Here is a 112,340-nt window from a genome sequence, read left to right as displayed (position 1 = left end):
CGCGCGCCGTCGGTGAGCGAGAACCCGGTCGTCCGCAGCCCGTAGAGGCCGGCCGCGAAGATCGGCAAACCACAGACCAGGAACGTTCCGGCAAGCACGTCCCCGGCGTCGACCGGGTCGGCGGTCGCGCCGTGCAGCAGCACCCGCACCGCGGGCAACTCGAAGATCACGACCAGCACGGCGAAGATCACCGCGAGCACTGGTCGTCGCGTCCGGTAGACGCCGTCCCCGGCCGGCACGCCCGGCTGGACGCCACCCGCCGGGATGCCACCGGGCTGGATGCCAGCCGCCGGAACACCGCTCGTCTGGTAGCCGGGTGCCAGATGGCCGGCCGTCGGATGACCGGGCCCGGCGGCGGGCCCGGGCGGCACCTCGCCCACCGGAGGTTCCCCCCGGGGTGCCACCGAGGGCACCGGGCCGGTCGGCTGCTCCAGCGGATTGGTCACCTCGGGCCCCCGCTTGGCCTCGACGATCGGGTACCCGGCCAGCGCGACGCGGGTCGGATCCGCCGACAACGGCGTACCGCCGCTGGTCGGCCCCACCTCGCGCGCGGCACGCCGGCCCGGGCGATCGGCAGGCAACTCACCGGAGATCTCCGGGTCCGCCGGTTCCGCCCGGCGGGACCGCGACGCCCGGTAGCGCTCGGTCTCCGTCGCGACGTCCCCGAGCGGGTCGGCCAGCGCGGGGCGTCGGGGCGAGCCGTACCTGTCGTCGTCACCACGTTGCTCGGGTACGGCGCGCAGCTCGTCACCGGGGTACTGCCCGTCTCCGGCCGGGCGCCACTGCGGGTCGGCGTAGCCGCGGTCATGATCACCCGGGTACCACCGCGACTCCTGGTCGTCGGGGAAGCTGCGTCGTCCGTCCACGCCGGCACCGTATGCGACCGACGGCTCGTGCGCCATCTGGCCGGGCCCCCTGACCAGCCCAGGAACGCCACCAATAGCACATCCAGGGCTTGATCGTCCGCTCGTCCACAACAGCCTCGGTTGTCCACAGGCGCTCGTGACGGGGTCGCCGCGCGTCCTCGTCAGCGAGCAGGGTGCCGGTCATGACCAAGCGGAACCAGGCGGTCGGCGGGTACGGGGAACGCTGCGCCGTACGACACCTGATCGAGGCGGGGTTGCGTCCGGTGGCCCGCAACTGGCGCTGCCCCACCGGAGAGATCGACATCATCGCCTGGGACGGGGCGGTGCTCGCCTTCTGCGAGGTGAAGACGCGACGCACCACGGCCTTCGGCAGCCCGGCCGAGGCGGTGGTGCCCCGCAAGGCGCGTCGGCTTCGCAGGCTCGCCGCCGCCTGGCTGGCCACCACAGGTACCACCGCCGAGGAGGTCCGCTTCGACGTCATCTCGGTGCTGGTGCCCCGCAGCGGCCGGGCACGCGTCGAGCACGTCAAGGACGCGTTCCGGTGAGCGGGCGCGACCTCCGGCTCCCGGCCAGGGCGCCCGGCAGCGGCACCGTGCCCGGCGAGGTGGCGCGATGAGCTACGCCCGGGTGCTCTGCGTCGGACTGGTCGGGGTGACCGGGCATCTGGTCGAGGTGGAGGTGGACCTGGCGGCCGGCCTGCCCGGCGTGGTGATCTCCGGGTTGCCCGACACCGCCCTGCACGAAGCGCGCGACCGGGTCCGGGCAGCAGTGGTCAACTCCGGTCAACGGTGGCCGAACCGCCGGATCACCCTCAACCTGCTGCCGGCCACCCTGCCCAAGTTCGGTTCGGCGTTCGACCTGGCGATCGCGGTGGCCCTGCTCGGCGGCTCCGGCGAGCTTCCGCTGCTGCCGCTGGACGGCGTGGCGGTCCTCGGGGAGTTGGGCCTGGACGGGACCGTGCGACCGGTCCGGGGCGTACTGCCGATGGTCGCCGCGGCGGCGCAGGCCGGCGTCCAACGGGTGATCGTCCCGGCCGGCAACACCGCCGAGGCGGCGGTCGTCCCCGGTTTGCTGGTACGCGGCGTGGACACCCTGCACCGGCTGGTCGCCTTCGTCCGCGACGGCACCCCGCTGATCGAACCGCCGCTCGACGCTCCGCCGCCGGCCGCACCCGGTCCCGACCTGGCCGAGGTCGCCGGGCAGAGCCTGGGCCGGCGGGCCGTGGAGGTCGCCGCCGCCGGTGGGCACCACCTGGCACTCATCGGCCCACCGGGAGCCGGCAAGACGATGCTCGCCGAGCGTCTGCCGTCGATCCTGCCGGAGCTGGACGACGAGGCCGCCCTGGAGGTCACCGCGCTGCACTCGATCGCCGGGCTGTTGCCGCCGGGCGGTCGGTTGATCCGACGTCCACCGTTCCAGGCACCGCACCACACCGCGACGGTTCCCTCGATCGTCGGCGGCGGCTCGGGGCTCGCCCGCCCCGGTGCGATCTCACTTGCCCACCGTGGGGTGCTGCTGATGGACGAGGCACCCGAGTTCAGCAAGGCGGCGCTTGAGGCGTTGCGTCAGCCGCTGGAGCATGGCCGGGTACTGCTCACCCGTAGCCGGGGCAGTGCCGAGTACCCCGCCCGCGCCCAACTGGTCCTCGCCGCCAATCCGTGCCCGTGTGCGAATCCGGCCGGCGACGACCGCTGCGAGTGTCCCCCGCTTGCCCGTCGTCGTTACCTCAGCCGACTCTCCGGTCCGCTGCTCGACCGGATCGACCTCCAGGTACGGCTGTCGCCGATGCGCGCGGCCGAGCTGATGGAGACAGGCAGCCACGAGTCCTCCGCCGTGGTAGCCCGTCGGGTGGCGGCGGCACGGGCCGCGGCGGCCGAGCGCTGGGCACCGCTGGGCCGGCGGCTCAACGCCGAGATACCCGGGCCGGACCTACGTCGGACGCCGTGGCGGCTACCCGGCCGGGTCACCGTCGAGCTGCGGTCCCGGCTCGACTCCGGGTCGCTCTCCGCCCGCGGCTTCGACCGCGTCGTCCGACTCGCCTGGACGATCGCCGACCTCGACGGGCGGGCCCGGCCGGACACGGGCGACGTCGCCGAGGCCATCACGCTCAGGACGGGAGAGGGCACGTGAGCACGCACGACGAGTTGATTCTGGCGCGGGTGGCGTTGACCTGGCTGGCCGAACCGGGCACGCGGTCGGTGTACGGCCTTGTCGACGAGTTCGGCCCGGTGGCCACGCTGGACCTGCTGCTCGACGGCGGGGCACCCCAGCAGGCGCTGCGCGAGTCGGTGGCGGCCCGCAGCCGGGCCGGCGACGCCAGGGTGGTCGCCGCCGAGGCGCTGCACCGTGCCGACCGGCTCGGTGTCCGGGTCGTCATCCCCGGCGACGACGAGTGGCCCGGGACAGTGGAGCAACTGCGCACGCTCCGCCTGTCCGACGCCCGCCGCCGGGTGGACACCGAGACCGCGCCGCCGCTCTGTTTCTGGGTACGCGGGTCGTGGCCGCTGGCCGAGGCGCTGGACCGGTCCGTGGCGGTGGTGGGGGCACGCGCCGCCACCGCGTACGGCACCCACATCGCCACGGATCTGGGCTACGGACTGGCGGACCGGGACTGGACTGTCGTCTCCGGCGGCGCGTTCGGCATCGATGCCGCCGCGCACCGCGGGGCGCTGACCGCCGGCGGGCTCACCGTCGCGGTGCTCGCCTGCGGTGTGGACCGTGCCTACCCGATGGGAAACGCCGCCCTGTTCGACCGGATCGCCGACACCGGTCTGCTGGTCAGCGAATGGCCGCCGGGTGCGGAGCCGCTGCGTCCCCGCTTTCTCATCCGCAACCGGGTGATCGCGGCGGGCACCCGGGGCACCGTGCTCGTCGAGGCGGCGGCCCGAAGCGGCGCGACGCAGACCACCCGACGCGCCCTCGCCCTGGGCCGACCGGCGATGGTGGTACCGGGCCCGGTCACCTCGGCGATGTCGGTGGGTGCCCACGAGGTGCTTCGGGTAGATCCGAATGCGCGGCTGGTGACCGGCCTCGCCCAGGTGCTGGAGGAAGTGGGCCGGATCGGCGAGCTCGCCCCGGTGCCGCGTGGGCCCGAACGACCCACCGATCTGCTCGACGACGACGCCCGGTCGATCGTGGAGGCGATGCCGCGACGCGGTCGGGTGGGTGTGGACGCCCTCGCCGCGCGGGCCGGCCTCGCCGTCCGCACGGTGCTGCGCAAGCTGCCGCTGCTGGAGGAGTTGACGCTCGTGGTGCGCCGCGACGACGGCTACGCCCTGGTCACGCCGAGCCGGCGGAGGGCACCGGTCCGCCCCGGTCATGCCGGCGAGCAGTCGGATCGGCGCTGACCTGACGCCACCAGGGCCTGCTCGGCGCGCATCCGCATCACCCGCCTGATCGGCGGTCGGCGTAGGACATGCCGCCTGTTCGCCGTCCGGGCGTCGCGATCGTAGGGTGGTTCCCGTGGGCAGCATCGGCGGGCAGGGGCGGGCCGCCAGCAGCACCCGGGCGACGCACGACGCGCTGCCGGCGCCGCTGCGGGACGCGGTGGACGAGTTCGCGGAGTACCTCGCCTCGGTCCGTAACCGCTCGGCGCACACGGTGCGGGCGTACGTCGCCGATGCGGTGTCGCTGTTGGATCATGCTCGACGGATGGGCTGCACCGAGGTGGCCGAGCTGAGCCTCGACACGGTACGCAGCTGGTTGGCCCGGCAACGCACGACAGGTGCCGCCCGCACCTCGCTGGCCCGCCGGGCGGCCACGGCCCGGACCTTCAGCACCTGGGCCCACCGGACGGGGTTGCTGCCCACCGACGTCGCCGCCACGCTGGCCAGCCCTCGGCCGCGCCGGACGCTGCCCACGGTGCTCCGTCCCGAGCAGGCGGCACTGCTCGTCGAGAAGCCCGCACGCCGTCCGGCCACGCCCTCACCGATCGGGCCGACACCTGCCGGGTCCGCAGCGGGCACCGATTCGGCGACCGCCGAAGGCTCACCGGTGACCGGTGCGTCCGACCGCACCGGGGAGGCGGTACGACTGCGCGACCGGATGCTGCTCGAACTGCTCTACGGCACCGGGGTACGGGTCAGCGAGGCGTGCGGAATCGACACTGCCGACGTCGACCAGAATCGGCGGGTGGTCCGGGTACACGGTAAGGGTGGGCGGGAGCGGACGGTGCCGTACGGGCTGCCCGCGCAACGGGCCCTCGATGACTGGCTGCGGCACGGGCGGCCGGTGCTGGCGGTCCCCGATTCCCCTGATGCGCTGTTGCTCGGTGCCCGCGGCGGCCGGCTGCATCCGACCACGGCCCGCCGGATCGTCGGCGACTGGGCCGAGGCGGCCGGGTTGTCCCGGACCAGTCCGCACGCGCTGCGCCACTCTGCCGCCACCCACCTGCTCGAAGGCGGGGCGGACCTCCGGGCGGTGCAGGAGCTGCTGGGGCACTCCTCGCTCGCCAGCACCCAGATCTACACCCATGTCTCGGTGGAACGACTCCGGGCCGCCTACCGTCAGGCCCACCCCCGCGCCTGACCTGCCCCGGAGAGGTGCCTGAGGAACCGGCACGGGGCCTGACCGGTGACGGGGGGCAAGCTCCGCCGGCCACGCCGGCCACGCCGGGCACGGCGGTTACGATCATCAGGTGAGCGTCCCGCCGCCGCCCGAACCGATCACGGGCGCCCGCCTGCTCTTCTCCCTCGACCCGGCGGTCAGTCACCTCAACCACGGTGCCTTCGGGGCGGTGCCGATCGTGGCGCAGCGGGCCCAGCAGCGGCTGCGCGACGAGATGGAGGCCGACCCGCTCCGGTTTTTCACGCAGGGCCTGGCCGACCGGGTCGCGCACACCCGCCGGCATCTGGCCAACTTCCTCGGCGCCGATCCCGACGGCACCACCCTGACCACGAACACCACCACCGGCGTCGCGGTGGTGCTCCAGTCGCTGGGGCTGCGTGCCGGTGACGAGGTGCTCACCACCGACCACGGCTACGGTGCGGTCGACCTCTCGATCCGCCGGGAGTGCCGTCGCACCGGGGCGACGCACCGGGCCCTGCGGGTGCCGTTGACCGCCACCGACGAGCAGGTGGTGCAGATCGTGCGGGACGGGCTGCGTCCGGGCCGTACCCGCCTGCTGGTGGTGGACCAGATCACCTCGGCAACGGCCCGACTGTTCCCGGTCGCTGCGATCGTCGGCGTGGCCGGGGAGCACGGCGTGCCGGTGCTTGTCGACGCCGCACACGCGCCGGGGATGCTGCCGGCGTCGGTAAGCAGCATCGGAGCCGACTTCTGGGTCGGCAACCTGCACAAGTGGGGGTACGCCCCGCGTGGCACGGCGGTGCTCGTGGTGACACCGCGATGGCGGGACCGGATCGAGCCGCTCGTGGTCTCCTGGGAGCAGGAGTCGGGGTTCCCGGCTCGCCTGGAGTGGCAGGGCACGTCGGACTACACGGCCTGGTTGAGTGCCCCGGCGGGTCTCTACACGTTGCGCAGTCTCGGCGTCGACCGGGTACGCGCGCACAACGCCGGACTGGCCGCGTACGGGCAACGGGTGGTGGGGGACGCGCTCGGCGTGCCACCGACCGACCTGCCCGACCCCGGCGGACCGGCGGTCGCCATGCGACTCGTCCCGTTGCCGGCGGGGCTCGCCACGACCCTCGACGGTGCCCGCGCGTTGCAGACCCGCATCGCCGAGCGGCTCGCCACCCAGGTCGCGATCATGGCGTGGGACGGCCGAGGGTGGTTGCGGCTGTGCGGTCAGGTCTACAACGCGCCCGAGGAGTACCAGCGCCTCGCCGTGCGGCTGCCCGGCCTGCTCGCCCAGCGTTGAGCGGACGCACCCGACCGGCGGCGTGCTCGTCGAGCGGCAGGAGCCGGACCCGGCCGAGGCCGAGCAGGGCCAGCGGGTCGAGATAGTCGTCTCCTCGGCGCAGACCCCAGTGCAGGCACGCGGTGCCGGGACAGCCGGGGTGCCCGGGCAGCAGGGTGCCCAGGGGCGCTCCGGTCGGCACCGTCGTGCCTGCCGTGACGGCCGGTTGGACCGGTTCGTAGGTGGTCCGTAGGCCGTCGGCGTGCCCGACGGTGACCACCGGCCGGTCGGCCACCATGCCGGCGAAGAGGATGGTGCCGGCGCCGGCCGCCCGGATCGTGGCGGCCGCGGGGGCGAGCAGGTCGACCCCCCGGTGGCCGGGTAGCCACGGCCGGGGCGGCGGGTCGAATCTGCGTACCGGCTGCGGCTTTCCGTCGACCGGCCAGCGGAACAAGCCGGCGTCGGCGGTCTGCTTCGCGCTGTCGACAGGCCCCCACGACGGCGCGACGCCGCCGATGTCGGTCGTACCACCCGCCTGCGGCGCGGCGGGCGGGAACGACAGCCCGCTCGGCATGGCCGGAGACGGCGACCATCCGCTCGCCCCACCCTCCGGTGCGGGTGGTGCCAGCAGCAGGAGCGTGGTGAGCCCGGCGAGTATCGACATTTGTCGCATGCGGTCGAGCCTGGACGGTTCCGCCGGCTGCCACCGCCCCGGACGCCACACCTGTGGACGACGGGACGTCCTGTGGACAGTCCACATCGAGCGGGACGATCTGCTATGAGCGGTGGCCGGGTACCTCAGCGCGTGGCTGGCGACGGTTACGGCCGGTGCACTGTGGACGAAGCGGTACGGACGATCGCAGCGGGTGGGGGGCCCGCCGTCGCCGCCCTCAGGGGTACGCGGTTCAGCCGCCGAAACCGGAGTCGGCCGGCAGGGAGATGTCCGGCTTCTCCAACTCCTCGACGTTCACATCCTTGAAAGTCATTACCCGGACATTCTTCACGAACCGGGCGGGACGGTACATGTCCCAGACCCAGGCGTCGTGCATCTCGACCTCGAAGTAGACCTCGCCGTCGGAGTTGCGCACGTGCAGGTCGACCTGGTTGGCCAGGTAGAACCGGCGCTCGGTCTCCACCACGTAGGAGAACTGGCGGACGATGTCGCGGTACTCCCGGTAGAGCTGGAGCTCCATCTCGGTCTCGTACTTCTCGAGATCTTCCGCGCTCATCGCACTCCGCCTTCCATGACCACATCTTCCCCCACCGGCGCCGAAGGCCGAGGCTGCTCGCCCAACGCCACGCCGACGGTACCCCCTGCGGCGCCCGAGCGCTCCATCGGCTCTTCCCGACTTGCGCCGAGCGGTCGCCGGGAGCGGGGTGGCCGGCCTTCGAGCCCGGAGACAGCTGCCACGTTCACGTACGAGAAACGGTGCTCCCGGCACGGCCCATGCTCGCGCAGGGCGGCGGTGTGCTCGGCGGTGATGTACCCCTTGTGCTCGGCGAACCCGTAGCCGGGATGCTCGGCGTCCAGATCCACCATGATCCGGTCCCGGGTGACCTTCGCCAGCACGCTCGCCGCCGCCACGCAGGCGGCCACCCGGTCACCCTTCCACACCGCGAGCCCGGGAACGCCCAGGCCGTCGACACCGAACCCGTCGGTCAACACGTACTCCGGCCGAACCGTCAGCAGGGCCAGCGCCCGCCGCATCGCGGCCAGATTGCACACGTGCAACCCCCGGGCGTCGACCTCGTCGGCCGGGATGACCACCACGGCGTACGCCAGCGCCCGCTCCACCACCTCGTCGTGGATCCGTTCCCGGCTGGCCGGGGTCAGCAACTTGGAGTCGGCCAGCCCGTCGATCTCACCACGCCGGCCCTCCGGCAGCACCACGGCGGCGGCGACCAACGGGCCCGCGCAGGCACCGCGACCAGCCTCGTCAGCACCGGCGACGTACCGGAAACCGCGCCGTTGCAGGGCCCGCTCCAGGGCGTAGAGGCCGGCCTCCCGGCGTATCACGGTGCGTGGTGGAGTCAGCATGCCCGTCCCTCGATGACTGCCGTCGTACCTGTCAACGCGCGGGCCAGCACCGCTGCGAGGTCAACCGGGAAGCAACGCTCCCCGGTGTCGCGCAACTCGTCCGCCGACCACCACCGGTGAGCGTCGACGCTGCCCCGCTCCACCTCGCTGAAACCCGCCGTGTCGACCTCGTGTGCCGCCACCCGCACCAGAAAGAACTGCTGCTCCTGCCGGTACCACACGCCGTCGAAGGAGAACTCGATGACGTCGGCGTGCACCGGCTGGCCGACCTCGGCCACGGTCAGCCGCAGCCCGGTCTCCTCGGCCAGCTCGCGGACGGCACCCTCGGCGTACGTCTCCCCCGGGTCCAGGCCCCCGCCGGGGGTGAACCACCACCGTCCGCGTTCCGGGCGGGCGGGGTCGAAGCCGCGGAACAGCAGCAACCGGCCGGTCGCGTCGACAAGCAGGACGCGAGCGGCACACCTCGGGGTGTAGACGGTCACCGCACCAGACTGCCAGACGCCTGCGACGTCGCCCACGCCCCGGCGCTACCGGCGCTGCCCGTCGTCGGCGGAGCAGCGGGCCGGCCCTGGTCAGGACTTCGGAATCGCGTCGAACTCGTCCGGCACGGTCAGAATGGTGGCCCGGTCGAACGGCCAGAAAATCGTGAAGGCCCGCCCCACCACGTCGTCCTCGGGGATGGTGGCCGACTGGATGTTCTGCCCGGACTGCTGGTAGTGCTCCAGCGAGTCCCCGGAGGCGGACCGGTGGTCACCCATCACCCACAGCCGCCCCTCGGGCACCTGCACGTCGAACTCCTGGTCCGCCGGCTTGTCCCGCTGGCCGTCCACCGAGAAGATGTACGGCTCGTCCAACGGCGTGCCGTTGATCACCAGGCGGTCCTGGTCGTCGCAGCAGACCACCCGGTCGCCGCCGACGCCGATGACCCGCTTGATGAAGTCCTCCCCCGCCGGGTTGCCACTCCACTCCAGCGGCGCCTTGAAGACGATCACCTCGCCGCGATGCGGCGAGCGGGTGTGGTAGACGAGCTTGTTGACAAGCACCCGATCGTCGATCTTGAGAGTGTTCTCCATGGACGGCGACGGGATGAAGAAGGTCTGCAGTACGAAGGCACGTACCAGGACCGCCACCAGGATCGCCACCCCGAGGAGGATGGGCAGTTCCTTCCAGAAGGAGTGGCGCGGCTTGTCGGTCTGCTCGTCAATCACGGGAGGAGCCTACGTTGCCCGACCGAGCGCCACCGTCCGGAACGCGCGAGAACGGATAGTGTGGCCGCAATCGGGAGGAGTAGCACCACACCCCCGTCGGAGGTGGGGCGCACCGGGGCCGCACCGTCGGTCGCGGTGGGCGGCGGGGCGACGGTGCCGAACGTCTCCGGGATCGGCAGCGAGTGCCACCTGTCGGACGGCCAGACCACCGCGAACGCCCGGCCCACCACGTTGTCGATCGGCACCGTGCCCTGGCAGCGTGCGTCCTGCGAGACCTGCCGATGGTCGCCGAGGACGAACATCTGGCCGGGCGGCACGACGATTTCCTCGAACCGCCGGGAACGGCACTCCTGCGGGTTCGGCGGCAACTCCAGCGGCGAGTCCCGCAGCACGTACGCCGACTCGTCCAACGGGGTGCCGTTGACAAGCACCCGCCCCTGGTCGTCACAGCAGCTCACCCGGTCCCCGGGGAGCGCGATGACGCGTTTGATGAAGTCCTTCTCGCCCGGACGACCGACGCCGATCAGGTCACCGACGGTGCGGCCCAGCTTGTCGGCGAAGCCGGTGGGCGGTTGGGCATCCACCTGCGGCACCCACTGGTCGGTGCCCCGGAAGACCACCACCTCGCCGCGCTGCGGGTTCCGGACGTTGTAGACGACCTTGTTGACCACCACCCGGTCACCGACGAGCAGGGTGTCCTCCATCGACCCGGAGGGGATGAAGAACGCCTGGAGGAGAAACGTACGGATCAGCACAGCCAGGCAGAAGGCGACGATCAGCAGCAGCGGCAGCTCCTGCCAGAGCGGCATCTGCCGTTTACCGCGCCGGGTGCGTCGGCGCCAGGGATCGGCCGCACCGCTGTCGTCAAGCGCCTGTACCACGCCCACTCCCCGGTCCGCAGAAACGACTACCGCCCGGGAACCTCGTCGAGGCTCCCCGGGCGGTAGTGGAGGTCACCCGCCACACGAGGCGGGTACCGCCGCGCTGCGCCCGTACGACCAGGGTAGTGCGGACTGGCCAGTACGGCATACGCGCAGCTCGGGCGGCGTGGCGCAGCGCGACGTCAGCTCGGCTGCTTCTCGCGCAGCTCCTTGATCTTGGCCTTCTTGCCGCGCAGCTCACGCAGGTAGTAGAGCTTGGCGCGACGGACGTCACCCCGGACCACGACCTCGATCCGGTCGATCGCCGGGCTGTTGATCGGGTAGGTCCGCTCGACGCCGACGCCGAAGCTGAGCTTGCGGACGGTGAAGGTCTCGCGCAGCCCAGCACCCTGGCGGCGGATGACGACGCCCTGGAAGATCTGGACCCGGGACCGGGCTCCCTCGACCACCCGGGCGTGCACCTTCACGGTGTCACCGGCACGGAAGTCGGGCAGGTCGGTGCGCTTCGACTGGGCGTCAAGGGCGTCCAGGATGTTCATCGCTGCGTCCTCGTGAGGCTCACGGCGCACCGTCAATCGGCGCGCGGATGGGTGATACTGATCCCCGGGTGGTGGCCGGCGCTAACCGACCCCGGTCGGAGATCCTCGCAGCCGCCCACGGGCGCAGACGACTGCGGCAACCCCTCTACTTTGCCACATCCGGTCCGGGCACCTGAAATCCGGCCCGGTCCAACGCCGCCACGTCCCGTTTGTCCAGGCTCTGCGGGTCCAGCCCGGTGAGCATGTCCGGCCGGCGACGACCGGTCCGGACGAGCGCCTCGTCGCGTCGCCAGCGGGCGATCCGGCCGTGGTCGCCGGAGCGGAGCACCTCCGGCACCGGCAGCCCGCGCCAGGTCGCCGGCTTGGTGTACATCGGCGCTTCCAGCAACCCGTGCGCGTGGGACTCCTCGGCCAGCGAACCGGCGTTGCCGAGGACTCCCGGCAGCAGCCGGGTCACCGCCTCCAGGATCACCAGCACCGCCACCTCACCACCGAAGAGCACGTAGTCACCGAGACTGACCTCGGTGACCGGCATCCGCGTCGCGGCGTGGTCGAGGACCCGCTGGTCGATGCCCTCGTACCGGCCGCAGGCGAACAGCAGGTGCGGCTCGGCCGCCAGCTCGTGGGCCATCGCCTGGGTGAAGGGCACGCCGGCCGGCGACGGCACCAGCAGCCGTGGCGGGGTCAGCTCCGCCGGTGCCAGGGCGTCCAACGCCTCGCCCCACGGCTCGGGCCGCATCACCATGCCCGGTCCGCCGCCGTACGGGGTGTCGTCGACGGTCCGGTGCACGTCGTGGGTCCAGCCACGCAGATCGTGTACGGCCAACCGCAGCGTCCCGTTGGCGCGGGCCCTGCCGATCAGTGACAGGTCGAGCGGGGCGAAGTACTCCGGGAAGATCGACACGATGTCGACGCGCATCAGGGGGTGCTCCGCCGGTCAGAGATCGAGCAGGCCGCTGGGCGGGTCCACCACGACGCGACCACCGGCGAGATCGACCTCGGGGACGATCTCCTTGACAAACGGGATCAACGCCGTGCGCCCCTCGGGACGCCGCAGCACCAGCAGATCGGATGCGGGAGCGTGATCGATCCGGGCCACCTCACCCAACCGTTCGCCGGTCGGGGTGACCACTGCCAACCCGACCAACTGGTGGTCGTTGAACTCCTCCGGATCCTCCGGCGGGTCCACGTCGGCGCTGTCCACGGCGAGCAGGGTGCCCCGCAGCGCCTCGGCGACGTCGCGGTCCAGCACCCCGCCGAAGGCGACGAGCAACCGGCCCTGGTGCCAGCGCGCGGACTCGACGGTCAACTCGTCGGGCACCCGGAACGGCACACCCGGGCCGTCCGGCGCGGGCTGGGCGGCGGCTGCATTCGCGGCGTTCGCCCCCGGCACGGTGACCAACACCATGCCGGGGGCGAACCGCGTCTCGGGCTCGTCGGTCCGCACCTCCACGGTGACCTCACCGCGGATGCCGTGCGGCTTCCCGATCCTGCCGACGATGAGCTGCATCAGTACGAGTCGACGATGTCGACGCGTACGCCGCGCCCACCGATGGAGCCGATCACCTGGCGCAGCGCCTTGGCGGTCCGGCCGGACCGCCCGATCACGGTGCCCAGGTCCTCGGGATGCACCCGGACCTCCAGCCGCTTGCCCCGACGGGAGTCGACCATCCGGACACGCACGTCGTCAGGGTGGTCGACGATGCCCTTGACCAGGTGCTCCAACGCCGGCCGCAACGCCATGTCAGGCCTGCTCGCCGGAGTCCGCGGCGGGCTTCTCCTCGGCCTTCGGAGTCTCCTCGGCCTTCGGTGCCTCAGCGGCCTTCGGTGCCTCAGCGGCCTTGGTGGCCTTCTTCGCCGGCTTGGCCGGCGTGTCGGCCACGCCTGCGGCGGCCTTCGCCTCGGCCTCGTAGGCCGCCTTGCGGTCGGCCCGCTCGGGAGCGACCTTCAGCGGCGGCGGGGCCGGCAGGCCCTTGAACTTCTGCCAGTCACCGGTCAGCTCCAGCAGCCGCTGCACCGCCTCGCTGGGCTGAGCGCCGACGGACAGCCAGTACTGGACCCGCTCCGACTTGACCTCGATGACCGAAGGGTCTTCCTTCGGCTGGTAGATGCCGACGAACTCGATCGCCCGGCCGTCGCGCTTGGTGCGCGAGTCGGCGATGACGATGCGGTACTGCGGGTTGCGGATCTTGCCCATCCGCAGGAGCCGGATCTTTACGGCCACGGTTGTTTCGCTCCTGTTGCGATCTCACCGACCCGTACGGGCGGTGTGCATGGGTGAGCGCCAACCGGCACAGTGGGGTTGGGCCGGAGACCGCTCGGGTGGACTGGCGACGCGCCCGGGTTAGAGGGCGCCGGACACGCGCCGGATACCAGCAACCCATTCTGCCAGATCCCGTCCGGAACACTGACACCGCACCGGCCAGGGGTCACCCGAGGCAGGCCGGACGTGACGAGGAACACACGCGTCGAGGTCAGCGGACCGGAGGGCGGTCCCAGCCTGCGGGCAGGCCGTCCGGCACCGTCCAATGCGCTGGCGGGGTGAAGTCGCACCAGGTGCCGTCGAAGGGGAAGACCCCGGCCTCGGCCAGCGCGATCACCCGTTTACCCTCGGCCCGCACCGCCGCTTCGTCGGTCACCCAGTAGTGCTCCGGGAAGGCGAGCCGCTCGACGAACTCGTCCTCGTCCTTCCACTCCCAACTGCGGTCCGGGCGGACCCACACGTCGAGATCCTGGTCGACGATGTCGACGCCGCCCAGCTCGCCGTCGTCCCACCGGACGCCGGGTTCCTCCAGGTTGACGTACCAGCCGGCGAAGCGGCCCCGCACGTCGCGGAACCACCAGACGGAGTGGGCCGCCCCGATGGGCAGGAACTTCAACAGCGGCGGGCCGTTCCAGTGGCCCTGCGCCAGCCGGAAGGTCGGAGTCAGCCACTCCTGGAAGGGCACCGCCCGCATACCCAGCCCGGCCTCGTTGACCTCGCCGGCCACCGGGGTGCCCTCGGCCACCCAGAGCAGCAGCCCCCGCTCGTCGTCGCTGACCACCCGGGCCGGCCGCACCCAGCCGATCCGCCCCCGCCGCACATTGCGGTGCACGACCAACCGACCCGGCTCGAACCTCACGCCCCCGACCCTACCGCCCCACCCGCCCAACCCCTGTTGACCATGAGGTTAGCGGCAGTTCAAGAGATCAACTTCGCCGTTAACCTCATGATCAAACAGGCGCGGGGTGGGGGTGGGGTGGGGCGGGTTAGTAGGCGCGGGCGAGGATGGCGCGGAGGTCGGGCTCGTCCTCGGTGTCGGGGACGGAGTTGTCGGCGCGGACCAGGCAGCGGACGGTGACGCCCTGGGCGTTGGCCTTCGCCTCGCCGTCGGTGCCGACGACGGACCACGGGACGCGGGCCCAGCCGGTGGTTGCTGCCTCCAGTGCCTCGTCGAGCGTCGCCACGTCGACAGTGCGCGACTCGCGGAAGGCCAGCGCCTGGTCGTGCAGCGCCCGCTGGTCGGCGTCCAGGGCGGCGAGCACCGCACCGACCACGTCCGCCACCGGCGTGGGCGCCTTCGAGCCGTCCGTACGGCGGACCACCACCGCGTTGCCGGCGGCCAGGTCGCGGGGACCGACCTCGACGCGTACCGGATAGCCGCGCAGCTCGGCGTCGACGGCCCGGCGGCCGAACGGGGTGTCGGTGCGGTCGTCGAGCGTGACCCGGACGCCGGCGTCCCGCAGCGCGTCGCGCAGCTTGGCCGCCGCCTCGGAGACGCCGTCACCGTCCTTGACCACCATGACGTACGCCTGGGTCGGCGCCAGCTTCGGCGGCACCCGCAGCCCGTTGTCGTCGCCGTGGCACATGATCAGGCCGCCCAGCATCCGGGTCGAGGTGCCCCAGGAGGTCGTCCAGGCGTGCTCCCGGCCACCTTCAGCCGAGGAGTAGCTGATGTCGAACGCCTTGGCGAAGTTCTGGCCCAGCTCGTGGCTGGTGCCGAGCTGGAGCGCCTTACCGTCGCCCATCATGCCTTCGCAGGTGTAGGTGGCGGTCGCCCCGGCGAAGCGTTCGCGAGCGGTCTTGAGCCCGACCACCACCGGGATGCCGAGCACGCTCACCATCAGGTCCTCGTACGCCTCGTGCAGGATCTTGCGGGCGTAGGCACGGGCGTCCTCGCGGGTGGCGTGCGCGGTGTGCCCCTCCTGCCAGAGGAACTCACTGGTCCGCAGGAACACCCGGGGGCGCAGCTCCCAGCGGACCACGTTGGCCCACTGGTTGAGCAGCAGCGGCAGGTCCCGGTACGAGTCGATCCACTTGGCCATGAACTCGCCGATGACCGTCTCGCTGGTGGGCCGCACCACGACCGGTTCGGCGAGCTGCTTGCCGCCACCGTGGGTGACCACCGCCAGCTCGGGCGAGAAGCCCTCGACGTGCTCGGCCTCGCGCTTGAGGTAGCTCTCCGGGATGAACAGCGGGAAGTACGCGTTCTCCGCCCCGGCGGCCTTGATCCGGTCGTCCATCTCGGCCTGCATGCGCTCCCAGATGGCATAGCCGGCCGGTCGGATCACCATGGTCCCCCGTACCGGCCCGTTGTCGGCCAGCTTCGCCTTAGCGATCAGGTCCTGGTACCACCGAGGGAAGTCCTCAGCCCGGGGAGTAAGCACACGCGCCATGACCGCACATCCTATGCGCCCACCCATTCCCGCACCCTCTGCCCCGCCTCTCTCAGCTTTGATCATGAAGTTGTTGCCGCTCCGTCCCGCGTGTCGCGACAACAACTTCATGGTCAACGGGGTGGTCGGGGGCCGGGGATCAGGGGAGGGGGTGGCCGCGGAGGATGAGGTGGGTGGGGGTGCGGAGGGTGTTGAGGTCGGCGCGGGGGTCTTCGGGGTAGATGGAGAGGTCGGCCAGGCCGCCTTCGACCAGGCCGGGGAGGCCCAGCCATTCGCGGGCGGACCAGGAGGCGGCGGCGAGGACGTCCAGCCTGGACATGCCGGCCTGTTCGTGCAGCAGGAGCATCTCCTCGACGGCGAGGCCGTGGTCGATGCCACCGCCGGCGTCGGTGCCGACGTAGATCGGCACGCCTGCCTCGTACGCGGCCCGTACCACCTGCGGGAAGCGGTCGCGCAGGGCGAGCATGTGTTCGGCGTACCCGGGGAACTTGGCCCGCGCCTGGTCGGCGATGTGACCGAAGGTACGGATGTTGATCATCGTGGGGATCAACGCGGTGCCCTGCCGTGCCATCAGGTCGATCAGGTCGAGACTGAGCCCGGTGCCGTGCTCGACCGAGTCCACCCCGGCCCGCACCATGATCTCCACCGCCGACTCACTGAAGGTGTGCACGGCCGCGCGTACCCCTGCGGCGTGGGCGGCGGCGACAGCGGCGGTCATCGTGTCGGCGTCCCAGGCCGGCGCCAGGTCACCGACGCCCCTGTCGATCCAGTCCCCGACCAGCTTCACCCACCCGTTGCCGGCGGCGGCCTGTTCCGCCACGGTCGCGGCCACCTCGGCGGCACCGACCTCCACGCCGATGTCGCGCAGGTACCGCTTGGGCGGTGCCACGTGCCGGCCGGCCCGGACCAGCCGGGGCAGGTCGGGTTCGTCATCCAGTTCCGGGTACGGGAAGGGCGAGCCCGCGTCCCGCAGGGCCAGCACCCCGGCGTCCCGGTCGATTCGGGCCAGGGTGCGTGCCTGGTCCAGCGAGGTGATCGGTGCGCCACCCCGGGCGATGCCGATGTGGCAGTGCGCGTCCACCAGGCCGGGCAGGATGAAACCGCCGTCCGCGACCGTCTCCGCGCCCGGCACCGGGTCGAAGGTCACCCGATCGCCGACCAGCCACAGATCGCGTACCTCGTCGTCCGGCAGGAGCACACCGCGCACATGCAGAGCCATGCGCACAGTCCTACCCGATCACTCCCCGTCGCGCGCCAGAAGCCCGGCCCGCCGCACGGTAAGCGCGGGCAGATCCACCGACACCTTCCAGGGTCGCTCACTCACGAAAAGGTCCTCGGTGTGGGTCGCGACCTCGTAGTCTCCGGACGCGCTGAGGGCGTACTCGGTGAGCGTCATCTTCTCGTGCAGCGGGTCCACCACCCAGTAGGTGCGGACCCCGGCGTGGGCGTAGACCTTGGCCTTGTCGTACAGGTCGCGGAAGGTCGAGGTGGGCGAGATGACCTCGACGGCGAGCAGCGCGTCCTCGACCGGGACGGGCGAGCGGTTGGCGTGCTCGCGGCGGATGGCGACCACGTCGGGTCGGGGTTCGTTGCGCCTGTCGATCCGCATCGACAGGTCGATGCTGACCAGGTAGTCGGGTGGGCAGTTGACTCTGAGCGCGAGCAGCAGCTCGACACAGAGGTCCTGATGCAGCGCGGTCGGCGACGGCACGATCAACCTTCCGTTGACCAGTTCGTACGGAAGGTCCTCCGGCAGCTCGCCGAGGTCGTCGACCGTCCACTCCGAGCGCTCGGGTGGGATGGGCAGCATGGGGGCCACGGTCATGACTCCTCCTTCCAGGGGCAGCATCACCCTAGGTGCTGGTCGCGCCACCCGCCGTCACCGACACGCTCAGCGCGGTGGCTTGCCGTCCTTGCCGAGCTTGTTGAAGTCGATCTTCGGCAGCTTGAAGCCGGGCGGCAGGCCCTGACCGGCGGCCAGGTCGTCCGGGTTCATCCCCGGCGGGAGCTGCGGCATGCCGCCCGGGAAGCCGCCCGGGAGCCCGCCCTGCACGCCCCGGGTGCCGGCGCCGCTGCGCGGCCGGTTGCCGCCCTTGGTGCCCTTGCGCTTGTTCTTCGGCGACTTGGTCGCCTTGCGCCGGCCGGCGCCGGGCAGGCCCATCATGCCGCCCATCTGCTTCATCATCTTCTGCGCGTCGGTGAAGCGGTTGAGCAGCTGGTTCACGTCCATCACCGTCACGCCGGAGCCGTTGGCGATCCGGGCCCGCCGGGAACCATTGATGATCTTCGGATTGGTCCGCTCGGCCGGGGTCATCGACCTGATGATCGCGGTGATCCGGTCGAAGTGCTTGTCGTCCAGCTCGGCGAGCTGGTCCTTCACCTGCCCCATGCCCGGCATCATGGCCAGCACGTTGGCGATCGGCCCCATCCGGCGTACCGCGATGAGCTGGTCGAGGAAGTCCTCCAGGGTGAACTGCTCGCCGCCCATCAGCTTGGCGGTCATCTTCTCCTTCTGATCGGTGTCGAAGGCCGCCTCGGCCTGCTCGATCAGAGTGAGAACGTCGCCCATGCCGAGGATCCGGCTCGCCATCCGGTCGGGGTGGAAGACGTCGAAGTCCTCCAGCTTCTCGCCGGTGGAGGCGAAGAGGATCGGTTGCCCGGTCACCTCACGGACCGACAGCGCGGCACCACCACGGGCGTCGCCGTCGAGCTTGGAGAGGACCACGCCGGTGATGCCGACGCCGTCGCGGAACGCCTCGGCCGTCCGCACCGCGTCCTGGCCGACCATCGCGTCGATAACGAAGATGACCTCGTCGGGGTCGACCGCGTCGCGGATGTCGGCGGCCTGCTGCATCATCTCCGCGTCGATGCCGAGCCGGCCGGCGGTGTCGACGATGACGACGTCCCGGGCGGCCCGCCGGGCGTGCTCGATGGAGGACTTGGCCACCTGCACCGGGTCGCCGACGCCGTTGCCGGGCTCCGGGGCGTACACCTCGACGCCGGCGCGGCCACCGAGCACCTGGAGCTGCCCGACGGCGTTGGGACGTTGCAGGTCGGCGGCGACAAGCAGCGGCTGGTGACCCTGGGCCTTGAGCCAGCGGGCCAGCTTGCCGGCGAGCGTAGTCTTACCGGAGCCCTGGAGGCCGGCCAGCATGATCACTGTAGGCGGCTGCTTGGCGAACTGGAGGCGCCGACCCTCGCCGCCCAGTACGGCGATCAGTTCCTCGTTGACGATCTTGATGATCTGCTGGGCCGGGTTGAGCGCCTGGGAGACCTCCGCGCTGCGCGCCCGCTCCTTGACGTTCGCGATGAAGCCCTTGACCACCGGCAGCGCGACGTCCGCCTCCAGCAGCGCGAGGCGGATCTCGCGCGCGGTGGCGTCGATGTCGGCGTCGGTGAGACGTCCCTTGCCGCGGAGCTTGGTGAAGATCCCGGAGAGGCGGTCACTCAAGGTGTCAAACACGCGAACATCCCGTTTGTCAGTGTTCCGGCGAGCACGAACGAGGCCGGGAGAGCTGTCCGACCACCGCTAGGGTAGCCCGCCACCCACACCCCCGCTCCCGGCCGGCCACCCCACCCCTGGGGCAGGGGTGCCGCGAACTGTGGCAGTTACGGTCGCCGACACGCCGCCCGGTTGACACCGTCACTGCCACAGATCCTTCGTGCGGGCTCAGACGGCGGCGAGGACCGCTGCTTCGAGCCGGGCCCGTTCGTCCTCCGGTGGCCAGCCGCCGACCAGGTAGAAGGCGTCGACGACGTCGCCGCCGAGGGTGGCGATCCGGGCCGCCCGGACCTGGGCGCCGGCCGCGTCCAGCGCACTTGTCACCCGGTAGAGCAGGCCGGCGGCATCGGCGGCACGCAGTTCCAGCAGTACCGCGTCGGTGGCGGCGTCGCGGTGCCAGACCACCCGCGGTTGGGCCCCGGCCCCCCGTGCGGCCAGGGCCCGACCGCGTAGCCGCTGGGTCACCGACACGTCGCCACGCACCGCGCGGCGCAGGTCAGCGCTCAGCGCCACCGGATCCGGGGCCAGGCCGTAGCGCGGCTGCACCCGGCACTGCACCAGGGCCCGCCCGTCCACTGTCGAGGCGTCGGCGGCGAGCACCTCCAGCCGGTGCAGGGCCAGGCAACCGGCGACGGTCGCGAGCAGGCCGCGCCGGTCCGCCGCGGCCACCGCCACCCGGTCTCCGGTCAGGTGTACGACCGGCAGCGGCCCGGCCACCAGCGCCGGGTCCGGTGCCGGCGGGGCGGGTACGTCGCCCGTGTCGAGGGTGGTGCGGACCCGGGCGACCAGCTCGGCCACCAACCGGCCCTTCCAGTCCGACCAGGCGGCCGGGCCGGTTGCCGCGGCGTCGGCGCGGACCAGCGCGTACAGCAGGTCGAGGGTGGTCACGTCGCCTACCGACTCGGCCACCCGGGCGATGGTGACCGGGTCGGACAGGTCCCGCCGGGTGGCCACCTCGGGCAGCACCAGGTGCAGCCGGACCAGCGTGCCGATCAGCGCCGCCTCGGCCGGCGGCAGGCCGATCCGGGTGGCGATCCCCTGGGCTATCGGTGCGCCCACCACACTGTGGTCACCGGGGAGCCCCTTGCCGACGTCGTGCAGCAGCGCGCCGAGCAGCAGCAGGTCGGGACGATCCACGTCGCGGGTGTGCCGGCTGGCCTCGGCGGCCGTCTGCACCAGGTGCCGGTCCAGGGTGAACCGGTGCACCGGGTTGTGCTGGGGCAGGCTGCGCAGCCGGGTCCACTCCGGCAACCATCTGTCGACAAGTCCGTACCTGTCGCAGGTCTCCCAGGCCGGGATCATGCCGGCGCCGGCACCGAGCAGCGTGGTCAGGGCGGCGCGGGCCTCGGCCGGCCACGGCGTCGGCAGCGGCGGGCAGTACGCGGCAAGCCATTCGCAGGTGGCCCGCGCGATCGGCAGCCCGGTGGTCGCCGCCGCCGCGGCCACCCGCAGCGACAGGCTGGCGTCGGGGCGGGCACCGATGGCGGTACGGGCCAGTACCAGTTCGCCGTCGTGCTCGACCACGTCCCGGGCGACCGGGCGGCGCAGTGGACGTCCGTCGGCGCCCCGACGGCGACCTGATCGGAGCCGGTCGGCGGCGCGGAAGGCGTCGTCCAGGGCGTGGCTGACGGTCCGGGCGTCGCCCGCGACCCGGCGCAGCAGGGTGTCGCCGTCCCCGTCCTCGGCACGCGCCTCGGGTGACGTGCCGGCAGGCTGCGGCGGCACCGCGCCCGACGGGCCGCCCTCGGCGGTCCCGGACGGTGTCCGGCGCAGGCCGAGCAGGGCGGCCACCCCGTCGCGTTCCTGGGCGAGCAGCCTGTCGATGCGCCGGCCGACCTGCTGGTGCAACGCGTCGCGGGTGTCCAGCAGCCGCAGGTGTGCGGCGTGCACGGCGGGTCGTAGCGCGTCGGTGATCCCGGCGGTGGCGATGGCCCGCAGGATGCCCACGTCGCGCAGGCCCCCGGCCGCCTCCTTGAGGTCGCCCTCCAGCAGGTGGGCCAGTTCGCCATGGGCCTGCCAGCGGGCGGCGCTGCTTTCCCGCAGCGGCGCGAGTTGGCGGACGGCGGTCCGCCGCCAGTGGTCGGCCGCGCTGCTGACAAGCGTGTCGGCAAGATCCGGGTCACCGGCGACGAGCCGGGCGTCGAGCAGCCCGAGGGCCACCTTGACGTCGTCCTGGGCGACCGACAGCGCCTCGGCGACGGTGCGGACCGAATGGTCCAGCCGCAGCCCGGCGTCCCAGATCGGGTACCACAGGGCGGCGGCCAGTTCGTCGATGCCGGGCACCCCGGCGTGCACAAGCACCAGGTCGAGGTCGCCGTAGGGGGCGCACTGCCGCCGACCCAACCCGCCGACCGCGAGCAGCGCGACGCCCGGCCGGGCCGGCAGCAGCCGGGCCAGCCAGGCGTCGTACGCGTCGGCCCGGGCCCGGCGCGCCGCCGCGCCGACCCCGGCCGGTACGCCGACGACCTCGTTGACCAGAAGGTCAGCGCTACCCGGGGGTTCCGAGGCTGTCCTACTGGTCAACGAGGTCATCGATGCTCCGTCCTACAGTGCGTCCAGGCCGCGCTCGCCGGTACGGACCCGGACGACCTCCTCGACGGCGGTCACCCAGACCTTGCCGTCACCGATCTTGCCCGTCCGGGCGGCCGACACGACCGCGTCGACGATCTTGTCGACGTCGATCTCGTCGGTGAGCACCTCCACCCGGATCTTGGGCAGGAACTCGACGGTGTACTCGGCGCCCCGGTAGACCTCGGTGTGGCCCTTCTGCCGGCCGTAGCCCTGGACCTCACTCACCGTCAACCCGGCCACGCCCAGCGTGTGCAGGGCCTCCTTGACGGCGTCCAACTGGTGCGGCTTGATGACCGCGGTCACCAGCTTCATGTCCAACCCCTCCATTCGCAGAACGTTAGCCGGCGACCTTTTCGCTTACCGGTTCGGTGGGCTCGGTCTTCGGCGCGACCGAGGTACCGATGCCCGCGGCGGCGAACGCGCCACCGCCGCCACCCGTGGAGCTGAACTCGTACGCGCTCTCCGCGTGCTCGGCGTTGTCGATGCCCTCGACCTCGGCGTCGGCGCTGGCGCGGAAGCCGATCGTCTTGTCGATCACGAAGCCGATGAGGTAGGCGACCACGAACGAGTACGCCAGCACGGCCACCGAACCGAGCGCCTGCTTGCCCAGCAGCGTCACGCCGCCACCGTAGAGCAGACCGTCGTTGCCCTCACCGGCCAGCACCTCCATCGCCAGGAAGCCGATGAGCAGCGAGCCGATGATGCCGCCGACCATGTGCACGGCGACCACGTCGAGCGAGTCGTCGTACTTGAGGCGGTACTTGAGGCCGACGGCCAGCGCGCAGACGACACCGGCGATGACGCCGAGCGCGATGGCACCGAGCGGCTCCAGGAAGGCACAGGCCGGGGTGATGGCGACCAGGCCGGCGATGGCGCCGGACGCCGCACCGAGGGTGGTGGGCTTGCCGTCCCGCAGCTTCTCCACAAGCAGCCAGCCGAGCACCGCGGCTGCGGTGGCGACCTGGGTGTTGATGAAGGCGACAGCGGCGGTGCCGTTGGCGGCGAGCGCCGATCCGGCGTTGAAGCCGAACCAGCCGAACCACAGCAGGCCGGCACCGAGCAGCACCATCGGCAGGTTGTGCGGCTTGAAGCTGTCCTTCGGCCAGCCGACCCGGCGGCCGAGCACCAGTGCCAGGGCGAGGGCCGCGGCACCGGCGTTGATGTGCACCGCAGTGCCACCGGCGAAGTCGAGCACGCCCAGCTCGAAGATCCAGCCACCGCCCCACACCCAGTGCGCGACCGGGAAGTAGACAAGGGTGGCCCACAGGCCGGCGAAGAGCAGCCACGGGCCGAACCTGGCCCGGTCGGCGATCGCGCCGCTGATCAGCGCGACCGTGATGACGGCGAACATCAGCTGGAAGCCGGCGAAGAGCAGGTCGGGGATGCCGCCCTCGGTGCCGCTCTCCAGCATGCCGCGAAGACCGGCAGCGGAGAGATCGCCGGTGATCCCGCCGATGTCGTCACCGAAGGCGATGCTGTAGCCGTAGAACACCCACAACAGGCTGACCAGGCCGATCGCCCCGAAGCTCATCATCATCATGTTGAGTACGGACTTGGAACGCGTCATGCCGCCGTAGAAAAGCGCCAGACCGGGCGTCATGAGCAACACCAGGGCGGCTGAAGTCAAAATCCAGGCGGTGGCACCAGAATCTAGCTCCGGCACGCTGCCTCCTCTCGGGTTGTTTTCCCTCCCTCCCGGCATCGCGCAGCATCGCCCGTACGCCGGTTGCGCGGAAGCCTGGTGGTCCGCTGTTTCACACAGGGACCCCGGCTGGTTTCCGAACCGTGACGGGTTGTTTCGGACGTGTGAAGAAAGCCGCACACCTCAGCGCTTCGACGGCTGTGGATCGGCCATTTGGTGCCGGTCTATCCCCCGATGGTCGGCAGACGCCAACGATCTCTCAGCGCAGCGCGTGCTCGAGGGCGTGTCGCTCGTAGTCGAGCAACCGCAGATCCCGCATCGGCCGGCGCAGGTGACCCTTGTGCACGATCCGGACGAAGGCCGGCTCCCCCGCCGCGGCCATCCGGCGGATGCCCTCGACGTGGTCCACGATGCGCTTGCGGATGGTCCGGATCAGCCGGTGCCGGTCACGCGGAATGAGCCCGTACGCGTCGGCGAAGAGCCGCAGCCGGCGGGGCCGGTCGGGATGCTTCCAGCCGAGCGTGATGGAGTCCCGGTCGGAGAAGATCGGCACCCAGGTCCAGGCGGCGTACGCCACGTCGTAGATCCGGGCACCGGGCGAGGCGAGGTCGAAGTCGATGAGCCCGAGGGTGCCGTCCGGTCGCCAGATCACGTTGTGCGGTGCCGCGTCGTGATGACAGATGACCTCGGTGTCCGGTGGCGGCGGGCCGAACGAGCGCCACACCGCCTGCGGCGGCGGCACGAAGCCGTACTGGGCGTCGTGGAACATCCGCAGCATGGTGGCGACGGTCACCAGGGCCTCGTCGGTGACCCAGTGCGGCGCCAACGGGTACTCGCCGCACTCCCCCTCCAGATACGACAGCACCTCACGGTTGCGCTCGTCCATGCCGAGGGCACGGGGCGCACCGGTGAACCCGACGTACTCCAGGTGACGCAGCAGGGCGTGCACCGAGGGGGTCCACGGTCCGGCGTTGCGCCGCACCGTGTCACCGACCCGCACCACGGTGCTCACGTTCCCGCCGTGCAGCGGGATCTCCTGCGAAGTCACGTACGGTCTCCCGAGGCGCTGCGACGGGTGGCTCGGGTCGCGCCAGCCCGCGTACGCGCGGTCGTCTCTGGTCACCCGAGGTTACGCGGTCTGACCGGTGGTCTCGGTACCCAGCAACGCGTCGACGAACTGCGCCGGGTCGAACGGTGCCAGGTCGTCCGGGCCCTCGCCGAGGCCGACGAGCTTCACCGGAATGCCGAGCTTGCGCTGCACGGCGATGACGATGCCGCCCTTCGCCGTGCCATCGAGCTTGGTGAGCACCACACCGGTGACGTTCACCACCTCGGTGAAGACGCGCGCCTGCTCCAGCCCGTTCTGGCCGGTGGTGGCGTCGAGCACCAGCAGTGTCTCGTCGATCGGGCCGTGCTTCTCCACCACCCGCTTGACCTTGCCCAGCTCGTCCATCAGGCCGATCTTGTTCTGAAGGCGGCCGGCGGTGTCGACGAGGACCGTGTCGACTCCGGTCTCGATGCCCCGCTTGACCGCGTCGAAGGCGACGCTCGCCGGGTCAGCGCCCTCGGGGCCGCGGACGGTCTCGGCACCGACCCGCCCGGCCCAGGTCTGCAACTGGTCGGCGGCTGCCGCCCGGAAGGTGTCGGCGGCGCCGAGCAGCACGCTGCGGCCGTCGGCGATGAGCACCCGGGCGATCTTGCCGCAGGTGGTGGTCTTGCCCGCACCGTTGACGCCGACCACCAGCAGCACCGCCGGTACGCCCTCCTTCGGCGCGGTGTGCAGCGACCGGTCCAGTCCCGGGTCGAGCGCGTTCACCAGCTCGGCCGCGAGCAGGGCACGCAGCTCGGCGACCGACCGGGTACCCAGCACCCGGGTACGCTCCCGCAGCCGGTCGACGATGTCCCGGGTGGCGTCGACGCCCACGTCAGCGGTGATCAGACTGTCCTCGATCTCCTCCCAGACGTCCTCGTCGAGCCGGTCACGGCTGAGCAGGCCGAGCAGACCCTTGCCGAAGACGTTCTGCGAGCGCGACAGTCGGGACCGCAGCCGCACCAGCCGTCCGGCGGTGGGCTCGGGCACCTCGACTGTCGGCGCCGGTGCCTCGACGACCGGCGGCTCGACCAGGACACCTGTGGACAGATCGGCCTCAGGTGCCTGCACCGGCGGGCCGGCGAGATCCTCCTCCGCCCGGGTGTCGACCTCCGTACGCGGCAGCGGCGGCTGTGGCCGTCGGCGCAGCCGCGGCACGACCAGCCCGATGCCGCCGAGGATCAGCACACCGAGCAGGGCGAGAGCGATGAGGAGGTATTCCGTCATGCCGGAATCCTGTCAGATGCCGGCGACCGCGTCTCAGCCACCGCTCCCGCCGGGCTCGGCCGTTCCCGACGTCGGTCCGCTCCCGGGAACGGTCCAGGAGGCGGCGGTAGTCTCGGCCACAGTTGGCAGTGGTGCGCCGCCGGCCGGGTAGTAAAGGATGAAGTTCTTTCGTCTGGAGGTCCGTTATGCCCGCCGAGCTGCTCATCGGCCCCTTGTTGCGCCGGGTCGTCGGCACTCGGGCCACCGTCTGGGTCGAGACCACCGCGCCGGCGGTGGTCACCGTCCGCGCGGACGACGGCGCCACCGGCACCGCACCCACCTTCAGCGCGTACGACCACCATTACGCGCTGGTGGTGGTCGAGGGGCTGACGCCGGACAGCACCACCCGGTACGAGGTGCTTGTCGACGACGAGGTGGTCTGGCCGCTGCCGGAGAGTCGCTTCCCACCAAGTGTCATCCGCACCAGGGCCGACGACGACCGGGACCAGCCGGTCCGCCTGCTCTTCGGCTCCTGTCGGGAGACCACCCAGCACGCGACCACCCGGAAGCTGCCGCCGGACGCGCTCGACGCGTACGCCCGGCGGGTGATGGCCGACCCCGACCCGGCGGCCCTGCCCGACCTGGTGGTGCTGCTCGGTGACCAGGTCTACGCCGACGAGACCTCGCCCACTGTGAAGCGGCTGCTGCGCCGTCGGCGGCGGCGTCCGGCGGGTGCCCCGAGCGACCAGGTGGTCAGCTTCGACGAGTACACGAAGCTCTATCTGGAGTCGTGGAGCGACCCGGAGATCCGCTGGCTCCTCGCCACCGTGCCAAGCGTGATGATCTTCGACGACCACGAGATCATCGACGACTGGAACACCTCGGCCTCCTGGCGGGCCGAGATGCGCGAACAGCCGTGGTGGGCCGAGCGGATCGCCAGCGGGCTGGCCTCCTACTGGGTCTACCAGCACCTGGGCAACCTCTCCCCGGACGAGATCGCGGCCGATCCGGTCTTCGCCAAGGTGAGCGCGGCGGAGGACGCCACCGGGGTGCTGCGGGAGTTCGGGGCGCGGGTGGACACCGAGGCCGACCTGGCCCACGACACCGAGCGCTGGCGGGCGGTGCAGTACCAGTGGAGCTACGCGCTCGACCTGGGGCGCACCCGCCTGGTGATGCTGGACAACAGGTGCAGCCGGGTGCTGCTCCCGGGCCGGCGGGCGATGCTGCCGCCGGGAGAGTGGTCGTGGTTCGTCGACCGCGCCCACGGCGGCTACGACCACCTGGTGGTCGGCTCCTCGCTGCCCTGGCTGCTGCCGCCCGGCATCCACCACGTCGAGACGTGGAACGAGAAGCTGGCCGACTCACCCCGTGCGTGGGTGGCCGGGCTGGGCGAACGGCTGCGCCGCGCGCTGGACCTGGAGCACTGGGCCGCGTTCCGCCGCTCGTTCGACGCGCTCGCCGAGCTGTTCGCCCGCATCGGCGCCGGTGCGCCAGGTGCGCCCGACGACCGGAAGGGCGCCGGGCCGGCGTATCCCCCACCGGCGTCGATAAGTGTGCTCTCCGGCGACGTGCACCACTCGTACGTGGCGCGGGTGCGGTTCGCCGACCCCGCTGTGCACACCCCGGTGCACCAGCTCACCTGCTCGCCGATCCACAACCAGGTGCCGGCCGGCATGCGCCCGTTGATGCGGCTCGGTTGGGCGCGCGGCCCGGCCGGGGCGGCCCGCGCCCTGGCCCGTACGGCCGGGGTCCGTAGGCCCCTGGTGAAGTGGCGCAAGCTGGCCGGTCCCTACTTCGGCAACGCGGTGGCGACGCTCACCCACGCCGGCCGTGGCGCCGAGGTGGTCATCGAGGGCACCACAGGTGACGGTCACCTGCACGAGGTCGCCCGGCACCGGCTCACCGACGGCCGCTGAACCAACCGCAAACCTGTCGCCGGTTGTCAGGCATCCAGGCCAGAATCGCCGGATGACCTGGATAGCACCGGAGATCGACCGGACCCCCGAGCCCTATGTCGGTGACGAGCGCACCATGCTGGAGGGCTGGCTGGACTATCACCGGCAGACCCTGCTGCTCAAGTGCGCGGGCCTCACCGCCGAGCAGTTGCGCACCGCCAGCGTGGCGCCGTCCGGCCTCACCCTGCTCGGGCTGGTCCGGCACCTGGCGGAGGTGGAAGCCTGGTGGTTCCGGGAGAACTTCGCGGGCGAGCCTGTCGACTACCCGTACTACACGGAAGACGATCCGGACGCCGACCTCGACGTCAGCACCGCCGACGCCGAGGCGGACTTCGCCACCTACCACCGACAGGTGGCGCTGGCCCGCGCCGCCGCCGTCGGCCGGTCGCTCGACGAGACGTTCAGGGAGGTCGGCCCGAAACAGCGGACCTTCAACCTGCGCTGGGTCTACGTCCACATGATCGAGGAGTACGCCCGGCACAACGGGCACGCCGACCTGATCCGCGAACGCATCGACGGTGTCGTCGGCGAGTGACGGAACACGCGACTGGTCGACACCGGTTGCGGCACGTCGCGGTAAACCGCCAGCGGGAGGCCGCGACATGCCGCAAGCCGGGCGTCGGAGACCGGCACGCGAGCCGTGAGCCGGGCCGACGGCGCTTCAGGCGGCCAGCACGGCGCGCAGGTAGCGAAGATCAGCCGGACCGTTCCAGCGGTACGCCGACAGCCCGGCCGCCCGGGCACCGCTTATCGCCCGGTCCTCGTCGTCGACGAAGAGCACCCGGGCCGGCGGCGTCTCCAGCGCCGCGCAGGCGGCCTGAAAGTATTCGGGCGCCGGCTTGTGCACCCCGATGGCCGAGGAGTTGACCACCACGTCCAACTCGTCGGTGAGCCCCAACGCGGCCAGGTCGGCGTCGAGCAGGTCGGTGGCATTGGTGCCCAGCCCGACCCGGATGCCGGCGGCCCTCACCTCACGGACGAACGCCAGCACCTCCGGATCGACCTCACCGCGATAGCGTTGCCACTGCGCCACCGCCGCACGGGCCCGCTCGGCGTCCCCGACGGACGGGGTGAGCGCGTCGGCCACGCTCGTCATCCAGTCGGCGTGGCTTACCTGACCGGTGAGCACGGGCTGCAACCGCCCCCACTGCATGGCGATCTCGCCGAGCACACCTGCGGAGAGGCCGTACTCCCGCTCGACACCGGCGGCCACCGCCGGGTCCCAGCGCCGCAGCACGCCGTCGAAATCCAGCAGGAGCGCCGTCGCGCGTTCCCGAGCCACTACCCGTTCTCCTCGCCGCGGCTTCGCCGCTCGTCTTCCCCGTCGGACCTGTTGAGCCGTTGACTGATCACCTGGGTGACCCCGCCGCGCATGGTCACACCGTAGAGCGCGTCGGCGATCTCCATCGTCCGCTTCTGGTGGGTGATGACGATCAGCTGGCTCTTCTCCCGCAGTTGGGCCAGCAGGGTGATAAGCCGGCCCAGATTCACGTCGTCGAGGGCCGCCTCCACCTCGTCCATAATGTAGAACGGGCTGGGCCGGGCGCGGAAGATCGCCACCAGCATCGCCACCGCGGTCAACGACCGCTCGCCGCCGGAGAGCAGGGACAGCCGCTTGATCTTCTTGCCCGGCGGGCGGGCCTCCACCTCGACGCCTGTGGTCAGCATGTCCTCCGGGTCGGTGAGGATCAACCGGCCCTCACCACCGGGGAACAGCACGGTGAAGACCTGTTCGAACTCGCGGGCGGTGTCGGCGAAGGCGCTGGCGAAGACCTCCAGGATCCGGTCGTCGACATCCTTGACCACGGTGAGCAGATCACGCCGGGTCGCCTTGAGGTCCTCCAACTGCTCGGAGAGGAACTTGTACCGCTCCTCGAGCGCCGCGAACTCCTCAAGCGCGAGCGGGTTGACCTTGCCGAGCAGGGCCAGTTCCCGTTCGGCCTTGGCGGCCCGCTTCTCCTGCACCGGGCGCTCGTAGCGGACCGGCTCGGGCACCGCCAGGCCGTCCCGCTCGGCGGCGGCCACCTCGGCCTCGGTGGGCGGCACCGGCTGGCTCGGGCCGTACTCGGCGATCAGGGTCTCGACCGTCAGCCCGAAGTCCTCGGCGGCCTTGGCCTCCAGTTGCTCGATGCGCAGCCGCTGCTCGGCGCGGGCGACCTCGTCCCGGTGCACCTGGCTGGTCAGCCGTTCCAGTTCCGCACCGAACCGCTTCGCGGCGGCCCGCACCTCCTGCAGCTCCGCCTCGCGGGTGGCCCGTTCCCGCGCCACCGCGTCGCGGTGCTCCTCAGCCCGGGCGATGCTGCTGGTGAGCTGGGTCAACGCCGCCCGCGCGCCACCGGCCACCGCGCGGGCGATGGCGGCGCCCCGGGTCCGCGCCGCGCGCCGGGCCGCCGCCCGCTCCCGGGCCGCCCGCTCGGCACCGGCCTGCCGGCGCAGCGAGTCGGCCCGGCCGGCGATCGAGGCGACCCGCTCCTCGGCGGTACGCACCGCGAGCCGGACCTCCATCTCGTTCTGCCGCGCCTGCGGCACCATGGCGGCGAGCTGGTCGCGTTCCTCCGTGGAGGGTTCCGCGTCGATCGGCGTGGCCTCGGCCAACCGCAACCGTTCCTCAAGTTCGGCGAGGCTGGTCAGGTCCCGTTCCCGGGCAGCCTCGGCGCGCGACCGGGACTCGCCGAGCCGGTCGGTCTCCGCCTTCGCCGACCGCGCGGCGGCACCCAGCTCGGCCAGCCGCCGCGCCGCGGCGTTGCGGTGGCTCTCCGCCTCCCGCTTGGCCGCCGCCGCGTGCTGCACCGCCTCCTTGGCGGTGGCCACCTCGGCGCGCGCCTCGACCAGCTGGTCCCGCAGTTCGGCGCTGGTCCGCTCGGCCGTCAGCCGGTTGGCCCGGGCCTCCTCGACCGCCGCCTGCACCTCGATGTAGCTGGGTGCCTTGGCCGACCCACCGGCCGCCGCGTACGCGCCGACCACGTCACCCTCCCGGGTGACCGCCCGCAGTTCGGGATTGTCGGTGACCACCTCGGCTGCGGCGGACAGATCCTCCACCAGCACCACGTCCCGCAGCGCCCGGTGCACCGCAGGCCGGATCTGGGCGTCGCAGTCGACCAGGTCGGGTGCCCAGTGGGCACCGTCGGGCAGCTTCGGGCGCAGCGCCTCGGCCGACCCGGACATGCCCGGCCCGGCGGGACTGCCGACGAGCAACCCGGCCCGCCCGGCGTCCGAGATCTTCAGCAGGCGCATCGCCTCCACGGCCTCGTCCACACCGGTCACCGCGACCGCGTCGGCCAGCCCGCCGAGCGCGGCGGCGAGAGCCGCCTCGTGGCCGGGAGCCACCGTGAGCAGGCCGGCGAGACCGCCCAGCAGGCCGGGCACCTGGTCGGCGCGGGCCAGCAGGGCCCCGGCGCCGTCCTTGCGGCGCAGGCCGAGGGCGAGCGCCTCCTCCCGGGCCTTCCAGGTCGCGGCGTCCTTCTCCGCTGCCCGTTCCGCGTCCGACAGGGACCGGACGGTGGCCTGTGCCTGCTCCTGGGCGGCGACGGCCTCGGCGTGCCGGGTGTCCAGGTCGGCGTTGTCGCGGTCCGCCTCGGTGGACTGCTCGGCGACCGCGTCCAGCTCGGCCTGGGCCCGCTCGGCGCGCGCCATCGCGTCGGTGTGCGCGGCGGCGAGCCGCTCGATCTCCTCACCGGCGCTCGTGGTTCGGGCCCGCGCGGAGTTGACCTGCCCGGTCAGCCGGGCCAGCCCCTCACGCCGGTCGGCGATCGCCTTCGCGGCGGCGACCAGCTCCCGCTCGGCGGCGGCGAGCTGCCGCTCCAGTTCCTGACGGTGCTCGACCGCCTCGGCGAGCCGGACCTGGTCGTCGGTGAGCGCCGCGCGCAGTTCCTCCTCCTGCTCGCGTACCCGCTCGGCCTCGGCCTCCAGTTGCTCCGGGTCGCGGCCCGGGCGCTCGTCGTCCGGGGTGGCACTGAGGTGCCGGAGTCGCTCGACCGCGAGCTGCTCGATCGAGCGGAACCGTTCCTGCAACGCGGAGAGCTTGTACCAGGTGTCCTGTGCGGCGGCCAGCAGCGGAGCGTCGGAGGCCAGCGCCTCCTCCAACTCGCCGAGGCGGAACTGCACCTCGGCGTGCTCGGCCTCGACCTGCTCGCGGCGCTGCCGGACCGCGGTCTCGTCAGCGATCTCCTTGTCCAGCGTGGTCCGCAGGGTGGCGAGGTCGTCGGCGAGCAGCCGCAACCGGGCGTCGCGCAGGTTGGCCTGGATCACGGCGGCCCGCCGGGCCACCTCGGCCTGCCGGCCGAGCGGCTTGAGCTGTCGGCGCAGCTCGGCGGTGAGGTCGGTGAGCCGGTTGAGGTTCGTCTGCATCGCGTCGAGCTTGCGCAGCGCCTTTTCCTTGCGCTTGCGGTGCTTGAGGACGCCGGCCGCCTCCTCGATGAACGCCCGCCGGTCCTCCGGCTTGGCGTGCAGCATCCCGTCGAGCCTGCCCTGCCCGACGATGATGTGCATCTCCCGGCCGATGCCGGAGTCGGAGAGCAGCTCCTGGATGTCGAGCAGGCGGCAGGAATCGCCGTTGATCTCGTACTCGCTCTCGCCGGAGCGGAACATCCGGCGGGTGATGGAGACCTCGGTGTACTCGATCGGCAGGGCACCGTCGGTGTTGTCGATGGTGAGGGTCACCTCGGCGCGGCCCAGCGGGGCCCGACCGGCGGTGCCGGCGAAGATGACGTCCTCCATCTTGCCGCCGCGCAGCGCCTTCGCGCCCTGCTCGCCGAGCACCCAGGCGATGGCGTCGACGACGTTTGACTTGCCGGAGCCGTTCGGGCCCACCACGCAGGTGATCCCCGGCTCCAGCTTGAGCGTCGTCGCGGAGGCGAAGGACTTGAAGCCCTTCACCGTCAGGCTCTTGAGATGCACCTTCTCGATCCTCGTCCGGTGGCCGCCGTACCGTCGCCCGGCTGCGCGGACCCTGGTAAACCCGCAGACTAACCCGGGACCGGGTGGCGCACGCGACGCGACCCACCTGCCGGCCCTCGGACACCGCCCGGACCGCGCCCCCGGACCGGACGGTCGACGCCTGACGGGTACGCACAGAGCTGCGCGCCGGCACATCGTGTCGGCGCGCTCAGTGCGGTGGTGCTGTTCAGTTGTGGCGACCGAATGGTGCAGTCGCTTGTGCGGCGACCAGGGTGGGTCAGGTCAGCGCGGGCTCGGCCAGACGGAGCAGATCGTCCGCCTCCGCCGCAGCCGCCGCGAGCCGATCGTTCTCGGCGCGCAGCCGCGTGACCTCGAACTCCAGTGACTGAACCCTGGCACGCAGTCGGGTGACCTCGTCGAGCAGGCGCCGGTCGGGCGCCGCACCTACGTGGCCGTAGAGGGCCTTCGCCATTTTTACTCCTTGATGTGCGCTGCCGGAGAGGCCGGCCAACGCGCGCCCATGTAAACGCGACTACCATTCCCACAATTTCTGGGCATGGCCGGGCGCGACTGGCGACACCACCATATTGAGCCGACAGCCCCTGCTTCGTCAAGTTCACGCAGGCCGTAGATCATCTCGGCGTCTGCCACACCCGTCACGGGAGGCCGCCACGAGGCGCGAACACGCTCTGTCCGGACGCCCCGACTCTACGCTCAGGAACAGCCGAACACCTCACCCGGACGTACAGGCTCCTCTTAACTCTTCCTTAGCCAGATTGCTGCTGCTCAGACGCAACACGTAGCGTCACCCCGGCCCTTAACTGACCCGTGGAGGCGACAGGCGTGCACGGCTGGAATGATCCGATCGACCCGGAGCACACCCCACGGCGACCGGAACCGCCTACCGACGATCCGGCCTGGTTGACCGATCGGCCGGCACCGCGGTCGTCCTACCTCTTCGGCGACGACCCGGAGGCCCCGCCCACGGGGTGGTACCGCGACCAGCCGACCGAGCAGTGGCGGTCCGACGCCGCGTATCCCCAGCCGGCGGCGGAGGCGTACCAGGCGACGGAGCAGCCGTACCCGCGGGCCGGACAGGACTGGTACGACAGCTCCGCCTCGTTCCAGCACGGGGCCGGGCGTCACCACCGCGACGACGACCTCACCGCCGTCCATGCCGCTGACTGGTCCACGCACCACGCCGCACCACAGGACGACCCGTACGCCTACGATGATCGGCCCGACCGGTACGCCGATCAGTCCGTCGGCTACGCCGGCCAGACCGACGCGTACGCCGAACCGGTCGTGCGTTCCCACCACCTGCCGCCGCAGACCGGGCACCGGGACCTGGCCGGAGCCGCCGAGCCGGCGCTCGAACCGCCAGGCCCGGAACGTCGCTCCCGGCGGCTGCCACGCCCTCTGGTGATGGGTGGCGCTGCCGCGGCGGCCACCCTCGTGGTGAGCATCGGCGTCGCCGCCCTCGCCCTGCCCGGCGACGACACCCCCGCCAACACCACGGCCGGCGAGGCGCCTGTCGCCAGCGCACCGGCCCTGCCGGAGGAGGACCAGGCGCTTCCGCTGGACCTGACGGAGAGCCCGAGCCCCAGCCCGAGCGTCTCCCCCAGCACCGCCACCGCGTCGCCGTCACCGAGCCGGACCACCCGGCCCAAGCCCGCGCCCTCGCGCAGCACGGCTCCCTCCCGGCTCAGCGCCGAACGCCAGGGCAGCCCGAGCCGGGCCGCCTCCGCCAGCCCGTCGTCCGCCGGGGACGACGTCTCCGCCGAGGCGGCCGAGGTGGTGGCGCTGGTGAACGCCGAGCGGGCGAAGGCCGGCTGCGACGCGCTGAGCATCGACGACAAGCTGATGACGGCGGCCCAGCGGCACAGCCAGGACCAGGCTGACCACCGGAACATGTCACACACCGGCAGCGACGGTAGCGATCCCGGCGAGCGGATCGACCGGGTCAACTACTCCTGGAGCACGTACGGCGAGAACGTCGCCTGGAACCAACGGACGCCGGCCGCCGTCATGGACGCCTGGATGAACAGCGACGGGCACCGCGCCAACATCCTCAACTGCTCCTTCACCGAGATCGGCGTCGGCGTGGCCAACAGCAACGGCCCGTACTGGACGCAGGTCTTCGCCGCACCACGCTGAGCGCGAGTCCTTGTCGGGTCTGTGCTCGTTTGACCGGGTGGGGTACGCCGAGACCCGGCGTACCGGCTCGGGCGGCCCGACGCCGCCCCGCGACCTGCGGAGCTGGCGATGCGGATCGGCCTGGGCGGGCGACCGGCCCGGTGGCTGCACCACCGGGCGCTGCCCGCCGGTCTGACGTTCACGTTGCTGGTCACGGTGACCGCCTGTCGGCCGCAACTGCCCCCGCCGGGAGCGCCGACCAGTTGGCCGGCCACCTCGGCCCGGCACTGGCAGTGGCAGTGGCAGGTGGCGGGGGTGCTCGATCCGGACGTCGAGGCGGACGTCTTCGTCCTCGACCCGGTCGACACCACCGCTGCGGAGACCGCGCAGTTGCGCTCCCGCAGCCGCAGGCTGGTCTGCCAGGTGCACATCGGGTCGGTGCATCCGGCCGATCCGGATGCCAGCCGGTATCCGGCACAGGTACGCGGCGCCACGGTGGCCCGCACCGGGCGGATCTGGTTGGACGTACGCCGGTGGGACGCCCTGCGGCCGGTGCTCGCCGACCGGTTCCGGCTCTGCCGTGGGAAGGGCTTCGGCGCTGTGGTGTTCGCCGACGCCGACGGCTACGACAAGCACTCCGGCTTCGCGCTGGAGTTCGACCACCAGTTGCAGTTCAACCGTCGGGTCGCCGCGCTGGCCCGCTCGCTCGACCTCTCCCCCGGCCTGCTGGGCGACCTGCCGCAGGTCGCCGCGCTGGCGCCGGACTTCGACTTCGCCGTCAACGAGGAGTGCGTCCGGCTGCGCCAGTGCGAGAAGCTGCTGCCCTTCGCCGACGCCGGCAAACCGGTGTTCCACGTCGAGTACACGGGTGCCACCACCGACTTCTGCGTGACAAGCATCGGCTACGGCTTCGCCTCCATCCGCAAGCACCGCACCCTCGACGCCTGGCGCCTCCCCTGCCCCTCCCCCTGACCCCACCTCACCCTTCCTCCGCGATCTTGCACTTCCGGTCGCCGAAACGTCCCCTTTGCGGCCTTCGCGGGGACAAAAACTGCAAGATCGCCGAGGAAAGGGGCGAGGGTCAGGGGCGGGGGCGGGGGCGGGGTTGGCAGCGTGGGCAGCTGTAGGACGAGCGGTTCATGAAGGGCTCGCGGCGGATCGGGGCACCGCAGCGGGGGCAGGGCTGCCCCTCCCGGCCGTACGCGTTCAACGACCTGTCGAAGTAGCCGCTCTCGCCGTTGACGTTGACGTAGAGGGCGTCGAAGCTGGTGCCACCGGCGGTGATCGCCTCCCCGAGGACGTCCCGCACGTGCGCGAGCAACCGGCGGGCGGCCGGGCCGGTGAGCGCGTCGGTGGACCGGGTGCCGTGCAGCCCCGCCCGCCACAGCGCCTCGTCGGCGTAGATGTTGCCCACGCCGGAGATCAGGCTCTGGTCGAGCAGCGCCCGCTTGACCTCGGTACGCCGTCGGCGCAGCGCGGCCACGAACTCCGCGTCGGAGAACTCCGGGTCCAGCGGGTCGCGGGCGATGTGGGCGATCTCCGCCGGCAGCATGCCGCCGCCCTCGCTGACCGACAGCCCGCCGAACGTACGCTGGTCGACGAAGCGCAGCTCAGGCCCGTCGTCGTCGAAGCGGAACCGGACCCGCAGGTGGGTCTCGTCGGGTGCGTCCGCCGGTTGCAGCAGCAGTTGCCCGGACATGCCGAGATGCCCGACGACGGCGTCGCCGCTGTCCAGTGGCAACCAGAGATACTTACCGCGCCGCCGGACATCGAGCACCTTCCGGCCGGCCAGCACGTCGGCGAAGTGCGCCCCGCCGGGCACGTGCCGACGAACCGCCCGGGGGTGGCGCACCTCCACCGTCCGAATCCGGCGGCCGGTGACCCAGCGCGACAGCCCCTGCCGGACGGTCTCCACCTCCGGCAACTCAGGCATGGTGCGCCTGGGCTTCGACCTCGCCCACCAGGTTCCGCTCGTCGTCGACAGCCACTGTCACCTGCTCGTCGGCCGAGCCGTCGGTCGTCTCAGCCTGCTCGGTGAGGGTCCGCCACGCCGACTCCGCGGCCCGCTGCTCCGCCTCCTTCTTGCTCCGCCCGTCGGCGCCGCCGTACCGGTTACCGGCGACCACCACCCACGCGGTGAAGGTCTTCAGGTGATCCGGCCCGGTCCCCTCGATCCGGTACTCCGGAACGCCGAGGCCGAGCGCGGCGGTCAACTCCTGAAGACTCGTCTTCCAGTCCAGCGCGGCGCCCCGGCCGGCGGACTCGGCCATCAGCGGGTCGAACAGCCGGTGGATCACGATGGCGGCGGTGTCCAGCCCGTACTGGAGGTAGATCGCGCCGAGCAGCGCTTCCAGGGTGTCGGCGAGGATGCTGGCCTTGTCCCGACCGCCTGTGGTCTCCTCGCCCTTGCCGAGCAGCAGGTAGGGACCGAGCCCGTCGGGGCCCAGGCCACGCGCCACGTCGGCGAGCGCGCGCATGTTGACCACACTGGCCCGCAGCTTGGCCAGCTGGCCCTCCGGCAGGTCGGGATGGTTCTCGAAGAGCGCTGTCGTGATCACCACACCCAGCACCGAGTCGCCGAGGAACTCCAGCCGCTCGTTGGTGGGCAGACCACCGTTCTCATACGCGTACGAACGGTGGGTGAGCGCGCGTTGCAGCAGTTCCGGATCCAGTGAGACGCCGAAGGCGGCCTCCAGGTGGCCGATTGCGGGCCGACGGCGCTTGTCGTTGCTCATGATGTGCGTACCTCGGTGTCGGTCGTGCGATCGGTGCGGTCCCCGGCGAGCAGCGCGGCGACCCGCTCGGTGGCGTCGCGCCGCCAGAGGTGCGCGGCCAGGGCGATGCCGGAGGCGATGTCGTCGGCGCGGGCGGCGCCGTGGCAGACGACGACGGTGCCGGCCACTCCGAGCAGCGCGGCTGCCCGGGGCGCCCCACCACCGGGCGGGGTGCCGCCGGCCATGGCGTACGCGCCTTCGACGGCTTTGAGCAGCACGTTACCGGTGAACCCGTCGGTGACCACCACATCGGCGCGCGTGCCGAGACAGACGTCGTACCCCTCGACGAGCCCGACGTAGTGGGCGTCGCCGGGCAGTGCCGCCGCGCTGAGCATGGGGTCGGCGAGCCGGCGGGCCCGGTCGCCCTTGCCCGGCTCGGTGCCCACCGAGAGCAGCCCCACCCGGGGCACGGCGATGCCGTGGCCGACCGAGGCGTAGGCGGCACCGAGTGCCGCGTGCCGAGCGAGCGTCGCCGGACTCGGCTCCAGCGAGCCACCGACGTCGAGCAGGACAACTGTGCCGGAGACGGCGGGCAGCGCGGCGGCGAGAGCCGGCCGGCGTACCTCGGGCCAGCGGCCGAGGCCGAGGGCGGCGGCAGTGACTGTCGCGCCGGTGGCGCCGGCGGAGACCAGCGCGTCGGCGTACCCGGCACGAACTGCCGTCACCGCCGCGCGGACCGTGGTCTCGGCACGCGCCGCGCTGGGGTCGTCAGCCATGTCGACGACGGAATGTGTCGGCCGGACCGTGATCCGGTCCCGTTGTGCCGGGTCCAGGGCGTCGATCAACGCGCCGGCGGCCCTGGTCGGCCCGACGAGAAGCAGGTGCAGGTCCGGGTCGTCGCACACCGCCCGCAGAGCGCCGTCCACCACGACGGCGGGAGCGTCGTCCCCGCCGAGGAGGTCAACGGCGATCCGTGCGACGCCCGCCTCCGCCTCGACGCCGGCCGGCCTGGGCCGGCCGGCGTCGGCCGAAGTTGCGGGCGACCGCCGGGGAGTGTGCGTCGCTCGACCTGTGGTCGGAGACGTCACGCGCCGTCCGGGTCAGACCTCAAGGACCTGGCGGCCGTTGTAGGTGCCGCAGACCGAGCAGGCGGCGTGCGGCAGCTTCGCGGACTTGCACTGCGGGCAGGCGACGGTCGCGACCGCCGCGGCCTTCCAGTTCGCCCGGCGGGACCGGGTGTTGCTGCGCGACATCTTGCGCTTGGGGACGGCCACGGTTCTTACTCCTCTGTACGGGTCAGTTGCGACAGGCCCGCCCAACGCGGGTCGATCTGCTGGTGGCTGTGATCGGCCGGCAGATCGTCCCGGTGCACCCCGCATTCGGGGCACAGACCTGGGCAGTCCTGGCGGCAGAGCGGGTTGTTCGGCAGCGCGAGCACCACCGCGTCCCGCAACGCCGGTTCCAGGTCGATCAGGTCGCCCTGCATTCGACCGACCTCATCCTCCTCGGTGGTGACGTCCGTGGTGCTGTTCTCATACGCGTACAGCTCCTGGATCGTCACCGTCACCGAGTCGTTGATCTCGCGCAGGCAGCGACCGCACTCACCCCGGATCGGACCGCTCACGGTCCCCGAGACGAGCACGCCCTCGGACACCGACTCCATCCGCAGATCGAGGTCGAGGTCCGCGCCCTCCGGCACGCCGATCAACTCCACGCCGAGGTCCGACGGTGCCGGGACCACCCGTGCGACGGTACGCAGAACACCAGGTCGGCGCGGCAGCTCCCTCGTGTCGAGGACCAGCGGCGACCTGGGGTCGAGTGAAGTGGGTGAGTTCTTGGGCATAGTCAGACTCCGGCCGGTGAGAGGCCGACAAACGAGGTTACCTGGACGGACGGCCCAACGTCGAATTGGGGGTGACCAGCCGTCCCGATACCGGAAACAGCTGACGATCCCGGCGGTCGGCGGACGATCCGGCCGGCGGCGGACGTCCCGTTGGACGGTGATCAGAAGGTCAGAAGGGCAGCGGGCGCTCCGCCTCGTCGCCGGCGAACGTGCCGATCTCCCGCAACGCGTGCATCTTGTCCCGGCCGCGCTCTATCGAGGCCAGCGCCCGGGTGAGGAACTGTTCGAAGTTGGCAAGTGCGGTGTCGACGTAGTCGTCGACCTCCTCGCGCAGCCGCTGCGCCTCGGCCCGCGCCTCGGCGATGATCCGGGCGCCCTCGTGCTCGGCGGAGACGGTGATCTCGTTCACCGAGACCAGGCGGGCGTGTTCCGCCTCACCCTCGCTGATGATGCGGTCGGCCTCCCGCTTGCCCGCCTCCATGATCTTGTCCCGCTCCTCCAGCAGGGCGGCGGCGCGGCGCAGGTCGGCGGGGAGCTCGGCGCGCAGTTCGTCGAGAGCCGCGATCATCTCACCCCGGTCGACCATGCAGTTGTTGCGCGACATCGGCACGGAGCGCGCCTGCTCCACGATGGTGATCAGTTCGTCGATGCGGTCGAGCGGGTCCACCGGTACCTCACTCCTGTCATTCGTCGGCCGACCTACATCATGCGGGCTTCGGCCGGTTTCCCGCTTCACCCAATGATGTCGTCCACCACCAACCCCGTACCGCCCCCTCCCCGGGCGTGTCGCCCCACCCCACCTCGCGATCTTGCACTTTCCGTCCCCGCGAACCACATCGAAACCGACAGAAGGGCGACCGGAACTGCAAGATCGCGTACGCGAGGGGGCGGCTCGTGGTCAGGCTGGTGGGGGGACCAGGCGGGCTTTGAGGGCGTCGCGGACCACGTCGGGTACGTGGGGGGTGACGTCGCCGCCCCACTTGGCCACGTCCTTGACCAGACTGGACGAGAGGAAGGAGTAGAGCGGGTTGGTCGGCATGAACAGCGTCTCGACCCCGGCGAGGCCGATGTTCATCTGGGCCATCTGCAACTCGTAGTCGAAGTCGCTGACCGCCCGCAGACCCTTGATGAGTACCGTCGCCCGCTGCGCCCGGCAGAAGTCGACAAGCAGTCCCCGGAAGGACTCCACCCGTACGTTGCCGTAGGAGGAGGTCACCTCGCGGAGCATCTCGATGCGCTCCTCGACGGTGAACAGGCCGCTCTTCGACTGGTTGACAAGTACGCCGACGATCACCTCGTCGAACAGTCGGCTGGCCCGACCGACGATGTCGAGGTGACCGTTGGTGACCGGGTCGAACGAGCCGGGACATACCGCACGTCTCATGATCGGCGACCGTACCAAAGGGTGGTCTCGCCGTACCGGCGACTGCGCTGGCCAGTGACCCCTTCCACCCACTCGACAGGTCCACTGCGGCTGGACCGCTCCACCACCACCAACGCCTCGGCGGCCAGCCAGCCGCCGTCGACCAGAGCGGCGAGCATCGCGTGGATGCCGTCGTCCGGCAGCGCGTACGGCGGGTCGGCGAAGACGACGTCGTACGGATCGCCCTCGACACCGGCGGCCAGCACGGTGGCGACCTTCCCGGTGACCAGTCGGGCCGAGGCGCCGACCCGAAGCGCCGCCAGATTCTCCCGGATCACCCGGGCGGCACGCGGATCCGACTCGACGAGCAACGCGTGCGCGGCACCCCGCGACAGCGCCTCCAGGCCGACGGCACCGGAGCCCGCGTAGAGATCGGCGAAGCGGGCGCCGTCGAGATCGAGCTCCGCCTCGACCGCGCTGAACAACGCCTCCCGGACCCGATCGGAGGTGGGTCGGGTGCCGGCACCGGACGGGGCGGTGATCCGCCGCCCGCCGAGGCTGCCGGCCACGATGCGGGTCATCGTCGGCTCCTGGTCATGTCCTCGACGCTACGCGACGTCGAACCTGCGGTCGGCACCCCACACGTGATCATTAAGCACTCATCCGAAGACCTTACGTATATCGAAAATCACGAGTCCACAACATCATTCTTATATTTCCCTGAAGGCTATGGCGCGTCGGGCCTGATCGCTAAGGTCTGCCGGGTGTCGGGACGGGTCGGCCTGTCCGCCGCCGACGAAGCTTCCGGTTCCCCCACTCAGGAGTAGACGTGAACCGTCTCAACTTCCGGCGCGTCGCGGCAGCCGCCGCCGGTGCGCTGATCGGCCTCGCCGGCGTCGCCGTCGTCGCCGCCCCGGCCAGCGCTCACCACCCCATCATCAAAGGCGTCGGCTGCAAGCTCGCCAACGGTGATGTGAAGGTCGAGTGGACCGTCTCGAACAGCGAGTCCCGTTGGGTCGCCGAGGTGGACGCCGTCTACACGCCGTCCCGCACCCCGGTCACCAACATCGTCGTCGGCGCCGTGCTGCCGAAGGCGGGTGAGGGCTCGCTGGTCGGCGAGCAGATCGTGCCGCGCGGCAAGGCTGCCCACCTGACCGTGAAGGCGGTCTGGAAGAAGGACCGGCACACCGTCAGCAACACCCAGACCGGCAAGGCCCGGTACATCGGCAAGTGCGCGGAGCCCGAGCCGACGCCGACGCCCACCCCGACGGACGAGCCCACCGAGCCGACCCCGACGCCGACGCCCACCGACGAGCCCACCGAGCCGACCCCGACGCCCACCCCGTCCGACGAGCCCACCGAGCCGACGCCGACCCCGACGCCGTCCGACGAGCCCACCGAGCCGACCCCGACGCCGACGCCCACCGACGAGCCGGTGGTGCCGGAGCCCGGTGAGCCGACCTTCGAGCTCACCGAGACCTGTGACGAGCTGACCTTCCTGATCAACAACCCGGCCGACGGGATCCCGTTCTCGATCACCCTGACCTCTGAGAAGGGCACGACCCAGACGCTGGAGGCGGTCCCGGGCGAGACCACCTCGGTCACCTTCGACGCGTACCCGGGCCTGGTCGTCACCCCGACCTTCACGGTCGAGGACGAGACCGTCGAGGGCGAGCCGGTGGCCTGGGAGCAGCCCGAGGACTGCGGTAACGGTGGTGGCGGCGGCGGTCTGCCGGTCACCGGTGCCGCCACCGGCGGCATCATCGCCGGTGCCGGTGTGTTGCTGGCCGCCGGCGCGGCCCTGTTCGTGGTGACCCGTCGCCGCCGGCTGCGCTTCACCGCCTGATCCCTGCTGACCCGCACTGAACCGAGGGCGCGCCGACCACCAGGTCGACGCGCCCTCGGGCGGTCACCCGTCCGCCGTACCCGCTCCGGTGCGCCGCACCACTGGCTCGCGTGGCTGCACGGCTGGTCCCGCCGGCTCCGCCCGGCTCCGTCAGCGCACCGGCCCGGCAACGTCCAACTCGGACACCGACGCTCAAAGCTGCCAGTCGATCACGCGCTGTATATCAATGATCCCGCATTCATAACATCATGATTAAGCCTGCCTGAGGGCTGTTTCGTTTCTCACGATCTCGCTAGGGTCTGCCCGGTGCCGGCGTCATCGCCGCCGGTCATCGGCACGGGAGGCACCCTCTCAGGCGCGGCACGTGCCGCCAGCGCCGTCCGTCCCGCCCGCGCCGACCCTGACGCTCTTCTTCACCCCGGGAGTACGCGTGATCCGACCCAAGCTGTCGCTTCGGCGACCGCTGGCTGTCCTGGCAGCCGCCCTCATCGGCCTGACCGGAGCAGCGGCGGTGGCAACCCCGGCCGCTGCCCACCACACCACCATCACCGCCACCGCCGTCTGCGACCAGCTCAGTGGTGAGCGGGTGATCACCTGGACGGTGGCCAACAGCGAGCGTCGTACCGCCGCCACCGTCAAGAAGGTGACCGCCGAGCCCTCGACCCCCGTCCAGGTGCTCGTCCCGGGTGCCGAGGCCGTCGACCTTCAGGGTGTGGCGATCCCTCGGGGTGGCTCCGTCCAGGCTGTCCAGCGGGTGCCGGGCGCGACCACGAGCGCCAAGCTCATCGTCGAGGGCCGCTGGGACAACAGGCGGGAGCGGACCAACGAGGGCACCATCAACCTCGCCGCCGACGCCGCCTGCAACCCGGCGCCGAAGTGCGTCGACGCCAGCGAGGCCAAGTACAGCCACACCTTCGACGGCCCGAAGGGCACGGCGACGGTCAAGCTGGACGGTGACCTGCCGCTCTGCGACGACAAGCAGTACTTCACCCTGGTGTCGTACTTCGCGCCGCGGCCGGAGTTCGCCACCCCGCAGTACGTCTACGGCGAGCCGGACAGCGACTTCCTCGGCGGTGGCCAGAACGAGATCGAGCTGAACGTCGGTGTTCCGGACTGCCACACCCAGGTCGACCTGATCTGGGGCGGTGTCGACGAGATCATCGACCCGCTCGTCGAGAACGGCCCGCGCTACGGCTCCAAGAAGCTGGGCGAGAAGGGCGCGCCCGGCAACCGTTCGTCGGGTCCGCAGGGCTGGTACAACGGCGGCAGCAAGAACTGCACCACCCCGGCGTCCACCTTCGCCTCCTCCTGCGACGGCACCGTCACCGTCTCGCTGAGCAACGACGGTTCGATCTCAAAGTACCCGGTCGAGTTCGAGGTCCGGGGCGAGAACGGCTGGTCCAAGACCGTCACGGTCGAGCCGGGCAAGGCCGACAACGAAACAGTCGTGCCCGCCGAGAACGCTGGCAAGATCGAGGTGCTGGTCGACGGCAAGGTCATCGAGAACGGCACGTACTCCTGGGAGCGTCCCGAGGACTGCCCCCTGCCGACGGTGACCGCCGACGCGGACTGCGAGACCTTCGGGCTGACCGCGTCGAACCCGGAGGGTGGCATGCCGGTCAAGGTGGAGTTCACCTACGGCGACAAGACCGAGACCCGTACCGTCGCTCCGGGCTCGTCGGAGAAGGTCACCTTCCCGGCCGGTGACGAGGAGGCGGCGCTTGTCGTCCTGCCGGAGCTGGGTCTGGAGCTTGAGGTCGTCTACGCCCCCGAGGGCTGCGGCGGCGGTGGCGGCGGCGAGGAGCCCCCGGGCCTGCCGGTGACCGGTGCCGCGGCCGGTGGCATCGCCGCTGGCGCGATCGCCCTGCTGGCTCTGGGTGCCGTGCTGTTCGTGATGGCCCGGCGGCGGCGGATCCACTTCACCGCCTGAGCCGAGCCGGCCGAACTGAATTGATCTGAACCGCCCCGGTCGCCCACATGGGCACCGGGGCGGTTCACGTTTCAGCGCAGGCCCGCTGACGGGCCGACCTGTCGCGGCCGGCAGGCGCTGCCGACCGGCGCACGGCCGTGGCGTCGACCACCAGCGGACGGTCAGCCCTTTTCGAGGTACTCGGCGCGATCAGCGTCGACGAGCGCGGCGACCGAGGCGGCGAGCGCCGGGTGCCGGGCCAGATCCGGATCCTCCTCGACCAACGCGATCGCCTCCGCCCGCGCGTCCCGGATCAGGTCCGCGTCGCGCAGCAACGACAGCAACCGTAGGTGCGAACGACGGCCGGACTGGGTGGCCCCCAGCACGTCGCCCTCGCGCCGCTGTTCCAGGTCCAGTTCGGCGAGCTTGAAACCGTCGGTGGTCGAGGCCACGGCGTCCAGCCGCTCCCGCGCCCCGGTGCCCTCGGCCGCCTCGGTCACCAGCAGGCAGAGCCCGGGCGCGCTGCCCCGGCCCACCCGACCCCGCAACTGGTGCAGCTGCGAGACGCCGAAACGGTCGGCGTCCAGCACCACCATCATCGTCGCGTTTGGCACGTCCACACCCACCTCGACCACGGTGGTGGCCACCAGCACGTCGAGCTGACCGGCGGCGAAGGACCGCATCACCGTGTCCTTCTCGTCGGCCGGCAGCCGGCCGTGCAGAACCCCGATCCGCAGACCGTGCAGCGGCCCCTCGGCCAGCAACGGCGCCACCTCGGTGACCGCCAGCGGCGGCCGCCGGCCGTTGTCGTCGACCTCCGGTGGCTCCTCGTCGGCCCCGGACGTGTCATCCCCGATCCGGGGACAGACCACATACGCCTGGTGGCCGGCAGCGACCTCCTCGCGCAACCGGCGCCAGGCACGATCCAGGAAGGCGGGCTTCTCGGCGGCGGGCACCACGTGCGAGGCGATCGGCGAACGCCCGCGCGGCATCTGGGACAGGGTGGAGATCTCCAGGTCGCCGTAGACGGTCATGGCGACGGTGCGCGGGATCGGGGTGGCGGTCATCACCAGCACGTGCGGTGGCTGCTCCGCCTTGGCCCGTAACGCGTCCCGCTGCTCGACCCCGAACCGGTGCTGCTCGTCGACCACGACCAGGCCCAGGTCGGCGAAGTCGACACCCTCGTAGAGCAGGGCGTGGGTACCCAGCACGATGCCGGCCGTACCGCTGGCCACCTCGGCCAACGCCCGCCGCCGAGCCGCCGCGCCGAGCGAGCCGGTGACCAGTTCCACCCGGGTGGCGTGCTCAGCGGCGCCCAGCTCACCGGCCTGGGCGAGCGGACCGAGCAGGTCGAGCATGCCCCGGTGATGCTGGGCGGCGAGCACCTCGGTCGGGGCCAGCAGCGCGGCCTGCCCGCCCGCGTCGACCACCTGGAGCATCGCCCGTAGCGCCACCACGGTCTTGCCGGAGCCGACCTCGCCCTGCAACAGCCGGTGCATCGGGTGACCGGTGGCGAGGTCGGCGGCGATCTCCACGCCGACGTCGCGTTGCCCGGCGGTCAGCTCGTACGGCAGCCGGGCGTCGAACGCGTCGAGCAGGCCGCCCGCACGCCCCGGCCGGGGACGCGCGGGTGACGCGGCGGCGTCGCGCTTGCGGCGGACCAGCGTCACCTGCACGGCGAACGCCTCGTCCCACTTCAGCCGCCGCCGGGCCCGGTACAGCTCCTCCCGGCTGGACGGCCTGTGGATCTCGCGCAGGGCGGTGCCCAGGCCGACCAGGTTCCGGCTGGCCCGCACGGTGGCCGGCAACGGGTCCTCCGGCGGCGCGACGGTGTCCAGCACCACCCGTACGCAGCGCGCGATCACCCAGGTGGGCACCGCCGCGGCGGCCGGGTAGACCGGAATGAGCGCGCCCGCGAACTCCTCGATCTGCTCGCTGGCCGCCGCCTCGGTGTCGGTCTGCTCACCGAGCAGGACGTACTCCGGCCCGTTGAGCTGCCGCCGGCCCCGGAACTCGGTGACCTTCCCGGCGAACAGCCCCCACCGGCCGGGCCGCAGCTCCCGCTCGCGCCACGCCTGGTTGCCGAAGAAGGTGAGGGTGAGGCTGCCGCCGGAGCCGTCGCCGACTGTCACCTCCAGCAGGTTGCCCCGGCGCTGACGCATCGGGCGCACGGCGGTGCGCTGCACCTGGGCCAGCACGGTGACCTGCTCGCCGACGTCGAGCGCGCGGATGTCGGTGTGCTCGCCGCGCTCGTCGTAGCGGCGGGGGAAGTGGTAGATGAGGTCGCCCGCGGTGTGCAGGTCGAGGTGGCCGGCAAGCGCCTTGGCGGTCTTCTCCCCGACCAGCTTCTTCAGCGGCGTGTCCAGGTCGGACGGATCGGCGGTCATTCGACACCGACAAGCAGGGGATGGTGCGGTTGCCCACCCGGGTAGACCTGGACCTCGACGAAGGGCCAGCGCGCCGTGATGTGGGCGCGCACCGCGTCGACCAGCCCGTCGGGCGCGTCAGCGCCGACGAGCAGGGTGACCAGTTCGCCGCCACCGCCGAGCATCCGGTCGACAAGCGCGACGCAGGTGTCCACCAGATCGACGCCGATCAGGTTCACCTCCCCCTCGACCAGGGCGAGCACATCGCCGGCGCGGCACGGGCCGGCGACGGTGAGCGCCTCCCGGCCGGCCCGGCACACCTCGGCGTACCGGCAGGCGCCGGCCGCCTCGGCCATCGCGATCACGTCGTCGGCGAAGCGGCGTCGCGGATCGCGTACGGCCAGCGCGGCCAGCGCCTGCACCGGTGAACGGGTCGGTACCACTGCCACCTCCACCCCCAACCGGTGCGCCTCCTCGGCGACCTGGTTCGCCACCGCCTGCGCGTCCGGGTCGTTGGGCAGCACCACCACCCGAGCCGCGCCGGTGGCGCGTACCGCGGCCAGCAGTTCCCCGACCGACGGGTTGCCGGGCACCACCACCGCTCCCTCGGCGGCGAGCAGCTCGGCGATCCCGGCACCGCTGGCCACCACCACGGCGGCGCGTCCGCCGGACGACCGGGCCGGTGCCGGCTCCGGCTGGTCGGCGAAGCGGGTCACCGCGATCTGGTACGGGCGGCCGGCGGTCACACCCGCCTCGATCGCCGCGCCGACGTCGTTGACGTGCACGTGGACCTGCCAGGTGCCGGCGTCGCCGACGACCACCAGGGAGTCGCCGATGGTGACCAGCGCCTGCCGCATCCGCTCCACCGCCGTGGGCTCGGCGTCGAGCAGGAACTGCACCTCGTAGGCGTACTCCGGCGAGCCGGTCTCCCGGGCGACGGTGACCGGCTGCCGCACCGCAGGCACGCCGGGCTCCGGCCGTTCGGGGCTCTCCCCCGTGACCACCTCGACCAGAGCGTCGAGCAGCAGGCACAGGCCCCGGCCACCGGCGTCGACCACCCCCGCCCGGGCCAGCGCCGGCAACTGCTCGGGCGTGCGGGCCAGCGCAGCGGTCGCGGCGTTCGCCGCCGCCCGGGCCACCACCCGCAGCTCGTCGCTGCCGGCCTGCTCGGCCGCGCCGGCCGCGGCCGAGACCACCGAGAGCACAGTGCCCTCCACCGGGCGGGCGACAGCCGTGTACGCCGCGTCGGTCGCCTCGCGCAGGGCCACGGCCAGCTCCCGGCCCCGCACCTGCGGGGCGGCGGCCAACGCGTCGGCGAGGCCACGCAGGATCTGCGACAGGATCACCCCGGAGTTGCCCCGCGCCCCGAGCAGGGCGCCCCGGGCCATCAGGCGCAGCGCGTGGCCGTGCGCGGTGGAGACGCCGTCGGCGTGGGTGTCGAGGTCCATCGCGAGCGCCTGCTGCGCGGAGGTGAGGGTGAGCACCAGGTTGGTGCCGGTGTCCCCGTCGGGCACCGGGTAGACGTTCAGCTCGTCGATCTCACCCTGGTGCCGCTTGAGCGCGGCCAGGCCGCCGGCACACCAGCGGCGCACGGCGGCGGCGTCGAGGGTGTCCAGCACGGTGGCAGCCTACTGGCGTACGCTGACACTCGCCCGCCACCGGGCGGTCCCGCTTCGTCCGGGTTTCCCCGCTCGCGTACCCTCGGCCCGTCTTCGCGTCGGGCCTGGCGGACGGCCGTGGCGGCGATCGAGCCCGGTTCGGCAGGTGGTTCCCCCATCGGGTACCCTGGCCAGGTTGCCCGGGCTGCGCCTGGCGGCGACTTCATGAACGTTTCAATCCCAGGAGTATCCCGTGGCTAGCGTGTGTGACGTCTGTGGCAAGGGGCCGGGCTTCGGCCACAACGTGTCCCACTCGCACCGGCGGACCAACCGCCGCTGGAACCCGAACATCCAGTCGGTGCGTACCCCGGCCGGTGGTGGCACGACCAAGAAGCTGAAGGTCTGCACCTCCTGCATCAAGGCGGGCAAGGTCGCCCGCGCCTGACGCGGCAGCACCGGACATCACGACAGTCATCACCGGCGGGCCCATCGGGCCCGCCGGTGTCGTCGTGTCCGCGGCGAGCCGGCTGATCAGAGGGTACGGCCGAACGACAGGCAGCCGGGCTCGTCGGCGTAGAAGCCGAAGTTGGGGATCCGCTCGTAGCCGGCCGCCTTGTACAACGCGATCGCCTCGGGCTGCCGGTCACCACACTCCAGGATGATCCGGCGGCGGCCGTGCTCCCGGGCCGAGCGTTCGATGGCCGCCAGCACCGTGCGGGCCACGCCCCGCCCCCGGGCCTCCGGCGCGGTGTACATCCGCTTCAACTCCGCGGTCCCGTCGCCGTGGCTGCGCCAGCCGCCGCAGCCCACCGGCTGCCCGTCGATCCGGGCGACCAGGAACGCCCCGGCCGGCGGTACGAACTCGCTCGCGTCGACAGGGGTCTCGTCGCCGCTGCCGCCGTACCGGGCACCCAGGTCGGCCAGGGTCGCGGTGATCAACCGCTTGGCCTCCGGGGAGTCGAACGGCACCGTGTGGATCTCGATCTCGTGCACCCGTGCAGGGTACGACCCGGCTGGCAGCGCCCCGCCGGGTGGCCGGTGGTCAGCGAAAATGGTCCCATCCCGGCGGGCCGTCGAACGGCTGGCCGTCCACCGTCACACCGGCCCCCTCGGCCACCCGGCCGATCACCCGCCAGCCCGGTGGGAGGGCCGTCGCCGGGGGGAAGGTCGCCGCCAGCGCGTGGTCGTCGCCACCGGCCAGCAGCCAGGCGTACGGGTCGACGCCGAGCGCCTGCGCGGCGTCGCGCATCTGCGGCGGCACCTCGAAGGCGTCCCGGGAAATGTCCACCGCCACCCCGCTGGCCTTCGCCACGTGCCCGAGGTCGGCGAGCAGCCCGTCCGAGACGTCGATCATGGCGGTGGCGCCGAGCCGGGCGGCCTGCGGTCCGGCCGGGTAGGGCACCTCCGGCCGGCGGTACGCCTCGACCAGCAGCCGGGGCGTCCGGAAGCCACGGGAGAGCACGGTGAACCCGGCCGCCGCGTACCCGGTGCGGCCGGCCAGGGCGAGCAGGTCGCCGGGTCGGGCACCGGCCCGGGTCACAGGTGACCGACCGCCCAGGTCGCCGAGGGCGGTGACCGCGATGGTAAGCGTGGGGCTGGCCGACATGTCGCCGCCCACCACGCTGGCCCCGACCCCTGCCGCCTCGGCACCGAGCCCGTCGGCGAGTTCCTCCATCCAGCCGGTGTCGACGTCAGTGGGTACGCAGAGCGCCACCAGCAGGGCGGTCGGCTCCGCTCCCATGGCCGCCACGTCGGCGAGGTTCGCCGCCGCCGCCCGGCGGCCGATGTCGTGGGCTCCGGACCAGTCCCGGCGGAAGTGCCGCCCCTCGACAAGCACGTCGGTGGTGGCGACCACCCGGGCGTCCGGCGCGGCGACCACAGCGGCGTCGTCTCCGGGGCCCAGCAGCACCGTGGAGCCGTACGACAACCGGGCGGTCACCCGGTCGATCAGCCCGAACTCCCCGACCCCCGCGACACTCACGCCGGCACTCCGCTGCGCTGCGTGCCGCCGTGAGACACCACCGCCCTGAGCCTGATGGCTCGCTCGCTGCGCTCGCTCACTGCTTCTCCTTGGCCACCGATAGGGATCTGCCCTGGTCCGTAAGGTACTTTCTCCCTTCGGGCCGCCTGGCGGGCGGCGACGGAGGGAGGTCGAGTCGTGGTACAGGCGTACATCCTCATCCAGACAGAGGTCGGCCGGGCACGTGACGTGGCCGGTCTCATCGCGGATCTCGCCGGCGTGGTCCGCGTCGACGCGGTCACCGGGCCGTACGACGTGGTCGTGCTCACCGAGGCGAACACCGTCGACGAGCTCGGCAAACTCATCGTCAGCAAGGTGCAGATGGTGCCCGGTATCACCCGCACCCTCACGTGTTCGGTGGTGCGCCTGTAAGTGGACGAGAAAGCTGAATCTCCCGTCGCCCGGGCCGACCGTCCGGACGTGAAGGCACCCGACCGTACCAACCGCGGTGCGGCACTCATCGCCACGGCGGTGGCGGTGCCGGTTGCGCTGCTGGTGGGTGCGCTCGCGCTGAGCAACCTCGCACCGGAGGAGCCGGCCGCCGTGCCGCAGCCGTCGGCGACCACGCCCGGTCCGGTCTCCACCGCGCCCGTCGAGATGGCCGCCCCGCAGCTCGGAGAGCGGCAGGCCGTCGTCTGCCGCGCCCTGCTGTCCCAGCTGCCCGACTCGATCCGCGAGCTGCCGCAACGACAGGTCAGCGCCGGGCCGGAGCAGAACGCCGCGTACGGCGACCCGGCACTCACCGTCGCCTGCGGTGGTGACGCGCCGGAGGTGAAGCCCGACGACCACCTCTACCTGGTGAACTCGGTCTGCTGGTACGCGGTGGAGGGGCCTGACGTGACGGAGCTGACCACCGTCGACCGGGAGACGGCCGTCACCCTGCGGGTGCCGCACTTCTACGGCGAGGCGTTGCAGTGGGCCTCCCCGGTCTCCGCCACCATCGTCGAGTCGATCCGGTCGTCCGGCACGGCGCCGTCCGGCTGCACCTCCTGACGCATCAGGGGCAGCCGCAGCGGGTGACCGGGCTCAGTACTGCCCGGGCCCCCGGGTCAACGCGGTGCGGATCAGCCGGTCGACAAGCTTCGGGTACTCCAGACCGGCCGCGGCCCACATCCTGGGGAACATCGACGTCGGGGTGAAGCCGGGCATCGTGTTGATCTCATTGAGGTACACGTCGAGGTCGGGCGTGACGAAGAAGTCGACGCGGGCCAGGCCGGCGCAGTCGAGCGCGGTGAAGGCGCGCACGGCGTAGTCGCGTACCTGCCGGGTGACCCGCTCCGGCAGGTCGGCCGGGATGTCGTACTCGCAGGCGGACTCGGCGTCGATGTACTTGGCCTCGAAGTCGTAGAAGTCGTAGTCGCCGACCACCCGGACCTCGGCGAGCACTGACGCCTCCGGCGCGCCGCCGGCCTCACCCTCCAGCACGCCGCACTCGATCTCCCGACCGACGATGGCCCCCTCGACCAGCACCTTGCTGTCGATCTCGCGGGCGGTGGCGAGGGCCGCGTCGAGGTCTGCCCAGTCGTTGATCTTTGTGATGCCGAAGGACGAACCGGCCCGGGAGGGCTTGACGAAGACCGGCAGGCCCAGCCGCTGCTTGTCCGCCTCGCTGAGCGTCGTTCCGCTGCGCAGCACCGCGTACGGGCCGACCGGAATGCCCTCGGCGGCGCAGAGCTTCTTGGTGAACTCCTTGTCCATCGCGGCGGCCGAGGCGAACACCTTCGCCCCGACGTACGGGATGCCGGCCATCTCCAGCATGCCCTGGATGGTGCCGTCCTCACCGTAGGCGCCGTGCAGCACCGGGAAGACCACGTCCACGTCGGCGAGCGCCCGGGGCCCTTCGGTCGGGTCGAGCACGAGCAGCCCACCGCCGGTAGGGTCGGCCCGCAGGACGATGTCCGTGCCGGACTCCGCGGTGATCTCCGGCAGCCGGCGGGCGCTGATCGCCAACTGGCCGGGGTCGCCGTTGGTGAGCACCCACTGGCCGGCCCGGGTGATGCCCACCGGCACCACCTCGAACTCGTCCGGGTCCAGCGCGCCGAGCACACTGCCGGCGCTGACGCACGAGATGCCGTGTTCCGGGCTGCGGCCGCCGAAGACGATCGCCACGCGGGTCTTGCCTGGGGTGGTCACTGTGGTCACCTTTCGGGAAGCACTGCTGGCGCTCTCCCGGATGACCTTACTGTGCGTGGCGGGTACGGGTAGCCGATACCCTGCGGCAACGCGTGACAGCCGCAAACGGTCAACGTGTCATATACGGAACGTAATTGGGCGCACGTGGCGGTCAGCCCGCCAGTTCCCGCTCGCCGTAAGCGTGCCGCCGACCGATGGCGAGCACCTTGACCCGTTGTCGACCGGCCCGCACCATGCCCAGCGCCATGAAGGCCCCGGCGATCCGTTCGGCCGCTTCGCGGCTGCTCGCGCCGACCACCTGGCGACGGCGCTCGGGCGCCAGCCGCTCGTTGCGACCGTCCATCTCGTACGGACGGACGTCGGTCAGCACCACCAGGAATCGTGTCATCGCCGGCCGCCCCGGCGCTCGCCGAAAAACCGCTGACCAGTCCGCACGTCGATTCCCTTCCGGTGGCCGACCCACTGGCGCGGCACGCGGCGGTCGGGTACGGGGGAAAACCCGACCGCCGCGCGCCCCATCCCCTCCGGTCGCTCACCACCACCGTCGCCACGACAACCGGCGGTGAGGACGCGCTAACAGATTGACAGCTCCACAGGCATGAATGCAACTCTCACCGGCGTTCTCTCATGTACAGGTTCCCAAATACGTGCGACCATCTATACATGGCTCCGAAGACCGCACGCGCCCGTCGGTTGGGCATCGCCTTGCGCCACCATCGGGAGGCCGCCGGCCTCACCCTGGAGGCCGCGGCCGACGAGATCAACAGCACCCGCAGCACGCTCTCCCGCTACGAGAACGCGAAGACCCTGGTCAGCCCGGCGACCGTGCGCGCACTGCTCACCCTCTACGGCGTCGGCGCGGACGAGGTCGTAGCCGCCGTCGAGCTGGCCAAGGACGCGCGCAAGCCGGGTTGGTGGGTGTCGTACTCGTACCTGCTCGACAGGCGCACCATCGACTTCATCGCGCTGGAGGCCGAGGCCATCGCCATCGCGAACTTCGAGCCGTCGGTGGTGCCGGGGCTGTTGCAGACGGCCGACTACATCCGTGGCGTGATGCGCGGCGGGCCGCACACCCTCAGCGACAACGACGTCGAGGAACGGGTACGCATGCGGCTGGACCGGCAGCAGCGGGTCTTCGAGGAGGACCCACCGATATTCGACGCGATCCTCGACGAGGCCGCGCTGCTCCGCCCGGTGGGTGACCACTCGGCGCAGCAGGGCCAGCTCAGTCACCTGCTCAAGATGAGCGAGCTGCCCAACATCACGGTCCAGGTGATCCCGTTGGCCGCCGGCTACCACCGGGGCACCCGGGGCTCACTGCACATCCTGGAGTTCGCCGACCCGGAGGACCCGCTCATCGCCTCCGTGGAGACCGTCGCTGGGCAGATGATCCTGGACCGTCCCGGTGACCTGCGTACCTGCACCAAGATCATGGAGCACCTGCGCACCGTCGCACTCAGCCCGACGGCCAGCCGCGAGGCAATCTCCACACTCCTGAAGGGACGGTAATTCGATGGCACCGACGACAAACGCGGTGGTGGCCGTGGCCGGGTGGCGCAAGAGCAGCCACAGCGGCGACGAAGGAGCCTGCGTCGAGGTGGCGGTCGTCCCCGGCACCGTCGCCGTACGCGACTCCAAGGACCCGCACGGCCCGCTGCTGACCTTCCCGCCGTCGGCGTGGACCGCCTTCGCCCAGGCTCCGCCGACCCGCTGAGCCACGGAGGAACCGCACCCCAGTGCCGCTGACCGGGCCGGTAAGGGCACCGCCGGCCCGGTCAGCCCCTCCGTTGTCGTCGTCTCAGTCGCCGACCAGCGGCGGCGCGGGGCGCGTCCGCAGCGCCTCCAGCGCGGCCAGCGCCACGCCCCGTGCGCCGGCCATGTCGCGATCCGGCACCAGCGCGAAGGTGGCCAGGGCGGCCTGCTCCGCGCGGAGCATCGTGTGCTCCCGCACCACGGCCAGGAACCAGTCGCGGAACTCCGGGTCCGCCTCCACCACCCCACCGCCCACGAAGTAAGCGTGCGGATCGGTGAAGTTCGCCGCGATGGTGAACAGGGCACCGAGCGCCCTCGCCTGCTGGGCGAAGATCTCCCGGGCGAGCTCGTCGCCCCGCTCGCCGTAGCCCCGCACCAGCTTGGCCGCCCGCGCCGGCGACTCGCCGGCCAGCGGATGCCCCGGAAAGCGGGTCAGCCAGTAGGGCAACAGGTTGTGCTCGATCGCGGTCAACGACACGACACTCTCGACGTCACCGGCGAACCCGCAGGCGCAGATCGGCACCGGCTGCCCCGGGGCCAGCACGGTGGTCAACGGAATCTGCACGTGCCCCAGCTCGCCGGCCATGCCCGCCGCACCGGAGATGACCCGGCCGCTCTCGACCAGACCACCGCCGAGCCCGGTGCCGACGACCGCCGACACCGACGAGCGCCGCATCGCGTCGGAGCCGAAGTGGATGTGATGGGCGTAGAGCGCGGCGGCGTTGCCGTCGTTGTGGTAGATCACCGGCAGCCCCAACCGACGTTCGAGGGCGCCCCGCACGTCGTAGCCGCGCCAGGCCGGCTGGGAGAAGTTCGTGGAGCCCTTCGACGAGATGACCCCGCTCGCACTCGCCGGGCCGGGGGTGTCCAGCCCGACCGCACCTACCCGTTCGCGTGGCACCCCGGTGCGGGCCAGCACGTCGTCGAAGGCGTCCGCCATCGCCGCCACCGCGGCCTGCGGACCGTCCTGCACCCGACTCGGCGTCTCCACCATCTGGTCGACCAGGAACCGCCCGTCGAGCGTGAGCACCGTGGTGTTGTTGGCCGTGCCACCGTTGTCGATCCCGACGACCACCGTTGCGCTGTCCACCCGAGCTCCGCCTCCCGCCGTCCCGACCTGACGTGAGGCTAGTTCTCGTACCGCCGGCCCGCCACGTCGTCCGGGCACCGGCCCATCATCGCGGTCGCGTCGAAGACGTCGTCGCGCACCACCGACGGCACCAGTCCCGCCTCGGTCAGCACCGCGTGGAACTGCTCGACCTGCGCCCGACCGACCTCCACCACCAGGTGCCCGCCCGGGGCGAGCCAGTCGGGCGCGGCAGCAGCCAGGCGACGCAGCACGGCCAGCCCGTCCGGCCCCCCGTCGAGCGCCGCGGCTGACTCGTAGCGACGCGCTTCCGGCGGTAGCAGGACCATCGCCGCCGTCGGCACGTACGGGGCGTTCGCCACCACCAGGTCGAGCCGGCCACGCCAGGCGGCCGGCAGCGGATCGAAGAGATCCCCGGCGAAGACCGGCACCCCCACTGCGGCGAGGTTCCGGCGGGCACAGGCCACCGCCGCCGGATCCACGTCGACAGCGGCCAGCAGCCGGGGCGCGGTGAGCCGACGCGCCAGCACCCGGCTGATCGCGCCCGAACCACAGCAGAGCTCCACCACCGTCGCCGCCGGTCCGGTCACCCGAACGGCCGCCGAGACCAGCAGCGCGGTACGCGCCCGGGGCACGAAGACGCCCGACTCCACATCGATCCGCTCGCCGCAGAACTCGGCCCAGCCCAACAGGTACTCCAGGGGCTCACCGGCGACCCGCCGGTCGACACGTTCCGCGAGCGTCTCCGGACCGCCGCCCGCCGTCAGGAGCAGGCGGGCCTCGTCCTCGGCCCAGACGCAGCCGGCTCGCCGCAACCGGGCGACAAGTGCGTCGTACCCGACCGGGGAGACCGGCGGTCCCATCAGGCGGCGGTGTCCAGCGCGGCCGACACGTCGGCGACCAGGTCGGCGGTGTCCTCCACCCCGCAGGAGAGCCTGACGAAACCGGGCGCGGTGTCGTCGCCCCACTGCGCCCGCCGGTCCGCGGTGGTGTGCAGACCGCCGAAGGAGGTGGCCGCGGCGATCAGCCGGGCCGCGTCGAGGAAGCGGGCGACCCGTTCGGCGCTGCCGAGATCGAAGGAGAGCAGGCCCGGCATCCGCCGCAGTTGGCGCACCGCGACCGGATGCGCCGGGTCGTCCGGCAGGCCGGGCCAGCGCAGCCCGGCGACATCGGCTCGGCCGGCCAGCAGGCGGGCCAGCGCCGCCGCGTTCGCCGTCTGCCGGGCCAGGCGCAGGTCGAGGGTGGCCAGCGACCTGTGGGCCAGCCAGGCGTCGAACGCGCCCGGCACGGCACCCGTCGCGGTACGCCAGGCGGTGACCGTCGACAACAGCTCCGACGACCGGGTGGCGAGGTAGCCGAGCAGCAGGTCGGAATGCCCGGTCAGCGCCTTGGTGCCGGAGGCCACCACCACGTCCGCGCCGAGGTCCAGCGGACGCTGCCCGAGCGGGGTGGCTGTGGTGTTGTCCACGGCGAGCAGGGCACCTGCGGCGTTCACCCGCTCGGCCAGCGCCGGCAGGTCGACGACGTCGAGCCCCGGATTCGCCGGCGTCTCGACAAGCACCAGCCGCACCCCGTCGAACTCCGGGTACGGCCCGACGGTCGGCGCGAACACCACCCGTACCCCGTTGCCGGCGAGGGTGTCGGTGGCGAACGCGCGCACCGGGAAGTACCCGTCGGCGGGGAGGACCACCGTGTCACCGGCCCGGAGCACCGCAAGCAGCAGCCCGGTGATCGCCGCCTGCCCGCTGGCGAAGACCCGGCAGTCGCCGCCCTCCAACTCGCCGACCGCCGTCTCCAGCAGCCGGCGGGTCGGGTTGTCCGGACGCCCGTACCCGTTCGGCGCCGCCGCCGGCCCCTGCCACGGGTCGAGATGGTACGGCGCGGCGAACACCGGCCCGGGCAGGAACGGCGCGCCGGGGGTGGGCTCGGGCAGACCCGCGTGCACGCACCGGGTGCCGTCCCCGTGCCCCGGACGGTCCTGCGGCTGTGGGGTGTCACGCTCGCTCACGGTGCTGCTCACTCCGGCTTCGTGGTGCGGCTCATCAGGGCCTGGACCGCCAGGCGCGGGTCCACCCCCTCGTGGCAGACCAGCTCGACCTGCTCGGTGATCGGCATCTCCACCCCGTGCGCCCGGGCCAGATCCCGGATCGCCAGCGCGCTCTTGACCCCCTCGGCGGTCTGCCGGGTGGCCACCCGCGCCTCCTCCAGGGTGGCGCCCCGACCGAGGTGCTCGCCGAACGTACGGTTGCGCGCCGACGGCGACGAGCAGGACGCGACCAGGTCACCCATCCCGGCCAGCCCGGCGAAGGTGAGCGGGTCCGCGCCGAGGGCCACCCCGAGCCGGGCGGTCTCGGCCAGCCCACGGGTGACAAGCATCGCCCGGGTGTTGTGGCCGAAGCCCATCGCGGTGGCGATGCCGTACGCCAACGCGATCACGTTCTTGACCGCCCCGCCCAGCTCACAGCCGATCACGTCGTCGTTCGTGTACGGGCGGAAGTAGGGCGTGGTGATCGACCGCTGCACCAGCGTCGCCCGGTCAGAGTCGGTGCAGGCGACCACGGTGGCCGCCGGCTGCTCCGCGGCGATCTCCGGTGCCAGGTTGGGCCCGGAGACCACCACCACCCGGTCCGCCGCGACCTTGGCGGTCTCGACGATCACCTCGCTCATCCGCTTGGTGGTGCCGAGCTCGATGCCCTTCATCAGCGACACCAGGGTCGCCTCGGGATGCAGGTGCTCCACCCACTCGGCGAGGTTGCCCCGCAGGGTCTGCGACGGCACCGCCAGCACCACCATCTCGGCGCCCTTGATCGCCTCGACGGGATCGCCGGTGGCGGTGACCCGCTCCGGCAGGACCACGCCGGGCAGGTACTCCGGATTACGCCGTTCGGCGCGGATCACGTCGGCGATCGGCTGTCGCCGTGCCCAGAGCGTCACGTCCCGGCCGGCGTCGGCGAGGATCTTCGCGAACGCCGTACCCCACGACCCCGCTCCCAGCACGGCCACCTGTCCGGTCACGCCGCCGCCTCCGGGTGCTGGCGGTCGGGCTGCGGGCGGGTGGTGCGCTGCCAGAGCGGCGGTGCTGTCCCGCCCCGGATGTCGACGAGCATGTCCCGCAACCGCAGCATGATCACGTCGGTCATCTCCTCCAGCACCTGACGGCTCGGAGCGGCGCCGGCCCAGCGGCTCAGGTCGATCGGCGGCCCCGCCACCACGGTCACCGGGATCCGGGGCCGCAGGTTGATCCGGGCACGACGCGGGTCGAAGATCCGCTGCGGTCCCCACATCGCCAGCGGCACCACCGGAGCACCGGTGGCCAGCGCCAGCCGGGCCGCGCCGGTCTTACCCTTCATCGGCCACAGGTCGGGCTCCCGGCTGGTGGTGCCCTCCGGGTAGATGATCACGGCGCCACCCTCATCGAGCGCCCGGACCAGGGCGTCCAGCGACTTCACCGCGTCGACCGACCCCCGCTCCACGGGGATCTGCCGGCACCGGTGCAGGATCCAGCCGATCACCGGAACCTTGAACACGCTCGCCTTGCCGAGGAACTGCGGCCACCGCCCGGCGTCGTAGACGAAGTGCGCGGAGACCAACGGATCGGCGTGCGAAATGTGGTTCGGCACGATGATCACCGGACCGTCCTGGCCCAGATGCTCCAGGCCCCGCCAGGTACGCCGGGTCCAGACGGTCATCACCGGCTTCACCAGCACCACGGCGAACCATTGCCAGAATCCCAGCCTCCGCCGACCCACCGTGCCTCCTCGTACCCGCCCCGACCCGCCCACCGGAGAAGCCCGGTGAGGTCCGCAGCCGAAATCATGCCTGCTCGCCCCGGGTACGGCCAGTGAGGGTACCGCCGCCCGGCTGGCAGGATGACAGGTGTGACGCAGCCCTGGACGGTGGTGGTGCCGGTCAAACGCCTGGCAGCCGCGAAGACCCGGCTGCGTGGCGGGCTGCCGGGCGTACCCCATCAGGACCTGGCCCTGGCGCTCGCCGTCGACACCCTGGCGGCGGTGCGGGCCTGCCCGGAGGTGGCCGAGGTGCTGGTGGTCACCAACGACGCCCGGGTCGCCGAAACGGCCCGGTGTGCGGGTGCCCGGGTCCTGCCGGACGTCGCGGACGCCGGACTCAACGCCGCGTTCCGGCACGGCGCGGCGGAGGTCGCCGGTTGGGTGGCCGGGCTCACCGCCGACCTGCCCGCCCTGCGGCCGGCTGAGCTGGCGGCGGCCCTGCACACCGCACTGACCGGGTCACCGGGGGTACGCCGGTTCGTGGCCGACGCCCCGGGCACCGGCACGGTGCTGCTGGCGGCCCCGCCCGGCGTACCCCTGCACCCACGCTTCGGACCCGACTCGGCCGCCGCGCACGCGGCCAGCGGCGCCCAGCCGCTCACCGGCGACTGGCCCAGCCTGCGGCGCGACGTGGACACCCCCGACGACCTGGCCGCCGCGGCGCGGCTCGGACTCGGCCCGCGCACCACGGCGCTCACCACCGGCTGTCTCATCGAGTCCTTCTCGACCTGACGGCACGGGCGTTCACGCACCGCGCCCGTGGGTTCGGTACGGTGCTGGCATGCAGGGCACTGTGGCGACCTTCGACGCGGCCACCCGCAGCGGGCTGCTGCTGCTGGACGACGGCACCGAGCTGTCCTTCCCGGCCCGCGCGTTCGACGCCTCCGGGTTGCGTCTGCTCCGCCTCGGCCAGCGGGTACGCGTGGAGACCGACGCCTCCGGCGACGTCGTACGCGTGACGCTGCCGACGATGTCCTGACAACCCGCCGCAAGTTCATTTTGCGTTAACCGAGTTCGGGTGATTATGGGCGGGTGAGCACCCCTCGCGAACGTCCCGCCAGCCCCGCCGCCACCGACGACACCACCAGCCGCAACGGAGGTCGCCCCCGGGGGACCGACGGGCGGTTCCGCAGCAGCAGCTCGACCCCCGACACCGTCCCGGACAGCGACGCGGCAGCCGCCTCGGCCGGCCTGGAGGAGGTGCTGGACCCGGTCTCGACTCCGGGCCTGCCGCAGCCCGCCGACGAACCGGCACTCGTCCACGCGCTGCCCGAGGACCGGTTCCTCAACCGAGAGCTGTCCTGGCTCGACTTCAACGCCAGGGTGCTCGCCCTGGCCGAGGACCCACGCACCCCGCTGCTGGAACGGGCCAAGTTCCTGGCCATCTTCGCCAGCAACCTCGACGAGTTCTACATGGTGCGGGTGGCCGGGCTGCAACGCCGGCTCTCCGCCGGGCTACCCGTGCGCGGTGGCGACGGGCTGCCGCTGCGCACCCAGCTGGCGCTGATCTCGGAGAAGGCCGCCGCCCTGGTGGCCCGGCAGGCCGCCTGCTACGTCGACGACCTGCTGCCGAAGCTCGCCGCCGAGGACATCCGGGTGCTGCGCTGGTCCGATCTCGGTGACGCCGAGCGGGAACGGTTGCGCACCTACTTCCGCGAGAAGATCTTCCCGGTGCTCACTCCGTTGGCTGTCGACCCGGCCCATCCGTTCCCGTACATCTCGGGCCGATCCCTCAACCTGGCCGTCGCGGTGCGCGATCCGGACGGCGGGCCGGAGCTGTTCGCCCGGGTCAAGGTGCCCAACAACGTGCCCCGGTTCGTCCGGGTCGACCGGGACCAGCCCGGGGTCCGGATGCTGCCCGTCGAAGACCTCATCTCCGTTCACCTCGGCCAGCTCTTCTCCGGCATGCAGGTGGTCGAGTGCCACCTGTTCCGGGTCACCCGCAACGCCGAGGTCGAGGTCGACGAGGACCGGGACGAGGATCTGCTCCAGGCGTTGGAGCGGGAACTGGCCCGCCGACGTTTCGGCCCGCCGGTACGGCTGGAGGTGGCCGCCTCCATCTCCGACCACATGCTGGAACTGCTCGTCCGGGAACTGGACATGGACACCCAGGACGTGCTTCGGGTCCGTGGCCTGCTGGATCTCTCTGCGCTGTGGCAGCTCTACGGCGAGGCCGACCGACCCGACCTGAAGGACCCGCCGTTCGTTCCGGCCACCCACCCCCGGCTCGCCGAGGGCGAGGTGCCGCGCAGCGTCTTCGCCACCCTGCGCGACGGCGACGTCCTGGTGCACCACCCTTACCACTCCTTCGCGACAAGCGTGCAGCGGTTCATCGAGCAGGCCGCCGCCGACCCGAACGTGCTGGCCATCAAGCAGACGCTCTACCGCACCAGCGGTGACTCGCCGATCGTGGACGCGCTCGTCGACGCCGCAGCCGCCGGCAAGCAGGTGGTGGTGCTCGTCGAGTTGAAGGCCCGCTTCGACGAGGTGGCGAACATCGGCTGGGCCCGTACCCTGGAACGGGCCGGCTGCCACGTGGTCTACGGCCTGGTCGGGCTCAAGACCCACTGCAAGACCGCCCTGGTGGTACGCCAGGAGGGCAACCAGATCCGTCGCTACTGCCACATCGGCACCGGCAACTACCACCCGAAGACCGCCCGGCTCTACGAGGATTTCGGCATGCTCACCGCCGACCCGGAGATCGGTGCCGACCTGACCGACCTGTTCAACGTGCTGACCGGGTACAGCCGGCAGACCGCGTACCGGCGGCTGCTGGTGGCACCGCAGGGCATCCGCAGCGGCCTCATCGAACGGATCGAACGGGAGATCAACCACGTCCGACTGGGCATGCCGGGGCTGGTCCAGTTCAAGGTGAACTCGCTTGTCGACGAGGAGATCACCGACGCGCTGTACCGGGCCTCCCAGGCCGGCGTACACGTCGATCTGATCATCCGGGGGATGTGCACGCTCCGGCCGGGGGTGCCCGGGCTGTCGGAGAACATCCGGGTGCACTCCATCCTCGGCCGTTTCCTGGAGCACTCCCGGGTGTTCCGCTTCGGCAACAACGGCGACGCCGAGTTCTGGATCGGCTCCGCCGACCTGATGCACCGCAACCTCGACCGGCGGGTGGAGGCGCTGGTCCAGGTCACCGACCCGGTGGCCCGGGCCGAGCTGGACCATGTGCTCGGTGCCGCGATGAGCCCGGACGTGGACGCGTTCGAGCTGGCCGGCGACGGCACCTGGACCCGCCGTACCGGCCGGCCGGAGGCACCGCTTACCCATCTCCAGCACCTGCTGCTGCGACGCGTCGGCAGCACGGCCGGTTGAGCGGGCGGGAATAGGCTGAGCAGATGGTCGAGGAGGAACGGAAGTTCACGGTGCCGGCCGGGTGGCTGCTGCCCGACCTCTCCCCCGCCGTGCCGGCCTCGGGGAGCGTCCGGGCGCTGCCGCCGGTGACCCTCGTCGCCACCTACCACGACACGGTGGACCTGCGGCTGGCCCGGGCGGGCGTCTCGCTGCGGTACCGCGAGGGTGACGAGGTGCCGTGGACTGTGAAACTGCCGACCGGCAGCCCCGGCGTCCGCAACGAGATCTCCCGCGCGGGCACCGCCGACGCGATGCCTGCCGAACTTGTCGAGCTGGTCACCGTCTTCCACCGTGGTGCCGTGCTGGCTCCGGCGGCGGTGGTGCGTACCGTCCGGCACGCCCAGGAGATCGTCGACGCCGCCGGCCGGGTGCTGGCCGAGGTGGTCGACGACCAGGTCACAGTGCTCGACGCGGAGGGCACCGCCACCGGTGCCTTCCGCGAGGTGGAGGTGGAACGCAAGGCCGGTGACGGCGCACTGCTCGACCGGCTCACCGAGCTGCTGCGCGACGCCGGTGCCCAGGGTGGCGACTTCACGCCCAAGCACGTACGCGCGCTCGGCCGGGCTGCCACCGCCGAACTGGACCTGGTCGCTGCGGACGAGCTGCCGGCCGACCCGAGTGCCGCGGCGGTGGTCACCGAGGCGGTACGCCGCGAGGTGGGTCGGCTGCTGGCGCACGATCCGCTGGTCCGGCTGCGCGCACCGGCGGGCGACGACGACACCGCCGTGCACCAGATGCGGGTGGCCTGCCGACGGTTGCGCAGCGATCTGAAGACCTTCGGCCCACTTGTCCGCCCCGCGTGGTCCCGGCCGCTGCGGACCGAGCTGAAGTGGCTGGCGGACGCCCTGGGGGCGGCCCGGGACGCCGAGGTGCTGCGGGAACGCCTACGGCGCACCGCCGCCGCCGATCCGGTCAGCCCGGTGGATCCGGCGGCTGTCGACCGGCTGGACGCCGTACTCGCCGGTTGGCAGGAGGCGGCGCTGTCCGGGGTCGACGAGGCACTGCGCTCCCCTCGGTATCTCGCCCTTGTCGACGCGCTGGTACTGGCGGCCCGGGCACCGCGACTCACGCCCCGCGCGGACGCGCCGGCCCGGCGGGTGCTGCCGCGTCTCGTGGCCCGCCCCTGGCGACGGCTGGCCGGCACGGCGAAGAAGCCGGGCGGCGTCGCGACGCTGCATCCGGCCGGTCCCGACGAGCAGTGGCACACCGTACGCAAGCAGGGCAAGCAGGCCCGGTCGGCGGTGACCGCGGTCGCCCCGGTGCTGGGTGGGGACGCGGCGAAGCTGGCCCGGGCGTTGGCGAAGGTGCAGAACCTGCTCGGCGAGCACCAGGACGCGGCGGTGGCCGCCGAGACCTGGCGGACGGTGGCCGAGGCCCGGCCCGACGATCACCAGTTGGCGGTGGCCGCTGGCCGGCTGCTGGAACGTGAGCGGGCGGCCGTGCGTCGGGCCCGGGCCGACTTTCCCTACGCCTGGCGGCGAGCCAGTCGACGACGCCGGACCCGGTGGCTGGCGTGACCGAGATCCGGGCGGCCGGCGGCGTGGTGTGGCGACCGGCGGGTGCCGACGACGTCGAGGTGTGCCTGGTGCACCGGCCCCGGTACGGGGACTGGACGCTGCCGAAGGGCAAGCTGGAGCCGGGCGAGCATCCGCTGCTCGCCGCCGCCCGGGAGGTCGCCGAGGAGGCCGACGCGCAGGCCGCACCGCAGCTGCGGCTGCCGTCGGTGCGGTACCGCAGCGAAGGCCGGCTCAAGGTGGTCGACTACTGGTCGATGCGGGCGGTGGGCACCGGCGGGTTCCAGCCGGACACCGAGGTCGACGAGGTCCGTTGGCTGGCCGTCGACGAGGCGATGACGCTCGTCAGCTATCCGCACGACGCGGAGGTGCTCGCCGCGTTCGCGGCGCTGCCGCCGGTCACCGCGGCGCTGATGCTGGTGCGGCACGGTCACGCCGGTAAACGGCTGGCCTGGCCGGGCCCGGACACCGGGCGACCGCTTGACGCCCGGGGCTGGTCCGAGGCAGCGGCGTTGGCACCGCTGATCGGGTTGATCCGCCCGGCACGGCTGCTCTCCGCGTCGGCGCGCCGGTGCGTGCAGACCCTCGATCCGGCCGCCGCGTTGCTGGACCTGCCGATCGAGGTCTGCGGCGACCTGGACGAGCCGAGCGCCGGCCAGCAGCCCGACGAGTGTGTGCTGGCCGCCGCCGCCCGCCTGGCCGCGTTGGCCGCCGCCGGGGAGCCGGTGGCGGTGTGCAGCCAGGGCAAGGTGATTCCGGGCGCGCTGGAGCGGTTGGCCGGACGGTGCGGTGACTACACCACCGACAAGGGCGGTGGCTGGCTGCTCGCCTTCGCCGGTGACCGTCTCGTCGCCGCCGACCGCCTCTGACCGGCTGCCGGCCGGATCGCGAGGCGGCGACCGCCTCAGAGACCCGACAGGGTGAGGGTGACGGCGACCGGCAGGTGGTCGCTGGCGATGCCCGGCACCGCGACCGGATCGGTGGCGACCAGGTCGGGTGAGACGAAGACGTGGTCGATCTGCTCGCGCGGATCGTCCGCCGGGCTGGTCGGCAGCGGACGGGCCGGGGCGAGCGCGTCGACGAGGCCGGCGCTGGTGAAGGTCGTGAAGGCCGGATCGCCGGGCTCGGTGTTGAAGTCACCGGCCACCACGAGCGGCGCGCCGTCGGCGTACCCGGTGGCGAAGTCCGCGACCGCGCGGGCCTGGACCACCGGGTCCGCACCCGGCGGCGGTTGCAGGTGGGTGCTCACCACGGCCAGGCGTACGCCGGCACCGAAGTCGACTGTGACGCCGAGCGCCTGTGCCCCGGTGGGCGCGCCCACCGCGGGCAGCGGACGGGTCCGGGCCCGCTGCACCGGCCAGCGGCTGAGCACCGCGTCCCCCCACAGCGGGTCGGCGGCCGGCGCGAAGACGTAGGGCATCCCCAGCCGCGCGGCGAGCAGGCCCAGTGTGTCGTGGCCGCCGTTGAGCAGCCAGCCCCGGTCCACCTCGCTGAGCATTACCACGTCGGCCCGGCCCACCGCCCGTTCCAGGGCGGTGAGGTCGAAGCGGCCGTCGAGGCCGAACCCCATCCGGATGTTGTACGCCACCAGCCGCACCCGCTCCGGCGGCCCGGTCCGGTTGCTCGACACCAGCCAGGGCCCGTGCAGCCAGGCGGCGGCGAGGGCGACGATCGCGGCCAGCGCCGCCAGCCGCCACCGGGGCAGGTCCGGTGCGGATTCCGGCGGCGATTGTCGGAGCCCACCGGACACTGTCGCGCCACGCATCGCGACGACCCCGGTCAGCGCCGCCACCACGGCCGGTACCCACTGGTTGGGGTAGCCCAGATCGTAGGCGGCGTAGTAGACCATCGTCGCGACGGCGAAGCCGAGCATCCCGCCCACCGCCGCGAACGCCGGGCCGGTGCGGGCCTGCCGCGCCGGGGCGACAGCGACCAGACCGAGGCAGCCGCCCAGCCCTGCCGCGCCGAGCAGCATGGCCAAGCTGAGCAGCGGCGGCGGGCCGTACCCGAACAGCAGGGCACCGAACAGCAGCAGCACCGGCGGCAGCATCCGCCATCGCCGGTGGACCGGGAGCAGCGCACCGAGCAGGAACAGGGGCGCCGCGACACCCAGTGGGGCCAGCGCGAAGGGCGGCGACAGGCCGGTGCCCGCCTCGCCGTACCAGTAGGACATCGCGGTACTCGCGACCGCTGGTGACAGCGCCACCATGCCGCCGAGCAGCAGCGCCGGCCCGACGAGCAGCCAGCCGAGGCGGGCCGGCGGCGCGTCGTCGTCGACCCGCTGCGTGGTGTCGCGGCGGCGACCGAACGTTGTCTCGGCGGCCAGCAGTGCCGCCACCACCGCCACGCTGGCCACCCACGCCGGCCACCGCCCCCACCACACCAGGTCGTACGTGCCGAGCAGGGCGTGTCCCAGCGCGTTGGCGGTCAGCCCCAGCACCAGCCCGGGCACCGGGTGCGCGACCCGGGCGGCGGTGGCGGCCAGCCAGACCAGACCGGCGAGCAGAGCAGCGCTGGCCAGCCACAGTTGGGCCCGGCCACCGGGCGCGGCGGTGAGGGCGAGCCGGGCGGCGCCGAGCAGCAGCACCGCGACCACGCCGACGAGGTCGGCACCGACTCGCGCGACGAGGACGGGCGCGGCGAGCGCCAGCACGAACCAGCCGAGCGCGTACGCGCCGAGCAGCTCGGCCGGGGTCGACGCGGCCTGCCCGAAGATGGTGATGACCGACGGTAGGAAGACCCGCAGCACGTCGATCAGGACGACGAGCCCCAGGGCCAGGGTGGCGGTGCCGAGACGACGCTGACTCAACCCGGTTCTCTTTCCGGCGAGGGGTGGTGCGGCGATTCTGCTGGCCGTGTCCCGTGCCGGTCAACGGTTGTCAGCCGGGGCGGTGGACAGTCGGGTGGACATGGCGAGGGCGCCCGCCGGTCGGCGGGCGCCCTCGTCGTACGGCCGGCTCAGCGCCGGGCCGCAGCCTTCCTGGCCGGCGCCTTCTTCGCCGGAGCCTTCTTGGCCGTCGCGGTCTTCCGGGCCGCCGTCGCCTTGGTCGCCGCGGCGGTCTTCTTCGCCGGGGCGGCCTTCTTCGTGGCGGTCTTCTTCGTGGCGGTCTTCTTCGCCGGAGCGGCCTTGGCTGTCGTCTTGGTCGCGGTGGTCTTCTTGGCCGCCGCGGTCTTGCTCGCCGTGGTCTTCTTGGCTGCGGTGCTCTTCGCCGCGGTCGTCTTCTTCGCCGCGGTCGCCTTGGCACCTGTGGTCTTGGCGGTGGCTCCGGCGGTCTTCTTCGCCGCAGCCGTGGCCTTCGGCACCTTGCCGCTGGCCACCATCTCCTTGAACCCGGCGCCGGGGCGGAACGTCGGCACCGAGGTCTTCTTGACCTTCACCGCCTCCCCCGTACGCGGGTTGCGGGCTGTTCGCGCGCCCCGTACACGCTTCTCGAACGCTCCGAAACCGGTGATCGCCACCTTCTCGCCCTTGGTAACCGCCGCCTGGACCTCAGCGAGGACCGCGTCGAGCGCGGCCGTCGCCGTTTTCCGGTCCCCCAGGCGAACGGCGAGCGCCTCGATGAGCTCGGCCTTGTTCACGACTTCCTCCTGATTGTGCAACTGACTCGACGCGAGCCATTCTGCGCGCACGGTATGCCCTGTGCTGGCGGGACACAAACATTCGGCGGAAAAAAGCCCTTGTGTCGTAACGGATTCGCCCCCACCGGTGGCACCGGTGGGGGCGAAATCGGCTGGAGATGGGGGCGATCGGGCTACGCGACCCGGGGCAGGAAGGCCGGTCGACCCGCCTCGAAGGCGCCGATCCGGTCCTCGTGCCGGAGGGTGAGTCCAATGTCGTCCAAGCCCTCCATCAGCCGCCAGCGGCTGAAGTCATCGAGCGGGAACGACCAGGTGGCGGCGCCGGCCCGCACCTCGCGCGCGGTCAGGTCGACGACGATCGGAGTAGTCGGATCCTCCTCGACCATGCTCCAGATTTCTTCGACGGCTTTCAATTCCAGCTCTACCGGAAGCAGCCCTTCCTTGAGTGCGTTCCCGCGGAAGATGTCACCGAAGCGCGGCGAGATCACCACTCGGAAGCCGTAGTCGCGCAACGCCCACACGGCGTGCTCCCGTGATGACCCGGTGCCGAACTCGGGGCCGGCCACAAGAATCGACGCTCCCGAATAATCTTGATCGTTGAGCACGAATCCCGGATCCTCGCGCCACGCACTGAACAGCCCGTCGGCGAATCCGGTACGGGTCACCCGCTTGAGGTACACGGCGGGGATGATCTGGTCGGTGTCCACGTCGGACCGACGCAGTGGCAGGGCGGTACCGGTGTGCACGGTGAACTTGTCCATCTGTCGCAGCCCTTCTACAGGTCGGCGGGAGCGGCCAGCCGGCCGACGACGGCGGTGGCGGCGGCCACTGGCGGGCTGACCAGGTGGGTACGCCCGCCCCGGCCCTGGCGGCCCTCGAAGTTCCGGTTGGAGGTCGAGGCGGCGCGCTGCCCCGGGGAGAGCGTGTCCGGGTTCATGCCCAGGCACATGGAGCAGCCGGCGAAGCGCCACTCGGCTCCGGCGTCGGTGAAGACCTTGTCCAGCCCCTCCGCCTCGGCGGCCTCGCGTACCGCTGCCGATCCGGGCACCACGAGCATGCGTACCCCTTCGGCCACCTGGTGGCCACGCAGCACGTCGGCGGCGGCCCGGAGGTCCTCCAGGCGCCCGTTGGTGCACGAACCGACGAAGACCACGTCCACGGAGAGGTCACGCAGCGCGGTGCCGGGGCTGAGATCCATGTAGGCCAGGGCCCGGCGGGCGGCGGCCCGCTCCGGCTCGGTGACGAACTCCTCCGGGTCCGGCACGGTCGAGGCCAGCGGTGCGCCCTGCCCGGGGTTGGTGCCCCAGGTGACGAACGGAGTGATCTCGGCGGCGTCCAGCGTCACCTCGGAGTCGAAGCTCGCACCCTCGTCGGTGGGCAGCGTCCGCCAGTACTCAAGCGCCGCGTCCCAGTCGGCGCCGCTGGGGGCGTTGGGACGCCCCTTCAGGTACGCGAAGGTGGTCTCGTCCGGCGCGATCATGCCGGCCTTGGCACCCCACTCGATCGACATGTTGGCGATCGTCATCCGCCCTTCCATGGACAGCGCCCGGATCGCCTCGCCCCGGTACTCGACGATGTGCCCGCGCCCACCGCCCGTGCCGACCTTGGCGATCAGGGCGAGCACCAGGTCCTTCGCGGTGACGCCGGGGCCGAGCCGGCCGTTGACGGTGACCGCCATCGTCTTCGGTCGGGCCTGCGGCAGCGTCTGGGTGGCCAGCACGTGTTCGACCTCACTGGTGCCGATGCCGAACGCCAGGGCGCCGAACGCGCCGTGGGTGGCCGTGTGCGAGTCGCCACAGACGATCGTCATGCCGGGCTGGGTGAGGCCGAGCTGCGGGCCGATGACGTGCACGATCCCCTGGTTCTCGTCGCCCAGCGGGTGCAGCTTCACACCGAACTCGGCGCAGTTGCGCCGCAGCGTCTCGATCTGGGTGCGGGAGGTGGGGTCGGCGATGGTGAGCAGGTCGCCACGGCGCTGCTGGAACGAGGGATCCGCGTACCCGGTCGGGGTGTTGTGATCCTCGGTCGCCAGCGTGAGGTCGGTACGCCGCACCCGGCGGCCGGCCATGCGCAGACCGTCGAACGCCTGCGGGCTGGTCACCTCGTGCAGCAGGTGCAGGTCGATGAAGAGCAGATCGGGCTCACCATCGGCGGACCGGACGACGTGTGCGTCCCAGACCTTCTCGGCCAGGGTCCTCGGCTCAGGAGTGACTCCCACCATCTGGACATCCTAAATTCTGGGAGGTAAATTTCGGCTTGTGGGACACAGTATGAGCGGTGTCGGCGTTCTCGACAAGGCGGTGGTCATCCTGGCCGCCTGCGTCGACGGCGCCAGCCTGGCCGAACTCGTTGAACGCACCAAGCTGCCCCGGGCCACCGCGCACCGGTTGGCGCAGGCGCTGGAGATCCACCGGATGCTGGTCCGGGACACCCAGGGTCGCTGGCGTCCCGGCCCACGCCTGGGTGAGCTGGCGAACGCGGCGCCGGATGTGCTGCTGACCGCGGCCGAGCCACTGCTGGCCGCCCTGCGGGACGCCACAGGTGAGAGCGCCCAGCTCTACCTGCGCCGGGCGGACGAACGGATCTGCGTGGCCGCCGCGGAACGCGCCAGCGGTCTGCGGGACACCGTCCCGGTGGGGTCCGTGCTGCCGATGGTGGCGGGATCGGCGGCACAGATCCTGCTCGCCTGGGAGCCGCCCGAGGCGGTGATGCCGCTGCTGCCCCGATCCAAGTTCACCGGCCGCACCCTCGCCGAGGTACGCCGCCGAGGCTGGGCGCAGAGCGTCGCCGAACGCGAAGCCGGTGTGGCGAGCGTCTCCGCGCCCATCCGCGACCGCACCGGCCGCGTGATCGCCGCCATCTCCATCTCCGGCCCCATCGAACGCCTCGGCCGCCGCCCCGGCGAACGCCACGCCATGGCCGTCGTCCGAGCCGGCCAACGACTCTCCGGCCTCTAACCCACCCCCGCCCCGTCCCGCCCCACCCCACCCCGTTGATCATGAACTCATTGCCACGACCCGCCGGGGTGGAGTGACAACAACTTCATGATCAACGGAGCTGGGCAGGTGGGTGGGGTGGGGCGGAACGGGGTGGGGAGATGGGGGAAGCCCGTCTCGGCGGGCGAGACGGGCTTCGGTGGGTGGTAGCCCCGACCGGATTCGAACCGGCGCTACCGCCTTGAGAGGGCGGCGTCCTGGGCCGCTAGACGACGGGGCCAGGTACTTTCCAGATTCACCAGCCCTTGTGGGCGGTGCGGCAGTAGTCTAGCGGCGCCGCCGCCGCGTGCCGCACAGGGGTGGCGGGTGGATGGCGCAGCCGGCGAGGCCACTGCGGGGAGTCGGCGCACGGGCCTGATCTCCACGACGGGCATCAGCGGTCTCGGGGGCGGGGCGGGCAGTTGGCCGGGAAAGCGAAACGGCCCGCTCCGCAGCAGCGGAACGAGCCGTGAACACCTGTAGCCCCGACCGGATTCGAACCGGCGCTACCGCCTTGAGAGGGCGGCGTCCTGGGCCGCTAGACGACGGGGCCAGAACACATCGCGGCACCACCTTCACGGTGGTGCCGCCGAACTCTACCAGACCTCGCGACCGAGGCTCCTCACGGCGCCTCGGTGCCGAACTCCACCAGAATCCAGCGGCCTCGATTCGTCACGAATCTCGGCTGCGCTGGGGTACCAGGACTCGAACCTAGACTAACTGAACCAGAATCAGTCGGGCTGCCAATTACCCCATACCCCATTGGCCCCTTGCGGCGCCGGGAACAAACTCTACCCTCCCGGCACCGACAGGCCAAATCGACTTCCCCAAACCACGCCTGAACTGCCAAAACGGCGAGCTGGCCGGCGGTCATGCCGCCGACACGACCGGGTTGGTCAGCTCACCGATCCCCTCGATCCGGACGCTCACCGTATCCCCGTCCGCGAGCGGGCTAACCCCCGCCGGGGTGCCGGTCAACACCACGTCACCGGGCAGCAGCGTCATCACGTGTGAGACGTACGACACAAGGGCCGGCGCGTCGAAGACCATGTCCCCGGTACGGCCCAGCTGCCGTACCTCCATCTCCTCCGGGTCGCGCCCAACCTCGCAGCGGATCTCGAGGTCGGTGACGTCCAGCCCGGTGGTGATCCACGGCCCGATCGGGCAGAACGAGTCGAACCCCTTGGCCCTGGTCCACTGGCTGTCGGAACGCTGCAGGTCCCGGGCGGTGACGTCGTTGGCACAGGTGTAGCCGAAGATGGCCCGTTCCGCCGCGGCCCGGTCCGCCCGACGGGCGCCGGGCGCGCCGATCACCACCGCCAACTCGGCCTCGTGCTCGACCTGTTTGCTGAACTCCGGCAGCCGGATCGCGTCCCGGGGGCCGATGACCGAGGTCGAGGGCTTCAGGAACAACAGCGGCTCCTTCGGCACCTCCGCACCGTGTTCAGCCGCGTGCTCGGCATAGTTGCGGCCGACGCAGACCACCTTGCTGGGCAGGATCGGTGAGAGCAGCCGGACATCGGACAGCGCCCAGCGGACTCCGCTGAACGTGATCTGGCCGAACGGGTGGCCGGAGATCTCGGCGATGGTGAGCCCCTGCGGGCCCGCCTCCGGCTCTCCCTCGACGACCCCGAACGACATTCCCTTGGCATGAGCGAAACGAGCGATACGCACAGGGCCAATGTAGTGCGGCCTGCGGGCGATCGCCGCAGCTTACCCGGGTTGGCCACCGCCGGGGCCGGATTCACCGCTTCGTACCCGCACGACGCGCGCCCGCCCCTAGCGTCGGCTGCGGAGGTTCGTTCGTATGCCTGCATCGACACGACACCACAAGGCCCTGGCGGCGATGGTGCACTGCATCGGTCTGCTGACCGCCCTGCCGGTGCTACCGGCGGCGACCGTCCCGGCCACGCCGACGGCCACCGCACCGGCCGCTCCGACGGCCGGGCGGCTCCAGCCGGCGGCGGCCACACCCGATCCCAGCATGCCGGCGGCACCCCCGGCGGTACCGACACCGACCCGGGTGGCCTCGCCGGCCGCCAGACCGAAGGTGAGCGTGCGGGTCGCGCCGGAGCAGAGCGTCGCGCCCCGGTACCGGATCGAGGTCCGTAACGCCGGCAGCACCCCGGTGGACACCACGGTCCGCCAGGAACTGCCCCAGGGCGTCTCGGTGACCACTGTCAGCGACGGCGGCCGGGTGGTACGCCCCGGCGGGTCGACGGCGACCGAGGTGACCTGGCGGTTGAAGCTGCCGCCGGAAAGCACCACCACCCTGGGCACCACGCTCACCACGGCCACCTCCCGGGAGCCGCTCACCGCACCGACGTGCGCCTTCGCCAGCGACGGTCGACAGCCGTACGACTGTGCGAGCGCCACCTGGACGGCACCCGGGACGGCGACCACCCAGTCGCAGGAGTCCACGGGCTGGCGTCGCCAGGCCCCGGCGCTCCTGGCCGCCGGAGTCGCGCTGCTGGTGCTGGGTCTGGTGGGCCTGCTCACCTGGCGACACCGCCGCCGGCCGGTGGCCGCAGCGCTGGCCTCGGACGGTCCGGGCACGATCTATCCACGCCCGGCCACTCCCCGGCCGCCGGCCCGACGCCGCAAGCCGCCGGTCTGGGTCGTGGTGCCGGTGGCCGCGACCGTGCTGGCCGGCACGGTGGGCGCCGCCGCGTGGTCGGCCACCCGTCGGGTCGCCGCGATCGACACGGACAGCCAGCCGACAAGTGGCGCCTGGAAGGGCACCGGGGTCAGCGGGGTACTGGGGATGCCGCTGCGCGAGGACGCATTCGAGTTCACCGTCTACCGGATGACCTGCGAACCGGGCCGGGGCGCGCGGCAGTGCCAGGCGACCGTCGGGGTACGCAACCTCACCCGGGAGCACCAGAGCTGGCACGGCAAGCTGCAACGGGCGTACCTGGCCAACGGCAACTGGGTCACCACCGACGAGTCGGCCACCCGAAGGGTGAACCAGGGACGGGACGTGTTCGCCGACCCGGTTGCCGCCGGCAGCCGCGTGGTGCTGCCGTTGGTCTTCACGATCAACGGACGGGAAGCGCCGCAGCGGCTGGAACTGCGCAGCGGCGTCTTCTCCGCTGGCGTACGGGTCGACGTGCCCTGACAGCGCGGCGGGGCGGCGGTCGTACCCTTGGGGCCGTGACCGCCGTCCCCGTTTCCGCCACCTCCGCCGTCGTCGGTGGGAGCGGGTACGCCTCGCGCGCCGGGTGGGCGGTGACCAGCCTTCCCGCAGCCACCTGGCGGCCCCTGCTGGCCGGCCACGAACAGCGAGCCGACTCGCTGACCGAGGGCCACCGGGCCCGCCGGGCCACCGGGGAACGCCATGCCATCGACGACTTTCTGTACGACTACTACGGCACCCGACCGTCGGTGCTGCGGCGGTGGCATCCCGGTGTCGGTGTCCGCCTGGAAGCCGGGCCGGACGGTCCGGCACCGCACCACTCGTGGCGCTGGTACGCGACCGACCCGGACGGGGCGGTACGCCTCGACGTCGACGCGTTCCGCGCCGACCGGGAGGATTCGGTGCGCTTCATCCACCGGCTGCTGACCGCGATCGCCTCCCGACCAGCCTTCACCGGCTGCTTCGGCCTGCACGAGTGGGCGATGGTGTACCGCCAGCGTGAGCACCGTCATCCGCTGCCCCTTCGACTCGGCCAGCGGGGCACCGACGCGGTGGTCGAGTCGCACCAGATCCGGTGCTCGCACTTTGACGCGTACCGGTTCTTCACCCCCGAGGCGGTCGGCCGCAACCAGCTCCGGCCGACGCGGGCCAGTCAGGTGGATCTCGACCAGCCGGGCTGCCTGCACGCCTCGATGGACTGCCACAAGTGGGCCACCAAGCTGGGCCCGGCCGTCCCCGGTGACCTGGCGCTTGACTGCTTCGAGCTGGCCGGGGACATCCGGCTGCTCGACATGCGCGCGTCGCCGTACGACTTCTCCTCGTACGGCGAGGCGGCGGTGGCGATCGAGACCCCGGAGGGCAAGGCCGAGTACGTGGCACGGCAACGCGAGTTCGCAGTGCGGGCCGGCCGGTTGCGGGCCCGGCTGGCAGAGGTCTGCTCGGCCCTGCTGGACCGGACCGAAGCGACGGACCGGGCCGAAGCGACGGACCGGGCCGGGCCGGCGGCGCGAGCCGAGGCGTGACCCGGGCGACGCCAGGCACGGCGGCCGACTACTCGCCGTCAACCCGACGGTCGCGCTTGCGCTGCCCGCGACGCTTCTTCTCGGCCAGCCGCCGCTCCTTGGCCGCCCGGGACGGGCGGGTCGGCCGGCGGGGCGGCGGTGGCGGGGCGACCGCCTCGCGGAGCAACGACACCAGGCGTTCCCGGGCGGCTTCACGGTTGGCCAGCTGCGCCCGGTGTTCGCTGGCCGCGATCGTCAGTACGCCGTCGACAAGCCGTCCGGCGAGCCGGTCCAGCGCCCGGGTGCGTAGCGACTCGGGGATGCTCGGTGAGCCGGCCAGGTCGAAGCTCAGCTCGACCCGCGAGTCGGCGGTGTTGACCCCCTGCCCGCCCGGCCCGGACGACCTGGAGAAACGCTCCCGCAGCTCAGCGGCGGGAAGCATCCACCTGTCGGTCACCCGCAGTCCGTCGTCCACGCCCTGAGGCTAGCGTGGGGCTCCGGAGCCGCTCGCGCCAACGCCGCGCGCCCGGTCAGCCCGGCGCTCCGGGTTCAGCGGGTGGGGCGCTCGTCCGCGCTGCTGCTCGGCGTCGGCGCGGCCGGAGCCGGCTCGTCACCGCCACCGGCGGCGGCGTAGGCGACCGCGCCGATCAGGAGCAGGGCGATGACACCGACCTTCGTGGTGACCACCTTGATCAGCATCCAGGCGGCGCGACGCGCTCCGGGAACCGTCTTCTTGGCCGCCTGGTAGTCGTTCCAGCCCCGCCGGGCGCGCGCGTACGACGACCCGACGCCACTTCCGATGATGAGGCCCACCAGCAGGAGGACCGCGATGAGAGGACGCTCCACCCACGCCAGTATCCATACCGAGCGTCATATTTCCATTTTCCGATCATCGAGCGCGGGAATCCGACAGTTGCCCCGATGCCCCCGTAATCGGACAGTAGCTCTGGGTAATCAGCCGCCCTTACCGATGATCGTGTCGGCGGTCTGTTGCACCTGCTCGATCGGGATGGCGAAGCCGATGCCGATCGAGCCGTTGCCGTCGATCGTCGCGATCGCGGTGTTCACCCCGACCACCTCGCCACGCGCGTTGACAAGTGGTCCACCCGAGTTGCCGGGGTTGATCGAGGCATCGGTCTGCACCGCCCGGTGCCGGTTGTCGCCGAGGCGCACCTGGCGGTCCAGCGCGCTGACGATGCCGGCGGTCACCGTGCCGGGCAGCCCCAGTGGCGATCCGACGGCCAGTACCGGCTCACCCACCCGGGTCGCACCCGGCTTGGCCAGCGGCAACGACGTCAGGCCGGCCGACGACGGCACCTTGAGCACGGCCAGGTCACTGTCCGGCTCCCGACCCACCACCTCCGCCGCGAACCGCCGGCCGTCCGGCAGTTCCACGGTCACCGGTCCACCACGGCCCTTGGCGATGATGTGGTCGTTCGTGATGATGTGCTGCTCCGAGTCGACAGCGAAGCCGGAACCGCTCGCCGAGCCGCCAGCGCCACCGCCCACCAGCACCGTCACCACGCCGGGCACGGTCTTCTCGGCGGCCGTCACCAACTCCGCCGGCACCGGGGCCGCGGACGCGGCGGCCGGACCCGTCACGCCGTCCCGACCGGCCACCCAACCGCCGGCCAGCGCTCCAGAGCCGGCGGAGATCGCCACCATCGCCAGCCCGGCCAGCAGCCGGCGACGCCAGCCGCCCAGCAACCGGTCCCGTTCCTGTGCCGCCGCGTCCGCTCCGCCCCGCCCGTCCGGGTCGAGGTCGGGCGAGACGAACCAGGGTCCGCGCGGCTCGCCCAGTCCGGTCTGCACTGCCATACGTACGCTCCTCACGTGCGCGGCCGGCGACGGCCGCTGTCGCGGGTCGGGCCCGTCGGGAATCAGGGCAGGCGGGAGAACCAGCGCATCGAGCCGACCGCCGCGCCCATCGCGAAGACCAACCCGAGTCCGATGAACCGGGCCGAGACGTCCTGCCGCATCGTGCGCCACCCCACCGAGCTGCCGATGTCGTCGTAGACGGCCCGCAGTTCGGCGCTCGTGCCGGCCTCGTGGAAGCCGCCCCCCGTCTCCTCGGCCACGGCCCGCAGCGTCTCCCCGTCCACCGGCACCTGGATCGGCCGGCCGCCCCGGTCGACGAAGCCGCTCGGCGTGCCGAACGAGATGCTGTGCACCGGCACGTCGAAGGCCACCGCCTCGGCGGCGGCCTCCATCGGATCCATGCCCGAGGTGTTCGCGCCGTCGGAGAGCAGGATGATCCGGGCCGGCGGTGGCTCGGTCGCGGCCTGGTCGTCGAGGGCCTTCACCGCGCCCAACGAGGTGCTGATCGCCTCACCGATCGCGGTGCCCTGCACGCCCGTCGCCCCCTCGGCCAGCCGTTCGATCCCGTCGTGCAGCGCCTCCCGGTCGGTGCCCGGTGGCACCAGCACCGCCGCGCTGCCGGCGAACGCCACGAGTCCCACGTTGAACTCGTCGGGCAGCCCGTCGGCGAACCGCCGGGCGGCGCTCTTGGCCGCGCTGAGCCGGTCCGGCTCGACGTCACCGGCGAGCATCGAGGTGGAGACGTCCACCGCCACCATCACCGTGGCGCGTTCCCGGGGCACCCGGACCTCGGCGGTGGGACGGGCGAAGCCGACCACGAGCAGGGCGAGCATCGCCAGGAAGAGACCGGCCGGCAGGTGCCGGCGCCAGGTCGGACGTCGGGGTGCCACCCGGTCGAGCAGCCGCAGATTGGTGAATCGCACCGCGTACCGACTGCGGCGCCGGTGCGCCACCAGATAGGCCAGGGCCAGGGCGACCACGCCGAGCAGGAGCCAGAGCCGGACGGGTGACTGCCAGATCACGCCGCACCGCCCCGACGCGACGCGGCGGCAGCGGTGGCCAGCCGACGTTGGGCGTGCACGTGTCGCACGATGTCCACTGTCCAGTCCCGGTCGGTACGCAGCGCCAGATGGGTCGCGCCGGACCGGCGCAGGGCCTGCCGGACCTGGTCGCGTTGGGCAGTGGCCGCCGCCGCGTAGCGCTCGCGCAGGTGGCGGTCACCGGTCCAGACCTCGCGGTGTTCGCCGGTCTCCGGGTCGACGAGGGTGATCAGGCCGACGTCCGGCAGCTCCAGCTCGCGGGGGTCGGTGACCTCGACCGCGAGCACCTGATGGCGTGCCGAGAGCTGGCGCAGGGGACGCTCCCACCCGGCCGGTAGCCGTGCCTCGTCGGGCAGTCCGTCCAGGAAGTCGGAGACCACCACCACCAAACCACGCCGGTGAGCCACCCGGCGCACCTCGGCCAGCGCGTCGGCCAGCCCGGCGGCGGGCGCCGGCCCCGCCGTGGTGTCGTGGTGCTCGCCGCACCGGGGCGCGGCCAGCAACGCGCGGAGCAACCCCAGCAGGTGGGTACGCCCAGCCCGGGCGGGCACCCGGTGCAGCCCGTACGGCGTGAGCACCTGCGCGCCGAGCCGGTTGCCCGGCCCCGCGGTGAGGAAGCCGACGGTGGCGACCGCGGCCACCGCCAGTTCCCGCTTGTCCAGCTCCGCGGTGCCGTACTCCATGCTGGGGCTGGCGTCGACGAGCAGCCAGGTGGTCAACTCCCGGTCGGCGTCCACCTCCCGTACGTGCGGCACCGCGGTACGGGCCGTCACCGACCAGTCCATCCGGCGCACCTCGTCCTCACCCGGTCGGTACTCGCGGCTGCCCGCCGGTTCGCTGCCGGGACCGGGCAGCAGTCCGTGCCGCTCGCCGTGCAGCAGGCCGTCGAGACGGCGGGTCACCGTCAGTTCCAGCCGCCGTAGTCGTTGGTCGGGCGTCAGGTCGGCGAGCACCGGGTCCGCCGCCACCGGCGGCATGGGGCTCCGGCGGGCCATCAGGCGACTGCCAGGTCGGTCACGTACTCCGGCCGGGCGGCGGCCACCTGTGGCGGCGGGACCGCCTCGACCAGCCGATGGACGACCCACTCGGGGCTCACCCCGTCGGCCACCGCGTCGAAGGAGAGCACCAGCCGGTGGGCCAGCACGTCCACGGCGAGTTCCCGGACGTCGTCGGGCAGCACGTAGCCCCGTCCCCGGAGCAGGGCCTGGGCGCGGGCGGCCGAGACCAGGCCGAGCGTGGCGCGCGGGCTGGCACCGTAGGCGAGCAGTCCGGCCATCTCCGGCAGCCCGAACCGGCCCGGATCACGGGTGGCGAGGATGAGCCGGACCACGTATTCGGCGATGGCGTGGTGGACGAAGACCTGTCGGGTCTGATGTTGGAACTCCCGCAGCCGCTCCGGGTCGAGCACCCGGTGGGCCCGGGGGCGGTCGGCACTCATCCGGTAGAGGATGGCCAGCTCGTCGGCACCGTCCGGGTAGTCGACCACGATCCGCATCAGGAAGCGGTCCCGCTGCGCCTCGGGCAGCTGGTAGACCCCTTCCGACTCGATGGGGTTCTGGGTTGCCAGCACCAGGAACGGCTCCGGCACCGGGTGGCTGCGCCCGCCGATCGACACCTGGCGCTCGGCCATCGCCTCCAGCAGCGCCGACTGCACCTTCGCCGGCGCCCGGTTGATCTCGTCCGCCAGCACCAGGTTCGCCATCACCGGGCCCAACTCGACGTCGAAGCTCTCCTTCGAGGCCCGGTAGATCCGGGTTCCGACGATGTCGGAGGGTACGAGGTCCGGGGTGAACTGGATGCGGGAGAAGCTGCCACCGACCACCGTCGCGAGGGTCTGCGCGGCGAGGGTCTTGGCCACCCCGGGTACGCCCTCCAGCAGGCAATGCCCGTCGGCGAGCAGTGCGACCAGGAGGCGTTCGACGAGCCGATCCTGCCCGACGATCACGCGTTTGACCTCGAAGAGCGCCTGGTCCAACTCAGCCGCGGTCGCGTCCGGATCGGCCGGGTGGGGCAGGCTGGCCATGGTGTCCGAGATGTCCGTCACGGTGCTTGCTTCCCGAGGCGAGCGGCGGACAAACGTCGGAATTTCCGGCCCTAGGGTGCCCAGACCACGCGATCGGCGTCGTTACCGGACACCGGTTCCGGGCCAGCGGGCAGAACGGCCTGCTGTCGACGCCACACGGACACGACACCGGCCTCCGTCGGCTGACGGAGGCCGGTGACAAGTGGACGGATCAGCGGTGCACGAGCAGGTAGAACGGCAGGTCGGCGGGGACGCCGGCGGAGTCGCGGGTCTGGACGAAGACCGCGTTCGGGGTCAGCAGTCGCCGCGCTACCGAGATCTCGCCGGCCGGCGGGATGCAGCACGAGTCCGGTCGGCCGATCGTCGCCACGTAGATGCCGCTCGTGACGTTGGTGCCGAACTGCACCTCGTACTCCCCGACGCCGTACTTGATGACGATGCCGGCGCCGCGGGCCTTTGTGCCGTTGGCGTTGACAGCCGTGGCGTAGAAGCCGGCGACCGCCTGGGTGCTCACCCCGTCGCCCTTGGCGAGGGCGGCCTTCGCGCTGTTCAGCGAGGCCGTGGTGACGGCCGGCTGCTGGGCGGTGCGGGCAGTGGGCTGGGCGGACTCGACTGTCGGCTTCGCCGCGGCGATTCCGCCGCCGGCCAGTGCCAGCGCCAGTGCCGCGATTGCCACCGCAGCCGTCTTACGTCGGAATAATCTGGTCATGACGGGTCTCCCTTGTCCGGGCGTCGAAATACGGCCGACCCGCGGCGCACGGGGCGGTTTTTGCCTTTTTCGAGTCGGGCGGCAATGAGCGCTAATCGCCTGCACACCCCGTCCGGGAGCACACCCCGCAGACGTATCCCGCTCGCCGACTGTCATGTGCCCTGAGCTGGGGATCCTTTGACTTGGACACAGCCCTCTGAGCAGCTGAAACGTAGCACCGAAAAATGCCGGGGGTCAATAGTGCGAATGTCGTCGGCGAGTTGTCGGATCAACGCCAGCAACCGCGAAAGTGAAGCCGTGAACAATTCGCGAAATTGATTCCGGAAGCCGGCGTCCCGCAATTACGGAGCGACCGCGCCGACCCACGCCCGGTCAGCGTGTCCCGACACCACGTGGCGCCCGTCGAGCGGTTCAGTAGCCTGCGAGGCGTGGAGATCACCATCGGTCGGCGGACGTGGCAACCGTCGGGCGTCACCCTGCTCTGCTGGCTGGTCGTCGTGCCAGGTGCCGGGTGGGCGGTGGTGCGGTCGGTCGGTCTGGACCGGGGACCGCTGGTGCAGGCGTTGGCCTTCACGCCGTACGTGACGCTCGGGAGCCTGGCCCCGCTGGTGCTCGCGCTCGCCCTGCGGCGGCGGGGCCCGGCGCTTGTCGCAGCGCTGACCACCCTTACCCTGCTCACGCTCGTGGTGCCCCGCGCACTGCCCGCGCCGCAGCCGCGCGCTGCCGGGCCGACCGTACGGGTGCTCACCGCCAACCTGCTCGCGGGTGCCGCCGACCCACGGACGGTGGTCGAGCTGGTCCGCAGCCGGCAGGTCGACCTGCTGCTCGTGCAGGAGTTCACCCCGGCCGCCGAGGCCGAACTGGACCGACTCGGCCTCGGCGAACTGCTGGCGCACCGACAGCTCAACCCGGTCGTCGGCACCCCCGGATCGGGGCTCTACGCCCGCCACCCGACAAGCGACGGCGGCATCCGCCAGCTACGCGGCGGCTGGGGCTTCACGCAGGCGTACGCGACAGTCGCGGTGCCCGGCGCGCCCCCGGTTCGCGTCGAGTCGGCGCACCCGGCGGCCCCGTACGCGATCGACCAGGTGGGTTCCTGGCGCACCGACCTGGCCGCCCAGCCGGCCGCCACCCCGGACGGACCGCTGAGCATCCTCGCCGGGGACTTCAACGCCACCCTCGACCACGGTCCGCTGCGCGACCTGCTCGGCACCGGCTATGTCGACGCCGCCGCCTCGGTCGGTGCCGGGCTCACCGGCACCTGGGGTCCGTACGACGGCGACCCCATCCCGCCCGTGGTGATCGACCACGTGCTTGTGGACCGCCGCATCGCCGTCCGCGACGTGACGGTCCACAACCTGCCCGGCAGTGACCACCGCATGGTCCTGGCCGAGTTGCGGCTGCCCGCCGCCGATCGGTGAACAGCCCCGGCTACACCCGGGCCCGGTCGAGGCCGTAGGTGAGCGCGTCGACAAGGGCGTGCCAGCTCGCCTCGACCACGTTCGGGTGCACACCGACTGTGGTCCAGCCACCGCCCCGACCGTCGGCGGTCTCGACGAGCACCCGGGTCACCGCGCCAGTGCCGTGGCTGCCCTCCAGGATCCGCACCTTGTAGTCGGCCAACTCGAAGTCCCGCAGTTCGGGGTAGTGCCGGCCCAGGCCGACCCGCAGCGCCTCGTCGAGAGCGTTGACCGGTCCGTTGCCCTCGGCCGTGGCGATCACGCGCTCCCCACGCACCCTGATCTTGACGGTCGCCTCGGAGACGACCGCGCCGTCCTCGCGGTGCTCGACGAGCACCCGGTACGACTCCAGGGTGAACGGCCGCACCGGCGCGGCGTCCGGCAGCTCGGAACGGACCAGCAGCTCGAACGAGGCGTCGGCGGCCTCGAACGACCAGCCGCCGGCCTCCAACTCCTTGACCCGGTTGGTGACCCGGGACAGCGTCTCCGGATGGCCGGCCAGATCCAGCCCCAGCTCGCGGCTCTTCAGCTCGATGCTGGCCCGGCCGGCCATCTCGGTGACCAGGATCCGCATGTCGTTGCCGACCACCTCGGGCTCCACGTGGTTGTAGAGCAGCGGATCCACCTTGATCGCACTCGCGTGGATGCCCGCCTTGTGAGCGAAGGCAGCCGCCCCGGCGTACGCCTGGTGGGTGTCGGGGGCGATGTTGGCGATCTCGGCGATGGCATGGGAGACCCGCACCATCTGCTCCAGGCAGCCCTCCGGTAGGACCGGCAGCCCGAGCTTGAGTTGGAGGTTCGCGACGACCGCGAAGATGTCAGCGTTGCCGGGCCGCTCGCCGTACCCGTTGGCGGTGCCCTGCACGTGACGCACGCCGGCCTCGACAGCGGCGATGGTGTTGGCGACCGCGCAGGCGGTGTCGTTCTGGGCGTGCATGCCGAACAGTTCCGGCGCGACGCCGATCCGGTCGGTGAGGTCGACGATGGCGGCGGTCACCTGGGAGGGGAGCATTCCGCCGTTGGTGTCGCAGAGCACGAACCGCTCGGCGCCGGCCGCGAGAGCGGTCTCCACCACCGAGGCGGTGTACGCCGCGTCGTGGCGGTAGCCGTCGAAGGTGTGCTCGCCGTCGACGAAGACCCGACGTCCCTCGGCGACCAGGTGGGTCACCGTGTCGTGGATCATCGCCAGGTTCTCCTTGGCGGTGGTGCGCAACGCCCGCTCGACGTGCCGCAGGTCGGCCTTTGCCACGAGCGCGACCGCCGGGGTCTCCGCGTCGAGCAGACCTCGCACCTGCGGGTCGTCGGCGGCCACCGCGCCGGGCCGGCGGGTGGCGCCGAAGGCGACAAGCACCGCGTGCTTCAGGTCGAGTTCGGTACGCGCCCGGCGGAAGAACTCGGTGTCCTTGGGCACCGCGCCCGGCCAACCTCCCTCGATGAAGCCGACACCGAACTCGTCGAGCAGCCGAGCCACCGCGAGTTTGTCGACCACCGAGTAGCTGAGCCCCTCCCGCTGGGCGCCGTCGCGCAGCGTGGTGTCGTAGACCTGGAACGTCATGGGGATCCCTTCGTCAGGCACCGGCCAGCGCAACAAAAAGACCCCCCGCGGCTGCGGGAGGTCTGCGCGCTCGGCGAGGGGAAGGCCGGCGCGCTAGTTGCCAATAATGCGGGCGGTGCTGGTCACGATCGGTACTCTGCCACCTCCGGATCGTTTCTGGGAGCCACAACCCACATCCCGGGACAGCCGGCGACGGGCGTGCCTGATGGTTTTGCTGGGGCGGGTGTAGAGCCTCTGCCCAGGGGTAGGAGTTTCGGGGACAACGAAACACGTTCCTCCGAGACGGCCCACCAAAGCCGGGGCAGGAGAATCCCATGGACAGGCTCGACCCGAACACCACGAACACCACACCCGATCCGGAGCTGCGCGCCGTCGACCAGAGCGTCGTCGCCGGCGGCACCCCCGCCGGCGCCTTCGACCCCTGGAGCTACCGCGACGAGGCCGGGGTGGCCGGCGCCAACCTGGTCGGCTACAAGGTGGAGGCCACCGACGGCTCGATCGGCAAGATCGACAGTGACAGCACCGAGGTCAACGCCAGCTACCTGGTGGTGGACACCGGGCCGTGGATCTTCGGCAAGAAGGTCATGCTTCCGGCCGGCACGGTGAATCACGTCGACCACGAGGAGCAGAAGGTCTTCGTCGACCGCACCAAGGGCCAGATCAAGGCGGCTCCGGAGTACGACGAGACGGCCACCGACCCGGCCTACCGGGACAAGCTCGGCGGCTACTACAACGACACGTACACGGCCACGCCGCCCGGCAACGGGCTGCGGTAGGAACTGACAGACGTGACGGCCGGTGGGACTCGTTTCCACCGGCCGTTACCGTGTCCGGATGGACGCCACTGAGCAGACTCGCCGGATCCCCTTCACCGCGATCTTCAACTTCCGGGACGTGGGCGGCTACCGCAGCCTGGACGGGCGTACCGTCCGCTCCGGGCGGCTCTACCGCTCCGACTCGCTGCACGCCATGGACGACGCCGACCGGGAGGCGTTCGCCGCGCTCGGCGTCCGCACCGTGATCGACCTGCGCCGTCCGCAGGAGGTCGATCGTTACGGCCGGGTGCCCGACTTCGACGGCCTCACCTACCGGCACATCCACCCGGAGCACGCCCGCTGGGAGGAGCAGCCGTACCAGCCCGACACCGACCTGACCCGCTACCTCGCCGACAGGTACGCGGACCTGGCCCGCACCGGCACCGCCGGGCTCGCCGAGGCGATCGGCCTGATCGCCGACAGCGCAAACGCACCTGTGGTGGTGCACTGCGTCGCGGGCAAGGACCGCACCGGCATCGTCTGCGGCCTGACCCTCGCGGTGCTCGGCGTCGAGGACGCCGAGATCGCGGCGGACTACGCGCTGAGCACCGAGGCGTCGCAGCGCTTCGCCGCCTGGGTGGCCACCGCCCATCCCGAGGTGCCCGAGCTGCCCGTGCCGTACCTGTCCTCACCGGCCGAGACGATGCTGCTCTTCCTGGCCGAGATCCGCGAGGGGTACGGCTCGGTCGACGACTACCTGCGGCACGCCGGGGTCACCGACGAACAGCTCACCAACCTGCGTACCCACCTGCTGGCGTAGGCGTGCAAGGGGCCCCGGGTCACGGCAGGCGTGACGACGGGGCCCCGAGGTACGAACTCAGAACACGCGGTGGACCCAGTTGTGCGGGTCCGCGGCCTTGCCCCGCTGGAGATCCACGAGCTGCTGACGCAGCGCCATGGTAACCGCGCCCGGCTCCCCGCCGGCCACGGCGAACTCCCCGCCCGGGGACCGCACCTGCCCGATCGGCGTGATGACCGCCGCGGTGCCACAGGCGAACACCTCACGCAGCCGGCCGCTGGCGGCGTCCGCCCGCCAGTCGTCGAAGGTCACCGGCCGCTCCTCGATCCGGTGCCCGGCCGCCGAGGCCAGGGTGAGTACCGACTCGCGGGTGATGCCGGGCAGAATCGTGCCGGTCAGTGGCGGAGTGGCGATCGACCCGTCGTCGTAGACGAAGAAGACGTTCATGCCGCCCAGTTCGTCGACGTACCGGCGTTCCACGGCGTCGAGGAAGACCACCTGGTCGCAGCCGTGCTCAAGGGCTTCGGCCTGGGCGGCCAGCGAGGCCGCGTAGTTGCCACCGCACTTGGCCGCGCCGGTGCCGCCGGGCGCCGCCCGGGTGTAGTCGGGTGAGACCCAGACCGTCACCGGCTTGACCCCACCGGAGAAGTAGGCGCCGACGGGCGAGGCGATCACCGAGTAGAGGTACTCGTTGGCCGGGCGGACGCCGAGGAAGACCTCGCTGGCGAACATGAACGGCCGCAGGTAGAGGCTGCCCCCGTCGTCGCCGTCGGGAATCCACTCCCGGTCGATCTCGATCAGCCGGTGCAGCGAGTCCACGAAGGTCTGTTCCGGTAGCGCCGGCATGGCCATCCGGGCGGCGGAGGTGTTGAACCGGGCCGCGTTGGCGTACGGGCGGAACATCGTCACCCCGCCGTCGGCCGCGCGGTACGCCTTCATGCCCTCGAAGATCTCCTGCGCGTAGTGCAGCACCGCGCTGGCCGGGTCCATCGGGATCGGCGCGCGCGCCTCGACCCGGGCGTCGTACCAGCCCTTGCCGTCGGCGTACCGGATGGTGACCATGTGGTCGGTGAAGACCCGGCCGAACCCGGGGTTTACCAGCAGCGCAGCCCGGTCGGTGGCGGATACCGGTGCGGGGTTCGGACGGATCTCGAAGTCGATCTTGTCACCACCGCTCATCGCGCTGACCTCCCTGGGGACGACGGCATGCGCCGACCGCACGCCGGAAACATGTTTGTGCCAGAAACCTACCCCGAACGGTCGTTCAGCGGGTAGGTCCACCGATGGACGGGTGGCACACCATCGGTGAGTGGCCGCCGCCACCCCTGCCGGCCGAGCCGTCGGAGTGTCGTCGGCCGGTGGGACGCGAACGCTCAGCCGGCGGCCTGCGCCGCGATCCGGTCACCCACCTCGGCGGTCCGTACCGCTACCTCGGGGCCCCGCGCGGCCAGCTCCGCGCTGACCGCGGCGGTGATCCGGGCGGCGGCGTCGGCGTGCCCGAGCTGATCGAGCAGCAGGGCCGCCGAGAGTACCGCGGCGACCGGATCGGCCACCCCGCGACCGGCGATGTCCGGCGCGGAGCCGTGCACCGGCTCGAACATCGACGGGTACGCCCCGTCGGGGTTGATGGAGCCGCTGGCCGCCAGCCCGATGCCGCCGGTCACCGCAGCGGCGATGTCGGTGAGGATGTCGCCGAAGAGGTTGTCGGTGACCACCACGTCGTACCGCTGCGGCTGGGTGACCAGGAACATCGCCGCCGCGTCGACGTGCTGGTACTCGGTGGCGATGTCGGGGTGCTCGGCGGCGACCGCCTCGAACGTGCGCGACCACAGCGAGCCGGCGTGGGTGAGCACGTTCGTCTTGTGCACCAGGGTGACCTTGCGCCGCTCGCGCCGGGCGGCGCGGGCGAAGGCGTCCCGGATCACCCGCTCCACCCCGTGCCGGGTGTTCAGGCTCTCCTCGGTGGCGATCTCGGCCGGGGTGCCCCGGTGCAGCGCTCCGCCGGCACCTGCGTACAGGCCCTCGGTGCCCTCCCGGACGACCACCAGGTCGACCTCGCCGGGCTTGACGGCCGCGAGCGGGCTCGTCACGCCCGGCCAGAGCCGCGACGGACGCAGGTTTACGTACTGGTCGAAGGCGAAGCGCAGCTTCAGCAGCAGGCCCCGCTCCAGCACACCGGGCGGCACCGTCGGGTCACCCACCGCGCCGAGCAGGATCGCGTCGTGCCCGGCGAGCTCGGCGAGCACCGAGTCGGGCAGCACCTCGCCGGTGCGGTGGTAACGTGCCGCACCGAGGTCGTACTCGGTCACCTCGACACCTGGCAGTACCGCGTCGACGACCTTGCGGGCCTCCCCGACCACCTCGGGTCCGATCCCGTCCCCGGCCACCACCGCGATGCGTGCCACGTCCGTCAGCTCCTTCGCTCGAATGGCTCGACGGTACGCCGCCGTCCCGCCCCCCGGTACGAGTGTTCCACTTTTCGGGACATCGGTGACACACAGCAGCTTCCCAGGCGGCATTCATGGGTCGGTCATCTCCGCTGCCTAGCGTGAGCGTGTCGGGCCGTGGGCCCGGGCGAGCGCCGCGACGGGGGCGGCACGCGCCGAGGAGGGGGCGGACGCGATGTGGACCGACGAGCAACCACGAACCCGCTGGGTGGACCCGGCGGTCTTTCGCTTCCGCCGGCCCGACCTGCGACTGGGTGCCCGGGAGCAACGGCCGGACCGGGCTGACCTGGTCGCCGGGGACCGGATCGCCGTCCGGCACACCGTCCGCACCTCCACCGCCGAGTACACCCTGTTGCTGAACGCCCCCGAATGGCTGGGCCGGCGCGGCACCGGTGAGGCGCTGCGCGACGCCGTGGCCGAGCTACGGGCGATCGACCTCACGTACGGCCCGAACCGGCCGGAGAGCCTGGTGTCCCGGTTGCGCCGGGGTGAGATCAGCCCCGAGTCGTACCCACCGCTGACCGACCTGGTGGACAGGTGCGCCGCGATGCGCGCGGCCACCGACGGCTGGTTCGACGCCTGGGCGGTACCCGGCGGCTTCGACCCGGGCGGCCTGCTCGGCGGGTGGGCGGTCGAGCGGGCAGCCGCCCGGTTGCGCGACGCCGGCATCCACGACTACGCGGTGCTCACCGGCGCCGACCTGGTGGTACGCGGCAACGCCGGGCACGGCGGCCCGTGGCGGGTCGCCCTACATCACCCCACCGACCGGGGCCGGGGGCCGCTGCTGCTGGAGATGACGGCCGGCGCGGTGGGCACCTCCGGGGTGACCGGACGGCAGGGCCACGTGGTGGATCCGCACACCGGCGAGCCGGCCGGGCAGTTGGTCGCCGCCACTGTGGTGGGCCCGGACCTCGCGGTCGCCGACGCCTACGCCACCGCGCTGTACGCCGCCGGAGCGGCCGGGTTGGCCTGGTTCCGCCCCGGGTCGGATTACCGGGTGCTCTTCGCCGCGCACCGCTGACCAGTGCGAACGTCCGCCGGTTACGGTTCGTGACGGTAACGGACCGTCACCTGGGATGTCGGGCGGCTGCTCGGCGGCCGAAACAGCGATCGGCCTCCACGGTCGCGGCAACGACCGTGGAGGCCGGTCGGCGACGAGTGCGCGTGGCTCGCGCAATCGAGGGGTGCGGGGCCGCTCGGCCGGACGTCGACCTCGCCACCCGAAGACGGGCCGGCGCCACATGCTCGGCAGGTCACCGCACTCGTACGCTATCGAATTGACGCGTTTCGCGGCAAGGGTTCCACAGGGGAGCATCTGCGCGATCCTGGTACCCCCGGCGGTTTGCCTGGGGCAGGGCCGTTTTCGACAAGGTGAACCGCAGATGGCACGCTGTCCGCCGTGAGTTTCGATCTGAGCGTGTGGGCCCTGGCGGACGGGGCGACGCCCGAGGACGTACGAGCGGCGGTGCAGCAGTGCCGCAACGGCCGGCACCACGAGCGTCAACCGGACCCACGGTGTGTGGGGTTCTACCGGGCGCTCATCGCCAGCTACCCGGACCAGCCGCCCGGCCCGAACACTCCCTGGGCTGTCGCGCCGCTGCACAAGGCAGCCGACCACATAGAGCTGAACTTGGACCCGGCCTGCCCGGACCAGGTGCTCCTGGACATCGAACGGCTGGCCGGCGAACACCGGCTGATGCTCTTCGACGCCCAGGACGGCTCGGTCTACCCGCCGCCCGGGGTCCGGCTGCCCGGCTGACCGACCTGCCGGGCCCGGCGACAGGGCGATACGGCGTCGCCGGGCCGGCTGTGGGCCAGAGCGGACAGGCCCGACCGGCGCGGGCTCCGGCGGTCGGACGACGAGGGGCCCGGCCGAGGGTGTCTGGTGACGTCCTCGGCCGGGCCCCGTCGTGGCGTGCCTGGGGTGCGTCGCGTCGGCTACTCGTCGCGCAGGTCGGCGGCGCTCGCGGAGGTGGCGCCGATCGAGTCGGCGGCCGAGGTGAGCAGGTCGGCACCGAGCGCCTGATCCACGGTGAGGGTCATCAGCGTCTCACCGCCTGCCTCCCGGCGGGCCACCTGCATCGCCGCGATGTTGATGCCGGCCTGACCGAGCAGGGTGCCGACGGTGCCGACCACGCCCGGACGGTCGGCGTAGCGGAGGAAGAGCAGGATGCCCTCCGCGCCGATCTCCACGTCGAAGCCGTCCACCTCGGTCAGCTTGATGACGTCGCGGGTGCCGGCCTGGGTGACGGTGCCGGAGACGCTCACCGTACGGCCGTCGGGCAGCGCGCCGCGCACGGTGACCAGCACCGGGTGGTCGACGGTCTCGGTCTGGGTGGTCAGCGACACCTCCACCCCGCGCTGGGCGGCCAGGTGGGGCGCGTTGACGTAGGTCACCTGCTCCTCGACCACCGAGCTGAACAGGCCCTTGGTGGCGGCGAGCTTGAGCACCGAGACGTCGTGGTCGACGATCTCACCGCGCACCTCGACTGTGACGCTGGCGGCGACCCCGCCGGCCACCGCGGTGAAGGCGCGGCCGAGCTTCTCGGCCAGCGGCAGCAGCGGGCGGACGTCCTCGGCGACCACGCCGCCGGCCTGCACGTTCACCGCGTCCGGCACGAACTCGCCCTGCAGGGCGAGCTTCACGCTCTTGGCCACCGCGAGGCCGGCCTTGTCCTGCGCCTCGGCCGTGGAGGCGCCCAGGTGCGGGGTGGCCACCACGTTGTCGAAGGCGAACAGCGGCGAGGAGGTGCACGGCTCCTTGGCGTACACGTCCACCCCGGCACCGCCGACCCGGCCCTCGGCGAGTGCGTCGGCGAGGGCCTGCTCGTCGATCAGGCCGCCCCGGGCGGCGTTGACGATCCGTACGCCCGGCTTGACGATCGACAGTTCCTTCTCACCGATCAGGCCCACGGTCTCGGGGGTCTTCGGCAGGTGGATCGAGATGAAGTCGCTCTCCCGCAGCAGCTCCTCCAGACCGACCAGGCGTACGCCGAGCTGTGCCGCCCGGGCCGGCTGGATGTAGGGGTCGTACGCGATGAGCCGGGTGCCGAACGCGGCGATGCGGGAGGCGAAGAGCACGCCGATGCGGCCGAGGCCGACCACGCCGACGGTCTTGCCCTGCAGCTCCACGCCCGTGTACTTCGACCGCTTCCACTCCCCCGCCTTCAGCGCTGCGCTGGCGCTTGCGGTGTTGCGGGCGACCGCGAGCAGCAGCGCGACGGCCTGCTCGGCGGCGGAGACGATGTTGGAGGTGGGCGCGTTGACGACCATGACACCCCGCGCGGTGGCGGCCGGCACCTCGACGTTGTCCAGACCGACACCGGCGCGGGCCACGACCTTGAGCCGGGGGGCCGCGGCGATGGCCTCGGCGTCGATCTGGGTGGCGCTACGGACGATGACGGCGTCGGCCTCGGAGAGCGCCGAGAGCAGGGCCGGGCGGTCGGTGCCGTCCACGTGCCGGACGTCGAAGTCGTGGGCGAGCACCTCGATGGCGGCGGGGGCGAGTTCTTCGGCGATCAGTACGACAGGAGTCATTGGTCCTCGTAGATGTCGTCAGAGCGGTCGGCCGGGGGCTGGGCGCTGCGCTGCGCCCGGCGCGCTCCCGGGCCATGGCCGTCAGGTGCCGCCTGGAGCACCTACCCGCGATCGTAGGGGGCGGGCCGCCCGGCGTGCCCCGGAGTGTGGGGTGAGTGCCCTCACAAACCGGACGTGACGTGCGTGTTAACGATCGTTTGCCAAGCGGAGACAGCACGGCACCCGGCCCCGGCGTCGGGGAGAACGCCGGGTCCGGGTGCCGTTGGGAAAAGCGCTCAGGCGGTCTCGGTGATCGGCCGGTCCACCCAGCTCATCATGCCGCGCAGCTTCGCGCCGGTCTCCTCGATCGGGTGCGCCGCGCCCTCGGTCCGCCACTTGTTGTAGTTTGGTCGGCCGGCCTCGTCCTCGGCCACCCACTCACGGGCGAACTCGCCGTTCTGGATCTCGCCGAGGATCTTGCGCATCTCCTCCTTGACCCGGCCGTCGATGACCCGGGGCCCACGGGAGAGGTCGCCGTACTCAGCGGTGTCGGAGACGCTGTAGCGCATCCGGGCGATGCCGCCCTCGTACATCAGGTCCACGATCAGCTTCAGCTCGTGCAGGCACTCGAAGTAGGCCACCTCGGGCGCGTAGCCGGCCTCGGTGAGCACCTCGAAACCGGTCTGCACGAGCGCCGCCGCGCCACCGCAGAGCACCGCCTGCTCGCCGAAGAGGTCGGTCTCGGTCTCCTCGGTGAAGGTGGTCCTGATCGCCCCCGCCCGGGTGCCGCCGATGCCCTTGGCGTACGACAGGGCCAGCGCGAACGCACTGCCGCTGCCGTCCTGCTCCACGGCGACCAGGCAGGGCACGCCCTTGCCGTCGACGTACTGCCGGCGGACCAGGTGACCGGGGCCCTTCGGCGCGACCATCGCCACGTCCACCTCGGCCGGCGGCTTGATCAGCCCGTACCGGATGTTGAAGCCGTGCCCGAAGAACAGCGCCTTGCCGGGGGCCAGGTTCGGCGCGATCGACTCGGCGTAGATGTGGCGCTGCGCAGTGTCCGGGGCGAGGATCATGATCACGTCGGCCTCGGCCGCCGCCTCGGCCGGGGTGAGCACCCGCAGCCCCTGTTCCTCGGCCTTCGGCCGGCTCTTCGAGCCCTCCGGCAGACCGATCACCACGTCGACACCGGAATCACGCAGCGACAACGCGTGCGCGTGCCCCTGGCTGCCGTAACCGATCACGGCGACCTTCTTCGCCTGGATCAGGCCCAGGTCGGCGTCGTCGTCGTAGTACACCTCAACGCTCATGACTTCCCTTTCGTACGGCGGCCGCAGCGGCCCGTCGTGGCTGGTGGCTGACCCCGGTCAGGCGGAGCCGAGCCGGGATGGGGTCAGGCGGCCCGCAGGGCCGGGCCGGCGGTGATCGCGCGCGAACCGCGACCGATCGCCACCAGGCCCGACTGGACCATCTCCTTGATGCCGAAGGGCTCAAGGTCGCGCAGCAGCGCGTCGAGCTTGTCGGGGGTGCCGGTCGCCTCGACGGTGAGGGTGTCGGCGGCCACGTCGACCACCCGGGCCCGGAACAGGTTCACCGACTCCAGCACCTGCCCTCGGGCGTTGCGGTCCGCGCGCACCTTCACCAGCAGCAGCTCGCGGGCCACCGAGGTGGTCGGGTCCAGCTCGACGATCTTGAGTACGTTCACCAGCTTGTTGAGCTGTTTGGTGACCTGTTCCAACGGCGAGGACTCCGCGTTGACCACGATGGTGATCCGCGAGACGTCCGGGTTCTCGGTCTCGCCGACCGCGAGACTGTCGATGTTGAACCCGCGCCGGGAGAACAGCCCGGAGACCCGGGCCAGCACACCTGGCTTGTTCTCCACCAGGACGGAGAGCGTGTGAATGGTCATTAAATATCGTCCTCGTCGAAGGTCGGGCGGACGCCGCGGGCGAACATGATCTCGTCATTGCTGGTGCCGGCGGGGACCATGGGCCAGACCATGGCGTCCTTGCCGACCACGAAGTCGATCACCACGGGCGCGTCGTTTATGGACATCGCGGCCTCGATGGTCTTGTCGACGTCCTCGGCGTTCTCGCAGCGCAGCCCGACGCAGCCGAGCGCCTCGGCGAGCTTGACGAAGTCCGGGATGCGGTGCTTGTGGGTGCCCAGCTCCGTGTTGGAGTAGCGCTCGTTGTAGAAGAGGGTCTGCCACTGGCGGACCATGCCGAGGTTGCCGTTGTTGATCACAGCGATCTTGACCGGGATACCCTCCAGGGCGCAGGTGGCCAGCTCCTGGTTGGTCATCTGGAAGCAGCCATCGCCGTCGATCGCCCAGACCACCGTGTCCGGCTTGCCGACCTTGGCGCCCATCGCCGCCGGCACCGCGTAGCCCATGGTGCCGAGGCCGCCGGAGTTGAGCCAGGTCTGCGGCTTCTCGTACGAGATGAACTGGGAGGCCCACATCTGGTGCTGGCCGACCCCGGCGACGTAGATCGCGTCCGGTCCGACGATCTCCCCCAGCCGCTTGATCACGTACTGCGGGGAGAGGGTGCCGTCGGACGGCTCCTCGTAGCCCAGCGGGTACCGCTCGCGCAGGTCGTCGAGCTGCGTCCACCAGTCGGAGATGTCGGTGGTCCGACCCGCCGCCCGTTCGGCGGTGACCGCGGCCAGCAACTCGTCGATGACGTGCCGGGCGTCGCCGACGATCGGCACGTCCGCGTGCCGGTTCTTGCCGATCTCGGCCGGGTCGATGTCGGCGTGCACCACAATGGCGTCCGGGGCGAAGGAGTCCAGCTTCCCGGTGACCCGGTCGTCGAACCGGGCACCCAGCGCCACGATCAGGTCGGCCTTCTGCAGGCCGTAGACCGCGGCGACGGTGCCGTGCATGCCGGGCATGCCCAGGTGCTGCCGGTGCGAGTCCGGGAACGCGCCGAGCGCCATCAGGGTGGTGATCACCGGGATGCCGGTCAGCTCGGCCAGCTTGCGCAGGCCCTCGGTGGCACCGGCCTTGAGCACGCCGCCACCGACGTAGAGCACCGGCCGACGGGCACCGCTGATCAGCCGGGCCGCCTCCCGGATCTGCTTGCCGTGCGGGTGCAGCGTCGGACGGTAGCCGGGCAGGTCCAGGACGGGCGGCCAGGCGAAGGTCGTCGACGCCTGGAGAACGTCCTTGGGGATGTCCACCAGAACCGGCCCGGGGCGCCCGGTCGAGGCCAGGTGGAACGCCTCGGCCAGCACCCGGGGAATCTCGCCGCCGTCCTGCACCAGGAAGTTGTGCTTGGTGATCGGCAGCGTGATGCCCTGGATGTCCGCCTCCTGGAAAGCGTCGGTGCCGATCGACGGGCGGGCCACCTGACCGGTGATCGCCACCAGCGGCACCGAGTCCATGTACGCGTCGGCGATCGGGGTGACCAGGTTCGTCGCGCCCGGCCCGGAGGTGGCGATGCACACCCCGACCCGGCCGGTGGCCTGGGCGTAACCGGTGGCGGCGTGGCCGGCGCCCTGCTCGTGCCGGACCAGGATGTGCCGCACGGTCGAGTCGTAGAGCGGGTCGTACGCCGGCAGGATCGCGCCGCCCGGGATGCCGAAGACGACGTCTACGCCGAGTGCCTCCAGGGAGCGCACCAGCGAGCCGGCACCGGACACCTGTGCCGGGGCGGGGCGGGTCGCCGGGACGGCCGGCGCGGCGGCGCGGGCGTGGTCGGCGTCGCCCGGTGCCTCGGCGGCGGTACGGGCGCGCCGGGCGGAGTGGGCGAGAGTCTCGGGCGTGGGTCTCGTCATGGCGGTTGGCCTTCGGCTGGAGTGGGTGGGGCTGCTCACACTGTGGAACGCGGGCGGGGCCGGCATTCCGATTGGTTCGACGGCAAGAAAAAGGCCCGCGTGCCAGATGCACGGGGCCAGCGCACTCTCAGTCAGGGAGAGTGCGCTCAGGTAAGTACTCGCAGCGACCGGTTCGACGACATGGGCTCAAGACTGACGCATCTCACGCGATGAGTCAACTGATCCCACATTTTGGTTCACGGACGACGGCGCGTCATCGTGCGGCGCGCCGAGCGGCCCCGGAACGGCCTGCTCGGGGACGCTCCCGGCCCGGCGCGGGACCGGCGGCCCGACGGGGCGCGGTGGCGGGTCGCCACCGGCGGCGGGACGGGCCGGACGCGCACCCGCCGACGTCGCCGCGTCCAGCATCGCCTCCAGGTGCTCGGCCGGTACGCCCCAGCCGAACAACGCACCCTGACCGAACCGGCAACCGGCCGCCACCACAGCGGCCAACTCCGTGGGCGTGGTGACCCCCTCGGCGATCACCTCCAAGCCGAACTGGTGACCCAGCCGCATCACGATGTCGACCATCGGGGCGAAGGCAGGGCCGTCGCGTCCGACCGGCCGGACCGGCTCGTGCTCCGCCACCAGCCCGTGGTCGATCTTGAGGATGTCGATCGGGAGCCGGCGGAGCTGGTTCAGCGAGGAGTAGCCGGCCCCGAAGTCGTCGAGGGCGATCCGCACACCCGTCAACCGCAGCGCGGTCAGCCGCCGGATCAGCTCATCGAGGTCGGTGGCGACCGCGTGCTCGGTGACCTCCAGCACCAGCCGCTGCGGCGGCACGTGATGCGCGCGCAACGCCTCGGCGACCTGCACCACGTACTCGGGGGCGTGCAGCTCGCGCGGAGAGACGTTCACCGACACCCAGACGTCGTGGCCCTCGGCCAGCCAGCGGGACAGCTGAAAGCAGGCCTGGTGCAGCACCCAGGCACCGAGCTTGGCGATCATCCCGCTCTCCTCGGCGAGCGGGATGAACTCGTCCGGCCGAACGTTGCCCAGCTCCGGGTGACGCCAGCGAAGCAGCGCCTCCGCGCCGACCGGGCGCACCGACGGCAGGGAGGCCACCGGCTGGAACACCAGCCGCAACTCGTCACGCTCGATCGCACCGCGCAGCTCGTGCTCCAGCGTGGTACGGCGGCGCAGCAGCCGGTCGTACGCGCCGTCGTAGCGCTCGATCCGGTTCTTGCCGCGTTGCTTGGCGTAGCGCAGCGCCAGATCCGCGTGCCGCAGCAGCAGCTCGACGTCGGGTTCGTCGGCCCAGCCGGCCAGGCCGATGCTCACCGAGAGGAAGACCGGCGCATCGGGCTGCTCGTAGGCGCCGCCGAGCACCCGAAGCAGCCGCTCCGCGACCACCCCCGCCTCCGCCGCGCCACCGTGCATGAGCACCGCGAACTCGTCACCGCCGAGCCGGGCCGCGAGATCACCGGGACGTAGGTTGCCCCGCAACCGTCGGCCCACCTCGGCCAGCACCGCGTCGCCGACGTCGTGGCCGCGCATGTCGTTGACGTTCTTGAAGCCGTCCAGGTCCAGCCCGAGCAGCACGCACGGCACCTGCTCCTCAGCGCCGCGGTGCAGGGCCTGCAGCAGGCCACGACGGTTGGCCAGGCCGGTGAGCGCGTCGGTGTGCGCGAGCTGCCGGAAGTGCGCCTCCCGGTCGGCCAGCCGGCGGGCGTAGGCCCGCACGTCGTGCAGGGTGAGGTACTGCCGGGCGACCAGGGCGAACCCCTCGACGCTGCCGGCGGCGATGGCCAGCCCGTCGAACCGGCCGTCCTGGAGGAGGTGGTACATCGCCGACGCGGCCATCGCGCCCATCGGCACGAAGGCGTACTCGCCGTCGTGGCGGATCACGTCGATGGCGAGCTGGCCCGGCGGGTCGATCCGGTAGGCCGCCACCGCGGTGATCAGCAGCCCCACCGCGAGCACCACCGCACCGGTAAGCGCCAGCCCCGGCCCGGCCTGGCAGAGCCCGGCCGCAACGCCCAGACCACCTACCGACACGGCGGTGATCCCGGTGCCCAGCACGGTGAGGCAGCGTCGGGGCGCGGGCGCCCGGAGCACCATGATCGCGGAGAGCCCGGCACTCAACGCCGCGCTCACCGAGGCGAGCAGGATCGACGGGCAGGCCGTCGGCGTCGCGTCGCCGAGCAGCCGGGTCGGCTCGGAGAACAGCACCCAGCCGACGAACCACAGCGCGGCGCCCACGATCACGCCATCCAGCGCGAGCCGGGCCGCCGAGGGCACCGAACCGGTCACCCCGGGCAGGCGGAGCAGACCGAAGCAGAACAGCAGCACGCCGGTGGCCATGCCGAGCGCCACCAGATTCGCCCAGGTGATGCGCTGCTGCTGCTCGTGTGCCCAGTGCTCGCTCGTGGTCACCGCGACGACCACCCCGACCAGCATGGTCACCACCGCGAACGCGCCACCGACGGCAAGTACCGCGTACGCCGGGCGGTGCGGGGTGGCCCGGCGCCGGACGGCGGCGGCCAGCAACACGCCGGCCGTCAGGGCGATCAGCGCGCTCAGCACCGCAGCGCCGATCATGGCCGGGGGTGTCTGCACGCCCTCAACTCTGCCGGATCGATGCCCGCTGTGGGGATCGGGTGTGCATCTGTTGGGACACGGGACGACGCCCGTGTCCGGCCGGCCGCAACGGTGTCAGACTGGTGCACATGCCTGAGCTGCGGTCGAAGACCTCCACGCACGGTCGGACGATGGCCGGCGCCCGGGCCCTCTGGCGGGCCACCGGGATGACCGACGACGATTTCGGCAAGCCGATCGTCGCCATCGCGAACAGTTTCACCCAGTTCGTGCCGGGTCACGTACACCTCAAGGACATGGGCGGCCTGGTCGCCGACGCGGTGGCCGAGGCCGGCGGGGTGGGCCGGGAGTTCAACACGATCGCTGTCGACGACGGCATCGCCATGGGTCACGGCGGCATGCTCTACTCCCTGCCCAGCCGGGAGTTGATCGCCGACGCGGTGGAGTACATGGTCAACGCGCACTGCGCGGACGCCCTGGTCTGCATCTCCAACTGCGACAAGATCACCCCGGGCATGCTGCTGGCCGCGCTGCGGCTGAACATCCCCACCGTGTTCGTCTCCGGCGGCCCGATGGAGGCCGGTAAGACGATGGCGATCGAGGGGATCGTGCACAGCAAGATCGATCTGATCGACGCGATGATCGCCTCCTCGAACGAGGCCGTCACCGACGAGCAGCTCGGCGAGATCGAGCGGTCCGCCTGCCCCACCTGCGGCTCCTGCTCCGGCATGTTCACCGCGAACTCGATGAACTGCCTCACCGAGGCGATCGGCCTGGCCCTGCCGGGCAACGGCTCCACGCTCGCCACCCACGCCGCGCGCCGGTCGCTCTTCGTCGAGGCGGGCCGCACCGCTGTGGAGATCGCCAAGCTGTGGTACGACGGCGACGACGCCTCGGTGCTGCCCCGCGAGGTGGCCTCCCGGGCCGCGTTCGAGAACGCCGTCGCCCTCGACGTGGCGATGGGCGGGTCGACGAACACGATCCTGCACCTGCTGGCCGCCGCCCGCGAGGCCGAGCTGGACTTCACCGTGGCCGACATCGACGCGATCTCCCGCCGGGTGCCCTGCCTGGCCAAGGTCGCCCCGAACTCGCCGCAGTACCACATGGAGGACGTGCACCGGGCCGGCGGCATCCCGGCCATCCTCGGCGAACTCGACCGCGCCGGCCTGCTGCACCGGGACGTGCACGCGGTGCACTCCCCCTCGCTCGCGCAGTGGCTGACCGACTGGGACGTGCGCGGCGGCTCGGCCACCCCGGCGGCGATCGAGCTGTTCCACGCCGCGCCCGGTGGCGTGCGGACCACCGAGCCGTTTTCCACCACCAACCGCTGGTCGTCGCTGGACACCGACGCGGCCGGCGGCTGCATCCGGGACCGGGAGCACGCGTACTCCGCCGACGGCGGACTGGCCATCCTGCACGGCAACCTCGCCCCCGACGGGTGCGTGGTGAAGACCGCCGGGGTGCCCGAGGAGTGCCTGACCTTCCGTGGCCCGGCGAAGGTCTACGAGTCGCAGGACGACGCGGTGACCGCCATCCTGGCCAAGGAGGTCGTCGCCGGGGACGTGGTGGTGATCCGCTACGAGGGCCCGAAGGGCGGCCCCGGCATGCAGGAGATGCTCTACCCCACCTCGTTCCTCAAGGGACGGGGCCTGGGCCGGGCCTGCGCACTGCTCACCGACGGCCGGTTCTCCGGCGGCACCTCCGGGCTCTCCATCGGGCACGCCTCCCCCGAGGCCGCCTCCGGTGGGCTGATCGCGCTCGTGGAGCCGGGCGACGAGATCGTCATCGACATCCCGGCCCGCTCGATCGAGCTGAACGTGCCGGCCGACGTGCTGGACGCCCGCCGGGTCGCCCAGGAGAAGCGGGACCGCCCCTACACGCCGCTGGACCGGCAGCGCCCGGTGTCGGCGGCGCTGCGCGCGTACGCCTCGATGGCCACCTCGGCCAGCGACGGCGCCTACCGCCGCGTCCCCGAGTGACACGTTGACGGCGCATCGCCGGGGAAGGTTCGGCCGGATGGCTCTGCCTCGGGCGGGGCCGGGCAGCAGGGGTAGGTGTGGTGCTGTCGAGCTGATGGCGCAAGTGGATCGCGGTGGCTGCGGCGGGTGACGGACCCGCCTGACAGCACGGACGGATCAGCTCGACAGCGCCTCCGGCGGTGCGTCCGGGGGCAACGGTCGCCGGCTCCGTCGGGTAGCCTGGTCCCAACGTCGCGTGCCGGTGGCAGACCGTGTCAGGCATGGAGGCGTCGGACACGAAGGACCACGACGATGACATTGTCGTTGCCTTCGCCCTCCTGTGTCTGAGGGCGAGAAGACCAGGCTCGTCGCCTGGAGTCACGAGTTGCGCAGCGTGCACGATCGGCTGCGCGAAGCCCTGCGCCTGACCCGCAGCGCACTCGCCGGTGGCGAGGCGGCGGAACCCGCCACCCGTGATCTGCTGCTGTTCTGTCACGGCTTCTGTGCCGCGCTGACCGGGCACCACGAGGGCGAGGACCGCGAGCTGTTCCCCGCGATCGCCGCCGCCCATCCGGAGCTGCGCGACACCCTGCGTCACCTGAAGCAGGACCACTCGATGATCGCGCATCTGCTCGCGGGGCTGCAGGCTGCCGTGGACCGGGCCGCCTCCCCGGCCGAACTCGACCGCCACGTCGAGGGGATCGCCGCCATCATGGAGAGCCACTTCCGTTACGAGGAACGCCAGCTCCTGGCGGTACTCGACACGCTCGCCCTGGACGCGGACCCACACGACGTCCTGGGTCCACTGTGAGGCTGCGGAGGAACGCCATGGATGAGCCATCCTGAGCGCATGGGTTGATCGTCGACCACGGTTCACCCTGGCGTCATGGCGGTCCCGGTAGCGTGGCGATCGTTGATCGTGGATCGGGAGGGTGTCGATGGGTGCGAAGCCGACGGTGTGCGCCGGGATCATGGCGGCGCTGCTCGCCGCGACGACGACCGTCGCGGTGGCTTCGCCGGCCGCCGCGGGTGGGCAGCAACCGGGCGGGAAGCGGAGCGGTGCGCTGCGGGTGGCGACGTTCAACGCCTCGCTGAACCGGGACACGGCCGGCGGGCTGGTCACCGATTTGTCCCGGCGGGACAACATCCAGGCCGGCAACGTCGCCGAGGTGATCCAGCGGGTACGCCCGGACGTGCTGCTGATCAACGAGTTCGACCATGACCCGCAGGGGCGGGCGCTAGCGCTGTTCCAGGACAACTATCTTTCCGTGCCGCGCAACGGCACCCGGGCGATCCGCTACCCGTACCGGTACGCGGCACCGTCGAACACGGGTGTCCCCTCCGGGCACGATCTCAACAACGACGGGACCGTCGGTGGGCCCGACGACGCCTACGGCTTCGGTCTCTTCCCCGGCCAGTACGGCATGGCGGTCTACTCGGCGTACCCGATCGACCTGGCAGGTGTTCGTACGTTCCAGACGTTCCGCTGGCGGGACATGCCCGGCGCGCTGCTGCCCGACGACCCGGCCACAGCCGCGCCGGCCGACTGGTACTCCCCGACCGAGCTGGCCGACGTGCGGCTGTCCTCCAAGAGCCACTGGGACCTGCCGATCCGGCTGCCCGGCCGTACCGTGCACCTGCTGGCCAGCCACCCGACGCCGCCGGTCTTCGACGGGCCGGAGGACCGCAACGGCCGCCGCAACCACGACGAGATCCGTTTCTGGGCCGACTACGTCTCCCCCGGACGGGCCGGCTACATCTACGACGACGACGGTCGGCGCGGCGGGCTGCGACCGGGAGCGGCGTTCGTGATCGCCGGGGACCTGAACTCCGACCCGTACGACGGTGACAGCGTGCCCGGCGCGGCGCAGCAGGTGCTCGACCACCCCCGGGTCAACGACCGGGTCGCGCCGGCCAGCGCCGGCGGTACCGCCGCGGCCCGGCGGCAGGGCGGCGCCAACCTCGACCACCGCGGCGATCCGCGTTTCGACACCGCCGACTTCGCCGACACCACCCCCGGCAACCTGCGGGTCGACTATGTGCTGCCGAGCCGGGGCCTGCCGGTCCGCGCCACCGGCATCTTCTGGCCGGTGCCGGGTGACCCGCTGTTCCGCCTGGTCGGTGACTACGACCCGGCCCTGCCGGGCGGCTTCCCCACCTCCGACCACCGGCTGGTCTGGCTCGACCTGCGGCGCTGAGGTGTCAAGGGCCCGGCGTCCAGCGACGCCGGGCCCGCCGACTACTCCGCCTGGTTCAGCGTGAGGGACACCCAGGCCCAGCCGGCGACGACCGCGACACCGAACCCGATCATCGCGACCGGATGCCCACCGGAGCTGATCAACGCCAGCCAGGCCAGCGCGAAGAACGACCCGGTGGCGATGCTGTACGCCGCCCAGCCCCGCTCACCCTGCCGCGCGTACCGGCGCCCGGCCAGCAGGCAGGCCCCGATGAGCGCGGAGAACGCGACGGCACCCGCCCCGAAGTGCGCCAGACCGTGCCAGCTGACCTCACCGGGACCGGCTGGAGTGCCAGCCGGAAAACCGTCGAGCGGATCGGCGACGAAAACACCGGCGAGGACCAGCCCGACACCGTACTGACCGATCAGCCACGGGCCGGCACGCCGGCCGAGGCCAGGATGTGCGACCCGGCGCAGGGCCGCCCCCGCGCCGACGCAGAGCAGGCCGGCGACGACGAAGTTGGTGATCTGGACCCAGCCCAGCTCGCCTGTGCTCAACACGCTCACCGGGTGCCGCCGGAAGTCGAAAGCCTCCCGGGTCAGCCCTTGGGCCAACGCGACGGTGACCCACACCGGTCCGGCGAGCACACCGCCGGTCACCAGCAGACGGTCCCAGCCGGCACGACCGCTCAGCCGGTCGACGCTTATCGCCTCGGTCATCGTGGCGTCCCTCAACCGTTGTCGAACATCTGGCCGATCCGGATCCGGTTGCCGAACGGGTCGCGGATGCCGAAGTCGATGCCGTACGGCCGTTCCATCGGCTCGTCGGTGATGTCGACGCCCTTGGCGACAAGTTCCTCGTACGTCTTCTGGGCGTTGTCGGTGGTCATGAAGAGGAAGCCGCCAGCGGCGCCCTTGGTGAGCAGTTCCCGGACCTGCTCGGCGGTGGCCGGGTCGAGATTCGGCGGGCCGGGCTTCTCCAGCAGGATCTCCCGCTGCCGGTCGCCGGGGATGTTCACCGTGAGCCAGCGCATGAAGCCGAGATCCTGATCGGTGTTCAGCTCCAGACCGAGCTTGCCGATGTAGAAGTCGAGCGCCTCGTCCTGGTCGAGGACGTAGATCTGGGAGCGGCTGATCGCGTTCATCGTCATGCCCGAAACGCTAATGCAACGCCCTGACCTGCTGCTTATCCAAAACTGCTCGGTCTGGTCCACGCCTTCGTGAAGCAACTCGGCACCGGCGCGACGGGCGCCGTCCGCCGCCTGCGGTAGTCGGTGGGCGACTCACCGACGATCTGCCGGAAGGTACGACTGAACGTCCCGAGACTGCCGAACCCGACAGCCGTGCACACCTCCGTCACATCCTGGCCGGTGTGCAGCAGCAGGTACATGGCCCGCTCCACCCGACGCCGTTGCAGGTACCGGTGCGGCGTCTCACCGAAGGTGGCCCGGAAGGTGCGGATGAAGTGCGCCTCGGAGACATGCGCGATCTTCGCCAGTGTGGGGATGTCGAGCGGTCGCGCGTACGCGCGGTCCATGGCGTCCCGAGCGCGCAGCATCGCCCGGTTCGTCTCCTCGACCGCCCTGCTCACCGGCCACCTCCCCGCCCACCGTGCCACGGCCGGTCGCTTCCATTCATCTTCTCATCGCTCAAAATCGTGCAGGTCGGGGGCGGTGGCAACCACACGTACGCCGTCGCCGTCGTGGCGGTGCAGGGTGCAGCCAGCGCGGGTGAAGCGCACGGTCAGAGTCTGCCGGGCGTGCCGAGCGGCCAGCCGCAGCAGGACCGGCACCGGGTCTGCGACCAAGTCCCGCGGCCCGGACCGGGGCACCGGGACAGGCTCGGCCGGATCGGCGGGAACTGCTGCCGCGACGGTGTCGTCCAGGCACTCCCGGCACCAGGCGAGGGCGGACTCCACGCTGGGTCGGTACGGCAGTTCGTCCGGGTGGACCGGTGCGGCGCGGCTGCGCAGATGAACCGACCAACGCACCCCGTCCAGGCACAGCGGGTCACCGGCGTGGTGCCGCAGGTCGCAGACGCTTACCTCAAGCGCCAGGTCGAGGCCGAGCGCGAGCCGAATCAGCTCGGCCAGCGGCGGGGCGTCGGGGCGTACCGCCGTCACGATCAGCCGCGCGGCCGGCTGGCCCCGCCCGGCGGCACGCACATGTTCGGAGACCGGGTCGGCCCCGGGCCAGGGCAGGGTGACATGTCCACCGCGCAGGTCATGGTCGATCTCGTGGCCGCCGTCGGCCTCGGCGAGGTCCTCCGGTCGTACCCCGAGGATGGGTGCCCAGGACCCGAGCCGGTAGCGGTCGGGAAGCTGGACCACCGGCTTGCCGCCGGGCTGCGTGGCGACCAGCGTGGCCTCCTCCGGCACGCCGGACCGCCAGGCCAGGTGTACCACCCGGTGCCGCAGGTCCGTCAGGGTGACTAGCACCGTCTCGTACAGCCGGTGGGTGCCGCAGCAGGTGAGGCAGGTCAGCGCGGACGGCCGCATCCCGACACCGCCGCAGTGCGCGCAGTCGGTGTCGGCGGGTCGGCCACCGAGGCGGCAGTCGCAGCTGCGCAGCCGGCTGCCGGGAACGCAGTCCGGGCAGCGCCGCCAGGCGATCGGCTGGCCGAGCCACGGCGGATCGGGTGGCGGGCAGCCCCGCCGCAGCGGCACCCGTACCCGGCGGACGACCTGGCCGGTGGGCTGCTCCACCAGGTGTTCGACCGGTTCGCCGCCCCGCAGGCTGGTATGCCACCAGCAGCCGTCGCGCCAGAGCGCCTGCGCGCCGGGCAGCTCGACGCCGGTCTTCGGGTCGACGCAGTCGGCGAGGATGCGCCGTTCGAGCTGGTCCACGTCGACGGCCGGCACGGCGGGCGGGCGCGGCCCGTCGAGGTGCAGCAGCCGGGCGGGGGCGCTACGGCCACGCTCGGTGAGTCCGGCGAGCGCGTCGGCCACGTCGGTGCCGGCCAATGCCGCCGGTAGGTCGGCGTGCCCGAGCCAGGTCATCGGCACCGGCGAGCCGGGCACCTCGTAGCGGATGTTCCAGTCGACCTGCGCGCCCTGCTGGCGGGCGTCGATCACCAGGTCGAGCAGGAGCAGGTCGGCCAGCGCGCAGAGCCGCCCCAGCCGGGCGGCCGGATCGACCGGCGGCGCGGCGTCCGACCGACAGACGAACAGCCGCCAGGGAGTGTGGTCCAGGCCCACGATCGCCTGGGCCTCCAGCTCGTGTCGCCGCGCGGCCGGCAGGTCGGGCCGCCACTGCGCCGGCAGCCTCAGCGATGGCTCGTCGCCGGTAACGGCTGCACCGACGGCGGCGGCCAGCTCGCGTACCCGGTCAGCCAGCGGGACCACCCAGCCGCCGGACGGCTCCGGTTGCGGGTCCAGGCCGCCGGGCACCACCCGGTGGGAGGCGACTGCGCCGGTGTCCAGGTTGGCCACGCTGAGCACCAGCTGCGCCCGCCGCCGACCGCGCCGTCGGCAGCGATGACAGGAGTACGCGACACTGCCCGTCCCCCGGCACTGCTCACAGTCGCGGTACGCCTCACGCTGGACGGGTGTCGCCGCGTCGTCGGCGAGGAACCGGTCACCGAAGCTGGTGCACCGGCACGGCAGCAGCGTGAACGTCGTGCCGTCGCAGTCCGGACAGACGATGCTGGTCGCCGCGGTCACCGCGAAGTCCGCCACGCGCAGGCCCCGTCGTGGCCGGCCCGGCGTCCGCACCGCCGGCCGTGCGTCAACGCCAGGTCGCAGAAGACCCGATGGCGTACGCCCTGCTCGTCCTCGGCGGAGACCGTGGTCTCACCAGCGTCCACCTCGGACAGGAAGCTCAGCGAGCGGGCCAGGGTGCCGGCGAACTGCCGGGCGGCGGGCAGATCGGCGGCGGTGAACGGTAGGTGCGCCACCCAGCGGCGGGTCACCGGCGGGCCGCCTGCGTCTCGCGGGCCAGCTTCGACTGCCAGCTCTTCAGCGCGTCCTTGATCCGCTGGGGATGGGCAGGCTCGGCCCGACAATGCCGAAGAAACGCACGCACGACAGCACCTCACCTTTGCTCTGTGACAGATTGTCTCGACAATTCACGGGCGACGGGAATTCCACGCTCATCGCCTTTGCCGACTCCATCTTGTAGGGTCGGAGAGACCATGGCAATGAATGTCCCGTCAAACTGTTCCGCTATTCGCGGGCAACGCTTGCATGTTGCAGAACGGCCGCCGGGATGTTGCAAAAATCGACCGGAGGGAGAGCCGGGTGGCCGATGACATGGGGTCGACGGTGCCCCGTCGCCAACTGGGCCGAGCACTGCGTGACCTGCGCACCGAGGCCGGGGTGACCCTCGACGCCGCAGCCGAGGCCCTGGAATGCAGCCGGCAGAAGGTGTGGCGCATCGAGAGCGGCCTCGGCTCGGTACGCGGCGTCGACGTCCGGGCCATGTGCGAGTTGTACGCCGCACGCGGCGAACTGACCCGGGCGCTTACCGCCCTGGCCGGCGAGACAAAGGCGAAAGGCTGGTGGCACGCCTACGGCGACGCGATCCCCGACTGGTTCGAGCTGTACGTCGGCCTCGAATCCGCCGCATGCCGAATTCGAAGGTATGACGAAGCCCTGATCCCAGGGCTGTTACAGACCCGCAGCTATGCGCTGGCCGTCTACCAACATCGCGCAGAGGTGACGGATGACGAGCGTGAACGTCTGGTTCAGGTGCGGCTCCAGCGACAATCACTGCTGACACGTCGCCTGCCGTCAGCACCCGAGATGGACGTCGTCATCTCGGAGGGCGCGCTGCTACGGATCGTCGGCGACCGGCCGACGATGGTCGAGCAACTACGGCACCTGCTCGACGTCGGCGAGCGGGAGAACGTGCACGTTCGAGTTCTGCCGTTGTCAGCAGGTCTACACAGGGGTGTCGAGGCTGGCACCTTCGTCATGCTGGAGTTCCCGCTTGGCAACCGGGCAACGCCAGAGCCCTCTGTGATCTACAGCGAGTCGTGGACTGGCGCGCTCTACCTCGATCGGCCGGAAGAGTTCGCTGCCTACGAGAAGGTCTGGAAGAGCCTGGATCAGCTCGCCTTCGATGGAGGACAATCGAGGCACCTCATCAACAAGATCATCGGAGAGGTCCACCATGGCTGATCTGACCGGCGCTCGCTGGCGCAAAAGCACCCGTAGCGGCAGCAACGGCGGCGACTGCATCGAGGTCACCGACAATCTGCCCGGCGTCGTGGCCGTACGGGACAGCAAAGACCCGCACGGCCCCGCCCTCACCTTCACCCCCACCGCCTGGACCACCTTCATCGAAGCCACCCGCAACGACCACTGATCGCTCCGCCCGCAGCACGCCGAGATCTTGGACAGTTCCCGTTTCGCGCGAACGACTTCTGTCCAAGATTGACGGTCGCCGCTCACGTCGACTACCCGAGCGAGTGCGCTGCACGAGCCGGGTCCGGAAGAAGCTTCCCCGCCAGCCACTTTCCGACCGACGTTGCTCGCTTCGCAGCCGAGAGGCGGTGACAGTTCCCCGACGCGTAGTCGCTTCCGGCGCTGGAATGGAAGGACTCGCGCGGGCAGCGCTCGGCGAGGCCACTCTGATCGAGAACCTCAAGCCGGAGACGGCACTTCAGATGCAGATCGTCTTCCTCGGCAAGTTGCTCCAGGACCGCGACCACAGCGAAGCGCAGCTTGAAGCGTTCATCACCGACGTGGAATTAACCGCCGCCGACTACCTGTAGCCCACCGGGCAGCGAGCCGCATTCATCTCCGATAGTGTCCGTCCGACTACTCAGACGTGATCCACGTTCGCGGACGGTCGACGGAGGAGAGTATGGCCAGCATCGAAGAGGTCAAGGCGGCACTGATGCAGGCAGCCGAGCAGGGCAACGTGACGATCAACCAGATCCGCGCCGCCGCCGAGAACACCGAGCAGATGCTGGCCCGGCTACGTGCCGTCGCCGCCGGCACCGGCCATCCGGCGATCGCCGAAGCCATCGCACGCGGTGAGCAGAGCAAGCAACGCCTGGCCGAGGCCATGACCCTCGTGCAGGGCAGCTCGGAGGCCGCCCGCCGCTACGTCGGCATCCTCGGCTGAGCATCGACCGCCACGATGAGTGTCGGTGAGGTGAAGGCGGCCCTGCGCGCCGCCGTCGAAGCCGCGCGCCAGGGACGACGGGTGTTCGACAAGGCCGCCTCCGAGGCCGAGGCGGCGACCGGAACGGCGAACGCCATCCTGCGCGGCAGCCAACACGAAGACGTAGAGGCCACCCACGAGGCACTCGCCGCCGCCAGGGCAGAGGTCGAACCGACTCGCCGCCGATTCGACGACACCGCCGAACACGCAGGCGACTACCTCACCCGACTCGGATGAGCGGCAGCATCGCCGAGCTGGTCGCGCAGCTTCTCGCCGTACGCGGAAAGCTCGATGCCGCAGCGGTCACCGCGCTGCGCGCCCGGACGGACGCCGAAGTGGCCTTGGCGCGGCTGGTCGAAGTGCAGCGCGGGAGCAGCGACAATCGGTTACGCACCGCCGTCGCGGACGCCGAGGTGGCCCGAGACAAAGCCGGCCGGTACGCCCGCCTCTTGGCCGATGCTGCCCGCCACATCACCACGTACGCCAACACGATCGCCCCCGGTGCCGCACCCATCGAACCAGACGATGCGGCTTCGCCCTCCGGGGACCGCCTGGTTGAGGAGGCGGAGGGACGCAGCCGTAAAGGCGAGGCGTTCCTCCGCCGGCACGTCAAGAAAGCGGACGATACCGAAGACACGCTCAAGCAGACCGAACAGGCGATCACCACCGGCCTTCGCGAGCTGCAAAAGGGCTTGAAGGGCTCGGGATCGAGTGGTGGCACCACGACGACGACGGCTGCCGACCCCGGCACGCCGGTGGACCGTCCTCAGTTGGAGCACCCGGTGACGTCGGTCATCATGGCTGCTGGTGCGGTCGTCGTGGGGCTCCGCGGTATCTGGAACATGGCGAAGAAGCACCGCGAGAGGAAGCGATCTGATGAACAGCCCTGAGATGGTCGAGTACATCCGGACGATGATCAGAGGCGATCACGAGGCCAACGACCGAATCGAAGCTCGCCTCGACGAGATCGGCTGGGACGGCTTCCCAGCCCTCCTCGGTGCGGTCTTCTACTTCGCAGTCAACAAGCGCTTCAACGAGCGGACATCCCCGGGCGAGGTCATGCGCTTCGTGGCCGACATGCGAGCGGCAGCCCCCGCCGGCACCCCGGAAATCGACGTCAACGCAGCCGAGACGCTGATTCGAGCCGCTGTGGATCCCGATGTCGAGACGGCCATAGACCCCCAGATGGCCGGACGCATCCAGGGACTCGTGATCCTGAATATCTTGGGCAACGGTGCTGTCAATGACGACGAGCTGAACGAACTTCTCACCGATGCAGCAGCGCTGGCCAGCCGGGTGAACTGACTCCACTTTCTCTAGTTGACGCTTGATAAAGCAGATGCTTGAGTAAGGGTCATGGCATCCATCACCGAGGACCAACGGCTTGACGCGGTGTTCACCGCCCTCAGCGACCCCACCAGGCGGGACATCGTCGCCCGGCTCAGCGCGGGCGAGGCGACGGTCAAGGAGTTGGCGGAGCGGTACGAGATGAGCATGCAGGCCGTGTCACAGCACATCGGGGTCCTTGAGCGGTCCGGTCTGGTCAGCCGAGGGCGGCACCGGCAGACCCGGCCGTGCCGGCTCGAACCGGCGGCCCTGGCGGTAGCCGTCTCGTGGATCGAGCAGAGCCGCCGCACCTGGGCGGCACGGATGGACAGGCTGGAAACCCGCCTCGCCGATCTGCAACAGGGTGCGGGCCGGTGAACGACGAGTTCGTCTACCGGCGGGTGCTGCGGGCACCACGCGAGCTGGTGTGGCGCTGCCTCACCGAGCCCGCCGAACTCGCGCGGTTCTGGGGCCCGCACGGGATGGACACCCCGATCGACGGCATCATCGTCGAGCTCCGGCCGGGGGGCCGTTTCGAGACCCTGATGCTGGGGACGAACGGCAGCCACCGGATGGTCGCCACGTTCACCGAGGTGGTGCCGCCCGAACGGCTGGCCTGGATCGAGCCGGCCAGCGGGATGCACACCACAAGCACACTCGCCGACCTCGGCGACGGCACCACCTCGGTCGTCATCCATCAACGGCACGTACCCGAGGCGATGCGTCTGCCCGAGGCACGAGCCGGCTTCCGCACCTCCCTCGACAAGCTCGAGAAACACCTCGCTCATCTCATGCAGGGAGACCGACAGTGACCGATCCGCACTCCTGGGTGGCACCGACCTACGAACGGCTCGCCGATCTTCTCGCCGCCGCGACCGTCGCGACGTGGGACGCACCCTCGCTGTGCGAGAAGTGGCTCGTACGTCAGGTCATCGCGCATGTGACGATGCCGGTGCGGCTGACCCCCGAGCAGTTCGGCGCCGAGATGGCGGCGGCCGGCGGTGACTTCACAGTGCTCTCCGACACCGTGGCGACGCGGGACGCCGCACTGCCACTCGTCGACCTTCTCGGCCAGCTTCGATCGCCGGAGCTGCACGTGTGGCAGCCGCCGGGCGGCGGCGCGGCAGGTGCCCTGAGCCACGCCGTCATCCACTCGCTGGATGTGACGATCGCGCTCGGCCGGCCCGCGGTCGCACCACGGGAGGCGGTGACCACCGTGCTCGACCACCTCGCCGCCACCAACGGTGCCCTGTTCGGGGTGGACGTGACAGGGGTCCGGCTGGAGGCGTCCGACATCGCCTGGAGCACGGGGCAGGGCCAGCTTGTCCGCGCCGACGGCGGCTCACTCGTGGCGCTGCTGAGCGGTCGTACGCTGCCCGACGGGCGCACCCTGCCCCGCCGCTGATCGCCGAGGCCAGCGGGAACTGTTCAGCCCGGCAGGAGCGAAAGGCGGTGCTGGAGGTGTGCCCGCTCGGCGGGGTCATGGGTGAGGTCGATCGCGCTGGCGTAGGCGTCCGCCGCCTCCCCGTGGCGGCCGAGCCGTTCGAGCAGGTGGGCGCGGGCGGCCCGGGCCGGTTGGAACCGGCGGGTCCGGTCGCCCGCGACCGTCAGCAGCTCGTCTAGCCGGGCCAGCCCGGCCGCCGGTCCGTCGACTTCGGCTGTGGCGACCGCGTAGGCGACCGCCCCGCCGAGCGACGGCGCGACCGCGTGCAGCGCGCGGTGCAGCTCCAGCAGCGCCGGCCAGTCGGTGCTGCCGGTCTCGCGCCGGGCACAGTGCACGGCCTGGACGGCGGCCTCAAGCTGGAAACGGCCGACCTGCCCGCGCGCGTGCGCGGCGTGCAGGTGCGCGTACGCCCGGCGGATCAGGCGGTCGTCCCAGCGCGACGGGTCCTGCTCGCCAAGAGGCACGAACCGCCCGTGGTCGTCGAGACGGGCCGGCTGACGCGCGGACGAGAGCTGCACGAGAGCGGCGAGGCCGTGCGCCTCCGGGTCGTCGGGCACCAACGTCGTCAGCACTTCGGCGAGGTGCAGCGCCTCGGTGGGGAGCTGCCGGGCCTCCGGTCCGGTCGTCGTCCAGTCGATGACGTACGCCCCGTAGACCGCCTCCAGCACCGCGGTCATCCGCCCCGGCAGGTCGCCGCGGTCCGGGATCCGGAACGGGATTCGCGTGGCCTTGATGCGCCGCTTCGCGCGTACCAGGCGGGTCGCCATCGTCGACGTCGGCACCGAGAAGACCCGGCCGACCTGGTCGGCGGTGAAGCCGAGCACCGTGTTGAGCATGAGCGGGGTGTGCACGGCGCGCTCGATCGCGGGGTGCGCGCACACGAGCATCAGTTCCAGCCGGCGGTCCGGGATGGCGTCCAGGTCGAGGTCGTCGAGGTGCACGGGGGCGTCCCGCTGGACGTCGAGCGGCCCGGTGCGCTGCCAGTGCGCCGACTTCCACAGGTCCCGTAGCCGGTTACGCGCGACGGTCAGCAACCATCCGTCGGGAGACGCCGGCACGCCCTGGCCGGGCCAGGAACGCAGGGCCCGCTCGAAGGCATCCGCGAGAGCGTCCTCGGCGGCGGCGAGGTCTCCTGTCGACGCGGACAGCAGGGCGAGCAGCCGTCCATAGCTGTCGCGGGCCGCGACGGCCGCGGCTGCCCACCCTCCGTCGCTGACGGTCAGCTCGTCCATACCCCGTCGACGATCGCCGTCGCGCTCGGGCGTACCTCCACCACGCCCCACTGCGCGGCAGGGCACTTCTCCGCCCAACCGATCGCGGCGTCGAGGTCGGGTACGTCGAGCAGGAACACTCCGGCCAGCGCCTCCCTGGTCTCGGCGAACGGTCCGTCCTGCACGCGCAGGTCACCGTCCCTACGGGTGACTGTCGTCGTGGCCGCGGTCGGCTGCAACACGTCGGCCGCCAGCAGGACCCCGGCCGACACAAGTGCCCGACCGTACGCGTCGAAGGCCGCCCGCGCCTCGGCGACGACCTCGTCGGACAGCTCGCCCTGGCCCGGCTCGCGGTAGTGAATCAGCAGCGCGTAACGCATGGTTGTCTCCTTCGCTCCCAGTGTGGGCCACGGTGCCCGCACCGAGATGACGAACGACGGCAGCCCGAATCGCCACCGGGACCGCCACGAACCTGCGTCGGCGGTTGTGCACACCGCGCACGTCCCGGCGGCGGGACGGCCGGTTACAGGGCGGGACGGATCAGGAAGGTGGCCGTCGAGGGCCCTGCCCCGTCGCCGATCGGGGAGATCCGCATCTGCGCGCTTCGGTGGTAGCTCAGGTAGCGATCCGGGAAGTTGTGCGACCGCAGTGAGGTGTGCCGGC

The 112,340-nt window shown here is 71.8% G+C and carries 112 protein-coding genes, 3 tRNA genes and 3 pseudogenes (2 of these 118 cut by a window edge); 43 read left to right on the top strand and 75 right to left on the bottom strand.

Annotated features, from left to right (window positions below):
• A protein-coding gene (locus Van01_RS01940) for a hypothetical protein (protein ID WP_239098810.1) crosses the window boundary here: on the bottom strand, positions 1–866 show its 5' portion. The gene continues 79 nt to the left of window position 1, outside the view; 866 of the gene's 945 nt are visible here — the first part of the coding sequence; the start codon lies at positions 864–866; the stop codon falls past the left edge of the window.
• A 182-nt stretch (positions 867–1,048) separates the two neighbouring features.
• On the opposite strand from Van01_RS01940, the gene Van01_RS01935 reads away from it, so the two are divergent.
• From Van01_RS01935 to Van01_RS01915, 6 genes and pseudogenes are all read left to right on the top strand, one after another.
• Positions 1,049–1,411: a YraN family protein gene (locus Van01_RS01935; protein WP_203998472.1), complete on the top strand. Its 363-nt coding sequence runs from the start codon at positions 1,049–1,051 to the stop codon at positions 1,409–1,411.
• Positions 1,412–1,478: 67 nt separating this feature from the next.
• Entirely contained in the window at positions 1,479–2,996 is a 1,518-nt protein-coding gene (locus Van01_RS01930) for a YifB family Mg chelatase-like AAA ATPase (protein ID WP_203998469.1), read from the top strand.
• Complete coding sequence (locus Van01_RS01925; RefSeq protein WP_203998466.1) at positions 2,993–4,213, top strand: DNA-processing protein DprA; 1,221 nt, start codon at positions 2,993–2,995, stop codon at positions 4,211–4,213. Before Van01_RS01930 ends, Van01_RS01925 begins: the two co-directional genes overlap by 4 nt.
• A gap of 124 nt (positions 4,214–4,337) precedes the next feature.
• Positions 4,338–4,763: pseudogene (locus Van01_RS33715) on the top strand (site-specific integrase); the annotation flags it as partial.
• Between the two features lie 126 nt (positions 4,764–4,889).
• Positions 4,890–5,393: pseudogene (locus Van01_RS33710) on the top strand (tyrosine-type recombinase/integrase); the annotation flags it as partial.
• 109 nt (positions 5,394–5,502) lie between these two features.
• Positions 5,503–6,684 (top strand): aminotransferase class V-fold PLP-dependent enzyme, encoded by a 1,182-nt coding sequence (locus Van01_RS01915; protein ID WP_203998463.1) that lies wholly within the window; start codon positions 5,503–5,505, stop codon positions 6,682–6,684.
• Here Van01_RS01915 and Van01_RS01910 read toward each other — a convergent pair.
• The 21 genes and pseudogenes from Van01_RS01910 to ftsY all read right to left on the bottom strand — a co-directional run bounded on the left by Van01_RS01910 (position 6,572) and on the right by ftsY (position 26,017).
• On the bottom strand, positions 6,572–7,336 hold the full coding sequence (locus tag Van01_RS01910; RefSeq protein ID WP_373306189.1) for a peptidoglycan DD-metalloendopeptidase family protein: 765 nt from the start codon (positions 7,334–7,336) through the stop codon (positions 6,572–6,574). The genes Van01_RS01915 and Van01_RS01910 overlap by 113 nt on opposite strands.
• A 232-nt stretch (positions 7,337–7,568) precedes the next feature.
• Positions 7,569–7,892, bottom strand: a complete 324-nt coding sequence (locus Van01_RS01905) for a DUF2469 domain-containing protein (RefSeq protein ID WP_007075222.1) — start codon at positions 7,890–7,892, stop codon at positions 7,569–7,571.
• Positions 7,889–8,701, bottom strand: a complete 813-nt coding sequence (locus Van01_RS01900) for a ribonuclease HII (RefSeq protein ID WP_203998460.1) — start codon at positions 8,699–8,701, stop codon at positions 7,889–7,891. The genes Van01_RS01905 and Van01_RS01900 overlap by 4 nt, the downstream gene beginning before the upstream one ends.
• Positions 8,695–9,183: an NUDIX hydrolase gene (locus Van01_RS01895; protein ID WP_203998928.1), complete on the bottom strand. Its 489-nt coding sequence runs from the start codon at positions 9,181–9,183 to the stop codon at positions 8,695–8,697. The genes Van01_RS01900 and Van01_RS01895 overlap by 7 nt, the downstream gene beginning before the upstream one ends.
• Before the next feature lie 90 nt (positions 9,184–9,273).
• Complete coding sequence (lepB, locus tag Van01_RS01890) at positions 9,274–9,909, bottom strand: signal peptidase I (protein WP_203998457.1); 636 nt, start codon at positions 9,907–9,909, stop codon at positions 9,274–9,276.
• A gap of 9 nt (positions 9,910–9,918) precedes the next feature.
• Positions 9,919–10,790 (bottom strand): annotated as a pseudogene (gene lepB / locus Van01_RS01885) (signal peptidase I).
• Between the two features lie 182 nt (positions 10,791–10,972).
• Positions 10,973–11,329, bottom strand: a complete 357-nt coding sequence (rplS, locus tag Van01_RS01880) for a 50S ribosomal protein L19 (protein WP_093401691.1) — start codon at positions 11,327–11,329, stop codon at positions 10,973–10,975.
• Between the two features lie 145 nt (positions 11,330–11,474).
• A complete protein-coding gene (gene trmD / locus Van01_RS01875) occupies positions 11,475–12,248 on the bottom strand; it encodes a tRNA (guanosine(37)-N1)-methyltransferase TrmD (protein ID WP_203998451.1) in 774 nt (257 codons plus the stop codon).
• An 18-nt stretch (positions 12,249–12,266) separates the two neighbouring features.
• On the bottom strand, positions 12,267–12,839 hold the full coding sequence (gene rimM / locus Van01_RS01870) for a ribosome maturation factor RimM (protein ID WP_203998449.1): 573 nt from the start codon (positions 12,837–12,839) through the stop codon (positions 12,267–12,269).
• Complete coding sequence (locus tag Van01_RS01865) at positions 12,839–13,072, bottom strand: RNA-binding protein (RefSeq protein ID WP_013732101.1); 234 nt, start codon at positions 13,070–13,072, stop codon at positions 12,839–12,841. The genes rimM and Van01_RS01865 overlap by 1 nt, the downstream gene beginning before the upstream one ends.
• Position 13,073: 1 nt before the next feature.
• The gene (gene rpsP / locus Van01_RS01860; protein ID WP_203998446.1) at positions 13,074–13,553 is read right to left on the bottom strand and encodes a 30S ribosomal protein S16; all 480 of its coding nucleotides are present in this window, start codon (positions 13,551–13,553) and stop codon (positions 13,074–13,076) included.
• 250 nt (positions 13,554–13,803) lie between these two features.
• Positions 13,804–14,451 (bottom strand): ribonuclease FAU-1 family protein, encoded by a 648-nt coding sequence (locus tag Van01_RS01855; RefSeq protein ID WP_203998443.1) that lies wholly within the window; start codon positions 14,449–14,451, stop codon positions 13,804–13,806.
• A 127-nt stretch (positions 14,452–14,578) separates the two neighbouring features.
• A complete protein-coding gene (gene proS, locus Van01_RS01850) occupies positions 14,579–15,985 on the bottom strand; it encodes a proline--tRNA ligase (RefSeq protein WP_203998440.1) in 1,407 nt (468 codons plus the stop codon).
• A gap of 139 nt (positions 15,986–16,124) precedes the next feature.
• On the bottom strand, positions 16,125–17,204 hold the full coding sequence (locus Van01_RS01845; RefSeq protein ID WP_203998437.1) for an amidohydrolase family protein: 1,080 nt from the start codon (positions 17,202–17,204) through the stop codon (positions 16,125–16,127).
• An 18-nt stretch (positions 17,205–17,222) separates the two neighbouring features.
• On the bottom strand, positions 17,223–17,810 hold the full coding sequence (locus tag Van01_RS01840) for a Uma2 family endonuclease (protein ID WP_203998421.1): 588 nt from the start codon (positions 17,808–17,810) through the stop codon (positions 17,223–17,225).
• Between the two features lie 66 nt (positions 17,811–17,876).
• Entirely contained in the window at positions 17,877–19,448 is a 1,572-nt protein-coding gene (gene ffh, locus Van01_RS01835) for a signal recognition particle protein (protein WP_203998418.1), read from the bottom strand.
• Positions 19,449–19,655: 207 nt separating this feature from the next.
• Positions 19,656–22,019 carry a [protein-PII] uridylyltransferase gene (locus Van01_RS01830; RefSeq protein WP_203998415.1) on the bottom strand — a complete coding sequence of 788 codons (2,364 nt, stop codon included), beginning with the start codon at positions 22,017–22,019 and terminating at the stop codon, positions 19,656–19,658.
• A gap of 12 nt (positions 22,020–22,031) precedes the next feature.
• A complete protein-coding gene (locus tag Van01_RS01825) occupies positions 22,032–22,370 on the bottom strand; it encodes a P-II family nitrogen regulator (RefSeq protein WP_199172388.1) in 339 nt (112 codons plus the stop codon).
• 25 nt (positions 22,371–22,395) lie between these two features.
• On the bottom strand, positions 22,396–23,760 hold the full coding sequence (locus tag Van01_RS01820; RefSeq protein ID WP_203998412.1) for an ammonium transporter: 1,365 nt from the start codon (positions 23,758–23,760) through the stop codon (positions 22,396–22,398).
• Between the two features lie 199 nt (positions 23,761–23,959).
• On the bottom strand, positions 23,960–24,823 hold the full coding sequence (locus Van01_RS01815; protein ID WP_203998409.1) for an aminoglycoside phosphotransferase family protein: 864 nt from the start codon (positions 24,821–24,823) through the stop codon (positions 23,960–23,962).
• Positions 24,824–24,829: 6 nt separating this feature from the next.
• Complete coding sequence (ftsY, locus tag Van01_RS01810) at positions 24,830–26,017, bottom strand: signal recognition particle-docking protein FtsY (RefSeq protein WP_099847167.1); 1,188 nt, start codon at positions 26,015–26,017, stop codon at positions 24,830–24,832.
• Positions 26,018–26,202: 185 nt separating this feature from the next.
• Here ftsY and Van01_RS01805 point away from each other — a divergent pair, with 185 nt between their 5' ends.
• The gene (locus tag Van01_RS01805; protein ID WP_203998406.1) at positions 26,203–27,912 is read left to right on the top strand and encodes an alkaline phosphatase D family protein; all 1,710 of its coding nucleotides are present in this window, start codon (positions 26,203–26,205) and stop codon (positions 27,910–27,912) included.
• A 52-nt stretch (positions 27,913–27,964) separates the two neighbouring features.
• On the top strand, positions 27,965–28,486 hold the full coding sequence (locus tag Van01_RS01800; RefSeq protein ID WP_203998404.1) for a DinB family protein: 522 nt from the start codon (positions 27,965–27,967) through the stop codon (positions 28,484–28,486).
• A 126-nt stretch (positions 28,487–28,612) separates the two neighbouring features.
• On the opposite strand, the gene Van01_RS01795 is transcribed toward Van01_RS01800, so the two are convergent.
• The 3 genes from Van01_RS01795 to Van01_RS01785 form a co-directional block, all read right to left on the bottom strand.
• A complete protein-coding gene (locus Van01_RS01795; RefSeq protein WP_203998401.1) occupies positions 28,613–29,233 on the bottom strand; it encodes an HAD family hydrolase in 621 nt (206 codons plus the stop codon).
• Positions 29,233–32,847, bottom strand: coding sequence for a chromosome segregation protein SMC (gene smc, locus Van01_RS01790; RefSeq protein ID WP_203998397.1), 3,615 nt, complete (start codon positions 32,845–32,847; stop codon positions 29,233–29,235). Before smc ends, Van01_RS01795 begins: the two co-directional genes overlap by 1 nt.
• 277 nt (positions 32,848–33,124) lie before the next feature.
• Positions 33,125–33,319: a hypothetical protein gene (locus Van01_RS01785; RefSeq protein WP_093401709.1), complete on the bottom strand. Its 195-nt coding sequence runs from the start codon at positions 33,317–33,319 to the stop codon at positions 33,125–33,127.
• A gap of 371 nt (positions 33,320–33,690) precedes the next feature.
• On the opposite strand from Van01_RS01785, the gene Van01_RS01780 reads away from it, so the two are divergent.
• A complete protein-coding gene (locus Van01_RS01780) occupies positions 33,691–35,004 on the top strand; it encodes a CAP domain-containing protein (protein ID WP_203998384.1) in 1,314 nt (437 codons plus the stop codon).
• A 108-nt stretch (positions 35,005–35,112) separates the two neighbouring features.
• The gene (locus Van01_RS01775; RefSeq protein WP_203998381.1) at positions 35,113–35,955 is read left to right on the top strand and encodes an endo alpha-1,4 polygalactosaminidase; all 843 of its coding nucleotides are present in this window, start codon (positions 35,113–35,115) and stop codon (positions 35,953–35,955) included.
• Between the two features lie 109 nt (positions 35,956–36,064).
• On the opposite strand, the gene mutM is transcribed toward Van01_RS01775, so the two are convergent.
• From mutM to rsmD, 8 genes are all read right to left on the bottom strand, one after another.
• A complete protein-coding gene (gene mutM, locus Van01_RS01770; protein ID WP_203998378.1) occupies positions 36,065–36,916 on the bottom strand; it encodes a bifunctional DNA-formamidopyrimidine glycosylase/DNA-(apurinic or apyrimidinic site) lyase in 852 nt (283 codons plus the stop codon).
• A complete protein-coding gene (gene rnc, locus Van01_RS01765) occupies positions 36,909–37,718 on the bottom strand; it encodes a ribonuclease III (RefSeq protein ID WP_203998375.1) in 810 nt (269 codons plus the stop codon). The genes mutM and rnc overlap by 8 nt, the downstream gene beginning before the upstream one ends.
• Positions 37,715–38,668 carry a phosphate acyltransferase PlsX gene (locus Van01_RS01760; RefSeq protein WP_239098819.1) on the bottom strand — a complete coding sequence of 318 codons (954 nt, stop codon included), beginning with the start codon at positions 38,666–38,668 and terminating at the stop codon, positions 37,715–37,717. The genes rnc and Van01_RS01760 overlap by 4 nt, the downstream gene beginning before the upstream one ends.
• Before the next feature lie 129 nt (positions 38,669–38,797).
• Entirely contained in the window at positions 38,798–38,971 is a 174-nt protein-coding gene (gene rpmF, locus Van01_RS01755; protein WP_091435485.1) for a 50S ribosomal protein L32, read from the bottom strand.
• A 5-nt stretch (positions 38,972–38,976) separates the two neighbouring features.
• Complete coding sequence (locus Van01_RS01750) at positions 38,977–39,540, bottom strand: YceD family protein (protein WP_203998368.1); 564 nt, start codon at positions 39,538–39,540, stop codon at positions 38,977–38,979.
• A gap of 169 nt (positions 39,541–39,709) precedes the next feature.
• Complete coding sequence (locus tag Van01_RS01745) at positions 39,710–40,207, bottom strand: hypothetical protein (RefSeq protein WP_203998365.1); 498 nt, start codon at positions 40,205–40,207, stop codon at positions 39,710–39,712.
• A gap of 231 nt (positions 40,208–40,438) precedes the next feature.
• The gene (coaD, locus tag Van01_RS01740) at positions 40,439–40,924 is read right to left on the bottom strand and encodes a pantetheine-phosphate adenylyltransferase (protein WP_203998362.1); all 486 of its coding nucleotides are present in this window, start codon (positions 40,922–40,924) and stop codon (positions 40,439–40,441) included.
• The gene (rsmD, locus tag Van01_RS01735) at positions 40,921–41,484 is read right to left on the bottom strand and encodes a 16S rRNA (guanine(966)-N(2))-methyltransferase RsmD (RefSeq protein ID WP_203998359.1); all 564 of its coding nucleotides are present in this window, start codon (positions 41,482–41,484) and stop codon (positions 40,921–40,923) included. Before rsmD ends, coaD begins: the two co-directional genes overlap by 4 nt.
• A 248-nt stretch (positions 41,485–41,732) precedes the next feature.
• Between rsmD and Van01_RS01730 the strand changes: the two genes are divergently transcribed.
• Together Van01_RS01730 and Van01_RS01725 are read left to right on the top strand one after the other, a co-directional pair.
• Positions 41,733–42,749: an LPXTG cell wall anchor domain-containing protein gene (locus Van01_RS01730; RefSeq protein ID WP_203998342.1), complete on the top strand. Its 1,017-nt coding sequence runs from the start codon at positions 41,733–41,735 to the stop codon at positions 42,747–42,749.
• 430 nt (positions 42,750–43,179) lie between these two features.
• Positions 43,180–44,679: a cell wall anchor protein gene (locus tag Van01_RS01725; RefSeq protein ID WP_203998339.1), complete on the top strand. Its 1,500-nt coding sequence runs from the start codon at positions 43,180–43,182 to the stop codon at positions 44,677–44,679.
• A gap of 161 nt (positions 44,680–44,840) precedes the next feature.
• Here Van01_RS01725 and recG read toward each other — a convergent pair whose 3' ends face one another.
• Entirely contained in the window at positions 44,841–47,045 is a 2,205-nt protein-coding gene (gene recG, locus Van01_RS01720) for an ATP-dependent DNA helicase RecG (RefSeq protein WP_203998336.1), read from the bottom strand.
• On the bottom strand, positions 47,042–48,643 hold the full coding sequence (gene fakA, locus Van01_RS01715; protein ID WP_203998333.1) for a DAK2 domain-containing protein: 1,602 nt from the start codon (positions 48,641–48,643) through the stop codon (positions 47,042–47,044). Before fakA ends, recG begins: the two co-directional genes overlap by 4 nt.
• Before the next feature lie 232 nt (positions 48,644–48,875).
• Between fakA and rpmB the strand changes: the two genes are divergently transcribed.
• Entirely contained in the window at positions 48,876–49,067 is a 192-nt protein-coding gene (rpmB, locus tag Van01_RS01710; RefSeq protein ID WP_093401721.1) for a 50S ribosomal protein L28, read from the top strand.
• 86 nt (positions 49,068–49,153) lie between these two features.
• Here rpmB and Van01_RS01705 read toward each other — a convergent pair whose 3' ends face one another.
• Entirely contained in the window at positions 49,154–49,615 is a 462-nt protein-coding gene (locus tag Van01_RS01705; protein ID WP_203998330.1) for a GNAT family N-acetyltransferase, read from the bottom strand.
• A gap of 49 nt (positions 49,616–49,664) precedes the next feature.
• A complete protein-coding gene (locus tag Van01_RS01700) occupies positions 49,665–50,603 on the bottom strand; it encodes a thiamine-phosphate kinase (protein ID WP_099847184.1) in 939 nt (312 codons plus the stop codon).
• A gap of 177 nt (positions 50,604–50,780) precedes the next feature.
• On the opposite strand from Van01_RS01700, the gene Van01_RS01695 reads away from it, so the two are divergent.
• Both Van01_RS01695 and Van01_RS01690 read left to right on the top strand, forming a co-directional pair.
• Positions 50,781–51,014 carry an Lrp/AsnC ligand binding domain-containing protein gene (locus Van01_RS01695; RefSeq protein ID WP_013284547.1) on the top strand — a complete coding sequence of 78 codons (234 nt, stop codon included), beginning with the start codon at positions 50,781–50,783 and terminating at the stop codon, positions 51,012–51,014.
• A complete protein-coding gene (locus Van01_RS01690; RefSeq protein WP_203998327.1) occupies positions 51,015–51,635 on the top strand; it encodes a DUF3515 family protein in 621 nt (206 codons plus the stop codon).
• Positions 51,636–51,668: 33 nt separating this feature from the next.
• Here the strand turns inward: Van01_RS01690 and Van01_RS01685 are convergent, their stop codons facing one another.
• Entirely contained in the window at positions 51,669–52,775 is a 1,107-nt protein-coding gene (locus Van01_RS01685; RefSeq protein WP_203998324.1) for a D-alanine--D-alanine ligase family protein, read from the bottom strand.
• A gap of 151 nt (positions 52,776–52,926) precedes the next feature.
• Positions 52,927–53,163, bottom strand: coding sequence for a hypothetical protein (locus Van01_RS01680; RefSeq protein WP_203998321.1), 237 nt, complete (start codon positions 53,161–53,163; stop codon positions 52,927–52,929).
• A 275-nt stretch (positions 53,164–53,438) separates the two neighbouring features.
• Between Van01_RS01680 and Van01_RS01675 the strand changes: the two genes are divergently transcribed.
• Both Van01_RS01675 and Van01_RS01670 read left to right on the top strand, forming a co-directional pair.
• Positions 53,439–54,284: a helix-turn-helix domain-containing protein gene (locus Van01_RS01675; protein ID WP_203998318.1), complete on the top strand. Its 846-nt coding sequence runs from the start codon at positions 53,439–53,441 to the stop codon at positions 54,282–54,284.
• Between the two features lie 4 nt (positions 54,285–54,288).
• On the top strand, positions 54,289–54,489 hold the full coding sequence (locus Van01_RS01670) for a DUF397 domain-containing protein (RefSeq protein WP_203998315.1): 201 nt from the start codon (positions 54,289–54,291) through the stop codon (positions 54,487–54,489).
• Between the two features lie 84 nt (positions 54,490–54,573).
• Here the strand turns inward: Van01_RS01670 and Van01_RS01665 are convergent, their stop codons facing one another.
• The 5 genes from Van01_RS01665 to Van01_RS01645 are packed head-to-tail and all read right to left on the bottom strand — an operon-like array spanning position 54,574 to position 59,363.
• On the bottom strand, positions 54,574–55,602 hold the full coding sequence (locus tag Van01_RS01665) for an ROK family protein (protein WP_203998926.1): 1,029 nt from the start codon (positions 55,600–55,602) through the stop codon (positions 54,574–54,576).
• 53 nt (positions 55,603–55,655) lie between these two features.
• A complete protein-coding gene (locus Van01_RS01660) occupies positions 55,656–56,477 on the bottom strand; it encodes a putative protein N(5)-glutamine methyltransferase (RefSeq protein WP_203998312.1) in 822 nt (273 codons plus the stop codon).
• Entirely contained in the window at positions 56,477–57,622 is a 1,146-nt protein-coding gene (locus tag Van01_RS01655; protein ID WP_203998308.1) for a cystathionine gamma-lyase, read from the bottom strand. The genes Van01_RS01660 and Van01_RS01655 overlap by 1 nt, the downstream gene beginning before the upstream one ends.
• 8 nt (positions 57,623–57,630) lie before the next feature.
• Entirely contained in the window at positions 57,631–58,629 is a 999-nt protein-coding gene (locus Van01_RS01650) for an NAD(P)H-dependent glycerol-3-phosphate dehydrogenase (protein ID WP_203998305.1), read from the bottom strand.
• The gene (locus Van01_RS01645; protein ID WP_203998290.1) at positions 58,626–59,363 is read right to left on the bottom strand and encodes a lysophospholipid acyltransferase family protein; all 738 of its coding nucleotides are present in this window, start codon (positions 59,361–59,363) and stop codon (positions 58,626–58,628) included. The genes Van01_RS01650 and Van01_RS01645 overlap by 4 nt, the downstream gene beginning before the upstream one ends.
• 129 nt (positions 59,364–59,492) lie before the next feature.
• Here Van01_RS01645 and cofC point away from each other — a divergent pair, with 129 nt between their 5' ends.
• From cofC to Van01_RS01620, 5 genes are read left to right on the top strand one after another with little or no spacing between them, the layout of a single operon-like run.
• Positions 59,493–60,134 carry a 2-phospho-L-lactate guanylyltransferase gene (gene cofC, locus Van01_RS01640; RefSeq protein WP_203998287.1) on the top strand — a complete coding sequence of 214 codons (642 nt, stop codon included), beginning with the start codon at positions 59,493–59,495 and terminating at the stop codon, positions 60,132–60,134.
• A 49-nt stretch (positions 60,135–60,183) separates the two neighbouring features.
• Positions 60,184–60,381: a cold-shock protein gene (locus Van01_RS01635; protein ID WP_099847193.1), complete on the top strand. Its 198-nt coding sequence runs from the start codon at positions 60,184–60,186 to the stop codon at positions 60,379–60,381.
• A 53-nt stretch (positions 60,382–60,434) separates the two neighbouring features.
• Positions 60,435–62,729 (top strand): RNA degradosome polyphosphate kinase, encoded by a 2,295-nt coding sequence (locus tag Van01_RS01630; RefSeq protein ID WP_203998283.1) that lies wholly within the window; start codon positions 60,435–60,437, stop codon positions 62,727–62,729.
• Positions 62,730–62,752: 23 nt separating this feature from the next.
• Positions 62,753–64,285 carry a CYTH and CHAD domain-containing protein gene (locus Van01_RS01625; protein ID WP_203998281.1) on the top strand — a complete coding sequence of 511 codons (1,533 nt, stop codon included), beginning with the start codon at positions 62,753–62,755 and terminating at the stop codon, positions 64,283–64,285.
• Positions 64,273–65,151 (top strand): NUDIX hydrolase, encoded by an 879-nt coding sequence (locus tag Van01_RS01620; RefSeq protein WP_203998278.1) that lies wholly within the window; start codon positions 64,273–64,275, stop codon positions 65,149–65,151. The genes Van01_RS01625 and Van01_RS01620 overlap by 13 nt, the downstream gene beginning before the upstream one ends.
• A gap of 35 nt (positions 65,152–65,186) precedes the next feature.
• On the opposite strand, the gene Van01_RS01615 is transcribed toward Van01_RS01620, so the two are convergent.
• The 4 genes from Van01_RS01615 to leuC form a co-directional block, all read right to left on the bottom strand.
• Positions 65,187–67,091, bottom strand: a complete 1,905-nt coding sequence (locus tag Van01_RS01615; protein ID WP_203998275.1) for an endonuclease/exonuclease/phosphatase family protein — start codon at positions 67,089–67,091, stop codon at positions 65,187–65,189.
• A gap of 149 nt (positions 67,092–67,240) precedes the next feature.
• Positions 67,241–67,861: an HU family DNA-binding protein gene (locus Van01_RS01610; RefSeq protein WP_203998272.1), complete on the bottom strand. Its 621-nt coding sequence runs from the start codon at positions 67,859–67,861 to the stop codon at positions 67,241–67,243.
• A gap of 173 nt (positions 67,862–68,034) precedes the next feature.
• Complete coding sequence (gene leuD, locus Van01_RS01605) at positions 68,035–68,622, bottom strand: 3-isopropylmalate dehydratase small subunit (protein WP_203998269.1); 588 nt, start codon at positions 68,620–68,622, stop codon at positions 68,035–68,037.
• Between the two features lie 14 nt (positions 68,623–68,636).
• On the bottom strand, positions 68,637–70,082 hold the full coding sequence (gene leuC, locus Van01_RS01600) for a 3-isopropylmalate dehydratase large subunit (RefSeq protein ID WP_203998266.1): 1,446 nt from the start codon (positions 70,080–70,082) through the stop codon (positions 68,637–68,639).
• A 49-nt stretch (positions 70,083–70,131) separates the two neighbouring features.
• Here leuC and Van01_RS01595 point away from each other — a divergent pair, with 49 nt between their 5' ends.
• A complete protein-coding gene (locus Van01_RS01595; RefSeq protein WP_091084913.1) occupies positions 70,132–70,818 on the top strand; it encodes an IclR family transcriptional regulator in 687 nt (228 codons plus the stop codon).
• Positions 70,819–71,001: 183 nt separating this feature from the next.
• Here the strand turns inward: Van01_RS01595 and Van01_RS01590 are convergent.
• The 4 genes from Van01_RS01590 to Van01_RS01575 form a co-directional block, all read right to left on the bottom strand.
• Positions 71,002–71,077 (bottom strand) — tRNA-Glu (locus tag Van01_RS01590).
• Positions 71,078–71,316: 239 nt separating this feature from the next.
• Positions 71,317–71,389 (bottom strand) — tRNA-Glu (locus Van01_RS01585).
• A gap of 137 nt (positions 71,390–71,526) precedes the next feature.
• Positions 71,527–71,598 (bottom strand) — tRNA-Gln (locus tag Van01_RS01580).
• A 108-nt stretch (positions 71,599–71,706) separates the two neighbouring features.
• Positions 71,707–72,510, bottom strand: a complete 804-nt coding sequence (locus tag Van01_RS01575) for a fumarylacetoacetate hydrolase family protein (protein ID WP_203998263.1) — start codon at positions 72,508–72,510, stop codon at positions 71,707–71,709.
• Between the two features lie 133 nt (positions 72,511–72,643).
• On the opposite strand from Van01_RS01575, the gene Van01_RS01570 reads away from it, so the two are divergent.
• Positions 72,644–73,954, top strand: a complete 1,311-nt coding sequence (locus tag Van01_RS01570; protein ID WP_203998260.1) for a hypothetical protein — start codon at positions 72,644–72,646, stop codon at positions 73,952–73,954.
• Between the two features lie 110 nt (positions 73,955–74,064).
• A complete protein-coding gene (locus Van01_RS01565) occupies positions 74,065–74,994 on the top strand; it encodes a 3-methyladenine DNA glycosylase (protein WP_373306197.1) in 930 nt (309 codons plus the stop codon).
• Between the two features lie 28 nt (positions 74,995–75,022).
• Here the strand turns inward: Van01_RS01565 and arfB are convergent, their stop codons facing one another.
• From arfB to Van01_RS01530, 7 genes are all read right to left on the bottom strand, one after another.
• Positions 75,023–75,448 (bottom strand): alternative ribosome rescue aminoacyl-tRNA hydrolase ArfB, encoded by a 426-nt coding sequence (arfB, locus tag Van01_RS01560; protein WP_203998257.1) that lies wholly within the window; start codon positions 75,446–75,448, stop codon positions 75,023–75,025.
• A 74-nt stretch (positions 75,449–75,522) separates the two neighbouring features.
• On the bottom strand, positions 75,523–75,819 hold the full coding sequence (locus tag Van01_RS01555; protein WP_099847204.1) for a hypothetical protein: 297 nt from the start codon (positions 75,817–75,819) through the stop codon (positions 75,523–75,525).
• 108 nt (positions 75,820–75,927) lie between these two features.
• A complete protein-coding gene (locus tag Van01_RS01550) occupies positions 75,928–76,791 on the bottom strand; it encodes a S1C family serine protease (RefSeq protein WP_203998255.1) in 864 nt (287 codons plus the stop codon).
• A gap of 62 nt (positions 76,792–76,853) precedes the next feature.
• Positions 76,854–77,813: a VWA domain-containing protein gene (locus Van01_RS01545; protein WP_203998252.1), complete on the bottom strand. Its 960-nt coding sequence runs from the start codon at positions 77,811–77,813 to the stop codon at positions 76,854–76,856.
• Positions 77,810–78,808, bottom strand: a complete 999-nt coding sequence (locus Van01_RS01540; RefSeq protein WP_203998924.1) for a DUF58 domain-containing protein — start codon at positions 78,806–78,808, stop codon at positions 77,810–77,812. Before Van01_RS01540 ends, Van01_RS01545 begins: the two co-directional genes overlap by 4 nt.
• A 17-nt stretch (positions 78,809–78,825) precedes the next feature.
• Positions 78,826–79,875, bottom strand: a complete 1,050-nt coding sequence (locus tag Van01_RS01535) for an AAA family ATPase (protein WP_203998249.1) — start codon at positions 79,873–79,875, stop codon at positions 78,826–78,828.
• Between the two features lie 190 nt (positions 79,876–80,065).
• Positions 80,066–80,563 carry a hypothetical protein gene (locus tag Van01_RS01530; RefSeq protein WP_203998245.1) on the bottom strand — a complete coding sequence of 166 codons (498 nt, stop codon included), beginning with the start codon at positions 80,561–80,563 and terminating at the stop codon, positions 80,066–80,068.
• 434 nt (positions 80,564–80,997) lie between these two features.
• On the opposite strand from Van01_RS01530, the gene Van01_RS01525 reads away from it, so the two are divergent.
• Entirely contained in the window at positions 80,998–81,984 is a 987-nt protein-coding gene (locus Van01_RS01525) for an endonuclease/exonuclease/phosphatase family protein (protein ID WP_373306196.1), read from the top strand.
• Between the two features lie 10 nt (positions 81,985–81,994).
• Here Van01_RS01525 and cimA read toward each other — a convergent pair whose 3' ends face one another.
• A complete protein-coding gene (gene cimA / locus Van01_RS01520) occupies positions 81,995–83,578 on the bottom strand; it encodes a citramalate synthase (RefSeq protein ID WP_203998242.1) in 1,584 nt (527 codons plus the stop codon).
• A 314-nt stretch (positions 83,579–83,892) separates the two neighbouring features.
• Between cimA and Van01_RS01515 the strand changes: the two genes are divergently transcribed.
• Complete coding sequence (locus tag Van01_RS01515) at positions 83,893–84,354, top strand: PRC-barrel domain-containing protein (protein ID WP_203998239.1); 462 nt, start codon at positions 83,893–83,895, stop codon at positions 84,352–84,354.
• Between the two features lie 58 nt (positions 84,355–84,412).
• Entirely contained in the window at positions 84,413–85,153 is a 741-nt protein-coding gene (locus tag Van01_RS01510; protein WP_203998234.1) for a tyrosine-protein phosphatase, read from the top strand.
• 57 nt (positions 85,154–85,210) lie between these two features.
• Here Van01_RS01510 and Van01_RS01505 read toward each other — a convergent pair whose 3' ends face one another.
• Positions 85,211–86,311 carry a branched-chain amino acid aminotransferase gene (locus Van01_RS01505; protein WP_203998231.1) on the bottom strand — a complete coding sequence of 367 codons (1,101 nt, stop codon included), beginning with the start codon at positions 86,309–86,311 and terminating at the stop codon, positions 85,211–85,213.
• A gap of 194 nt (positions 86,312–86,505) precedes the next feature.
• Positions 86,506–87,537 carry a 3-isopropylmalate dehydrogenase gene (locus tag Van01_RS01500; protein ID WP_203998227.1) on the bottom strand — a complete coding sequence of 344 codons (1,032 nt, stop codon included), beginning with the start codon at positions 87,535–87,537 and terminating at the stop codon, positions 86,506–86,508.
• Positions 87,538–87,754: 217 nt separating this feature from the next.
• On the opposite strand from Van01_RS01500, the gene Van01_RS01495 reads away from it, so the two are divergent.
• Together Van01_RS01495 and Van01_RS01490 are read left to right on the top strand one after the other, a co-directional pair.
• Positions 87,755–88,600, top strand: coding sequence for an FAD:protein FMN transferase (locus Van01_RS01495; RefSeq protein ID WP_203998224.1), 846 nt, complete (start codon positions 87,755–87,757; stop codon positions 88,598–88,600).
• Positions 88,601–88,978: 378 nt separating this feature from the next.
• On the top strand, positions 88,979–89,338 hold the full coding sequence (locus tag Van01_RS01490; protein WP_203998221.1) for a hypothetical protein: 360 nt from the start codon (positions 88,979–88,981) through the stop codon (positions 89,336–89,338).
• Between the two features lie 179 nt (positions 89,339–89,517).
• Here the strand turns inward: Van01_RS01490 and serA are convergent, their stop codons facing one another.
• The 5 genes from serA to Van01_RS01465 all read right to left on the bottom strand — a co-directional run bounded on the left by serA (position 89,518) and on the right by Van01_RS01465 (position 97,473).
• Positions 89,518–91,116, bottom strand: coding sequence for a phosphoglycerate dehydrogenase (gene serA / locus Van01_RS01485; RefSeq protein ID WP_099847216.1), 1,599 nt, complete (start codon positions 91,114–91,116; stop codon positions 89,518–89,520).
• Positions 91,117–91,391: 275 nt separating this feature from the next.
• Positions 91,392–92,405: a ketol-acid reductoisomerase gene (gene ilvC / locus Van01_RS01480; RefSeq protein ID WP_203998218.1), complete on the bottom strand. Its 1,014-nt coding sequence runs from the start codon at positions 92,403–92,405 to the stop codon at positions 91,392–91,394.
• An 83-nt stretch (positions 92,406–92,488) separates the two neighbouring features.
• Positions 92,489–93,004 carry an acetolactate synthase small subunit gene (gene ilvN, locus Van01_RS01475; protein ID WP_203998215.1) on the bottom strand — a complete coding sequence of 172 codons (516 nt, stop codon included), beginning with the start codon at positions 93,002–93,004 and terminating at the stop codon, positions 92,489–92,491.
• Positions 93,004–94,875 (bottom strand): acetolactate synthase large subunit, encoded by a 1,872-nt coding sequence (locus Van01_RS01470; RefSeq protein WP_203998200.1) that lies wholly within the window; start codon positions 94,873–94,875, stop codon positions 93,004–93,006. The genes ilvN and Van01_RS01470 overlap by 1 nt, the downstream gene beginning before the upstream one ends.
• A 186-nt stretch (positions 94,876–95,061) precedes the next feature.
• A complete protein-coding gene (locus Van01_RS01465) occupies positions 95,062–97,473 on the bottom strand; it encodes a putative bifunctional diguanylate cyclase/phosphodiesterase (RefSeq protein ID WP_203998197.1) in 2,412 nt (803 codons plus the stop codon).
• Positions 97,474–97,583: 110 nt separating this feature from the next.
• Between Van01_RS01465 and ilvD the strand changes: the two genes are divergently transcribed.
• From ilvD to Van01_RS01450, 3 genes are all read left to right on the top strand, one after another.
• A complete protein-coding gene (ilvD, locus tag Van01_RS01460) occupies positions 97,584–99,431 on the top strand; it encodes a dihydroxy-acid dehydratase (protein WP_203998194.1) in 1,848 nt (615 codons plus the stop codon).
• A 319-nt stretch (positions 99,432–99,750) separates the two neighbouring features.
• Entirely contained in the window at positions 99,751–100,221 is a 471-nt protein-coding gene (locus tag Van01_RS01455; RefSeq protein WP_203998192.1) for a hemerythrin domain-containing protein, read from the top strand.
• A 127-nt stretch (positions 100,222–100,348) separates the two neighbouring features.
• The gene (locus Van01_RS01450) at positions 100,349–101,608 is read left to right on the top strand and encodes an endonuclease/exonuclease/phosphatase family protein (RefSeq protein ID WP_203998189.1); all 1,260 of its coding nucleotides are present in this window, start codon (positions 100,349–100,351) and stop codon (positions 101,606–101,608) included.
• A gap of 41 nt (positions 101,609–101,649) precedes the next feature.
• Here Van01_RS01450 and Van01_RS01445 read toward each other — a convergent pair whose 3' ends face one another.
• From Van01_RS01445 to Van01_RS01425, 5 genes are read right to left on the bottom strand one after another with little or no spacing between them, the layout of a single operon-like run.
• Positions 101,650–102,306: a DUF998 domain-containing protein gene (locus Van01_RS01445; RefSeq protein WP_203998186.1), complete on the bottom strand. Its 657-nt coding sequence runs from the start codon at positions 102,304–102,306 to the stop codon at positions 101,650–101,652.
• 11 nt (positions 102,307–102,317) lie between these two features.
• Positions 102,318–102,737: a VOC family protein gene (locus Van01_RS01440; protein WP_203998183.1), complete on the bottom strand. Its 420-nt coding sequence runs from the start codon at positions 102,735–102,737 to the stop codon at positions 102,318–102,320.
• Positions 102,738–102,772: 35 nt separating this feature from the next.
• On the bottom strand, positions 102,773–103,177 hold the full coding sequence (locus Van01_RS01435; protein WP_203998180.1) for a helix-turn-helix domain-containing protein: 405 nt from the start codon (positions 103,175–103,177) through the stop codon (positions 102,773–102,775).
• 51 nt (positions 103,178–103,228) lie between these two features.
• A complete protein-coding gene (locus Van01_RS01430) occupies positions 103,229–105,262 on the bottom strand; it encodes a hypothetical protein (protein ID WP_203998177.1) in 2,034 nt (677 codons plus the stop codon).
• A complete protein-coding gene (locus Van01_RS01425) occupies positions 105,244–105,495 on the bottom strand; it encodes a hypothetical protein (protein ID WP_203998174.1) in 252 nt (83 codons plus the stop codon). Before Van01_RS01425 ends, Van01_RS01430 begins: the two co-directional genes overlap by 19 nt.
• A 328-nt stretch (positions 105,496–105,823) precedes the next feature.
• Here Van01_RS01425 and Van01_RS01420 point away from each other — a divergent pair, with 328 nt between their 5' ends.
• The 10 genes from Van01_RS01420 (at position 105,824) to Van01_RS01375 (ending at position 110,427) form a co-directional block, all read left to right on the top strand.
• Positions 105,824–106,705: a helix-turn-helix domain-containing protein gene (locus Van01_RS01420; RefSeq protein ID WP_203998919.1), complete on the top strand. Its 882-nt coding sequence runs from the start codon at positions 105,824–105,826 to the stop codon at positions 106,703–106,705.
• Complete coding sequence (locus Van01_RS01415; RefSeq protein ID WP_203998171.1) at positions 106,698–106,892, top strand: DUF397 domain-containing protein; 195 nt, start codon at positions 106,698–106,700, stop codon at positions 106,890–106,892. Before Van01_RS01420 ends, Van01_RS01415 begins: the two co-directional genes overlap by 8 nt.
• Positions 106,893–107,118: 226 nt before the next feature.
• Positions 107,119–107,301, top strand: coding sequence for a hypothetical protein (locus Van01_RS01410; protein ID WP_203998168.1), 183 nt, complete (start codon positions 107,119–107,121; stop codon positions 107,299–107,301).
• Between the two features lie 92 nt (positions 107,302–107,393).
• Positions 107,394–107,657 (top strand): hypothetical protein, encoded by a 264-nt coding sequence (locus tag Van01_RS01405; protein WP_203998166.1) that lies wholly within the window; start codon positions 107,394–107,396, stop codon positions 107,655–107,657.
• Positions 107,658–107,672: 15 nt separating this feature from the next.
• The gene (locus Van01_RS01400; protein WP_203998162.1) at positions 107,673–107,933 is read left to right on the top strand and encodes a hypothetical protein; all 261 of its coding nucleotides are present in this window, start codon (positions 107,673–107,675) and stop codon (positions 107,931–107,933) included.
• Positions 107,930–108,586, top strand: a complete 657-nt coding sequence (locus Van01_RS01395) for a hypothetical protein (RefSeq protein ID WP_203998159.1) — start codon at positions 107,930–107,932, stop codon at positions 108,584–108,586. The genes Van01_RS01400 and Van01_RS01395 overlap by 4 nt, the downstream gene beginning before the upstream one ends.
• Positions 108,573–109,001 (top strand): hypothetical protein, encoded by a 429-nt coding sequence (locus tag Van01_RS01390; RefSeq protein ID WP_239098806.1) that lies wholly within the window; start codon positions 108,573–108,575, stop codon positions 108,999–109,001. The genes Van01_RS01395 and Van01_RS01390 overlap by 14 nt, the downstream gene beginning before the upstream one ends.
• 51 nt (positions 109,002–109,052) lie before the next feature.
• On the top strand, positions 109,053–109,400 hold the full coding sequence (locus Van01_RS01385) for an ArsR/SmtB family transcription factor (RefSeq protein WP_203998156.1): 348 nt from the start codon (positions 109,053–109,055) through the stop codon (positions 109,398–109,400).
• A complete protein-coding gene (locus Van01_RS01380) occupies positions 109,397–109,834 on the top strand; it encodes an SRPBCC family protein (RefSeq protein ID WP_203998153.1) in 438 nt (145 codons plus the stop codon). Before Van01_RS01385 ends, Van01_RS01380 begins: the two co-directional genes overlap by 4 nt.
• Positions 109,831–110,427, top strand: coding sequence for a maleylpyruvate isomerase family mycothiol-dependent enzyme (locus Van01_RS01375; RefSeq protein ID WP_203998150.1), 597 nt, complete (start codon positions 109,831–109,833; stop codon positions 110,425–110,427). Before Van01_RS01380 ends, Van01_RS01375 begins: the two co-directional genes overlap by 4 nt.
• 23 nt (positions 110,428–110,450) lie before the next feature.
• Here the strand turns inward: Van01_RS01375 and Van01_RS01370 are convergent, their stop codons facing one another.
• From Van01_RS01370 to Van01_RS01360, 3 genes are all read right to left on the bottom strand, one after another.
• Positions 110,451–111,698 (bottom strand): RNA polymerase sigma factor, encoded by a 1,248-nt coding sequence (locus Van01_RS01370; RefSeq protein ID WP_203998147.1) that lies wholly within the window; start codon positions 111,696–111,698, stop codon positions 110,451–110,453.
• Entirely contained in the window at positions 111,686–112,057 is a 372-nt protein-coding gene (locus tag Van01_RS01365) for a YciI family protein (protein WP_203998145.1), read from the bottom strand. Before Van01_RS01365 ends, Van01_RS01370 begins: the two co-directional genes overlap by 13 nt.
• Positions 112,058–112,200: 143 nt before the next feature.
• On the bottom strand, positions 112,201–112,340 hold the 3' portion of the coding sequence (locus Van01_RS01360; protein WP_203998142.1) for an AbfB domain-containing protein. Its footprint extends 730 nt past the window's final position; 140 of the gene's 870 nt are visible here — the last part of the coding sequence; the start codon falls outside the window, past its right edge; it ends in the stop codon at positions 112,201–112,203.

Origin of the sequence: Micromonospora andamanensis (genome assembly GCF_016863495.1) — a bacterium.
GTDB lineage: Bacteria > Actinomycetota > Actinomycetes > Mycobacteriales > Micromonosporaceae > Micromonospora > Micromonospora andamanensis.
This window is presented reverse-complemented; position numbering and strand designations above follow the sequence as displayed.

Excerpts from the sequence above, each read along its gene's own strand:
- Van01_RS01935 (WP_203998472.1), top strand. The coding sequence starts at position 1,049 with ATGACCAAGCGGAACCAGGCGGTCGGCGGGTACGGGGAACGCTGCGCC.
- Van01_RS01930 (WP_203998469.1), top strand. The coding sequence starts at position 1,479 with ATGAGCTACGCCCGGGTGCTCTGCGTCGGACTGGTCGGGGTGACCGGG.
- Van01_RS01910 (WP_373306189.1), bottom strand. The coding sequence starts at position 7,336 with ATGCGACAAATGTCGATACTCGCCGGGCTCACCACGCTCCTGCTGCTG.
- Van01_RS01905 (WP_007075222.1), bottom strand. The coding sequence starts at position 7,892 with ATGAGCGCGGAAGATCTCGAGAAGTACGAGACCGAGATGGAGCTCCAG.
- Van01_RS01900 (WP_203998460.1), bottom strand. The coding sequence starts at position 8,701 with ATGCTGACTCCACCACGCACCGTGATACGCCGGGAGGCCGGCCTCTAC.
- rplS (WP_093401691.1), bottom strand. The coding sequence starts at position 11,329 with ATGAACATCCTGGACGCCCTTGACGCCCAGTCGAAGCGCACCGACCTG.
- trmD (WP_203998451.1), bottom strand. The coding sequence starts at position 12,248 with ATGCGCGTCGACATCGTGTCGATCTTCCCGGAGTACTTCGCCCCGCTC.
- rimM (WP_203998449.1), bottom strand. The coding sequence starts at position 12,839 with ATGCAGCTCATCGTCGGCAGGATCGGGAAGCCGCACGGCATCCGCGGT.
- Van01_RS01865 (WP_013732101.1), bottom strand. The coding sequence starts at position 13,072 with ATGGCGTTGCGGCCGGCGTTGGAGCACCTGGTCAAGGGCATCGTCGAC.
- proS (WP_203998440.1), bottom strand. The coding sequence starts at position 15,985 with ATGGCGCGTGTGCTTACTCCCCGGGCTGAGGACTTCCCTCGGTGGTAC.
- Van01_RS01845 (WP_203998437.1), bottom strand. The coding sequence starts at position 17,204 with ATGGCTCTGCATGTGCGCGGTGTGCTCCTGCCGGACGACGAGGTACGC.
- Van01_RS01840 (WP_203998421.1), bottom strand. The coding sequence starts at position 17,810 with ATGACCGTGGCCCCCATGCTGCCCATCCCACCCGAGCGCTCGGAGTGG.
- Van01_RS01830 (WP_203998415.1), bottom strand. The coding sequence starts at position 22,019 with ATGACCTCGTTGACCAGTAGGACAGCCTCGGAACCCCCGGGTAGCGCT.
- Van01_RS01825 (WP_199172388.1), bottom strand. The coding sequence starts at position 22,370 with ATGAAGCTGGTGACCGCGGTCATCAAGCCGCACCAGTTGGACGCCGTC.
- Van01_RS01820 (WP_203998412.1), bottom strand. The coding sequence starts at position 23,760 with ATGCCGGGAGGGAGGGAAAACAACCCGAGAGGAGGCAGCGTGCCGGAG.
- ftsY (WP_099847167.1), bottom strand. The coding sequence starts at position 26,017 with ATGACGGAATACCTCCTCATCGCTCTCGCCCTGCTCGGTGTGCTGATC.
- Van01_RS01805 (WP_203998406.1), top strand. The coding sequence starts at position 26,203 with ATGCCCGCCGAGCTGCTCATCGGCCCCTTGTTGCGCCGGGTCGTCGGC.
- Van01_RS01800 (WP_203998404.1), top strand. The coding sequence starts at position 27,965 with ATGACCTGGATAGCACCGGAGATCGACCGGACCCCCGAGCCCTATGTC.
- Van01_RS01785 (WP_093401709.1), bottom strand. The coding sequence starts at position 33,319 with ATGGCGAAGGCCCTCTACGGCCACGTAGGTGCGGCGCCCGACCGGCGC.
- Van01_RS01775 (WP_203998381.1), top strand. The coding sequence starts at position 35,113 with ATGCGGATCGGCCTGGGCGGGCGACCGGCCCGGTGGCTGCACCACCGG.
- mutM (WP_203998378.1), bottom strand. The coding sequence starts at position 36,916 with ATGCCTGAGTTGCCGGAGGTGGAGACCGTCCGGCAGGGGCTGTCGCGC.
- rnc (WP_203998375.1), bottom strand. The coding sequence starts at position 37,718 with ATGAGCAACGACAAGCGCCGTCGGCCCGCAATCGGCCACCTGGAGGCC.
- Van01_RS01750 (WP_203998368.1), bottom strand. The coding sequence starts at position 39,540 with ATGCCCAAGAACTCACCCACTTCACTCGACCCCAGGTCGCCGCTGGTC.
- coaD (WP_203998362.1), bottom strand. The coding sequence starts at position 40,924 with ATGAGACGTGCGGTATGTCCCGGCTCGTTCGACCCGGTCACCAACGGT.
- rsmD (WP_203998359.1), bottom strand. The coding sequence starts at position 41,484 with ATGACCCGCATCGTGGCCGGCAGCCTCGGCGGGCGGCGGATCACCGCC.
- recG (WP_203998336.1), bottom strand. The coding sequence starts at position 47,045 with ATGACCGCCGATCCGTCCGACCTGGACACGCCGCTGAAGAAGCTGGTC.
- Van01_RS01680 (WP_203998321.1), bottom strand. The coding sequence starts at position 53,163 with ATGACACGATTCCTGGTGGTGCTGACCGACGTCCGTCCGTACGAGATG.
- Van01_RS01675 (WP_203998318.1), top strand. The coding sequence starts at position 53,439 with ATGGCTCCGAAGACCGCACGCGCCCGTCGGTTGGGCATCGCCTTGCGC.
- Van01_RS01670 (WP_203998315.1), top strand. The coding sequence starts at position 54,289 with ATGGCACCGACGACAAACGCGGTGGTGGCCGTGGCCGGGTGGCGCAAG.
- Van01_RS01660 (WP_203998312.1), bottom strand. The coding sequence starts at position 56,477 with ATGGGACCGCCGGTCTCCCCGGTCGGGTACGACGCACTTGTCGCCCGG.
- Van01_RS01635 (WP_099847193.1), top strand. The coding sequence starts at position 60,184 with ATGCAGGGCACTGTGGCGACCTTCGACGCGGCCACCCGCAGCGGGCTG.
- Van01_RS01625 (WP_203998281.1), top strand. The coding sequence starts at position 62,753 with ATGGTCGAGGAGGAACGGAAGTTCACGGTGCCGGCCGGGTGGCTGCTG.
- leuD (WP_203998269.1), bottom strand. The coding sequence starts at position 68,622 with ATGGACAAGTTCACCGTGCACACCGGTACCGCCCTGCCACTGCGTCGG.
- leuC (WP_203998266.1), bottom strand. The coding sequence starts at position 70,082 with ATGGTGGGAGTCACTCCTGAGCCGAGGACCCTGGCCGAGAAGGTCTGG.
- Van01_RS01595 (WP_091084913.1), top strand. The coding sequence starts at position 70,132 with ATGAGCGGTGTCGGCGTTCTCGACAAGGCGGTGGTCATCCTGGCCGCC.
- Van01_RS01570 (WP_203998260.1), top strand. The coding sequence starts at position 72,644 with ATGCCTGCATCGACACGACACCACAAGGCCCTGGCGGCGATGGTGCAC.
- Van01_RS01550 (WP_203998255.1), bottom strand. The coding sequence starts at position 76,791 with ATGGCAGTGCAGACCGGACTGGGCGAGCCGCGCGGACCCTGGTTCGTC.
- Van01_RS01540 (WP_203998924.1), bottom strand. The coding sequence starts at position 78,808 with ATGCCGCCGGTGGCGGCGGACCCGGTGCTCGCCGACCTGACGCCCGAC.
- Van01_RS01530 (WP_203998245.1), bottom strand. The coding sequence starts at position 80,563 with ATGACCAGATTATTCCGACGTAAGACGGCTGCGGTGGCAATCGCGGCA.
- cimA (WP_203998242.1), bottom strand. The coding sequence starts at position 83,578 with ATGACGTTCCAGGTCTACGACACCACGCTGCGCGACGGCGCCCAGCGG.
- Van01_RS01515 (WP_203998239.1), top strand. The coding sequence starts at position 83,893 with ATGGACAGGCTCGACCCGAACACCACGAACACCACACCCGATCCGGAG.
- Van01_RS01510 (WP_203998234.1), top strand. The coding sequence starts at position 84,413 with ATGGACGCCACTGAGCAGACTCGCCGGATCCCCTTCACCGCGATCTTC.
- Van01_RS01505 (WP_203998231.1), bottom strand. The coding sequence starts at position 86,311 with ATGAGCGGTGGTGACAAGATCGACTTCGAGATCCGTCCGAACCCCGCA.
- Van01_RS01495 (WP_203998224.1), top strand. The coding sequence starts at position 87,755 with ATGTGGACCGACGAGCAACCACGAACCCGCTGGGTGGACCCGGCGGTC.
- serA (WP_099847216.1), bottom strand. The coding sequence starts at position 91,116 with ATGACTCCTGTCGTACTGATCGCCGAAGAACTCGCCCCCGCCGCCATC.
- ilvC (WP_203998218.1), bottom strand. The coding sequence starts at position 92,405 with ATGAGCGTTGAGGTGTACTACGACGACGACGCCGACCTGGGCCTGATC.
- ilvN (WP_203998215.1), bottom strand. The coding sequence starts at position 93,004 with ATGACCATTCACACGCTCTCCGTCCTGGTGGAGAACAAGCCAGGTGTG.
- Van01_RS01470 (WP_203998200.1), bottom strand. The coding sequence starts at position 94,875 with ATGACGAGACCCACGCCCGAGACTCTCGCCCACTCCGCCCGGCGCGCC.
- ilvD (WP_203998194.1), top strand. The coding sequence starts at position 97,584 with ATGCCTGAGCTGCGGTCGAAGACCTCCACGCACGGTCGGACGATGGCC.
- Van01_RS01450 (WP_203998189.1), top strand. The coding sequence starts at position 100,349 with ATGGGTGCGAAGCCGACGGTGTGCGCCGGGATCATGGCGGCGCTGCTC.
- Van01_RS01445 (WP_203998186.1), bottom strand. The coding sequence starts at position 102,306 with ATGACCGAGGCGATAAGCGTCGACCGGCTGAGCGGTCGTGCCGGCTGG.
- Van01_RS01440 (WP_203998183.1), bottom strand. The coding sequence starts at position 102,737 with ATGACGATGAACGCGATCAGCCGCTCCCAGATCTACGTCCTCGACCAG.
- Van01_RS01415 (WP_203998171.1), top strand. The coding sequence starts at position 106,698 with ATGGCTGATCTGACCGGCGCTCGCTGGCGCAAAAGCACCCGTAGCGGC.
- Van01_RS01410 (WP_203998168.1), top strand. The coding sequence starts at position 107,119 with ATGGAAGGACTCGCGCGGGCAGCGCTCGGCGAGGCCACTCTGATCGAG.
- Van01_RS01405 (WP_203998166.1), top strand. The coding sequence starts at position 107,394 with ATGGCCAGCATCGAAGAGGTCAAGGCGGCACTGATGCAGGCAGCCGAG.
- Van01_RS01400 (WP_203998162.1), top strand. The coding sequence starts at position 107,673 with ATGAGTGTCGGTGAGGTGAAGGCGGCCCTGCGCGCCGCCGTCGAAGCC.
- Van01_RS01395 (WP_203998159.1), top strand. The coding sequence starts at position 107,930 with ATGAGCGGCAGCATCGCCGAGCTGGTCGCGCAGCTTCTCGCCGTACGC.
- Van01_RS01390 (WP_239098806.1), top strand. The coding sequence starts at position 108,573 with ATGAACAGCCCTGAGATGGTCGAGTACATCCGGACGATGATCAGAGGC.
- Van01_RS01385 (WP_203998156.1), top strand. The coding sequence starts at position 109,053 with ATGGCATCCATCACCGAGGACCAACGGCTTGACGCGGTGTTCACCGCC.
- Van01_RS01370 (WP_203998147.1), bottom strand. The coding sequence starts at position 111,698 with ATGGACGAGCTGACCGTCAGCGACGGAGGGTGGGCAGCCGCGGCCGTC.
- Van01_RS01365 (WP_203998145.1), bottom strand. The coding sequence starts at position 112,057 with ATGCGTTACGCGCTGCTGATTCACTACCGCGAGCCGGGCCAGGGCGAG.